Source organism: Arthrobacter sp. 179, from assembly GCF_052379645.1.
Lineage (GTDB): Bacteria > Actinomycetota > Actinomycetes > Actinomycetales > Micrococcaceae > Arthrobacter_H.
The window spans coordinates 55,962-145,790 of record NZ_JBQSYU010000007.1; the positions used below are offsets into that span (position 1 = coordinate 55,962).

The window sequence follows — 89,829 nt, forward strand, 5'->3', positions numbered from 1 at the left end:
CGGTCGTGGAGCTGGCGACTTTGTTCAGACCGCCATAGACATCCACATCGCCATCTACGAATGGGCCGGCATCGAAGTTCAAGCTACCCGCCGCCGCCCGTCATGATCACCAGTACAGAGTGCATCAAACGTCACGTCATTCTTCTCAGCGCACGAGTGATTACTGCTCCGCTTCTCGAGCCCGAGCGATGAAACCACACCTTCCACGATCAGCGGCCTACTGGTTCGAGAACGCAGCGTCGAAGGACGCCTCCGGCCGCTTCCAGAGCAGCTCGCGGATCCGCCCGACGGCTTCGGCGGCACCGTGCAGGCGGTCCATCCCCGCGTCCTCCCATTCCACCGAGATCGGGCCGTCGTAACCGATATGGGCCAGCGCGCGGAAGGCGTCCTCCCAGGGGATGTCACCGTGGCCGGTGGAGACGAAGTCCCAGCGCCTGCGGGGATCGCCCCAGGGCAGATGGGAGCCCAGGATCCCGTTGCGGCCCATCGGCGGGCGCAGGCGGGTGTCCTTGCAGTCCACGTGGTAGATCCGGTCGGCGAAGTCGCTGATGAACCCGACCGTGTCGATGCCCTGCCAGAACATGTGGCTGGGGTCCCAGTTCAGCCCGAAGGATTCGCGGTGTCCGATGGCCTCCAGGGTGCGCACGGTGGTCCAGTAGTCGTAGGCGATTTCGGAAGGGTGGACCTCCAACGCGAACTTGACCCCTTCGTCGTCGAACACGTCCATGATGGGGTTCCAACGGTCGGCGAAGTCCTGGTAGCCGGCGTCGATCACCTCGCCGGGGACGGGAGGGAACATGGCGACGTATTGCCAGATCTTCGATCCGGTGAAGCCCACGACGGTATCGGCGCCGAGTTTGCGGGCCACCCGGGCCGAGCGCTTCATATCCTCGGCGGCGCGTTGGCGCACGCCTTCGGCCTCGCCATCGCCCCAGATATAGGGGCGTAGGATCCCCTGGTGGCGGAAGTCGATCGGGTCATCGCAGACGGCCTGCCCACCCAGGTGGTTGGAGATGGCCCAGACCTTGAGACCGTGACGGTCGAGAATCTCTAGCCGCGAGGCCAGATAGGCGTCGTCCTCATCGGCACGCTGCAGATCCAGGTGATCGCCGGAGGCGGCGATCTCCAGGCCGTCGTACCCCCAGTCCGCGGCCCGTCCTGCCAGCTCCTCGAAGGGCATATCGGCCCATTGGCCGGTGAACAAGGTGACGGGTTGCTGTCTGGTGGGCTGCGGTGTCACGGTCATCGGATTCTCCTGTGGGGGCGGGGACAATGGGTCGAAAATCAGGGATCGGGGTCATTGGCTCAGCTGCACGGCACGGCACGGTGGTCGGTGGCCGCTGAGACGTCCACCCATCGGCCGGTGGCTGCGGAGGCCAGTACCGCGTCGGTGATCACGCTGGCCCGCAACCCATCGGCGAAGGTCGGCAACCCGGCAGGCGATCCGCCGGCGATGTGATCGTAGGTATCGGCGACAAAGGCCGCGAAGGCATCACGGTAGCCCATGGGATGCCCTGCGGGAACGGTGGAGATTCGCTGGGCATCGGGGACCAGTTGCGGGGCGTCGCGGGCCAAGAGGGTGGAACCGGCCCGGCCGCCGAGCCAGAGTTCGTCGGGGTGCTCCTGGTCGAAGACCACGGAGCCCCTGGTTCCTGCGATTTCGAGCATGAGGGCATTTTTCCGGCCGGCGTCGACCTGGGAGACCATGAGGCTGCCGATGGCACCGCCGGCCATCTCCACGATGCACACGGCCGAGTCCTCTGTTTCCACCACCTCTCCCCCACGGGTGGGGTGGGCGATCCCCAGCCGGGCGTTGACCCTCGCGATGCGCTCACCGGAGACGAATTCGAGCAGGTCCACCAGATGGGAGCCGATATCGCCGAAGGCCCTGGAGGGTCCCCCGGAAACGGGGTCCACCCGCCAGTTGGTTTCCTGGTCGCAGAGCATCCAATCCTGCAGGTAGTTTCCCCGCACGGTGAGCAGGCGCCCGATCCCGCCATCGGCTGCCTGGTGCCTGGCTTGCCGGGCCATGGGGTGGAAGCGGTAGACGAACGGGACCGTGGCGGTCAGACCGGTGCGGGCCGCGAGCTCGGCCAGCTCCCCGGCTTCCTCCCGGCCGGTGGCCAGCGGTTTTTCGCAGACGACGTGTTTGCCAGCGTGCAGGGCCGCACGTGCCTGGGCCGCATGCACGGCATTCGGGGAGCAGACATGGACGACGTCGACCCGGTCCAGGAGCTCCTCGATGGAGGACGATGCGTGTGGGATTCCCAGTTTGGCGGCCGCTTCCGAGGAGCGGTCGGGGTCCGAGGACATCAGGGTGACGACCTCGGCGCCGGCGGTCCGGGCGGCGCGGGCATGGGTGCTGGCCATGAAGCCGCCGCCGACGATCCCGACTTTCAGCGGTGCTGTGGATGTGTAGCTCACGGGTGTCTCCTGCGCAGATGGTCGGGTCGGGGTTACTTAACGGAGCCGGAGGACAGCCCGGCGATGAGGTGGCGCTGCACGAGCATGAAGCCGATGAGGACCGGCAGCGAGACGACCACCGAGGCGGCCATCAGCTGGTTCCAATACACATCGTTCTGGGAGGCGTAGGAGCGCAGACCGATGGCCAGGGTCCGGGTGGAGGAGTTCGTCAGCACCGAGGCGAAGAGGACCTCGCCCCAGGCGGTGATGAAGCAGTACACCGATACCGCGACGATGCCGGGCCTCGCGACCGGCAGGACCACCCGAATCAGCGCGCCAAGCCGTCCGGTTCCGTCGATCATCGCCGCCTCCTCCAGTGCCCGCGGGATGGAGGCGAAGAAGCCGGTGAGCATCCAGATGGCGAAGGGCAGCGAGAACGTCAGGTAGGTCAGGATCAGGCCCAGGTAGCTGCCCGAGAGCTGCAGCCCCACCGTCCGTTCGATCTGGGTGAAGATCAGAAACAGCGGCAGCAGGAACAGGATGCCCGGGAACATCTGGGTGGAAAGGACCACCAGGGAGAACGTGCGGGCCCCCTTGAACTCGAAACGGGAGATCGCGTAGGCGGCCATGATGGCCAGCACGACCGAGAAGAAGGTGGCGCTGACGGTGACGATGAGGCTGTTGACGAAGTAGTCGGCCAGCGGGACGGTCGTCCAGATGTCCAGGTAGGGCTGCAGGGTGATGGTGCTGGGCCACCAGGTGAAGAGCCCGCGCACATCCTCGAGCGGTTTCACGCTGGTGATCAGCACGACATACAGCGGCAGGATCACGATCGCGGAGAGTCCGAGCAGCCCAAAGGTGCGCAGGATCCGGAATCCACGGGTTTCAAGCATCGGTGCTCTTTCCCTTCGGCATGACGAGTCGGATGTAGAAGGCGGAGGCGATCAGCAGCACGATGAGCAGCAGGACGCTCATGGCCCCACCGACGCCGAAGTTCCAGTTGCTGAAGGACTGCTGGTAGATCAGCGGGGAGATCAGTGTTGCCTCCGGTGGGGAGGCCGGCCCGAAGAGGACGTAGGGGACGTTGAACTGGTTGAAGATCCACAGCGAGAGGATCAGCAGCAACACCGTGTTCGCGTGCCGGATCATCGGCAGGGTGATGTTGGTGAACTGCTTCCACAGGCTCGCCCCGTCCAGCGCTGCGGCCTCATAAACGTCGCCGGGGATGTTCTGCAGGGCCGCGAGCAGCATCAGGAACGCGAAGGGCCAGAACTGCCAGACCGTCACGATCACCATGACCCAGAAGGCGTTGGAACCCAGTAGCCAAAACGGCCGGTGGTCCAGGAGCCCCAGGTCATCGACCAGCAAACGGTTGATGACGCCGTCACGCTGGTTGAACATGAACGCCCAGGCGATGGTGCCCACATAGCTGGGCAACGCGTACGGGACCAGGAACAGGGTCCGCAGGAAGCCGCGGCCCCGAAAGCTCGAGGAGAGCAGAACCGCGGCGAACATCCCGATGCTCCAGGCCAGACCCACCACGATGATGGTGAACAGCACCGTCCGGCCGAGGGCGTCGTAGAACTGGCTGCCGATCGGACCGGCGGGGTTGAGCCCGTCGACGAAGTTCTGGAATCCGATGAACTTCGCCTGCACCCAGTTCGCGATGCTCAACTGGGTCAGCGCGATGAACGCAATCCAGACCCCAAGGGCCATGGGAATGATGTGGATCAGCAGTTCCATGATGCTCGCCGGGGCGACGAGCAGATACGGGAACAGGTCCTTTTTGCGTTTGCGGGGCGTTGCGGCCGGGGCCGGGCGCCCCGCGGTAGGGGTGCCCGGATCCGATGCGGCCCGACGGCGTTTGCCGGCTTCGAGGGTGGGGCCCATGGTCAGTCCTTTCAGCGGATTCGACGAGGGGTGGGCGGAGACGGTTACATCTGCGAATTCGCGTTGTCCAGCGCCTTCTTCACGTCCGCTTCACTGACCTTCTCGCCCTGGGCGATCTTGGCGAAGAGGTTCTTCACCGCGGTGCCGACCAGGGTCTCCATCTGGCTTTCGGAGGGGTAGAGGGGCATCGGCTGGGCATGGTTGGCCAGGATGTCCTTCTTCAGCGTGATCTCGTCTGATTGGAAGGCCTCATCGTCGTAGGCGGCGGTGACCACCGGCAGCGCGGTGTATTCCTTATTCAGGTAGATCTGCTCATCGTCGCTGGTCAGGTGCTTCACGAAATCGACGGCCGCCGCCTTGTTATCCGAGTTGTCGAAGACCGAGACGTTGATCCCGGCGACGTGGCTCTGCGTACCCTCGAGGCCGGTCGCATCGGCGGTCATCATCGGAACCGGCGCTGCCTTATAGTCCTTCATGTCCCGGGCGTTCAGGGTCTTGCCGGGGGCCTGATCGAAGAACATGGCCGACTTTCCCGCCGCGAAGTCCTCGACCATATCCGAGCCGTTCTGAGCCTCGGCCATGGACGGGTTGACCACGCCGTCGGAGCCCATCAGCTGGACCCACTGGTTCACGCCCTTGACCACTCCGTCGGCGGCGAACTGTGGCTTGCCGTCGGCGTCGTACAGGGACCCGCCGTTCTGTAGCCCGCGGATGAAGGCGGCGTGGGCGTTATTGGTGACCGAGGCTCCGGCCAGGGACACGCCCCACTGATCGGTTTTGCCGTCGTCGTTGGTGTCCTTGGTCAGCTTCTTTGCGTCGGCAACAAAATCATCCCAGGTGGCCGGCGGGCTCTCGATGCCGGCCTCCTTGAACATCTTGGTGTTGTAGTACATCGAGTAGCTCAGCCCGTAGAGCGGGACGGAGGTTGGGGCTTCCCCCTCGGCACCACCGGTGGCCCAGCTGGTTTGGACGAAGCGGTCCTGCCCGCCGATCTTCTCCAGCGGATCACCCTCCCAGGGCATGAAGGCACCGGAGGCCTGCAGGGAGACGGCCCAGGTATTGCCGATGTTCAGCACGTCGGGGCCATCACCTGAGGAGACGGCGGTGAGGATGCGGTTGTAGAGGTCGCTCCACGGGATGACCTCGAGCTCGACCTTGGTGCCGGTCTCCTCGGTGTAGCGGTCGATGGACTCCTTGAGCACCCGTTCGTCGTCGGTGACGGAGGTGCCCTGGTTGGAGGCCCAGTAGGTGATGGTTCCGCCGGCCTGGGCGTCACCGACATCATTCGAAGCCGAGTTGCCGCAGGCCGAGAGGCTTAGGACAAGGGTTCCAATGGAGAGGGCGGCTGCCCATTTCTTGGTCGTTTTCATGGTGGTTTCTCGTTTTCTTCTCATCGGGCGGAGCCCGGATGCGGTGAGGTGCAGGGCAAGCGGTGGCTAGGTGGCCTGTCGGTGGAGTGGATACGGAAGGGATGCGCCGGGAGGGCCCGGTGTATTTGATTAGACGGAGCTGCTGGCCTTGGAGCTGGCCTTCGACGGGTCCCAGTCGGCATCCAGCGGTTCGGAGACCTCGACCGTGCTGGTCACATCGACGAATTGGCCGGTGCCGGCGGCTTCGGAAATGGAGACCATGATGTCCAGGACGTGGAAGGCCAGGGCGCCGGGAACCCGTTCGGGGCGCCCTTCGCGCAGGGCCTGTGCCATTTCGGCGACGCCGGTCCCCCGGGTGAACAGCGAACCTTCGGCCTCGATGACCCGCGATTCGTCCTCACCGGTGTGGAGGGTGGTCTCGCCGTCGAACATATTGGGGTCGGGGAACACCGCGGTGCCCTCGGTGCCGGCGATCTCGACGAATCCTGCGCGTGGGAGTTTCGAGTCGAAGCTGAACACCGATTGTGCGCTCGCCCCCGATTCGAATTCGATCAATGCCGAGATATGGGTGGGGACCTCGACGGGGAATTCGGTTCCTGCCTTCGGTCCCGAGCCGATGGTGCGGGTGGGGCGGGCCTGGGAGGCGGTGGCGGCGACCCGTCGGACCGGACCGAAGACTTGGACCAGCGTGGTCAGGTAGTAGGGGCCGACGTCGAACATGGGGCCGGCGCCCTGTGCGAAGAGGAATTCGGGGCCGGGGTGCCAGGATTCGGGGCCGGGGACCTGGAAGAGCGTGAGCCCGGTCAGTGGCTGGCCGATGGACCCGGCGCGGACCTCGCGCAGTGCGGTTTGCAGGCCGGCACCGAGGAACGTGTCCGGGGCGACGGCGACGCGGACTCCTGCCTGGTGGGCGGCGTCCATGAGTTCGCGTCCTGATTCGCGGTCCAGGGCGTAGGGCTTCTCTCCCCAGACGTGCTTGCCGGCACGGACGGCTTGGAGAGCGACCTCCACGTGCACTGCCGGGACGGTCAGGTTGACCACGATCTCCACGTCGGCGTTCTCCAAGAGTGCCTGATAGGAGCCCGAGTTCGGGACGCCCCATTTGGCTGCCTGGCTGGCGGCACGTTCCTCGTCGAGGTCGGCGATGAACAGGACCTTCAGGTCGGGGAAGCGGGTCAGGTTCTCCAGATACTGGTCGCTGATGGTTCCTGCGCCGACGATGCCGACGCCCGTGGTGGTGTTCATTTGGTGCCTGCCAGGAAGTTGTAGGAATCGGTGACGGCTTGGAGGACGTCGCCGTTGAAGTCGTCGAGTTCGATCACGCGCAGTGCTTGGGGTGCGGCGGCGAGGATCTCAGCGATCGGCATGGAGCCGGCGCCGACGGCGACCTGTTCCTTGTCGTTCTTGGTCTTGGGTCCGTCCTTTACATGGAGGGCTTGGACCCGGTCGCCCAGGCGGCCCAGCAGCGCCGGGGCGCTTTCGCCGCCGACTTCTGCCCAGTAGGTGTCCACTTCCAGCACGACGGCGTCGCCCACCTCCTCGGCGAAGACCTCCAGGGCCGCAGATCCGTCAATGCGGTTCTCGAGTTCGAAGGCGTGGTTGTGGTAGCCGATGGCCAGCCCGTGCTCGGCGGCCTTCGCGGCGATGTCCTTCATGTCGCGGGCGATGCCGGCGACGGATTCGCGGCTGGTCCAGCGGGATTCGTCGATATGCGGGTCGATGATGGTGGAGACGCCCAGTTGCTTCGCTGCGGCGAAGACGGCGTCCAGGTCGGCGTCGATGAGCTTCACATGGGCGGTCGGGGCCGCGAGTCCGAGGCGGCCCATGTGTTCCGCGTATTCCGCGGCCCGCTCGACGAAGGCGTAGGGCTCGACCTGGGTGAAGCCGATGCCGGCCATCGCTTCAAGCGTTCCGGGTAGGTCCTCGGCCAAATGGCCGCGGACCGTATAGAGCTGGACGGACGGTGTCATGAAAGGACTCCTCGGTGCTGGGCGGACTATCGGTCTGCTGCCGCTGCGATCATCATCGTGACGGCAATCACATCAGCGTTGGAATGAGCGTACGAGTACTTTTGACGAACGTCAAGCAAAAGCTGTAGAGGTATACTCAGAAGACGATTCGTGGTCACGTTCTGGCACCAAGACGGGGAACGGCGAATCTGCTGGCATGATCACTGCTAAGAACCGATCACCGACGACGCACGAGAAGAGGGACCATGCCAATCGACACGGCGGAGAACGGCACGGCCGACCTGGCCAAGGCCGGCGAATTCCTGCAGTTGCTACGCGACGGACGCCCCCGGACCCGCGCCGAGTTGGCGCAGGTCACCGGCATGGCTCGATCCACCGTGGCGTCCCGCGTGGACACCCTCCTGCAGCTCGGTTACGTCGCCCCGGTCGGCGATTCCACCTCGACCGGCGGTCGCCCACCGTCGCTCTTCGCGCTCAACCCCGACGCCCGCGTCGTCATCGGCGCTGACCTGGGGGCCAGCCACGCCCGTGCCGTGCTGGCCAACCTCGCGGGGGAAGTCAAGGCCGAGTTCTGGGAGATGCTGCCGATCGCCGACGGCCCCGAGGCCGTGGTGGGCTGGCTGGCCCAGACCATCGGCCGGCTGCTCTCCGAGGCGGGATGCACGACCAACGAGCTTGCGGCCATCGGTGTCGGTCTCCCCGGCCCGGTGGAATTTCAAACAGGTCGACCGGTCAGCCCACCGATCATGCCGGGCTGGGACGGTTACGATCTGCCGGCGAGGCTGCATCAGGACTACGACGTCCCGGTGCTCGTGGATAACGACGTGAACATCATGGCCCTGGGCGAACACAAGGCGAACCTCCCCACCGACCAGGACATCCTCTTCGTCAAGGTCGCCACGGGCATCGGCGCCGGCATCATCGCCGGCGGGAACCTCGAACGTGGAGCCCAGGGAACCGCAGGGGACCTCGGACACGTGCGGGTCCCCGGCGGACCAGAGACCCTCTGCACGTGCGGGAATGTCGGGTGCCTGGAGGCCGTCGCCAGCGGTCCGGCCATCGCCCTGAAGTTGGGCCTGACCGGCGAACCGGGACAGAACATCCCCTCGCTCGTGGCCCAACAAGTGCGCGACGGGGATGCCGCCGCCATTGCCGCAGTGCGCCAGGCAGGCCGGGACCTGGGCAGTGTCCTGGCCACCTGCGTCAGCCTGCTGAACCCCTCGGTCATCGTCGTCGGCGGCTCATTGGCCCAGGTCGGCGAGCACCTCTTAGCGGGGATCCGAGAGGTGGTCTATCAGCGCTCGCTCCCCCTGGCCACCAAGCACCTGCGCATCATCGCCTCCAGCTCCGGCTCCCACGCTGGCGTCTTGGGCGCGGTGGCCTTGGCGACGGAGTTCGCGCTGTCGCCAAAGGCGATCGAGACGGCGACCATCTAACAGCCGGCCCTTACGAGCTGCCGCAGACAATGTCGTCTCGAATGCCGGGTAGATACTCCAAATACCCTCGGCTTGCGTGGACCACACCGGGTCCACGATGCTAACACTAGCTCACCGCCTGCAGCTAAGGTACGGCGGATTACACGAGTGCGAAGAAATCGTCCTTTGACGGCACCCGGGTCGCCAACCACTCCATGGTCGCGGTCGTGTCCCCCGAAAAATTTCTACACCACATCTTGACGGACTACATTTAAGATATATAGTTGATCTATGTCCGACAAATCTTCAAGAAGTAAGTCCAGTGAAACCCGGAACGGTAGATTCCGCCGGTTGGCCGCGACTCGAGGAGATCGGCTTATCCGGGAGATTTCCTTACTAGGGAACCTCTCCAACCGAAAGAACTATGAGTACACGCCAGAAGAGGTAGAAGCGCTTTTTCGTCCGATCGAGGCCGAGATACAAGAAGTGCGAGCCCTCTTCGATCCCGATTCCCCCTCCGACAGAAAGGTGTCATTCGAATGACCTCTGCGAACTTCGGTTTCTATTTCGAGGCCGCCGGCAAGACCGCTACCCAAGGTGCCATTTCTCCGGCCGCGCAGTTCTTCGAAGGCTCAAGGGCCGAAACCTCCTTAGTCCGTGAGACCGGCCAGAACTCCATCGATGCCCGTGCCGATGTCGATCCCGTGAGGATCGTCTTCGAATTGGCAGACATTCCCACCGACGACATTCCGGGAATGGATGGTCTGCGAACCCATCTCGCACAGGTGGAAGAGCAGACACGGGAGTCGCAGGGGCACGAAAACATGAAGTTGGCCCATGAAACCGCATTGCGGACGACTATTCCCGTGCTGCGCATCGGCGACTATGGCACCAAAGGCCTGAGCGGCACCGAGTCCATCGATGACCCCAAGTCCCCGCTTAGCGCCCTGACGAGAGGGGCGGGTATTTCCGCTGACGACGGATCCCGAGGCGGTTCCTTCGGCATCGGTTCGGCCGTGGGGCCCATGGCCTCGGATATGAGCACCGTTCTCTACACATCTCTTCCTTCGGACGGCAACGAGGTGATCTTCGCCGGTTACAGCTGCCTGGCATCGCACCGTGACGCCGAGGGGACCTGGCGCGTGGGTGATGGGTTCTACACAGAACAGTCCCACGACGAGGATTTCCGCTACCTGCGCAACCCCGGCCCCGTCGGGCCATTTCCACAACGAACGGACGCCGGCACCGACCTGTACATCCTCGGATACCGTAAGGCCGAAGAGGACAGCACACTCCAGCACATCAAGGTCGCCTTCATGAGGAATTTTCTCCTAGCGATCCACCGCGGCGAACTCATTGTGGAGGGCATAACCCCGTCAGGAACGTGGTGCTTGGACGCGGAAAGGCTCAAGACAGAAGTGTTAGAAGATGGGGAATCCGCGGCCTTCTTCCGTGCCATCACGGACCCCAATCCCATCGTCGGAACACACGAAAAACTCGGCCAGATGACCCTGTACGTCAATGTCGACGACTCCCTAACCACCTCGCTGCATACGATCACCGTCCGCAGGCCCCTCATGAAGATCGACACGTTCAAACACACGTCGATTCCAGTGAAGTACGCGGCGGTGCTGGAGTGTTTCGACGAGAAGGGCAACACCCTACTGCGCAAGCTCGAGCCACCCCAACACCACAAATGGGATGCCGGACGCTCCGAAGGCGGGGGGAAACTAATCAAAGACCTCAAGGCCTTCGTCCGCAACGGCCTCAAGAGCCGGGTCAAGGAGCAAATCGGCGAACAGGTCCATGTCAAAGGCCTATCCAAATACCTTCCCGATGAGCTGTTCGAAGAGAGGACTCTGACCGAAGCCGGGCCCACAGGAACCCCCGACACAGGGTCTGGAACCACCCGTGAATCCAGCACGGTCCAAGGCCGCGAAGAAGCGGAAAAGCCTGCCTCTGTCGGCGGTCGCAAGGCCGTCAGCGTCCGGGTGAAGACCTCGGCCGGCGGCGATGGCCCGTCCCCTGCTGAAAAGGGCAAGGATGCCGGCGGTGGCAAGAAGCGTGACAACAAGGGTGGGAACATCGCCGGCAATGGCAAGGAAGGTGACGGAACGGGACGGATCAGCGCCGGTAACGTCCGATTCCGAAGCTGGTCCGACGCCAGCAGCGGCGACGTCTGCCTTGCCCTGACCTCTCTAGAAGATATCTCCGGTGACGTGCAGCTTCTTGCACTCGGACCTGGCGGGAGCATCGAGGAAGACTACGAACTGCCGATCGACAAAGTCTCCATCATTACCGCAGGGGTTACCAGCCCGTTGAAACACCAAGGAAACACCTTGACCCAACTCGAGCTAAAGGCCGGGACCACATCCCAGGTCCGGCTCACACTTTCGTCCAACCACCGCTACCGTTTGGGGATCAAATGAGCAGCACCACCCGCGGGTCGTATCCGCATCCCGTCCTCGATGATTCCGACGACGTCGGTGCCGAAATCGAGGTCTTCAACGCCTCGTTCGCCCCGAGCGTCGACGACGTCGAGATCAAGTTCCAGGTACGCATGACAGAACCACGAATCCAAGCCCTCATCGATGAGGGGTCAGCCAAGTACAGCTTCCGATGGTCCTGCACCGCCACCCTTGCCAGCGAGGAGCTAGGGGCCAAGCTCAACATGCACCATACCGACAGCACCGGCTATATCGGATGGATCGACCAGCAATCCGTTAGCGGCACGGTCAGGCTCGAACTCAGGGTCGTCGCCACCAAACCCATCGAGAAGTACCGACCGGAAAACCAGCACCCAGACTACGGCGACGCGGACTTCCACCTCCTGCCCGGTGACATCCTCGCGGACGCCGGCGTCCTCGAATTCGAGGCGGAAAAGCTCTACGACCCCCTCAATCCGCCCCTCGGATCGTGCTTCGAGTTCGTTGCCGACTCCAATCTGAAGCGCGGCTTGCGGATCAGATTCGATGACGACGAGCACATCCTCGTGACCTTCCCCGTTGAAGTCCTTCAAGGGTTCGGCATGCTCCGCAACCGTCAAGACCTGCAGATCAGTCTCGTCGTCCTCCCCGCCCTCATGGAAACCATCTCCTTCATCAAAACCAATGAAACATCCGGCGACGGCGAAGACCTGACCGATAGGAAGTGGTACACCGCCATAAATCGGCTCATGGAAGGATCACGTTCCGGTGACATGAGTCCCTTTCAGATGGCGCAGGAAATCCTCGGAAACCCCTTGGACACATCTCTCACCACCACCTTCGACAATCTGGGGGACTAGACCATGGAAGACAACCGTGCCCGCTCACTCACCAAGCAGGCCGTGGTCGAGCTCAATTCCGCACTCGACGCCGCCGATACCTATGAAGGCTTCTTCGCCCACGCCGATACGATCGTGCACCGCGAGGAAAACCAGCTGGAGCTGCCCGTGGACCTGGGCGCGCCAGAGCGGCTGGACGACACGAAAGGGCCCGGACGCGACGTCGAGAACGCCCCCTTGGTGTACGAGTATCTGGGGGCCTTGGACCGCGCCAATGCCTCGGACCGACGCCTATGGACCTACCTCGCATTCACCACGTACCGCGAATACATGGAAACCCGCTGGCCACTAGCCGACGTACGCAACTGGAAAAACCGTGTCCGGACCCGCTGGCTCATGGGCAATGCCACCCGAGGTCGCCTCATCAGGCATGGCATCGCCCGCCTCTGGTGGGTGTCCTCCCTGACCTACGACCCCCAACGGAAGCATCCGCTGGCACAATCCACCGGCGACCCCTTCGCCTATACCCGCGAGGCCTTCAAGAACGAGGACCGCCTCAACGCCCTCTTCGACCGGGAAGCAGGAGCGCTACCCGACCTGGTCCGCAGCGTCCTGGAACACGCGGCAAAGGGAGGCACCAATGCAACAGACAAACACCTCCAATCAATAATGATGGAAATGACACTCGTCTATGGATACCGCGACATCTCCTACCTCGACGCAGCTGGCCTACGGTCCCTCGTGGTCGACTCCGCGCCCCTCGTGCCTGCCAAGAAATGAACATGGAAGTGGAAAGAGATGCCGTGCCGATAGGATTGACTGCCACCGAAGCGGCCCGGCGGCTTTGACTTGGTCCAAAGGCATTGCGCCAGAAGCTACGCAACAGGGTCCTGCCCGGCCGCCAGATCCACGGCGACCACTGGGTCATCTATGAATAAGATCTCGCCGCTTATGCCCGCAGGGCCGGCTATGACTACCGGAAGTCACCAACAAACTCTGGCCCGGCCTCTCCCCCGGCACCGTCCGACCTGCCGGATTCCGTCGGGGCCACAACATGGTTGTTGCGCGCAGTCTCCGGCGATCGGGCCTTTGGCAGCAATGACGGATACGACGATGAACCCGAAACCCATTACCGGTGGGACGATACCGTCCCCAACCACGGGCGCATCAACGTCGGCGATACCGTCGTGCTGTGGGATAAGAAGGCCATCATCGAGGCCTCGGTCATCGAAAGAGTCGACATCACTGAATCCTCCACGCGGGTGTATCGGTCTCTGAACTGCTGCAAGGAACGCAAGACTAAGCAACCCCGCTACCGGTGCTTCAAATGCGAAAAGGAGTTCGATGAACCAACCGTCGAGAACAAGGACGTCGTTGAATACACCGCCCGTTACGGGACCTCACGGGTGTCCTTGGATGGCCTGCTGGACGGGGCTACCCTGCGCCGCTCCTGCCTGAGTCCGAACTCCCAGCTGAGTCTGTGCCCCCTGCACTGGCCGACCTTCCAGAGCGAACTCTCACAGTCCGGCGGCCCGGAACTCTTGACCGCTCTGCAGGCGTCGACGCGGACCATCGCGGGCGGGCACCGGAGCGCGAACGTCCGGGCCCGGATCGGACAAGGCCAATTCCGCCGCGACCTGCTGACCTCGATGGGACATGTTTGCGTTTTCACCGGTCCCACCCCGGCCCAGGCTTTGGAAGCGGCCCACCTCTACAGCTTCGCGGCGGTGGGTGAACACCACGAACACTGGGGCCTGCTGATGCGCCGGGACCTGCACCGGCTTTTCGACCTCGGGCTTATCGCGGTGGACCCGGCTACCCAGGCCATCGACGTCGCCGACTCCTTGGCTTCCTACGCGCTCTATGCCGGCATAGGGCGGCCAACCCTTGCATGTGGGTTTGAAAAGTCGGCAGCTGGCGTGGCTGGACGACCACTGACGTGAACACCGCACCCCCACCGGCTGAAGCCCTCCCCGTATCGCCTCCCCCGTGCCACCGTTGGGTGTTCTAATCCGTCGGTGGCGGCTGGGAAACTATCCATGCTCGAGGACGGGAAGCCACCGGGTTTCCGCCACGGCGTGGCATCCGCGCAAAAGAACGAATATGCGACATGATGTCAGGTAGTTAACCCAGATAAGGATGTCGTGGAAACGAATACCGAACTTCTTGCCCTTGCCCGTGCCCGCTACACCCAGCGTCAGCTCTCCGCACAACTCGGCGTCAACACGCGCACGATCGCCCGCTGGGAAAGCGACCAGACCCCCATGCCGACCATGCTCGCCCCGGCCCTGCGGGAACTGCTGGGCATGAAGCCGGCCGCGGCCGACGCCGATTTCCGGTTCATCGACCTGTTCGCCGGGATCGGCGGGATCCGCAAGGGCTTTGAAACCCACGGAGGAAAATGCGTGTTCACCAGCGAATGGGACCGTTGGGCGAAGAAGACCTACCTAACGAACTACCCGGACGAAAACGACCCCGAACATGTCTTCGTCGGGGACATCCAACCCGTCCCGGCAGCCGAGGTCGCCGACCACGACGTGTTGCTGGCCGGGTTTCCTTGCCAGCCGTTCTCCATTGCCGGAGTGAGCAAGAAGAACGCTCTGGGTCGGGCCCACGGCTTCGAGGACGCCACTCAGGGCACCTTGTTCTTCGACGTGGCCCGGATCATCGATGAGAAGCGGCCCGCGGCGTTCATGTTGGAGAACGTGAAAAACCTGCGCTCCCACGATAAGGGCCGGACCTTCGCGGTCATCATGGCCACCTTGCAGGAAGAACTTGGTTACGAGGTCCATACCAAGGTCATCAATGGCATCAGTTTCACCCCGCAGAACCGTGAACGCATCATCATCGTCGGTTTCCGTGAACCCACCGACTTCACTTGGGACGATCTGGAAATACCGCCCGTGGGGCCGAAACTCGAGACCATCCTGCACCGCACCGACGGCACCGAACCGGTGCTCGAGTGGGACGGCGACCGGTTCTTCGACCTCGACAACGCCCGTGTGCAGCCCAAATACACGCTCACCGCCAACCTGTGGTCCTACCTGCAGGGATATGCGGCCAAGCACAAGGCCGCCGGCAACGGTTTTGGCTTCGGCTTGGTCCATCCCACCGGGACCTCCCGGACCCTGTCTGCCCGCTACTACAAAGACGGCTCCGAGATCCTCGTCGCCCAAGACGGCAACCGGCCCCGCCGACTCACCCCTAGGGAATGCGCGCGCCTGATGGGGCTGGATGACACCCACCGCATTCCCGTCAGCGACACCCAAGCCTATCGCCAGTTCGGTAACAGCGTCGTGGCCCCCGTTATGGCAGAAGTCGCACGTATCATGACCCCGCACGTCCAAGCCATCCTGGCCCGCCAGGACAGTCCACTGGTCGCCTGAAAACACCCGCCGCACGAACATCACACGACACAACACGGAGATCCTGGGGGATCAATGGAACTTGGATATCTTGCCGATCATTTCAAGGGCGTGGCCGCTAAGGTCCTTAGTCGCGTCGAAACCGTGGGAAACGGTTCCAACCAAAACGAGTTAGCCGGTACCAAGGCCTTTCGGGAGCTCTTCGGCGACCCTGAAGGCAGAGTCCCATTGCGGACTAGGTTCCTGTGGGCGACGGATGAGGCAGAGGAGCCCGTCGTGGAAGACGGCACCCTGACCTACTACGACGCCCGCGCAAATCAACCCAAACGCGGCTCCGAATACCGGCTCTACTACCCCGCGCATGTCGAGGCCATGAAACGGGCCCTGCCCGGGGACATCGTGTTCATAGCAAAACAGAAGGACGACACGGTCCTGCTCATTGTCGCGCCTCACGGCTCGAGCATGGCCGCGCAACTAGATTGGCTCTTCGGCACCAACGCCTTGGAACGCGAGAGCTACTCCGTACGAACCAGCCTCCAAGAGAATCAGGACGGTCTGGGGTTGCCTGCCCTGTATCTGCTGGACATGCTCGGCATCGCTGTCGAACCCACCGACCAGAACTGGCTCGAACAACTTCTCGAAAAGTTCGGGGCCACCTTTCCCTCCACCGCGGAGTTCGGGGCCTTCACCCGATCCACTCTCCCCGATGCTGACCCACGCGATGACCCTGACGCGGTACTCATGGCCTGGCTGGAACGCGAGGAACTACTCTTCCGCACCCTAGAACGCCATCTAGTCACTGATACCCTCAATGCGGTCTACACCAACGGCCAAGTTGACGTGGACAAGTTCGTCGCCGAGTCCCTACGCATCCACAACAGGCGCAAAAGCCGGGCAGGCAAGAGCCTTGAGCACCATCTCATCGCTACTTTTGAGGCTCTGGGGATGCGCCATACCTTCGACAAGGCCACCGAAAATGATGTCCGCCCCGATTTCATCTTCCCCAGCATCGAGGACTACCACGACCCTAGTATCCCGGCCGAGCAACTGACCGTCCTGGGAGCGAAGACCACCTGCAAGGACCGCTGGCGTCAGGTCCTGAGCGAAGCTGAACGCATCGAGCACAAACACCTGATCACCTTGGAAAGCCCGATCAGCTTAGGGCAAACCCGGGAGATGCAGGCACAGAAACTGCAACTTGTCGTCCCCAAGCCGCTGCAGGCACCCTACAGGGCCGAGCAACAATCTTGGCTGATGGACCTAGCCGCTTTCGCCGAACTCACCCGCGGCCGGGACCAGACCGGGCCAACCAGTAGTCTCTTCTGATCCAAGCCCTGAATCTTGCGCCGCTTATATGAGAACGGCGCCGATACGCAGGCCCGGTCGGGTCAGCAGGTAGGTTCAGTGCATGACAAAAAGAAGATCGCCCTAGAAATCGACACCGAGAGCGCCACCGCTTCCCGCTCCTTGGCACGGGCGCTCCTAGCAGTCTTCGAAGCCAGCAGGGTCAGCGCAGGGACTATCTATGTCAAGGGATTCGCCATGAATCCTTCGGATGGGTGGGGACGGGGTACCACCGGATCGAAATCAGCAACACCTAGAACTTCTCCCGGAGGAGTAGAAGCCTCACGGCGACGGACTCCTGCCCGCCACGAGTCGGAATACCCCGCTCGTCCTCGAGAGGTGTTTCAATCCGTCGCAAAAGGAAAATTGCCCACCGAGGATGACTTTCCCCGACCGCTCACGGGGCAAACACTTCGCGGGGACGATGGCAGCAACTCGCGCAATATGACTATGACTTTCCCCGGAGATACCGGACCCGCCCGGGAATCAGCAGCGTTTGCCCGCTAACGCGTACCGATTAGCTCAGGCATCGCCTGCTCCCATAAGTACGTCCACGCGCTGCTCGCGTCCGCAATGCAATCGTGTTCTCAGTGCCTAGTCGGATCAGTCCAGTTGCCGGTGCACACTTTCCACAGCGTCCAGACGACATCGACGGCGTAGACGAAGACCCAGAGCCGTAGGGCAGCCGCCAGGAGGGCGACGAGGTCGAATGGCCCGGTGACGGCATGGATCACCGCACGGAACGGGAGGATCGCTTCTTGCCCGATCCCGAGAAGCGCCTCCGGGTTCAACGAGGGCAGGAAGAGCAACCCGAGGACGACGGCGGTCCCGAAGAGGACCGTATGCCAGAGCAGGTCCACCATGAGCTGCCGTCGGCTCTTTTCCGGCTTGGCCTCCTCCGAGGCCACGCTCTCTTCGTCTTCTGCGTCCAGGCCCGCATCCGCTGCGTTGTCCGGAGTCTCGATGGGCGTTGGGACCAGCGGTGTCGGCTCGAGAGTGCGGGGCTGATCCACCGCGCCGAGCCGGCGCACTGCCGCCGGCACCAGCGCCGCCCCGGAGAGAATGACCACCGCGAAGACGAGGCAGGCCATGAGCCAGGATCCGGCGTCGTACAAGAAACCTGCGGCGAGTGAACCGACCATAGCCCCGGCCAGGGTGCTGGCTTCGTAGAGGCTCAGCCCGCGTCCGAGGTGGCGAGGCCCGACCGATTCGGCGATGACCGCCTGCTGGATGGGCATGATGGCCGCCCAGGCGGCCCCGGAGAGCACCCACAGACCAGCGATGACCAAAGGATTGGGCGCTAAGCCGAGGCCCGCGGCGAAGATCGCACTGGCCACTGAACCGAGGATCAGGATTTTCCGGCGCCCGTACATGACGACGGCACGGTGCAGAAGGGGTGGCAGGATGCTCATGGCGATTGCACCGGGCAGGAAGATCAGTGCGATTTGAAAGGGCTCCAAGTCGAAGTGACGCTGCAGCTGCAGGATCATCAGCAGGCTGATCGCGGCCTCCGCGGCCTCGACGATGACCACTGCCAGCAGCATCGGTCGCAGCTTCCGACCCACCCCACCCAGATTCAGGGAGGTCAACGCCGTTGCGGAATCGTTCTCGGTTCCTTCCTCCCCACCGCCGGCAGGTTCATCGGGCGCGGCAGGTAGGACCCGCCGCCCCGGTGAGGTGGCCAGCACCACGGCCGCTGCGAAGGAACAGAGGGCCAGTGCGAAGAACACGGAGACATAATTGGTCAGCGAGAGCAGGACGACCGCCGGAACGAACACGACCCAGCTGCCGTATTCCTCGGCCGAGAGCAGCTTGGCGAAGACTCCCGAGTCTATGTCCAACCGTTCGCCCACGATGGCCCGGATCGCCACCCACAGGAAGGCTCCTCCCACCCCGGACACGGCTGCTGCCGTCACCGCCAGCGGCAACCCGGAGGCCAGCCCGAAGAGCACGCAGCCCACACCGATGGTCGCTGCGCCTGCTGCCGCGATGCCGAGGCGTCCTCCACGGTCCACCAAGGTTCCGGCGAACGGTCGGGTGAGCAGGGAGACCAGCACGTCCACGGCGAGCAGGACACCGGTCTGGGAGGCCGAGAGTCCCAGCACGGCCCCAGCGAACAGCGGGAGGACGAAGTCGATGAACGTTCCCGTGCCGCTGGTGAGCGTGGCACTGGTGAGCACCCGGCGTTCGCGGCGCAACACCGAGGGCGCTCCCAGGCGATCCGCGCCATCGAGACGTGCCATCAATGCCCTCCCCCGGCTCCGGTACCGTGTGCACCGTCACAGGCACACTACACGGAACTAGTCATGCAGGCAGGCGATCACGAAAACGGCCTACGGTGAATACGTGACACCCGACCCGCTTGAGGCCCCAGACACCGCGACTGCCACCGGCCCTTCACTCACCGACCGCCGGGCGCGACTGGCGGTTTCGCTGCTCTTTTTGACCAACGGCGCCCTGTTCGCCAACCTGCTGCCGCGCTACCCGGCGATCAAGGACGGACTCGGGCTCTCCAACGGGGAATTCGGGGCTGCCGTCGCGGCCTTCCCGCTCGGGGCCCTCATCGCCGGTCTGGCCGCGGCCACCCTGATCCGTCGCTTCCGCTCCTCACGGGTCGCCGTCACCGGCACGATCCTCACCGGCGCCGGCATCCTGCTGGCCGGACTGGCCCCGAGCTGGGCGTTGCTTGCCGGGGCGCTGTTCATCGCCGGGGCCGCCGACGCGATCACCGATGTCGCCCAGAACTCCCACGGGCTGCGCGTCCAACGCCGTTATGGCCGCTCGATCCTGAACTCCTTCCACGCCGCCTGGAGTGTGGGCGCGGTCCTGGGCGGGCTGATGGGGGCCGCGGCCTCCGGAGCCGATATCCCACGCGGCATCCATTTGGGGCTTTCACTCATCCTCTTCAGCGCCCTCGCCCTGTATTGCCGCCGCACGCTTCTTCCCGGGCCGGAGCCGACCGAGGTGGACACCGCGGAGCAGCACGACGGCGGCATCCCCCGGGCCCGCGTCTCCCGCCTGGCCACCTACGGGATCCTCGCCGCACTGGTCCTGGTCGCCACGGGCGGCTCGGTCATCGAGGATGCCGGCAACTCCTGGGCGGCCATCTACCTGCACGATTCACTCGGCGCCGTTGCGCCGGTCACCGCGCTGGGTTTCGTGGCCCTCATCGGCTGCCAGCTGGTGGGTCGGCTCATCGGTGACCAGCTCTTCGATGCCTTCGGCCAACGACTGGTGGCCCGTGCCGGGGGCGTCATCGTCGTGGTGGGCATGGGGTTGGCGCTGGCTTTCCCGACCATCCCGGGGACCATCATCGGTTTCGGGCTTTCCGGCTTCGGCATGGCCACGCTGATCCCGGCGGCCATGCACGCCGCCGACGAGCTCCCCGGCCTGCGCCATGGCACGGGGTTGACCATCCTGGGCTGGCTGATGCGCGTGGGGTTCCTGTTCTCCCCACCGATCGTCGGGTTTGTTGCCGACCGCACCACCCTGGCCACCGGGCTGCTCATCGTGCCATTGGCCGGACTGCTGGTCATCGTCTGTGCCGGGGTCCTGCCCCGCAAGATCCGGGTCTGACCCGCGTCACCTGTTGAGGGAGTACCGTGGCCGGAACAGGACATCAGGACCGGAACGGAGGCAGGACCATGGACACCGGATTGCTCTGCACACTGCTATCGACCGCCATCCTCATCGGAACCTTCAGCGCCGTGGGCGTGATCTGGAAAAACGGCAAGAAGACCGGGCAGATCCGACACATCTTGCGGGACTAGGCGGAAGTTTCGGGCTTGCGGGTCAAAACAACAGGTTTGGGGACCCGAACTTTTGTTTTCTGGGTGCTTGATCGTAAAGTACAGATATGCACATCCCTCACTTTCCCTGGCCAAAAAACGCTAGGCGTCGCCCCGTTGCCGCTGCTGCCCTGCTGGCTGCGGCCCTGGGCCTGACGAGCTGCAGCGCAGCAGCCTCGTCCACCGGTACCGACGACGACTCCGACCTGCCCGTGGTCCTGACGACCTTCACCGTCCTGTCGGATCTGGCCACCAATGTCGCCGGAGACCACCTCCAGGTGGAGTCGATCACCAAGCCGGGTGCGGAGATCCACGGCTACGAGCCGACCCCCGGGGACATCAAGAAGGCCTCGAAGGCCGATCTGATCGTGGATAACGGGATGAACCTCGAAGCGTGGTTCGAGAAGTTCGTGGACCACCTGGACGTCCCCCACATCGTGGCCAGCGAAGGCGTGGACGTCATCGACATCAGCGAGGACGAGCAGGCCGGATTGCCCAACCCACACGCCTGGATGAGCCCGGACAACGCCAAGCTCTACGTCGACAACATGGCGAAGGCCTTCGGTGAACTCGCCCCCGAGCATGCCGAGGATTTCCTGGCCAACGCCGCGGAATACAAGAAGGAGATCCAGCAGGTCGGTGACGATCTGGAAGCCGATCTGTCCACGTTGCCGAAGAATGAACGGGCGCTGGTCACCTGCGAAGGCGCCTTCTCCTATCTGGCCCGCGACGCCGGACTGACCGAGCAGTACATCTGGGCGGTCAACGCCGAGCAGCAGGCCCGGCCCAGCCAGATCGCCGCGGCCATCGAATTCGTGAAGGACCAGCAGGTCCCCGCGGTGTTCTGCGAATCCACGGTCTCCGATGCCCCGATGCAGCAGATCGTCGAGGCCACCGACGCTGACTTCGGCGGAACCCTGTACGTCGACTCGCTCTCCACCGCCGACGGACCGGTCCCGACCTATCTGGATCTGCTGCGCCATGACTCGGAGACCATTTCCGACGCGTTGACCGGAGCCAACTCATGACCGCCGCGATCGACGTGCGCGAGGCCACCGTCCACTACGGCGATGTCCTGGCCCTGGACCACGCCAGCGTGAGCTTGCAGCCCGGCCGCATCTGCGGACTGGTCGGCATGAACGGCTCGGGCAAGTCCACGCTGTTCAAGACGATCATGGGTTCGGTGACCCCGGACCAGGGAACCGTGAAGATCAACGGCGGGGCCCCGGCCGCCGCCCGCAAGGCGGGCACCATCGGCTACGTCCCGCAGAGCGAGGAGGTCGACTGGGCCTTCCCGGTGTCCGTCCGCGATGTGGTGATGATGGGCCGCTACGCCCAGATGGGCTTCACCCGCCGGCCACGCCCGGCCGACCGAGCCGCCGTGGCGGACGCCCTGGAACGGGTGGAACTGACCGAATTCGCCGACCGGCAGATCGGCCAACTCTCCGGAGGACAGAAGAAGCGGGCCTTCGTGGCCCGAGGGATCGCCCAGGGTGCCACCATCCTGTTGTTGGACGAGCCGTTCGCCGGCGTCGATAAGCGCACGGAGGCCACCATCACGTCCCTGTTGCGCGGGCTCGCCGCCGACGGCGCCACCGTCCTGGTCTCCACCCACGACCTCCACGCCCTGCCGGCCCTGGCCGACGAGGCCGTGCTGCTGATGCGCAAGGTGTTGATGCACGCCTCCCCCGACGAAGTCCTCCAACCCGAGAACCTGGCCCGCGCCTTCGGCCTGGACGTCATGGACCGGGAGGTGCTGGCATGAACCTCATCGAGCTCTTCGCCGAACCACTCAGCTACGACTTCATGGTCCGTGCCCTGGCCACCACCATCATCGCCTCGGTCGTCTGCGCCGTGCTCTCCTGCTGGCTGGTGCTGGTGGGCTGGTCCCTGATGGGCGATGCCGTGTCCCATGCGGTGCTTCCCGGGGTCGTGCTGGCCTACGTCGTCGGGGCGCCCTTCGCTCTGGGGGCCATCGTCTTCGGGTTCCTGGCCGTCGCCCTGATCGGGGTGGTGCGTGACACCAGCCGGGTCAAGGAGGATGCCGCGATCGGGATCGTGTTCACCACGCTCTTCGCGCTGGGTCTGGCACTGATTTCCGTCACCCCCTCCCAGACCGACCTGAACCACATCATCTTCGGCAACCTGCTCGGGGTCTCCCGGGCGGAGCTGTGGCAGGTGGGCATCCTGGGGGCCATCACCCTGGCGGTCCTGCTGCTCAAGCGCCGCGATTTCACCCTCTACGCCTTCGATCCCACCCACGCCCAGGCGATCGGGCTGAACCCGCGCCTGCTCGGAGCGGGTCTGTTGGGTCTGCTCGCGTTGACCTGCGTCGTGGCGCTGCAGGCGGTCGGCGTGGTGCTGGTGGTGGCCATGCTCATCATCCCCGGGGCCACGGCCTACCTGCTCACCGACCGGTTCTCCCGGATGCTGGTGATCGCCCCGATCATCTCGGTGGTCTGCGCCGTGGCCGGGCTGTATGTGAGCTACTACCTCGACACCGCCTCGGGAGCCATGGTGGTCCTGTCCCAGGGCGCCGCCTTCACAGTGGTCTACCTGTTCGGCCCCCGCCACGGACTGCTGGGTAAGCGGTGGGCGGCGCAGCGGCGCAAGCGCCTGCTCACCACCGCAGCCTGAGGGGGAACGGCAAAAAACTGCCCGCCCGGTTGAACCGGGCGGGCAGTTTTTTGCTTCTGTTCCCTAGCGGCCGGCGACCGAGACGAAGAGGGCGTCGCTGGCCGTCTTCCCCAGGCTCAACGGCGGCTGGTCGGAGCCGTCGATCTGCACTTCGAGTGTGCCCGAATACGGTTCGCCGGCGCCCACGGTCAACCGCACACCACAGATGATGTCCCGGTCCCTGAAGTAGCCCAGCAGTTCGCTGTCGGAGTCGGAGATCCGCTCGACCACCACGACGGTTCCGGGTTCGACGCCGGTGAGCTGGACGGCGTCGGGCACCTCCACGGTGCCGTCCGCCGCGGGGATGGGATCCCCGTGCGGGTCGCGCGTGGGGTGCTCCAGGATGGTGTCGATGCGTTCGATCATGAAGTCCGAGACGGCATGCTCGAGGACTTCGGCCTCGTCGTGGACCTGTTCCCAGCCGTAGCCCAGGATGTCGACCAGGAAGGATTCGATCAGCCGGTGGCGGCGGACCATCGCCACCGCGTGGGTGCGACCGGTTTCGGTGAGTTCAACGGTGCCGTATTTGGCATGGTCCAGGTAGCCCTGCTCGGCGAGTTTGCGCACGGCATCGGAGACCGTGGAGATCCGCAAGCCGGTTTTTTCGGCGATGTCCTTGGTGGTGACCGGTTCGCTGGTCCACTCCGAGAGGCTCCAGACGGCTTTGAGATGGTTTTGGGCGCTGTCCGACAATTCAGTAACCGACATGCAGGCCAGTCTACGCAGCCCGGGCCCCACAAGCCCGTCGGAGGGTCCCGGCCCCACCGGCTAGAAGGCCAGGACCACCCGGGCCACCACATAGGCGGCGACCACGAAGACCAGCGAGGCGAAGCCTCGTTTGAGCACCCGTTCGGGCAGCGAGCGCCCGATATGCCCGGCAATATAGGACGCCACCATGGCGGTTCCGGCGAAGGCCCCGGTCAGCGCCCAGTCCAGGTCCAGGTTCCCGATATGGGAGATGAATCCGCCCAGGGAGTTGACCACCACGATGACCAGCGAGGTCCCCACCGCCGTGGTCATGGGTAGACCCAGGACCAATGCCAGGGCCGGGACGATGAGGAACCCTCCGCCGACCCCGAGCAGACCGGTCAGGAATCCGACGACGATACCGGTGGCCACCGCCTTGGGTAGGCGGCGACGCCAGATGATGGTTCCGTCGGCGGCTATGTCATGGCCGGCCCGGGAACCGACGGGCAACAGCATCCGGATGCCGGCCAGCACCATGATCGCCGCGAAGACGATCAGCAGCACCTGCTGATCCATCAGCGAGTTCACCGCGGTGCCGGCGAAGGCCGTCGCCCCGCCGGTGACCCCGATGACCAGCGCCAGCCGCCAGTCCACATCGCGTCGTATCCGGGGCAGCACCGCCATGGTCGAGGAGGCCCCCACGACCACCAGCGAGCTGGGGATGGCCGCCGAGAGTGGCATCCCCACCCCATAGACCAGTGCCGGAACCGCCAGGATGGACCCTCCCCCGCCGACGAGCCCCAGCAGCCCGCCGACGATCAGCCCGAAGACCAGTGCGGCACCGATCACCGCCGGCTACCTGGCGTACTGTTCGGCCCAGGCGGCATAGCTGCCCTCGAGCTCGACGACGTCGTACCCGGCATGACGCAGCGTGCTGGCGACCACCGAACTGCGCACCCCACTCTGGCAGTAGGTGACGATGGTTCCACTGGTGGGCAGCTTCTCCAGGTTCCACAACACCCTCCCGCCGTGGAGTTGTTCCGAGCCGGGGACGTGGCCGTCCTCGTGCTCGGATTTGGCCCGGACGTCCAGCAGCAGCGCCTTGTCGAAGTCGGCGATCTCGCCCGGCTGGACCAGTTTCGGCGTATGCCGGGGCAGGCCCTCGATGCTGGTGACGTAACCGGAGACATCGTCGATGCCCACCCGGATCAGGTGGTCCCACATCGTCCGGGCGGCCTCGGGGCCCTCGGCCAGCAGGACCAGCGGGCGGCCGTCGCGTTCGGGGTCGATGGCCCAGGCCCCGTAGGTGGCCATGGATTTGATCGCCGGAATGTTCACCGACCCGGTGACCGTGCCCCGGTGGACCTCGCTCTGGGCCCGGGTGTCCACGAAGGTCACCTCGTGGGCGTCCAGCGAGGCGGCGACCTGGTCCACGTCGAGCTCCTGAAGCGGCTTCCGTTCGCCCAGGACGGCGGGGCCGGCGAGGTTCTGGCGCTTCATGCGCCCGAAGTAGGCCGGGGCGTCGGGCTGGCCCTCGAGCAGTTCGGCGACGAAGCCTTCCTCGTCGTCGGCCTCCAGGTATTTGCCCCACCAGGCGTTGAGCCGTTCATAGCCCACGGTGCTCGAGGGCACGGCACCCAGCGCCTTGCCGCAGGCGCTGCCGGCGCCGTGGGCCGGGTGGACCTGGACATGGTCGGGCAGGGTGAGGAACTTGTCCCGCAGGCTGGCGAACATCTGCTTCGCCCCGATGAAGCGGGTATCCACGCCGCCGGCGGCCTCGTCGAGCAGGTCGGGGCGGCCCAGATCCCCGCAGAAGACGAAGTCACCGGTCAGCGCGTACCCGGGATCCTTCGAGAAGGCCCCGTCGGTGACCAGGAAGGTCAGATGTTCGGGGGTGTGCCCGGGGGTGTGGAGGGCGGTGAGGGTGATGTTGCCCAGGGTGATGGTGCCACCCTCGGTGAGCACGGTGGCCTCGAAGTCATAGAGCCAGTCGGGTCCTCCCTCGCCGGAGACATACATGGTGGCGCCGGTATCGGCCGCCAGTTCGCGGGTGCCCGAGAGGTAGTCGGCGTGCACGTGCGTTTCGGTCACGGCGGTGATCTTCAGTCCGTTCTCCGCGGCGATCCGGTGGTAGACGTCGGTATCGCGGCGGGCGTCGATGACCACTGCTTCCCCGTTGCCCTGGCAGCCGATGACGTAGCTGGCCTGTGCCAAATCGGTGTCGTAGATGCGTTCAAAGAACATGGCGTACTCCTTAGGCAGTCGCTCGTGGGTTCAGGCTCGTCCCTTGAGGATGAGATTCCAATACATGTTGGGCAGTCCGTAGCGTTTGAGGTACCACATGTCCTTGCGTTCATGGGTGGTGTCGATGAACGGGAAGCTTGGTGCCGGGCGCATGCTGTAGTCGAATTCGGCCAGCAGCATCGTGTGGCGTGAGGTGGTCAGCGGGCAGGAGGCGTACCCGCCGTAGCTGGCCGACGGCGTCGCCCCACGCATGACGGCCAACAGGTTCTCCACCACCACGGGGGCCTGTTTGCGGATGGCCGCCCCGGTCTTGGAGTTCGGGCTCGAGCCGGCATCGCCCAGGGCGAAGACCTCCGGGTACCTGGTGTGGCGCAGCGTGTTCTTGTCGATCTCCACGTAGCCGGCGGGGTTCTGGGGGTCGGCCAGGGCATTGTTCTTCAACCAGTCCGGGGCGGACTGCGGCGGGACGGCGTGGAGGAAGTCGTAGCCGAGTTCCTCGTCGGTCCCGGTGGTGTTGTTGCGCACCGAGACGGTTTTGGCCTCCGGGTCGATGGAGGTTGCTTCGCTGCTGAAGCGGACCTCGATGCCGTAGTCGGCGACGACCCGGTCGAGTTCGTCGGAGAATTCCTTGACCCCGAACATGCCCGGGGTGGGTAGGACCAGGACCATGTGGATATCGTCCAGGACCCCCTGTTCACGCCAGTAGTCGGCGGCGAGGTAGGCGATCTTCTGGGGTGCTCCGGCGCATTTGATCGGCCCGGCCGGCATGGTGAACACGGCGGTGCCCGAGCGCAGGGCGCGGATCATGGTCCAGGTCTTGGGCGCCAGCTCGAAACTGTAGTTGCTCGAGGCCGAGGGGGTCTTCAGGGCCTCGGGCAGGCCGGGCAGCTTGTCCCAGTCCAGCTGGATGCCGGGGCAGACCACCAGATAGTCATATCCGACGGTGGTCCCGGAGGCGAGGGTGACGGTCTTCGCCTCGGGGTCGACCCCCGTGGCGGCGTCCTTGATCCAGGCGACCCCCTGGGGCATGACCGAGGCCTGGGACCTCACCGATTCCTTCGCCGGGGCCCGTCCACCGCCGACCAGGGTCCAGAGCGGTTGGTAGTAGTGCTTGTCGTTCGGTTCGATGACGGCGACGTCGTCCTGGCCGGCATGGCGTAGCCGGGCGGCCACGCTCAGTCCGGCGTTGCCGCCGCCGATGATCAGGATGCGATGGTGCAGGCCCATATGAAACGTCTCCACTTCGTTCGGCGCTGCCCGCCGGAGCTGTCCATGCGGCGGGGAGGTGCCGGATCCCGGCGGGAAGCACCCTACGCCCTAATGTACGTACATTTGCCGGTTCTGGGAAGCCCCCGGATGGTGGCAGTGGTCGGCGCGCCGGGAGGCGGCGGGGTCAGCGGGCGGCGGCGGGGGCCGAGGGATAGGAGGTGGTGACGGTGAAACGGTCTCCCCGGATGAGGGTTTCGCGCCATTCCACCGCCTGCTCCCCGGCCAGACCGAGACGTTCGATGAAGAAGACGGCGGTCCCCTCGGGACAGGCCAGGCGCCGCGACTGGGCCCCGTCGGAGGCCAACGCGTGCAGGGTTTCATGTCCGGCGCTGAGGGTGATCGAGCACCTGCGGCGCAGCACCTCATAGAGGGCCGTATGTCTCAGATCGGCCTCCAGGACCGACGCGGCAAGGTCGGCGGGCAGCCAAGTGTCGTCCACGGCGATGACGTCGCGGTCCGCATAGCGGGTACGGGAGATGAAGACGAGTTCGGCATCGGCCGCCAACCCCAGATGGGCCGCCGCCGTGGCGGAGCGGCGCAGCTCGGCGACCTCGACGACGCTGCGCTGGGTCATCCCGGCGTTCTCGACGGCGGCAAAGAGGCTGTAGACGGGGCCGAACCGTTGTTCGTCCACGACGTTGACCACCGAGGATTGCCTGCCGCGTTGGGCCGAAAGCAGCCCGGCCCGACGCAGCGGGGCCAGGGCGGCCCGGATGGTGGACCGGCTGACCTCGTATTCATCGGCCAGGGCCATTTCCCCGGGGAAGCCGTCGACGAACTCCCCGCGGTCGATCCGCTCCTTGAGCCGATCCTGGACCGCTTGCCAGAGGGGGACCTTGCGCCCTGGTTGATCCCGTTGCCCGGTGGCCATCGTCTCCCCGCCTCGCTGTCTATGGTGCCGGCCGGTTGCCGGACGCCCGGACGCCGAGAACTGACGTGCCGGCTCCCGGGACCGATGCTATCGCGGGTCGGGCCCGGGCTGCCTCAGATGCGGACGTAGGCGGCCCCCTCGCCCTGCCGGCGGGCCAGCTGGGCGATGGCTGCCGGCACGTCGCGGACCCCGGGGGCCAGCTCCGAGACCTCCACCCCGGCCGAGCGCAGGGAGTTGGCACAGGCACTGATCGCCACCCGTCCCGTGCCGAGCAGCTCCGTGATCCGTGCCGAGTCCTCCGCCGGGGCGGCCAGCCGGGTCACCGACGGACCCTGGACCACGATCTCCACCTCGGTGCCGGGCAATTCGGCCAGCGCGTTGGCGGCGATCCTCAAGGCCGTGGCCAGATCGGGGAACGGCGCCTGCCCCGGTCCGGCCAGGTGCAGCACCAGGGAGTTCATGGTGCCTCCGTTCCCGCGCCGCTGGTGGCCCGTTCGCCCGACTGGCCCGAACCAGCGTCCTGCGAGCCGGCGTCGTGCTCCGCGTCCTGCCCGTTCCCCGGGTCTTCGGCCTTGAGGTGACGGCGGACCGCCAGGATCCACCAGCCCAACAGCACCAGTCCCAACAGTGCCGGCCAGGCCCAGCCCGGCAGCGCCTGGTCGACGGAGCCGGCCGCGGCGGAGACCTTGTCCATCACCGAGGCGGAGATCAGTTCATTGGAGGTGACGAGTCCGCCGGTGGCCAACATGACGACCCCGACGGCCACGGTGACCACCCCGGCGATCAACATGTTGGTGTTGAAGCGGAACCTGCCCAGATACACGGTGCGTCCGCGCAGCCAGCCGGCCTTGAACACCCCGGTCCGACGGATGATGCCGGCCACGATCAGCACGGGGATCACCATGCCCAGGGCGTATATGGCCAGCAGCAGTCCTCCCGAGAGGGCACTGCCCTGGGCCAGGACGAGGGTGAGGATCGCTCCCAGGACGGGGCCGGTACAGAATCCGGCCACCCCGGCGGCGGTCCCCAGCAATACGGCCCCACCCAGTGACGGAGTCGCTGGACCCTTGCGCCGGGCCCGGCTGGGCAGCAGCTTGCCGACATCGAATCCCCCGCCCAGGATCTGCACGACCCCCAGGGTGATGATGACCCAGGCGGCCACGACGATCAGGGCCCGGCGATCCACCGCGATGGTGCCCCCGAGCCAGCCGATGCCCAGGCCCAGCGGGACCAGGGTGGCCAGCATGCCGATCAGGAAGGCCAGCCCCAGGGCCGAGAGCCTGCGGGTGGAGGTGGCCGCATGGGCGAAGAACGCCGGAAGCAGCAGGGCGTTGCAGGGGCTGAACAGCCCCAGCACTCCCCCGACGAAGGCAAAGAGCAGTCCGGCCTCCATCTACTTCTCGTCCTTTTCAGCGGCCTTGATTTCCTTGTCGATGGCCTCGATGAAGTTCTCCGTGGGCTGGGCGCCGACGAACGGGGTCTTGTTCAGCAGGAAGGACGGGGTGCTGGTCACGCCCAGCTCCATGGCCTCGTCGATGTTCTGCTGCACCACATCCGGGGCGTGGACCCCGTTCATGTCCTCGATGAGCTGATCGCCGTCCATCCCGAGCTTCTCGGCGGTGGCCTTCAGGTTCTTGTCCTCGAAGGCGGAGGCATCGGCGATCTTGCCGTCCTTGGACATCTCCTCGTGGAATTCGAGGTAGCCGTCCTGCATGGCCGCCGCCTGGGCGGCTTCGGCGGCCTTCAGGGACGCATCGCCGAAGATGTCCAGGTCCCGCCATTCAATGCGCAGCTTTCCCTCGTCGACGTACTTGTCCATCAGGGTCGGCAGGGTGTTGGCCGTCCATTTGGCGCAGAACGGACACTGGAAGTCCGAGTAGGCCACCATGACCACCGGCGCATCCACATCCCCCACGGCGGTGGGATCCTCCGGATCCACGCGGGCCATGTCCGGGACCTCGACGTCCTCGCCCGGGGCCTGCTCCTGCTGGGGTGGTTGCTGCTGTTGCTGTTCCTGCGGTGCGGCGGCCGGGGCCGGTTCGGAGGGGCTTCCGTTGCCGAAGGGCAATTGCATGCCGATCAACAGACCGATGACGAGGGCCACGGGGATCGGAATGATCCACACCCATGGCAGTTTCCTGGCTCCGCCGTTCCGGCGGCCCGGCGTCGCCGGTTCGTCGTGCATTGGTGTTTCAGACATGGGGGTGCTGCTTTCGATCGATTAGCTACTATGTTGCATAGTATCTCTACTATCCTTGATAGTAGATAGAACGGCGACGATCAAGTTTTCCGTTGAAGATCACACACCACCCAGGAGCCAGTACCCATGTCACGCCCCGCACGACCGCGCATCGGCTTCACACGCCGCATCACGTTGGCCGCGACCGCCCTGAGGTGGTGGGGGCCCCGGCAATGGATCATCGCCGCCCTCGGCGCCCTGGGCATCGGCGTGCTGCTCGGCGTGGCCACCGTCCTGATCCCCAACGACTTCTTCAGCCGCGACATCGCCCCCACGGCATGGGACCGGCCGGTCTGGATCGCCACGTCCCTGCTCTCCGGACTGTTGGTGGGCAGCTATGTCAGTCCCCGCGGGGCCGCCCCGGCCCCGGAGGACTCCTCGGCCGACGGCGGTTCGCGTTGGGGGTTGGCCGGTGGGCTGCTGGCCTGGTTCGCCATCGGTTGCCCGGTCTGCAATAAGATCGCCCTGTTGGCCCTGGGGTATTCCGGCGCAATGGCCTACTTCGCGCCCCTGCAGCCCTGGATGGCCGCCCTGGCCCTGGTCATGACCTTCGGCGCCGTGATCTACCGGCTCTCGGGCCAGGTCGAATGCCCGGTGTCGATCCCGCGACCGGATGCCCTACAGGAGACAGCGGAAAGGACCCAGGCATGAGCACCACCACCACCGGCGAGGCCGCCGTCGAGCCCGGGGCATCGCCCCGGCAGCCCCTTCTGCCCTTCGACCCCGGAGAGGCCCCCCGGGTCGGCACCCTGGAACGCCGGGTCCTGGACGTGCTGTGGAAGACCAAGCAGACCCACACCACGCGCAGCATCCTCGAGGAACTGGCCACCGGCGAACCCCCGCATCCGGCCTACACCACGGTGGCCACGGTGTTGGGGCATCTGGTGGAGAAGCAATTGGCCACCCGGGAACTGACCGGCCAGGTCTGGTCCTACACCGCCGCGTTTAGCGGTTGTGAATTCTCCGCGGCCCATATGGTCCGGGCGCTGGGCGAAACCAACGACCGGCGCAGATGCCTGGCCAGCTTCGCCACGTCGCTGGATCCCGCCGACCGCGCCTACCTGAAATCCCTGCTGTAGCCTCTCCCCCCCGGGCCCGTCCGGCCCGGCGACTCGACCCCGCCGAACGCACCGGATACCCGGTCCCCCGCCCCGCATTGGTAAAATGGTACGGATCTTTTAACCCGTCACGGCCCGTGGCGGTCCGGAACCACCGAGGCAGGGACAGGGGGAAGACGCCATCGGCCAGCGCAACCAGCATGAGCAACCGGCCGGGACCGATGCCGCCCCGACCGCCCGGCCCGGGAGGCTCAGGGCGTTCCTGACGGGCCTGTCGGTCCCTGCCGGGGTACTCGTGCTCTGGCAGGGCATCATCCTGGTGTTCGTACTGCCGTTGGTGAAGTTCTTGTTCACCCACGCATTGGCGCTGGCCGGGACCCCGAACCTGACCGACCGGAACTTCCCGCGGATCCTGCATAGTCCCCCGTCGGTGTTGCTGTTCCTGGCCATCGGGTTCATCGCCTTGGGCGCACTGGCCCTGCAATACACCTCGGTCATCGCCCTGGTGGGCAGGATCCGCGCCGGGTCACGGCATCCGGGAACGACGGCGGGACGCCAGGCCTGGCGTGCGACCGGCAAGGCGCTGGGGCTGCAGGCCCCGCTGGTGGCCCTCTACGTCTTCCTGCTCATGCCGCTGGGCGGGTTGGCCGATCTCTCCCCGCTGACCCGCGATATCGGGGTCGCCCCGTTCGTCACGGCCGAGTACCTCAAGAAACCGTTGAGCATCAGCTTGTACCTGTCGATGATCAGCGCGCTGGTGTATCTGAACCTGCGCCTGTTGCCGACCATCCCGCTGCTGGTCACCCGCGGGCTGACCCCGTTGCGGGCCATGCTCACCAGCTGGCAGGCGACCTGGACCCCACGCCTCCGCCTCCCGGCGATCCTCGCTGCCCCGCTACTGGCCGCGGTGCTGACCTTCGATCTGCCCTCGCGCACCGTGGCCTGGGCCGCGACCCTGCCCGGGGCCGTGCTGGACACCGATTCCCATCTGGTGGCCACCCTGGGCCTGGGGGCGGCGCGGGCGGCGGACTTCGTGCTCATGGTCATCGCCACGGTGGCGCTCATCCGGGTGTTGCTCGCCTGGGTGGATCGGCGGGTTCCGGCCGGCCGGGCCTCCGCCTCGCCCGCCGGGGCGGTGGACCGCCCCGCCGCCGAAGCCAACCGGTCGCCGGGCCGTGCCGCACTCCCCCTCGGGGGACGTCGGCTGGCGCTGCGCACCACGGCGGGCGCCGCGGTGGTGGCCATCGCCATCATGGGCGCCCCCGCGGTGGCCGCCGCTCCGGCCCAGACTTCCGACCCCCTGGTCATCGCCCACCGCGGGTGGGTGTGGGGCGGGGTCGAGAACACCCTGGGCGCCTTGGAATCGGCGGCCACCCAGGACCCCGATCTGGTGGAGGTCGACGTCCAGCAGACCAAGGACGGACACTTCGTCGCCAGCCATGACACGAACCTGCTGCTCCTGACCGGCCACAACGTGGACATCTACGATCTGACCCTGGCCGAGGCCGAAGCCACCACAGTCAGTGCCCGAGGCTTCAGCGACCACATCCCCTCGATGCTGGACTACGTCCGCCGGGCCCGGCAGTTGGGGATCAAGCTCCTCATCGAGCCCAAGGTCCACGGCCATGAAACGGACGACTACCTGGACCGCTTCATCGCCGAACTCGCCTCGGTGGGACCCCTGGACGACAACATCTACCATTCCCTGGATGCCGACCTCGTGGAATCGCTCAAGGCCCGGCGCCCCGACCTGTCCGTGGGATACACCATCGCGATGACCGTCGGCGGGATCCCGGACGTGGACTGCGATTTCCTGGTCGTGGAACAGGCCTCCTATTCCAAGCAGTTCCTGGACCAGGCCCGCGCGGCGGATCTGCCCGTCTATGTGTGGACGGTCAACCGCGAGGACCGCATCCGCAAATACCTCTACGACGGCGTCGCCGGAATCGTCACCGACCACCCGCAGCGGGCCAGGACCCAACGGTCCCGGGTCCACGCGCATCCGGGCACGGCGTTCCCGCTGCGCGATGTGGTCAAGCATCTGGCCAGCGTGATGCCGACCTCGCATTAGGTACCAGGGGGAATGTCCCAGGCCCCGCAGGGGTTGGCCCGGATATGGACCTGACCACGGTTCCCCTGACCACGATGGATGAGCGCACCACGACCCTCAACGACTACGCGGGCCAGGTGGTCATGGTGGTCAACGTCGCCTCGCGCTGCGGACTATCCGGACAATACGAGCAGCTCGAGGAACTCCACCGCACCTATGCCGATCGCGGTTTCACCGTCCTGGGTTTCCCCAGCAACCAGTTCCTCCAGGAACTGCGCAGCAACGAGGCGGTGCTCCAGTACTGTTCGACGACGTACGGCATCACCTTTCCGGTCTTCGACCGCCTCCGCGTGAACGGCCGGAACGAGCACCCGCTGTATACGGAGCTGAAGAAGACGAAGGACGCCACCGGGAAGGCCGGACGCGTGCGCTGGAACTTCGAGAAGTTCCTCCTGCTACCCTCCGGACAGAGGCTGCGCTTCCGTCCCCGGACCACACCGGATGCCCCGGAAATCATCGCGGCGATCGAAGCCAACCTCCCCGACCAGCCACCGACCGATCGGACACGGAACCAGCCATGATCCTTCCCGAGCCGCTCATCCCCGTCTTCCTGAAGGCCACGAAGGCCGGAGAAGAGTTCATCTCGGAGGCCGCGGCCCACCGACGGGTCCGCGAAGGCACGCTCCGCCCGGCCCCCTACGGTCCACCGCGGGGGCTGCGGAACGACGTCGGCATCACCGTGGCGCGCACCGCGGCCGGATGGCCCGCCTACACGCTGCGGCCCCGCAATCCCGGGGCCCGGGGGCACCTCATCTACGCCCACGGCGGCGGATGGGTCAACGAGATCTCCCCCCAGCATTGGCAGCTCGCCGCGCAGATCGCCGCCGAGGCACGGACCACCGTCCATGTGCTGATCTATCCACTGGTCCCCTTCGGCACGGCCGGGAGGGTCGTCGACGGTTTCACCACCGAGGTCCTGAAGTGCCTGGAGAGCGCCGAACCCACCGTCCTGGCCGGGGACTCCGCAGGAGGCCAGATCGTCCTGTCGACCCTCCTGCACCTGCGCGACCGGCACCAGGTGACCCTGCCGCGGACGATCGCCATCGCCCCGGCGGTGGACCTGTCCATGAAGAACCCCGAGATCGCTGCCGTCCAGCCCAGTGATCCGTGGCTCGGCACCCGGGGCACCCAGGTCTTCATCGACCTGTGGCGGGACACCCTGGACGTGGATGACCCCACGGTCAGCCCGCTCAATGGTGACTTGGAGGGTCTGGGCCCCGTGACGCTCTTCTCCGGAACCCGAGACATCCTCAACCCCGACGGCCGGCTCTTTGCACAGCGCGCCGCCCGGGCCGGCGTCGACGTCGAATACGTCGAAAAGCAGGGGCAGCTCCACGTGTATCCGCTGCTGCCCACGGCGACCGGGCGTGCCGCCCGCCAGCACATCGTGGCGCGGGTCCGCGAAGCCACCGCGTAGCCGTCTTCCTCCGCCGGGCCGCCGTCAGCCGGCTCAGCTGCCGCGGACCCCGACCCTGAGGATCTGATCGTCCTCGGGACCGGGGCTGCCTCGTCCGTCAGTGTTGTTGGTCAGGATCCAGAGGTCCCCGTCCGGGGCGGTCGTCACCTGGCGCAGCCGGCCGAACTGTCCCACATAGTGTTCGGTCGAGGTTCCATCCTCAAACACCGGAACCATCCGCAGGGCGGCCCCCCGCAGATTGGCGATGAAGATCGCCCCGGCGGTGATGGTCATCCCACTGGGGCTGGCCTCGGCGGGAGGCCATTGCTGGACGGGATCGGTGAAAGCGTCCTCGTCGGCGATGCCTTCCACCGTCGGCCAGCCGTAGTTGGCCCCGGCGGTGATCACGTTGAGCTCATCCCAGGTGCTTTGCCCGAATTCGGTGGCATAGAGCGTGCCCACGGCGTCCCAGGCCAGCCCCTGCGGGTTGCGGTGCCCGAGGCTGTAGACGTAGGAGTCCTCGAAGGGGTTCGAGTCCGGGATTCCGCCGTCGGGCTCCATCCGCAGGATCTTCCCGCCCAGGCTGTCCCGGTCCTGGGCCAATGAGCGGTCGCCGGTATCCCCGGTGGTGGCGTAGAGCATCTTATCGGGGCCGAACCCCAGCCGCCCGCCATTATGGTTCGTGCCGGCGGGAATCCCGTCGAGCAGGGTTTCGACACTGCCCAGTGCCAGCGACCCCGGTTGGCCAATGAGTTCGATACGCTGGATCCGGTTGCCCTCGGCCCCGGTGGAATAGGCGTAGAGCTGTTCGGTCCCGCGCATCGCCAAGCCCAGCAGCCCGCCTTCCCCGCCATGGACCACTCCGGGGACGACGCCGATCTCCCGGGTTTCGCTGTCCTCCCCCAATTCGAGGATGCGCCCCGAGTCCCGTTCACTGATCAGGGCCGTTTTCTCGCGGAAGACCACCGACCAGGGCGCTTCCAGATCCTCGGCGACCACTTCGGGATCATCCTTCAACACGGACAGGGTCGGGGCGGCTTCTGCGGGCCGGATGGACGAACCGGCGGGGGCCGATCCCTGCCCGGGCGCCGGGGGTGCAGACTCGTCCGTGGGAGGTCCTGCGGTGCAACACGTCAGTGCCAGAGAGGCGACGAACCCGGTGACAGCGAGAAGCGAACCGCGCGGCACGTGCATGCATGGCCTCCTGGCCGGCTGGCTGTTCACCAGGCGTGGGCAGCAACCTCGCTGGCGGGAACGCCGCAACCGGCTCCGACGGCGGCCCCTTCCGCCCAGTATGGACGCTGGCCTGCCAAAGCGCACCCGTGGCACGCCCGGGCGATCCGCCGGTCCGGCCTCCACGGCCCGGGACCCACGTTGACGGGCGGGCGCCCGGCTGAAAGGGTTGGTGCTCTTCGACCACCCAACCTCCGAGGGACCCCGATAGATGAAGATCGTGATGTATCTGGCCGCAGTCGTCGGCGGCCAGGTCTTCACCACCGGTTTGCTGGCGTGGGTCCTGGCCACCTCCTCGGCGAGGTCCCCCGGGGCCGTCCTGTTGGCGGCGTTGGCGCCGACGGCCTTCGTGGGGGCCGCCTGGTGTCTGGGGACCCGCAGCGTCGACGCGCCGGTGCGGACCCCGGGCACCGCGTGGACGGCTGCCTTCGGCACGGGGTGGCAACGCAGCGGATCGGCCCTGCTGGCCATCGGCATCCTGGCCACCCTCGCCCACGCGCTGACCAATGGAAACTCCGTCTGGCCCGCGCTTGTCCTGGTGGCCAGCGGCTTCGTCTTGAGCGGCTTCGGGATCGGCACCGGGCGGTGGATCCGCGCCCGCCGCCCGGATGAGCTGATCAGTGGGCCACGCAGGATGCCCGCGGCCGAACGCCTCCAACGGCAGATGGCCTGCCTGGTCGCGATCGGCTCACAGGCCATCTTCTGGATTTCATTGCTGGCCGGGGCCCCTTCCCGTCCCACCGGCGACACCGGACAGCTGGTCTACCACCTGCTGGGCAACACCCAGCTGGCCCTCTACGCTACCGGCCTGGCCGCCATGATCTGCGGGGCCTACCTGCGGGACCAGGTCCTGCACGATGCCCGGGTCAACAGGGACCAGACGGCGCTGTTGCGTCGGATCATCCGTGGGAGGACGCCGCTGCCCCAGGACGCCGAACTCCGCCGCCAGGCGCTGCGGTTCGCGCTGTCCATGCCCTACCAGTCGTTCTTCCGGGCCATGGTCTTCCCGCTGTTGTTCCTGGCGCAGGCGCTGCAGTACTACGTGGGGGTCATCCGGGGCGAAGGATCGTTCTTCGGCCAAGTCACCTCGTTCGCTCTGGCCGTGGGCCTGGTCCTGTCCACGGCCCACTTCCTGCGGTGGGGACGGGCGGCCCGCCGCTTCGCCCGGCGACAGCCGCAGGGGCCCCCGGTCACCACCCCCGGGGGCTGACACCGCGCGGACCCCGGTCGCCACCGGCGGATTCAGCGTCCGGAGCCGGCCTCCCACAGCGGGACCGGGACCGTGCCACAGGAGCGGCCGCCGGCATCGAGCAACCGGCCCGCCCGCTTATAGTGCCGCACGGTGGCCTGCCGGGATACCACCGTGCACCCCGGGGCCCGCCGGGCCAGCTCCACCTCGAGCCCGCGGACCTCGGAGAACTCATGCACCCACAGGGTCGCCAGCAGGTTCGCGGCCCCCAGCACCTCGGCGCTGAGCCGGCAGCCGGGAAGGTTCCCCAGATAGGCCCCGATCTCCTCCACCGAGGTCGCCGGAACGCTGAGCAGCAGGGAGACCTCGCGTTGTCCTGCCTCGATCTCCAGGGCGGCGTCGCAGCGCAGGGAGAGGAACCCCGAATCGAGGATCTGGCTGATCCTGCGTTGGGCCGTCTGCGCGGATACGCCGCATTCCTGCCCCAGCCGGGCCCAGGACATCCGGCCATCGGAGGACAGCCCCCGCACCAGGCGGGTGTCCAGCGCGTCGGGGACGTGGCCGCCCCGCACCGGCCGTGCCGGGGCGCCCAGTTGGCGTACCTGGGCCGGCTCCAACGTCCCGGACCGCCATTCCGAGGCCCCGCGGTGCAGGGTGGTGGAGAACATCACGTCACGGTGGACCAGCCCGGGAAGCTCGGCGAAGGAGCGGGTCAGGGTGCGCATCAGCTCGTCGTGGGAGGAGGCATAGCAATCGACCAACAGGTCGTGGGGTCCGGAGACCAGCGAAACGGTGGCGAACGCCGGATCCAGGCAGAGCCGTTCGATCAGTTCCGCCTGTCGGGCCGGGGTCGAAGTCAGGTAGGCGAAGGCCGACCAGCCGGCCTCGAGGTACTTCGGCCCCGGGAACGGGGTCACCCAGGCGATGCCGGCCTCGCGCAGGGTCTCCCAGCGGCGGGCCAGGGTCACCGCCGAAACGTCCAGGACCGTCGCGAGCTGCTCCCAGTCGACGCGAGGGGCAATCTGCAGGGCGTGGATGATCTTGAGATCAAGTTCCGAGATCATGGACGATTCCTTCGTGAGTAATCCAAATAATGATGTTTCCACTGGATTTTCCGTGCCCTGACCGTACACCTTCAAAATAGGTGATGTACCGCACATCGGAGGTTCGGCCCCCAGGGCCCGGCCCCCGGCAGAGCCCACCCACCAAGGATTCCCCATGAGAACCACCCACGAGGCCTCCGCACCCATCGTGCGGCGGACCATCACCGGCATGATCGTGGCCATGGCGCTGATCGAGGCGCTCAGCGGCGTCACGCAGGGCTATCTGAACCCGATCCTGCCGGCCCTGGGCCCGAGACTGGACATCGACGACCCGACCATCAACGGGATCTTCCTGATCTCCAACGTCTCCTTCGCGGTGATGACCCCGATCATCTCCCGGCTCGGTGACAGCTTCGGTTATCGACTGGTGCTGCGCTGCTCCACGGTCGTCGTCGCCGCCGGGGTCCTGCTCATGGCCCTGGCCCCGACCCTGCTCACCGTGAGCATCGGCGTCGTCATGCTCACCTGCGTCGTGGGTTTCATCCCGCTGATGATGGGCATCCTGCGCGTGACCAGCTCGGCCGACACCCGGCGCGGCGTCAGCGTCATGATCGGCACCTTGATGATCATGGTCGGATTCGGCGGCCTGCTGGCCGGTCTGATCGGGGCCCACGATCCGGCCCGCGGGTTCTGGGTCGGGGTGCCGTTCGCCCTTCTGGCGCTGCTCATGACGTTCTTCCTGCCCGACGCCGGGGCCCCCACCCGGGAGCCGATCGCCCTGCTGCCGATGACCTGCTGCTCCCTGGGGCTCGTGGGCCTGGTCATCGCCCTGTCGATGGGCCCGGACTGGGGCTGGCTGTCGGCGAAGACCCTGCTCGCCGGGATCATCGGGGTGGGCCTGCTGCTGTGGTGGACCCGCATCGACGCCCGCGCCGAGAAGCAGTTCATCAACCTGCGCCTGCTGGCGGTCCCGCGCGTACGCAGCGTCTCGCTGGCCACGTTCTTCTTCGGCTTCGCCTCGGTCAGCTATTTCGGGACCAACGGGATCTTCCTGCACGCCGACGCCGAGGCCGCCGGCTACGGTTTCGGACTCGATCCGCTGGCCATCGCCCTGGTCCTCGCCCTGGCCTCGGTCCTCGCCCTCGGCGCCTCGCTGCTGACCGGCCGGGCGCTGACGGCGATCGGCGAACGCACCACCTTGATGCTGGCCGGGGCGACCCTCGCCTCGGGGTTCGTGGTCATGGCCCTGGGGCACGGCTCCTTCACCGGATACTGCGCCGGCTTCGCCTTGTTCAACATGGGCATGGGCATCTACCAATCGGCCACCCGGGCGCTCTCGGTCGAAGGGGTCCCGCTGGAGGAAACGGCCACGGCCGCCGGACTGAACGAACTGGCGCTCTCGGTGGGCATCGCCGTGGGTGCGGCGGTGGTCAAGATGCTCTCCTCCACCTTCGCCGCCGACGGCCATATCCTGATGAAGGGGATGATCGCCATCTGGATCACCCTGATCCTGGCCGCCCTCGTCGCCACCTTGTTTTCCCGCGGGTACACCCCGGTCACCGCATCCGCCCCCACCGAAGAGGTCACAGCATGAATCCGCACCAGACCCGGCACGACGCCGGTCCCGCCATCCAGGAACCGGCCTCCACGATCTCCCGGGCCTTGGACCGCGATCGTGCCACCGTGCTGGAACTGAGCCACGCCCTGCATGCCGACCCGGAGCTCGGCGGGAACGAACACCGCTCCGCGGCCCGGGTGCGTACGGTGCTGGCCGGGGCCGGCTTCGACTTCCCGGACCACCAGCCGGACTCCCCCACCGCCTTCCATGCCACCACCGGTTCCGGGGATCTGGTCGTGGCCGTCTGTATTGAATACGACGCATTGCCGGGGCTCGGCCATGCCTGCGGACACAACGTCAACGGGGCCATGGCGGTGGCCACCGCGCTGGCACTCGCCGACGTCGCCGAAGAGCTGGGCCTGACGGTCGAGGTCTTCGGTACTCCCGCGGAGGAGACCACCGGAGGCAAGGTCGATCTGATCAACGAGGGCTTCTTCTCAGGGGTCCATCTGGCCTTAATGGGCCATGCGGCCGATACGGACGGGGTCGGCTCCGCCTCGTTGGCCCTGGGCTGCTGGGACGCCTACTTCTCGGGGGTTCCGGCGCATGCGGCAATGAACCCCGCGGCAGGGGTCAACGCCCTGGACGCGGTGGTGGTGGCCCAGACGGCCATCGGACTGGCCCGTCAGCAGCTACCGGCCGGGGCGATCGTCTCGCTGGTGGTCCTCGAGGGGGGCACCGCCGTGAACATCATTCCGGCCCGGGCCCACGCCCGGGTGGAAATGCGGGCCCCGTCGGCCGAGACCCTGGTCCTCATCCAGGACAAGATCCGCACATGCCTCGAGGCAGGAGCCCTGGCCAGTGGCGCCACGCTGGAGATCGAACCGCAGGGCCACGATTTCGCCGATCTGCGCCAGAACCGTTTCCTAGCCGAGTCCTATGCCGCCGCGATGGTCGATCGGGGCCGCGAGGTGCCGCTGCTGGAGGCTCCCGCGGCGTCCACCGACATGGGCAACGTCTCGCATCTGGTCGCCTCGATCCACCCGATGGTGGGATACCCCACCGACGGCGCCACACCCCATACCGCCGAATTCGCGTCCTTCGGAACCAGCGAGGGGGCCGATCAGGCAGTGCTCGACGGCGCCTACGGTCTGGCCATGGCGGCGGTCGCCGCCGCCACGGATCCGCGCGAACGATCCCGGCTTCAGTCGGGGATCAGTCCGCGGTGACCCCTGAACCGGCTCGCGGGGCCTGGCGCAGTTCGAACCACCGGTAGGCCTCGGTCCTGGCCTCTTCGGTCAGCACCGTGTACGCGGCAGGTTCGGCGCCGGCATCGCGGGCCGTCTGCTCGAGGTAGTCGCGCAGCACCCACACATCGACGGGGTCCACCAGTTCGCGTAGCTCCAGCGCCGCGTCGAGCGCCTCGTCGCTGAATTCGAGGTCTTCGCAGACTTGCTCCCGGCTCCGACCGGACAGGGACAGGTTCTTTGCGAGCTCTTCGCTGGTGACCTGGCGTTCGGCTGGTTTCAACGTCATGGGTCGCTCCTTCAGCTGATGGGGTCCTTCCCCTGAACCCTACGCGTCCCCGTCAACCCGTGGGCCTCTTCGTCCGGACTCACGTGCGAAGTCCGTGCCTCAAGCAAGACAAAGCATGCTCGAGCGCGGACTCGTGAACTTTCACGCGCCGGATTCGGCCAGCGCTTCACGGATGATTTTAGAACGGGTCTTCCCCTCACGCTCGGCGCGTGCGTCAACGACTGAGAGCTCTTCCTCGGTCAAGCGAAGCGCGACGACCTGAGACGGCCTCGAGCCACGCCCCGGACGGCCTCGGCCTCGCTTCTTCAACGTGTCGGCGAGAGCCGCTCCGCCCCAGGGGCACCGCCACTCCCGGGCACCATGCGCCCGCCGGATTCCAGGATCCGACGGACGTCGCGGTGCCGGCCCCCCGCCCCGGCAACTTCCCCAACTCGGGCTCGGCCACCGGCGTGGGTGGTATTGATGGCTTCCAGCACGGCGGGGGCCTCAGCGGCCAAGGACTCCATGAGCCGCGAGATGGTGACTCCGAGGCAACGAGCCAGAACGCCGCCGGGTCTTGCGCGACGAATGGTTTGCGCCACGGCAGAACGCGGTGTTCACGGCTGTTGGCAGGCTGACGGTTTTCGCAGTCCCGGTCAGCAGGATGGTTCCGGCTTGGGACGAGACACCGGTCCCGTGCGAATCATCTTGAGGTCGAGGTAGCAAGGAGCAAATTTCTTCATCGTCAGGGTGCTCCTTTTCCGGCCGGAATTAAAGACGAAGTTGGGTCTTGTGTTTTTTAATGTGACTCACATAACATTCGTTGTGTAATGAAATTACAGACCTGCTAGCGGCCTTACAGAAAGGAGATCCATTATGCGTGGTGGCATCAACCCCCGTCCTACCCGCCCCTAATGACTTGCTGAAGTGCCCTGTATGCCATATCGATGGCCAGCAGGGCACTTCTCTAATCAAGAAAGTACTCGTATGAATATTGATGGCATCTATGACAGCTATGTCCGCTCTAGTGCTCGGTACTGCCGCGACCTCTTCCGCGCGGCTCAAAATTTCTTCGCAGCGAATGCTCTTGTCGAAGATGTCATCACTGGATCGGGAGTCCCTACTCCTCCTCAGGTCGACGCCATCTCTTCAACCTTCGCTAAAACCAGCACCTGTGCCATAGAAGCGGTGGCTTCAGTCCAAGAATTCGCCGCGGCGCACAACAACTATCCAGATCAGCAGCTTCTCGTGGATTCTGATACCCAGCAGTGGAGGCTCCGTCGGATAGCTGAGCTCGGGGAGCGGATCGCCAATATGACTTCTGCGCTGAGTTCTGGGGCCGATCTGCAGGAGCAGATCTGGGCTGAGCCAGAATACACTCGCCTGTTCACGGAAATGGCTGACATCGTATGTACAAGCGTGACCTGGCAGCGAAGTTTAGCCCTCGAGACACACGGGGAGTTGTGATTTGAGCATCGCCGACGAGAATCACGTCGACTCCGAGAGCCAGCCGAATCCTTTTCGACGCTTTGCTTTCCGGCAGTGGTATGCAGCTACAACACTGCTTGCTGTGAGCACTTCCACCATGGTGGCAGTAACGCTGGCACTCGTCGACGTCACGGCCAGTGTCGCCCTGGCCGGTCTGATCAGCGGCCTCATTCTTGGAATCGAACTGCTGGTAGTGCCCATAGGGGGTGGCTTGGCTGACGTGATCTCCCGTCGGACGCTGTTGCGCCGTGCGCTTTTCGCGGCACTGGCCGCGAACACCGTGCTCGTCGCCTTGCTGACCACCCTGACCCTGGCAGGGGGTGAAGGAAGAGCCTGGATTGCCTGGGCAGTGGTCGTTGCGCTCGTGGTGTCGGCGGGTGCGGCGGGAATCGCCGATCCCGCCCTCGACGCCTCGGCCCGGTCATTGATTAAACCTCCAGAGTTTCCGCGCGCAATGAGTGCCGAACAGGCACGCAGCTCCACATTGCAGATCGTCGGCAGTCCCGCTTCGGGTGGACTCTACGCCCTCATACCGTCAGCCCCGTTTATGCTTCGCGTTTTATGCGACCTGGGCTTCCTCCTGACCTTGCGACACATTCGCCAGGACCTCGGCCCCGTGACACATGAGGGACTAGGGCGTGTCTCCTTTATTGGCGAGTTTCCGACTGCGAAGCTGGACTGGTGACTATCAATCCAAGGCATCGCGTATTCACTGACGAACAATGGGAACGCATAGAGCCTCTCCTGCCTTCCAATACCGGCAAGAGAGCTCGACCCTTCGAGAACAATCGCCGGATCGTCGAAGGCATCGCCTACCGGTACCGGGCTGGCATTGCCTGGCGTGACCTCCCGCGCGAACACTTCGGCCCGTGGCAGACGGTATGGAAACGCCACCGACGCTACGCCGCCGACGGCACGTGGGACCGAGTCCTGGCCCAGATCCTGGCCGATGCAGACGCTGCTGGTGATATCGATTGGAACATCTCCGTTGATGGGACGATCAATCGTGCTCACCAGCACGCGACGAACACCCGTCGTCCTGAGCAGGACACAGGGGGCTACATCGAATTACAAGAATCTTCCCGATGATGCCTGCGAACCCGCTGGCCACGGGATCGGCCGCTCGCGTGGCGGTCTGACGACGAAGATCCACCATGCCGTCGACGGTCGAGGTCGACCATTGGCGATCGTGATCACTGGCGGCCAGCGCCACGACGGAGTCATCCTCCCTCAGGTGCTGGCTGATATCCGAGTCCCGCGCAACGGCGCTGGCCGTGCACGCACACGCCCTGACTCGGTGCTGGGCGACCGCGCCTACGGTTCCAAAGCCAACCGCGAGCACCTACGGTCTCGTGGAATCACGGCAGTGATCCCTGAGAAGAAGGACCAGATCGCGGCACGGAAGAACCGCGGCAGCAAGGGTGGACGCCCACCAGCGTTCAACGCTATTGCCTACAAGAACCGTAGCGTCGTCGAGCGGTCCTTTGCCTACGTCAAACAGTGGAGAGGACTGGCTACGCGCTATGACAAGCTCGCGATCACTTACCGTGCTGCCGTCGTTATCAGTGCGATCCTGACCTGGCTCCGTCAATAAAGGAGACATGCCCTAGATAAGGACTCAGGTGCCTCCCCTCGCGGCCGATATGCTCAAGCGCTCCTGGGGTACCGGGAGGCTTTGTCGTTTCTACGTCAACACCGTGCCTTACGGCGAGTTCTGGTCGCTGCGCCACTGGTTAATCTCATGGTTTTTTCCGGTACGTCCTGGACGGTTTTGCACCTGGCCTCAACAGGGGTGAACGCGCTAACAACGGGGATCACCGTCGCCGGGTTTGCTGTCGGTGGACTGATTGGCAGTGCCATAGCCCCGGCACTGACAGATCGATTCCCCCCTGGCCCCCTGGCGATCGTCGGGCTGTCTTGGATGACCGCCATCTTTGCCGGGCTATTTCTGTGTGACGGACGACCGTGGACACTGTTTGTCTTGGGCGTCCTCGCAATGCTTCCTTCTCCTGCGCTCAACGGGGGGCTGTTCGCACACGTGTTCGCCGAGACGTCTCCAGGCATGCAGGGACGGGTGATGGCCACCTTCAGCCTTGTCGGCGGACTCGCCACGGTGGCTGCTCCGATCGTTGCAGGAGCCGCCATTCAAGCTAGGCTTGACGCAACTTTGGGTGTCTTCACCTGCGCAATTGGCGCACTCGGAGTTCTGGTGTTGCTCACCTCTCCAGCAGTGCGGGCCATGCCCCGTCCGTGACCGGTTCTCCTCTTTGGCGTCGCGACTGATCGGACTGAGCGAAGACATGGGCCATGGGCATCGGTGGAACGTCACAACAGGAGGAGTAGCCGCCAAAAACGGTTGAGCGGCCTCATATAGATCCTCCTCAGGCCACCATTCCATGATTGGGCCGTACCGAAAATCAGCTCCGTAGGGGTATCGAATCCTGGAGTAGCGGCCTAACCTTTGGGACACTCGTTTGAGCCTGGGCCTTTCACCGGGCTCCGAATTCCAGGGACCGGCGAAAGACCGAAGCAGGGAGCTCGCGAGCATCCGCCGCGTCCAGAGTGTATCGGCTCCGGAGGCCCGCCTGTTTTGACCTCGGACTGTGATCGGTGCCATCCTACTGTTCATGAACCTGTCAGACAGCTGGACAGCAGGACAGCAACCGATCGAGCGCACGAGCGCCCCCGAAGCGGTCTTCGCCTCCCTGCGAAAGGCCATCGAAGCCGGCGACCTGCCCGTGGGCACCAAACTCAGTTCGGAGGCAGCCCTGGGCGCCCGCTTCGGCGTCAGCCGTTCGGTCGTGCGCGAGGCCCTGCGCTCCTGCGCGTCCCTGGGTCTGACCCGCACCGAGACCGGCCGCGGCACCTTCGTCATCGCCGACCACGCCACCACCGACCTGGTGCTGGGCACCTTCTCCTCCACCGACCTCCTCGAGGCCCGCCCGCATATCGAGGGCCCGGCGGCCCGACTGGCCGCCGAACGACGCACTCCCGCGGATCTTGAACGCCTGGCCTCGCTCATGGAGCAGATGCGGACCGAGGAAGACGCCGAAGCCTGGGTGGAACTAGACACCACCTTCCACCTGGCCATCGCCGCCGCCGGGGGCAATGGCGTCTTCATCAAGGTCATCGCGGACATCCGCGAGGCCATGGCCCGCCAGTCCGAGACCATCAACCTGGTCTCTGGCCGCCGCCGTGCCTCGGAAGCCGAACACCAGAAAATCGTCTCGGCGATCCGGGCCCGTGACCCCGCGGCCGCCGAAACCGCCCTGCAGGAACACCTCGGAGCCGTCCACGGCGCCGTCGACCATCTCGTGAAGAACGGATCCCAGTGAATCTTCCCTCCCACGCCCCGCTCGCCGTCCAGACCCGAGGCGATGCCGTCGAATCCGTCCACTACGGATCCCTGATCACCACCGCACCCGACGGGAGCATCTCCTCCAGCATGGGCGACAGCCAGGCGGGCTTCTACCCGCGCTCGGCCCTGAAACCACTCTTTGCCGTGGGCATGGTGCGCGCCGGCCTGGCCGTGTCCAGCGAACAACTCGCCCTGGCCGCGGCCAGCCACTCCGGTTCCGAGCGCCATCAGGACATCGCCGCCTCCACCTTGGCCGACGCAGGAATGGACGCCTCGGCCTTGGCCAACAGCACCGACCTGCCCTATGGCGCCGAAGAACGAAGCGCCTGGCTGCAGGCTGGAAACGGCCCCACCCGACTGGCCCAGAACTGCTCGGGCAAACATGCCGCGCTCGTCGCCCTCTGCGTGAAACGTGGCTGGCCCGTTCAGGGCTACCTCGACACATCCCACCCGATCAACGAACTACTGCGCAGCACCGTCGAGGACCTCACCGGCGAGAACGTCGGCACCACCAGCACCGATGGCTGCGGAACCCCCGTCTACACCCTGTCCCTGGCCGGGGTCGCCCGGGCCTTCGGCCGGTTGGCCGCGGCCGCCGAGGGCACCGCGGAACGTGCCGTGGCCGATGCCATGCGCGCCCACCCCGAGCTGGTCGCCGGCGAGGGACGTGATGTCACAGCCATCATGCGCGCCGTCCCCGGGCTGGTCGCCAAGGACGGTTTCGAGGGCATCCAGGCCATCGGCCTGCCCGACGGCACGGGACTGGCCCTGAAGATCTCCGACGGCGGGGACCGGGCGCGGATGCCCGTCGCCGCGGCGGCCCTGTCCCGGCTGAGCGGCGATCCCTCCCTGGCCGCGGCCCTGCACCCCTTCCTGGCCGTCGGCGCCCTGGGCGGCGGCGAACGCGTCGGCGAACTCACCGCCGTCCCCGCCTGATACTTCCGGGACCGGCCGACACCGCCGTCGTCCCCTCCCCCGCTTTTCCCATACCCACCCAGAGCAACACCCTTCAGGAGCATCACCCCATGTCCATCAGCACCTTGGCCGCCACCCGTCTCGAACACGATCTGATCGGTGACCGCGAAGTCCCCGCCGAAGCCTACTGGGGCGTGCACACGCTGCGCGCCTCGGAAAATTTCCATATCACCGGCCAGCAGGTGGGCTCGAACCCGCACCTGATCCGCGCCCTGGCCCTGGTCAAGCAGGCGGCGGCCCGGGCGAACCGCGAACTCGGTCTGCTGGACGCCACCCGTGCCGAAGCCATCGATGCCGCCTGCGCGGAGATCGCCGGGGGCGCCCTGCATGACCAGTTCATCGTCGACGTCCTCCAGGGTGGTGCCGGGACCAGCACGAATATGAACGCCAACGAGGTCATCGCCAACCGGGCCCTGGAGATCCTCGGCCACGCACGTGGGGACTACCAGCACCTGCACCCCAACGACCACGTGAACCTCTCCCAGTCCACCAACGACGTCTACCCCACGGCAGTGAACGTGGCGGCCTCCTTCACCGCAGCCCCGCTGCTGGCGGCCATCGAAGAACTCGAAACCGCATTCCAGGCCAAGGCCAGCCAATTCCGTACCGTGGTGAAGATGGGCCGCACCCAGCTGCAGGATGCCGTACCAATGACGCTGGGCCAGGAGTTCGGCACCTACGCAGTGACCATCCGCGAAGACCACGACCGGTTGGCCGAGTCCCTGGAGCTGGTTCATGAGATCAACCTGGGAGCCACGGCGATCGGCACCTCGCTCAACGCCCCCGACGGCTATACCGAGTCCGCCTGCCGGCACCTGGTCGAACTGACCGGTCTGCCGCTGACCACCTCCCCCGACCTGATCGAAGCCACCCAGGACGTCGGCGCCTTCGTGCACCTTTCCGGCGTGCTCAAGCGCGTGGCCGTGAAGCTCTCCAAGATCTGCAACGATCTGCGCCTGCTGTCCTCCGGCCCGCGGGTGGGTTTCAACGAGATCAATCTGCCGGCCGTTCAGGCAGGGTCCTCGATCATGCCCGGCAAGGTCAACCCGGTCATCCCCGAGGTCGTCAACCAGGTCGCCTACCAGGTGGTCGGGCACGATGTGACGATCTCGATGGCCGCCGAGTCCGGACAGCTCCAGCTCAACGCGTTCGAACCGGTGATCGTGCACTCCCTGTCGATGTCGATGCGCCACCTGGAAGCCGGCTGCCTGACCCTGGCCCGCAACTGCGTGTCGGGTATCACCGCCAACGAGGACCTGCTGCGGGCCAACGTGGAGAACTCGATCGGCCTGGTGACGGCGCTGACCCCGCAGCTGGGGTACGCCACCTCGACGGCGATCGCCATGGAGGCCCTGCATTCCGGCCGCGGGATCGCCGACCTGGTGCTGGAGCAGAACCTGCTCAGCCGCACCGAACTGGAGGAGCTGCTGCGCCCGGCACGCCTGGCCAACCTCTCCGAATAGCCCCTGTTCCCCGGGGCCACGCGCCGCCCCGGGGACCGGCAGGCCTTGACATTGGATTCCCTGGTTGAAGAATCGGAAGATGAGCACCCCCGTAACGCAGACGTTCACCGCCTTGGGCGATCCGGTGAGAGCGACGATCGTCGACCACCTCTCCGCGACGGATGCCACGGTCGGTGACCTGGCCGCCCTGTTCGAGATCTCCCAGAGATCCCTGACGCGGCATCTGGGCGTGCTGGAACGCGCCGGGCTGATCACCCGCCGTCGGGAGGGCCGGACGCGCCGCGTTCAGTTGGAAGAACAGACCCTGGATGCCGCGCACCATTGGCTCCAGGAGCGACGACGTCGGCTCGAGCACCGCCACCGACGTCTCGGCGCCGTACTGGCCCGCCTTCCGGAGCACTCCGATCCAACCGTCAGGGGAAAGATCATGAATCCGCACGACATCCACCATCCGGGACTGACCGAACACCGCCGCGTCGGCGAACAAAGCGTGGTGCACCGGCGCGAATTCTCCGCCCCGGCCGCCTTGGTCCAGCGCGCCCACACGGACGTGGAACTGTTCAGGCAATGGATGGGCCCGCGGGGGACCACAGTCCGCGTGGAACGCTTCGATGCGGTCACCGGAGGGGCGTTCCACTACATCGTCGAAGCCGAGGGTGGCGGCAGCTGGCCGTTCCACGGCTCCTATCATGTGGTCTCTCCCGGGCTGATCGTGCATACCTGGGAGTACGAGGAGGACCACGACGTCACCTTGGAGACGCTGCATTTCGTCGATCACGGCGACGGATCCAGCGCCCTGGAGGCCACCTCGACCTACCCGTCCAAACACGCCTGCGACGCCATGATCGATTCGGGCCTGGACGCCGGGATGGACGAGGACTTCGAACGTCTGGACACCGTGCTGAAAGAGGCCCTCGGCTGAGACCTTCGGCGAGCTTGCCGCCTCAGGGCCGCCGGCGCCCCGCCCACAGTCCGGTGAGCAGCGGAACGGCAGACCCGATCATCAGGACGTTGCCCAGCACCACGTCGTCGGGACGGACCAGGGATCCGGCGATGAGCACGGCACCGAAGACCAGGACCGCCACCGCCCGTTGGATGGTGCGCTGCAACCCTGCGACTTGGCGTTCCAGCCGGGGGCTGGCCACCGAGAGGGTCCCGTCTTCGATTCCGGTGATGAGGCCATCCAGGCGTTTGGGCAGCCCCACGGCGACCTTGGCGACATCGAGCCCCTCGCGGGCGACGTCCTGCACGAAATTTCCGCGCTCGTCGCGCAGCAGCTGCCCCGCATAGGGCTCCACCGAGTCCCACAAGTTGAACTGGGTATCTAGCGTGCTGCAGACGCCCGAGGTCAGGGACATCGCCCGGATGATGAGGAGGAAGTTCTCCGGCAATTGGAACGGCAACGACCTGACGACGTCCCCGAATTCAGTCGCGAATTCACGAAATTCGCGCGGGTCCACGTCCTTCAGCTCGGCGAAGCCCATCCCCCCGAAGCGGGCGAAAAGCTGCGTCATGGCCCGCTCCAGTTCGCCCGTATCGGTCGAGGGCACCAACACCCCCACGTCGCCGATCGCGGCTACGAGCCCTTTACCGTCCCGGGAGGCTGCGGCGATCAGTAGTTTCCGCAGTCCGCTTCGTGTACTGGGTGGAACGTCCCCCATCATGCCGAAGTCGATGAACGTCAGCTTCCAAGGGTGCTCCGCAGAGGAGTCGCCGGTTGGGGTGACGAAGATGTTTCCGGGGTGGGGATCGGCATGGAAGAAACCGTTCGTGAACATCTGGTCGAACATAATCGAGGCGAAAACGGGGGCCACCTGTGCCGGATCAATGCCTGCAGCACGAAGCGCCACGGCATCGGTGATCTTGATGGCGGTGACGTCCTCCAGGGTGAGGACGCGGCGGGCGCTTCGCTCCCAGACCACGGCAGGGACCGCCACCCGATCGTCCTCTGCGAAGTCCGCGGCGAAGCGCTCGGCATTGGCCGCTTCCTGCAGATAGTCGATTTCCTCGCGGCTCGTCTGGGCGAACTCTTCGACCAATGCCGGCATATCCGCGCGCTTGGAGACCAGGCGCACATGGCTGAGCCAGCCGCCGACTTTGCGCAGGGCCGCCAAGTCTATGTCGACAATGGCCTCGATGCCGGGTCGTTGAACCTTCAGCATCACCGTGTCGAAACCGGTATCGGCGGCCAGGCTGGGAACCAGCCGTGCCCGGTGCGCCTGCCCGAGAGAGGCTGCGGCAATGGGTGTCTCCTCGACGGCGGCGAAGACCTGCTCCAGCCCGGCACCCAACTCAGCCTCGGCAAGGGCCCGGATCGCGGGGAACGGAACAGGAGGAACCTCGTCCTGCAGACCTTCCAACTCGGCGGTGATCTCCGGCGGAAGGACATCGAGCCGGGAAGACATGAACTGCCCTACCTTGATCATCAAACCGCCCAGTTCCACCGCAAGCCGATGGAAACGCTGCGCAAAGCGCCGCATCCTTTCGGTCCGCCCCCGGTCCGCCATCCATCTGAGCCCGATCCGTGGAAGGAACAGTTCGAACCACCAGGTCACCACCAGGTGCCAGGCCGCGAAACGCAGGATGCGCCGATAGCGGGCACGGGTGTTGCCGGCCCCCGCCACCGGATCTGCCCGATCCCGACGAACCGACGCCACCCCCGTCAGCCCTGGGCGAGGATCGAGTAGAGCCGACGCCGGGCCTCGTCGAGCACCGTCACGGCTTCCTGCACCTGTTCCGGAGTTCCGGTGCGACCGACCTGCGACGCTGCCTGGGCGAGTTCCACACCGGCCTTGGGAAGCGCCGCGAAACCTGAGCCTGAGGCTGCCCCGCTGGTCTCCCAGGGAGCCGGCTCATCGTTGTCAGCGACGTCTTCCCGGCCCGCCTCGGTGAGCGAGTAGATCTTGCGTCCATTGGATTCCTCGGAACTGATGAAACCCTCGTCGGCGAGTAACTGCAACGTGGGGTAGACGGAGCCGGCACTGGGCTTCCAGCTACCACCGCTGCGCTCTTCGATTTCGCGGATGATCTGATATCCGTGCATCGGGCGCTCTGCGAGCAGGGCCAGAACCGCTGTGCGCACCTCGCCGCGTCCGGCACGCGTGCCCGGGCGTTTCCCGAATCGTGCTCGCAGCTCTTCCACGGCCTGCCACATACCGTCCATGTTGTTGCCGTCGAATCCACCTGACGGATATGAATTACGCATTTTGGTCTCCTTCGGGAATCGCCAACGATGTACAGCGATACTCAACGATATATCGCGATACACGCAAAACCAAGGGAATTAGCCCCCGCTATCCAGCTCCGCACAAAATGAAGGGCCCGCATCCCACGTACCCGAGGACCTTCTGGCGATCCACGCCCACGCTTGGGGCGCTGGCCTTATTGAGGGCTGGCCGACGTGCTGCCTCGTTTTTGAAGACGCGGAACGACGATACCGAAAACACAATACGCAAGAACCCAGGCGACGAGCCCGATAACCAGGAAGTACCCTCCGATGACCAGAATGTCCGTAGCTGTTTGTGCGGGGAACCAGCCACTCAAGCACAGAGCGGGAAAAACCGTCAGGGCCATCACCAAAAAGTGAATAACCGTCTGGCGCCTCAGGGTCCACGCTTCAACGTCGTAGATCACCGAAGCCGCCATGACCGAAGCAACGATGACACCGACAGTCAGCGTGCCGCGTGCGTCTGATGTCTGGTCCAACGCCGCCAATCGCGCCGCAATGCCCGACATGAGCACGAGCGGAATACCGCCCCGTAGCGCTGCTTTCCCCCAGAGCTTCATGACTCAATCGTAGCCGGAGTGGCAATCCCGGGTCGGCCGTCCATAGCTGAAGGAGCGAAGAAGTTCTGGACGAAAACCACGCGCGGATCGGCGCCCTCCCGAAAAACGTATTCGCTTCCAGCGCTCTCCGGTATCTTGTCCTCCATGGTCCTCAATGTGCATGAGCGAAAAATCGCCGCACCCCCAGCAGTGGTCGCTGAGTTGATCGATTCACTGGCCAGCTCCAATGATCGCCTCTGGCCCAGCAATGACTGGCCTGCCATGTGCCTGGACCGAGGACTCGAGGTAGGTTCCGCCGGCGGGCACGGCCCGGTCCGCTACACCATCGAGCACTACGAACCGGGCCGACGGGTGAAGTTCCGGTTCACTGGTCCGGAGGGCTTCCACGGACACCATTCCTTTGCGGCCTTCAGTAACTCAACCGACTCAACGCTGCTTCGACACGAACTGTTCTTGAGGCCGCGGGGTATCGCACTCATCACCTGGCCGTTGTTCTTCAGGCCCCTCCACAACGCCCTAGTGAAAGAAAGTCTGGATCGCGCCGAACGGGAATGCGGTGCTCCAGCCAGATCGCCCTCTCGTCGAACTTTGTGGACCAGAGTGCTTCGGGCCGCACTCTCGCAGCCACTCACACCGCACCGAAAGAACAGCTAAGGAATCCTGGGCCCCGGGGTCCGTGTTCAGCGTGACGAATCCTCCGTGGTTAGGGTTTCGATCTGCGCGCGCGGCAGGAAAGCAACATAGACACAGATCGCGGCGATAAATAGGAACACGAAGCACAGCAAGCCCCAGCCCACCGAATCGCTCGAGGCCTCGTAGGGCACAACGCCGACGATGGCCAAAATACTGGCCACCGCAAAACCAATCAAACCGAAGCCACCGGCCTCAATCCCGACGGCGATGGATTTCCCGGTTTGAAACCAATGGCTTTCCTTCAAGAAGCCCCTTGCTGTCGCACCACCAATGATGAACGCCACCGCTGCGAGGGAACAGGCCCCTACCAGCAGCAGTGAAAGAGAGCCATATTCGACGCTGTCGGTGCCGACATGGACAACGGCCCGACTCGGTAGCCATGGGCCCCAGACCAGATAGAGGAGGGGGACTAGGACGATGGAGCTTGCGGGGGGCAACGATCAACAAGGCAATTACCCTGCTTCTGCCACTAGTCCGCGAGGACTTAGGTCCGTCAGGAAGTTCAGTCATTTCCCGCTACATCCCCTCTGTAGTGGCCAAGCATCTGCAGCTTCGGCCATCGTATGGCACGGATCAGCGGCGAAAAGCCTTCCGCACCTCGCAAGCTTCTTTACGATTCGCCAACCACCGTGATGAGGTAGCTGTTGATGTCGGCGACCTTCGCTGATTTCGCCGTGCTTTTGAAACGCAGGACATGGCAGAACGCGGTTTCCGTCCCATCGGCTAGCCGCAGGACCCCATCGACCCCGGCACCACGTCCGTGCGTCAGGAACGTTCCAAATTTCAGCTCGTCAACCGGGGGAAGGGCCAACGCCAATTCCCGGGCTGCCGCGCGCCCGGTCACGGTCTGCCGCCCGACCACCGTCCAGGAAACTTCCTCGTCGAGCACTGCCTCAAGGTGTTCGACGTCGCGTTGCGCGAGGGCGACCACCAGATCCCTGAGGATTTCCTTGCGCGGGGAATTTCCGCAGTCCGGTTCTTCGTCAATGGTGACCATGCGCCGAGTGTACCCAGCATCGCCCGCCGGACCCTCGTCGTACCATCGGTCCATGGCCCTTCGAATTCGCCCTGCGACCCCGGCCGACGCGGCATCGATCGAAGCGCTAGAGAACGACGCCGACCGGCTCTTGATCGACTGGTTGTCCCCTGCTCATTGGCCCCCTGCCCCTTCCGGTGCCTCCAGACTTTCAGCGGACGGATACCTTCTGGTTGCCGAAGAGGGCAGTCCACCCGCCATTCTCGGCTTCGTTCATGTCCTGGAAGTCGAGGGGCTGGCCCATCTGGAACAACTGTCGGTGGCCCCCGCACATGGCCGGCAGGGCTATGGCCTACTCCTCCTTAATGCTGCCCTCGCTGAAGCCCGGGTACACGGATATGACCGGGTCTCCCTACGGACCTATGCCGACGTGCCCCGGAATGCACCGTTCTACTCCCGAGCCGGTTTTGTCGAGGTGCTCCCCGCGACCGACTTCCACCGTGGCTTGATCGATACCGAAGAGGATCTCGGGCTGCCTGGCTACGGCCGCAGGGTCCAGATGACGGCATCGCTGAACGACCGTACCGTGGGGCCATGACTTCACCATTGACCGGCGAACAGCTCACCGCCCTCTACGACGCTGAGAACCCGTGGTCGGTGGACGACGCGTTCTTCCTCACCGTCATCAACGAGCTCCCGAGCAGCCAGGTTCTTGATCTGGGATGCGGCACTGGACGACTCACCCGGGCCGTCGCTGCCGATGGTCATCACGTCGTCGGCATCGATCCGGATGCCGAGGCCCTTGATGCCGCACGGAGGAAACCGGACGCCGAGAACATCAGGTGGGTTCACGGAACATCAACCAGGATCCCCGACGGGGTTCTCTTCGATACCGCCATCATGACCTCCCATGTGGCCCAAGCCATTAGCGACGAGGCAGCCTGGGCCCAAACCCTTGAAGGTCTTCATTGGGCACTGGTCCCCGGCGGACGTTTGATCTTCGATTCCCGCGATCCTGCGGCCCGTGTCTGGGAGCGGTGGACTCCGGCCAACACGCGGGATACCTACACACTCCCCGATGGCACGACCGTCGAAACGTGGATTGATTGCACTGTCCCTCGCGACGGGCTGGCACTTCTGACCGAACACCGGCTCCGTCGCGGCCGTGAGGAAGAGACCGCCACGCTGATTCTCTCCTTCCGCACTGAAACACAGCTGCGCCAGGATCTCGCGGTAGCAGGGTTCACTCTCGAACAGGTGCTCAGCGGTTGGGCTGGCGAAGTCATCGGGGAAGGCCAGGGTGAACTGATCGTGATCGCCCGCAAGCGAAGCTGAACACGCGCAAGGACCGGGGCTGTGGCTGTCGCTGGGCCACGACAGATCCATTCGCCCCTCGTGCCCTTGGGGGCCTGGCTTGCGGGCACTCACAGCTCCACGGTTCAATGCCCCCATGTCAGACTGGGTCGATGATCCCCCAGCCCGACTACCTCAACTACGCAGCGAAGATGCGGCACCTCGTCCTGTCCGGCGTCGATATGGAGGTCGAGGCCCGGTTCCTCGACATGATCAGCGGTCGCGGCGCCCGGATCCTCGACGTCGGCTGTGGGATCGGCACTGCCGTTGCTGCCTTGCGCGGCAGAGGCCATGCGGCATACGGGATCGATCCCACCCCCGCAGTCCTCGACGTGGCAGTCGAGCTCTACGAGCCCTCGTGGTTTCGTCCTCTCGGCGCCGTGGAGATCGCCCCGTCACAGCTGGTTCGCCAGGGTCTCCCCGGCTCCTACGATGTCGTGCTCATGTCGGGAAACGTCCCGGCGTTCCTCTCCGAAGCAGAACTCGAGGAAGTCATCGGGCACGTGGCCGAACTGTTGGATCCCGGTGGAACGCTGGTCATCGGAACCACCAGCGCGATCCGCGGCGGGCCCGGAGACCAGGATCAGGCGGCGGCATCAGCCGGCCTGAAGCTGGTTCAGCGCTATGCCGACTGGCATCTGGGCCCGTTCGACGCCGGTTCTCCTTGGTCGGTCGCTGTTTTCTCGGCACCCGGCACGCCGGATCCGCCTCAGGGACCCGACGGGATCTTCATCCTGCGCCGATGACCGCGTCGGTTTCGAGGTTCGTGCGTCGTTGGCCCGTCCTGGTGGCGCCGATCCCTGCGGCGATGACCAAGACGATCCCGATGACCGCTGCCGGACGCGGGACCTGGTCCAGGATGGTCAGCCCGATCAGCACGGCGATCGCCGGTTCCAGACACATCAGGGTCCCGAAGGCGGCGGTGGTCAGCTTGCGTAGGGCCAGCATCTCGAGGCTGAACGGAATGACGGGCAACAGCAGGGCCAGCCCGAACCCCCAGAGCAGGATCGGCCAGTCCAGGTTTCCGAGAACGGAGGGCCCGACCGCGAGCGTGGCGACGATCCCGGCCACCGGCATCGAGATCGCCAAGGCACTGATCCCCGAAACAGCGTCACCGGCCTTCTGGGTAAACAGTACGTAGCCGGCCCAGCAGGCGGCAGCACAGAGCGCGAAGAAGATCCCCACCGGGTCCGTGGCGCCCAACCACGGTTCGGTCAGCCCCAGGACGCCGGCCCCGGCGACCAAGGCCCACCACCGGGCCGGGCCCCGGCCCTGGACGATGGCCACCGACAACGGCCCGAGGAATTCCAGGGCGCTGGCAGTACCCAACGGAATCCGTTCGATGGCGAACATGAAGAAGATCGTCACCCCTCCGGTCGCCACCCCCAGCAAGGCACTGGTCCCCAAGGCGGCCCGGCTGTACGTGACCTTCCACGGCCGTCCCACCACGACCAGGATCACCGCCGCCCAGGACAGCCGCAGCCACGCGACCCCGGCTGGACCCAACGTGTCGATGAGTCCGACGGAGACGGCCAACCCCAACTGGACGCAGACCATCGCGGCGAGCGCCATGAGCGAGCCGGTGCCTGCCGAGTTCTCCGCCAGGCGGGGTGAGGAGTTCATGGGTCCATTGGAACGGAAACACTCCGTCAACGTCCACGTGACAATCCACAACGGATCATCCAGCATTCCTGCACAATAGAAGAATGGAAACCCGGCGTCTGCAATATCTCTACGAACTCTCCCGCATGGGCTCGATGCGCGGGGTCGCCGATCTGTTGGGGACCACGACGTCCACGGTCTCCCAGCAGATCGGTTTATTGGCCCGGGAGACCGGCGCCCGGCTCCTGGAGCCCGACGGTCGCGGGGTGCGGCTGACCCCGGCGGGGCGCCGTCTGGCCGATCATGCCGAGGCCATCCTGACCGCCGTCGATTCGGCGCGCCTGGATCTGGTTCCGGGGGCGGCCCCCTCGGGGACCCTGCGAGTGGCCGGTTTCGCCACGGCGATCCGCACGACCTTGATGCCGATCATCGCCGAACTGGCCGAGCGCCATCCCGGCATGGACATCATGGTCTTCGAACACGAACCGGCGGAGGCGCTGAAACTCCTCGGCGTGGACCAGATCGATCTGGCCCTGACCTATGACTACAACTTGGCGCCCGACCAGGTCGACGCGGGGGTGGACACCTTGCCACTGTGGAGCACCCCGTGGGGCCTCGGCGTACCGACGGCCGCCGCCCACCGGTTCGGGTTCCTTCCCGCCACAGGCACCCAAGACAGGTCGGGGACCACCGCCCCGGATGCGGCCACGGTCTTCTCGGCGTTCCGCGACCACGACTGGATCGGGAATTCACGCAATATCGCCGACGAGACGGTGCTGCGCATCATCTCCTCGATGGCCGGATTCGAACCGGCGCTGCGCCACCAGTCCGACAGCCTGGACCTGGTCGAGGACCTCATCCTGGCTGGTCTCGGCGTCGGGTTGCTCCCCAGAAACCGGCTGCCCCGGAAAGGGATCACCATCCTGGAACTGCATGATCCAGAGGTCAGGCTCCGCGCCTTCGCCCGCATCCGGCGCGGTCGCAGCGCCTGGCCGGCCCTGGCACTGGTCCTGGAACGGATCAGTGCTTGACGTAGCCGCTGCGCCCCGCCACCATCCCCGCCGGGAGTTGGACGACCAGGGCCACGAGCAGGACCCAGAGCAACGTCGTCCAGCTGCCCGTGAGGTCGTGCAGCACCCCGGCCAACAGCGGTCCGCTGGCCGACATGGAGTAGCCGATGGTCTGGGACATGGCGCCCAGTTCAGCGGTTGCCGAGCCGCCGCGGGCCCTCAGCAACGGCAACGAGAAGCCGACGCCGGTCATGATCCCGAAGCCCACGCCCATCAGCAGCATCCACAGCAGGGTCGGCCCGGTGGGCGCCACCAAGACACCGATGATCCCCGCGACGGTCAACAGGGTCCCTGCCACGGCCCCGCCGATCTGCGAATGGTGGCGGGCCACGGCGATCGAGGAGATCAGGGCCGGAACGATGGCCGCCAGGTTGGCGATCGACAGGGCGTTGCCGGCTGCGGCGGCAGGCATCCCCGCATCCATGAGGATCACGGGCAACCAGGCGTTGGCCGTATAGAAGACCAGGGAGAGCACCGCGAAATACACGGTCACCGCCCAGGCCAACGGCTGGCGCCAGACGGAGACCCCGCCGTCGTGCGTTTGAAGGTGTCCGGCACCGGTGGCCGGTTGCTTGCTTCCGCGCAGGAAAGGCATCCAGACGACCAGGCCGATGATCGGCAGGACCCCCCAGAGGGCCAGCGCACCGGACCAGTCCAGGCCCAATGCGCGCTGCAGCGGCAAGGTCAGGCCGGCGGCCGCTGCCGGGCCGGTGAACAGGGCGGTGGTGTACAGCCCGGTGAGGATCCCGGTGCGTCCGGCGTAGTCGCGTTTGATCAGGGCCGGGAGCAGGACGTTGCCGAAGGTGATGCCCACGCCGACCAGCGCCATCCCGGCGAAGAGGAATCCGGTGCCCGGCAGCATCCGCAGCCCGGTGCCGGCCAGGATGATGACCAGTGCACCGGAAATCGTGCGTTCGATGCCGAAGCGGCGTCCGATCCGTGGTGCCTGGGAGGAGAGCAGGACGAAACTGAGCAACGGGGTGGAGGTCACCAGCCCGGCGATGGCCGAGGAGAAGCCCAGCGATTCCTGGATCTGCCCGATCAACGGGGCCACGGCGGTGATCGGCGGGCGGAGGTTCAGGCCCACCACGACGACGGCTACCGCGGCGAACCACAACGGCACCAGCGAACGGTGCGGGGCCGCGGAGGGCTCCTCCGGTGCCGTTCCGGCGCCGGGTTGGGCGGTCGATGGTGCAGCGGTCGATGGTGCGGCGGTCGATGGTGCGGTCTCTGCTGGGTTCATCGTCGTCCTTCGGTGGTGGGGCCCGACCAGCCTAGAAGGACCCTGCTACCCTTTCAACATGGCCAATAACGAGTTTGAGCATTACAAAGGGTGGGCGGTTGACCTCGCCGTCGACCTCGTGAACACGGCGGCGACCGATGATGACCGGCTGCGCGATTCGGCGGACGTGGCCGAACTACTGGCCAGACACCATGTGGCGGCGCGCCGCCCGGCCACCGACGACGATGCCGCCCATCTGCGGGCCGTCCGGGGGCAACTGCGCGTGGTGATGGACGCCGCCGAGATCGGCCAGGCCGCCCCGGCACTGAATTCCCTGGCCGCCGAGGGAGGGTGCACCCCACGGCTTTCCAACCATGACGGGCACGACTGGCATCTGGACCACCACATTCCGGGAGACCTGCTGTGGCGGCACGTCGCCGCCGAATGCGCTGCCGGACTCATGGACTTCATCCTGCGGCATTCCCCGCGACGGCTGCGCAGCTGCGCAGCATCCGACTGCTCCCGCTACTTCGCCGACCGCACCCGCAACGCCTCGGCACGTTTCTGCCCGCAACGCGGCTGCGCGAACAGGACCCGGGTGCGCAGGCACCGCCAGGCCAGGGAACTGTAATGCCCTAATCTTCCGCCGGGGCGTTCCCCGGTGGTGAAGAACACACCCTCAGAGGCGTTCGCGGATCAGGGCGCAGGCACTGGGGATGGGTTCGATGATCTCCACGGCACCGCCCGTGGCCAGCCGACGGGCCGCCTCACTCAACGGTCCCCCGGCGATGATGACGGCGCGGGCGCCGGCCGCCCAGGATCGAAGTGCCGCGCTCTGCAGTTCGGCGAATTGTGCCTCGGGGTCGGTGGCCAGCTGCAACGGGCCCGCGGCAGTGGTCTCGACCCCGCAGAAAAGCCCCGCCTCGGCATGCTCGTCGGCGAGCCGTTCCAAAGAGGAAACCAGACGAGGAGTGGTGGTGGCCATCCCGAACCGTCGGCCGCCCCGGGCCGCGGCCAGGATGGATGCCTGGCCGATGCCGACGACGGGGATCCCCAGTTCCCGGGCCAACCGGCCACGGCCCGGGTCCCCGAAAGCCGCCACGACGACGCCGGCCACCCGGCTGCCTTGGTCCGAGGCCAGGATCTCGTGGACGGTGCGGCAGACTTCGGTCGCTGCCTCGGCCAGGGCCCCGGAGTCCAGGATCATCCGTGGTCCGGAGCGGGCCGTGACCGCGCGCAGTTCATATCCCGAGCCGGCCAGCTCCCGCCCGGCGATGTCGGCCATCAGGGCGGTGGTGTCCTCGTTGGTGTTCGGATTGACCAGCAGCACCAGGCCGCCGGTTCCGGCCGGGGTGGTCATCACGGGTGGCGGACCCCGGACCCCTCGAGCACCGCCGCATAGCCTTCCCGGTAGCTCGGATAGGAATACGTGTAGCCGCTGGCACGGAGCAGGTCGCCCCGCAGGCGTTTTCCTGCCGGCTCCCCCGGGTTCGGTGCTTCCTGCCAGGGCATCCCCAGGCGTCCGGCGAGGAAGGAGAGCACCTGCAGCTGGCTGACCGGCTCCTCGTCGACGCCCAGATACAGCGGGCCCGGCGCATCCACGGCGGTGGCCAGATGCACGATCGCTCCTGCCGCGTCGTCGCGGTGGATGCGGTTGGTATAGAGCCCGGGGACGGACGGGTCGACCTCCCCGGTGCGTACCTGGTCGATCAGGCGCGTCCTGCCGGGCCCGTAAATACCTGACAGGCGCAGCACGGTGCCCTGGGGGGCACGGGCGGCCAGCAGCTCTTCGGTTTCACAGAGCACCGCGGCCGTGGCTGTTGGCGGATCCACGGGGCTTACCTCGTCCATCCATGCCCCGTCGACGTTGGGGTAGACCGCCGTGGAAGAGACCAGAATGATGCGTTCGGGGCGCACACCGTCACGTTCGAGTGCATTCAGGACGTTGGCCAGCCCCTCCCGGTAGACCTGCCGGTAGGCGTCCGCGTTGCGTGCCCCCGCCGCCGGCGCCACGACCACGATGCTGGTGTCAGCCGGCACGGGAGGCAATTCGCCGGTCAGGTCCGCGACCACCGGCTCGATGGCCCCGGGCAGCACCTCGGGCGAACGCCGCCAGCCGACGACGCGATGTCCGAGCGCGGCGAAGCGTAGTCCTGCTTCGGTCCCCACATCGCCACATCCGGCCATCAAAACAGTCATGTTTGGTTTTCTCCTTGAAGAAGTTTCGGGCCTTCCATCCTATGCGTGGTGACAAACTCCAGGCTTCGGTAGACCACCCGGAGGACCGTTGACGACTTCAGATGGTCACGTACTCGTGGGTAAGCAGATTTTTCCACCCGTTCTACATAGGATGCGGATCATCACGTCTTGTGTCCCGGGCCGCCGAGTACCGGGAGGTCACTCCAGGGGAAACGATGAACTTTTCACCACGCCGTCCCGTGGCACGCTGCGTCGTGGCACTGGTATCGCTGGTCCTGTTCACGGCCTGCGCCGCACCCGCACCCGGACCCCATACGCCACCCCCCGAGAGCACTACCGCCACCCCGAGTGCCGCGGCCACCGATTCGACCCGGATCCGGATGCTGGTGCGTTCCGTGGCCGATGGCTATTTCGAGTTCGAGGCGCCACCGACCTGGACCGTGGAGAAGCTGGAGGTCGATCCCCTGCTGGCCCACCGCCCCGAGGCCGGCCACCTCCGGGTCCTGAATGAAGAGGGCAAGGTCATGGCGGAGTTCGTCTCCGGCGACGCCCCGATGGCGGAGGCGGAAACCGGCGATCAGGACCGGCCCTACACCAGGTTCGATTCGGCCCCGACGTTCATCGAGGACCACGCATTCGTCTACGACGCACTGGGCAAGGACGGTTCGGACGCCTCGATGGCCCTGAGCCCGCAGGAGGAATCCGATGATGAAGTCTCCGCCCTGCCCCGCCGCTTTTCCTATGTGGGCGGCAGCGGCGTGTTCCGCCGGGAGATCGGACCGGATACCCCGCTGGCCGGGGTGTCTTCGAAGCTGAAGGGGACGAAGCGGCTGGAGGCCTACACCCGCACCCAAGAATACCTGCAGATCAAGGCGATGCTCACCTCGCTGCAGCAAGCCAAGACGACGCATGTCTCCCCGCCGTGACTTCCGGGTCCGTCACCGCATCCCGGCTGCACTACCCCGCCCTTCCAGAGTCATGAACTCATCCCCCTTGATTCTCCTCATCAGTCGCCTCCGGGCGCGCGGCCCGTGGCGGATGACCGGCCTCCCCCCCAACTGAGAGGCGTAGGCTGAAGCCGCGGTTTTCTTTCACTGTGGGGGGGCAGCGAGCATGGGCATGAATTCGAACATCGATATCGCTTCGCTGAATATTGCTGAGCTCACGAGCCTTTCGATCCTCATCGTCGTGCTCACCGTGGGCGTACTCGTTTGTTCTGCACGCATTGCGGTTCGGAACAAGTACCGCAAGCTCGACGAGAGTTCCTTCGGGCCCGGGGTTTCCACGGCTGAAGTCGAGAATCATCAGGTACCCACCCCACTGATGAACCGGGCCACTGGATCCACTGGTACCGGCAGGAGGAGTCCCTGATCGGTGCATCCAGGTGACCCATTGAACCCAGGTCGGCTCGCGGGACCTGCCCCGCGCTGTGCGTTACTCGCCCGTCATGGTGCGCCGGGCACCTCCCTGCCCTGTCGGGTGGACGTTGACGACGGCGGACTGATGATCGAGTTCCGTGCAGTTCCCATCAAGACCCCGGGCAGCCAAGGTCGCCGACCGAGCGGCCTGGCAGTAGCGTGGAGAGAACCAGCCTCCGGGCACCTCGACCAGCGGGAGTTCCACCCAATAATGAAAGTCGCAGCCTTCCTCGTCGCCACCATCGCCGGCACCCTGGCCGTCCTGTGCGCGACCTACGGTGCAGGCCAGGCGGCCCCGGGGTCGCCGGTGCCTGCGATGGTGGCCGGCCTGGGCCTGCTCGTGGTCCTCGGCTCGCTGTTCTGGTGGGGATTCCGGCGGGCCTTGTCCGTGGCCAGCATCCGACGCCGCGAGGGTTCCGCCCTGTTCTGGACCGCCGAGGCCCGGCAGCTGGTCGGCCATAAATTCGCCCTGGTCGGCGCCATCCTCGGCACGGGGCTGGCCGTCAGCGTCATCGCCTTCGCCCTGACCGGCGCCACCGATCTGTCCCCCGAAGCGTTGGGGTCCCTGTCCTTCCAACTGCAGATGGTGTTTGTGGTGGCCGGCCTCACGACCATCATCGTCACGTTCGAGTTGAACAGCGCCCTGCGCAACGCCGCCGAAGCCGCCCCCGGGGAGATGCCCCGGATCAACCAGGCGGTCCTGGGCGGCAAGGACGTCGACCTCACCGACCCTCAACGGCGTGCGGCGAACCGCATGGCGCTCGTCGTCCCGGTCGTCCTGCCGTTGCAGAAATTCGGGTTGTTCTACCTCTACGGCTATTTCGCCACCGCCTTCATCGAGACGCTCCTGACCGGTGAACGCCAGGTGATGCCCGCCGTGCTCCTGGTCTTCATGGGCGTCGTCGTACTCATCTACCTTCCCCATCTGGCCCGGCAGATCCGCCATGCCAGCCATTACGCCCGCACCAACACGCCCCAGCCCGCCCACTGAACGCCCAGACGCCCGGGGCACGAGGCCTACCCTCGGCCCCATCGCCGACCCACGGGAGAACAGTCCTCCAGATGAAACCCACCCTCTTCCAACTCCACCTCCTGCTGGCAACGCCCGTGGTCCTGCTCGGGACCCAGGTCGCCGGCCAGCTGGCCCCGGCCTCCCCGGCTCCGGCCCTGTTGTCCGGCTTGGGCCTGTTGCTGCTGTTCGCGGCGCCGCTCTGGTGGCGGCTCAGGCATGCCTTCTCGGAACCCAACCCATTGGGTGGCGGCCCTCCGGAGCAGATCTGGACCGCGGATACGGCCTCTGAGGTCTTCGCCCGTAATTTCGCCCGGACCGGAATCCTCCTCGGGGTGGCCCTGGCGATCAGCGTCATCGTCTTCGCCCTGACCGGTGCCCACGAGCCACCGGACCAGGCGTTGGAGGTGCTCTCCTACATCGTCCAGGGGCTCTTCGTGTTGACGGCCTTCACGCTCACCATCACCTCCGTGCCGTTGGATACCGCCTCCCATGACGCGGTCGGTGACTCCCGGAAGTCCATGAAGCGGATCAACCAGGTGGCCTTGGGCGGCAAGGACCTCCCCCTCACCGAGCACGATCGACTGGTGGCCCTCCGCGTGGCGATCGTGGCACCGCTCAGGCTGCGTCTACGGGGCTTCGGCATCACCTTCTTCCTCGCGTTCCTCGCCGTGGGCTTCGGCAGGAACATCGCGCTGGGCGAGGGCGACATCTTCGACTTCCTCCTCCCGGCCCTGCTTCTTCTGCTCGCCCTCATCCGGATCCCCTATGTGGCCGGGCAGTTACGTCGGGCCCGCCACTACGCCAGCGAAAACCTTCCCCGTCCTCTCGCCGAACGCTCAAGCGCCAACGTGGAGGACCGATGAAAACGTGGTTCTTCCTGACCTACACCATCAGCGGAACCGTGCTCGTCCTGTTCGCGGCCCTGGGCGCCGGCCAGTTGGCGCCCGGGTCCCCGGTTCCTGCCCTGGTGACCGGGCTGGGGCTCTTGGTGATCCTGGGGTTCCCGCTCTGGTGGCGGCTCAGGGATGCCTTCTCCACACCGGACCCGCTGCGTGGCGGACGGGCCATCGCCTCCTGGTCGGAAGCCACCCCGGTCATCTTCGCCCGCAGGTTCGCCCTGATCGGCGCCGTCCTCGGCGGTGGGCTGGCGATCAGCGTCGCCGTCTTCGCCTGGTTCGGCGCCACCGATCCACCCGCCGCGGCGTTTGAAACACTGCTCGGGTACCTCCAGGCGCTGTTTCTGGCCGCCGCCTTCACGGCCATCTTCTCCGCGACGTCCGTGGGGCAGGCACTGCTGCGTGCCGCAGGAAACAGCCAGGAGCAGTTGAAAAGGATCAACCAGGTGGTCCTGCGCGGTCGGGAGATGGACCTGGACGGACAGGAGCAGATCCACGCCGCCCGCGTCGCCTCGGTCCTGCCGGTGTCCGTCCCGTTGCAGACCTACGGTTTCGGTTACCTCTTTGCCTCGACGGGCACGATCTTCGCCCGCCAAGCCCTCGTGGGTCAGGGCGGTTTCTTCGGTATCCTCTTCCTGATCCTGCTGGTGATCTTCGTGGCGGTTCTGGTGCCCCGCACCATGCGCCAGGTGCGCAAGGCCCGCCGCTACGCCAACAAGCACGCCGGTCTGCTCGCCGAATGAAACTGCCCTACCGTTGCCCCGCCTTGGACCTCCACAGCAGATACACGAAATAGGGGGTCCCCACCAGGGCGGTCATGATGCCCGCGGGGATTTGCGCCGGGGCGATGACCGTACGCCCGATCGTATCGGCCAACACCACCATGCAGGCCCCCAGCAACGCGGCAACCGGCAGAACCCGGGCATGGCGTGATCCGACCAGGCTCCTGGCCGCATGCGGTGCAACCAGACCGACGAAGGCAATAACCCCCACCGATGACACGGCGCCGGCCGTCAGCATCACGGCCGTGGCGAGCAGGACCAACCTCGCCGGGGCCAGGCTGATGCCCAAGACCCGCGGCGAATCGTCATCTACGGCCAGCAGGTCCAGGTCACGACGCGCCCCGGCCAGCACCGGCAGCGCGAGCAGCAGCGCCACCAGGGGCGGCAGCACCGAGTCGAAGCTGCGCCCATAGGTCGAGCCGGAGAGCCAGGTCAACGCCTTGGCCTGGTTATGCGGGTCGGTGGAGACCAGGATGATGGCCACCAGGGCCGCCAGCCCGGCGGAGATCCCGACGCCGATGAGGACCAACCGGTTTTGTTGCAGCCCACCGCGGAAGGCCAACCCGAACACCAACACGGCGGTCAGGGTCGAACCCGCCAGCGCCGAGCCGGTGATCAGCCAGGCCCCGGCCAACGGCACCGTGGTGATCACCGCAATGGCCGCCAGTCCCCCACCCGCGGAGACGCCGAGCAAACCGGGTTCGGCCAAGGGATTACGTGAGATGGCCTGGATCAGGGCGCCGGCGAACGCCAGGGCGGCCCCGGCCAACAAGGCCACCACAACCCGCGGCAGCCGGGTGTTCAGGACGGCGGTGACCGTCGGGCCCGCGTTCCCCATCAGCCAGTTCGACAGATCCCCGAGCAACAGTTTTGCGTCCCCCAGCAACGCCCCGGCCCCGAGCAAGCCCACCAGCAGGACCACGAGCCCGGCCACCACCGCCAGATACCTGGCCGGAGACCTCAGCTTCGCCAGGGTATCGCCCATCATGGCCGTTCCGGCATCTCTCATCCGGTAGGCCAGCACCACCAGGAACACCGCCCCGAACACCGTGGTGACGGCTCCGGTGGGCACCTCCACCCCGGCTGCGGCCCCCAGGATCAGGCGCACCAGCACATCCGCACCGATCACCACGATGGCCCCGACCAGTCCGGAGACCGGCAGCAACGCCCGGTGTCGTATGAGTCCGTCGACCCTCGTGGCCAGCAACCTCACGATCGCCGGGGCACAGAGCCCGACGAAGCCGATGGGGCCGGCAATGGTGACCGAACAGGCGGCGAGCAGGACCGCCAGAACGACGGCGGCAATTCGTCCGGCCCGCGGGTCGGCTCCCGCCAGCCGGGAGGCATCATCGCCCAGCGAAAGCAGATCCAACCGGCGGGCCAGCAGGAGCAGACCCACCGCACCGAGCAGGATCAGCGGGGAGAATTCGCGTAGATCGGTGCTGCTGGTATGCCCGATGCTGCCACTGCCCCAGGCCAGCAGCCCGGTGGTTTCCTGGTTGAAGAGCAGCAACAGCGCCGAGGTCACCGAGGACAATCCCAGCGCGATGGCGGTTCCGGCCAGCACCAGACGCATGGGCCCGCCGCTGCCGGAACCTCCCGCCCCGGAGAGCCCCAGGACCAGCAGGGCGGCGGCCAGACCGCCGATGAAGGCCAGCCCGCCGGAGGCCAGCGAAGGCAGGGCCACCCCGAAGGCCGCGACGGCGACGATGACCAGATGGGCCCCGGCGTCGACCGCCAGGGTGTCCGGGGAGGCCAGCACGTTGCGGGTGGCCGATTGCAGCCCGGCCCCGGCGAATCCCAGCGCCACCCCGACGAGCAACCCGGCCAGCAACCGCGGAATGCGTGAGGCCTGCAGGACGGCGGTCTGCTGGTCGGTGCCTTCCCCGCTCAGGATCCGCAGCAGATCGGCCGCCCCCACGGTGGCGGTGCCCTGGCCCAGGTGGATCAGCCCCAGCAGGACCAGCAGGCCCAGCCCGCTGGCGGCGACCACGGCGATCCCCCGGCCCCGGCGTCCCGGCGTCGTCCGCCGTTCTGGGTCCTGGGGCGGGGAGGCCCGTTCGGTGTCGAGACTCATCCGGCGTTCAGGAAGCGGTGAGGGTGGAGACCAGGGACTTGACGTATTGCGTCATCGAGGAGGGGCCGCCGAACATCCAGATCCCGTCATCGAGGCGCTCCACGTTCCCGTCCTGGACGAAAGGCAGTGACGTCCACACCGCATTATCCTTCAGCGCGTCGGTGAAGTCCCCGTCGACGGGGCTGCCGATGTAGACAAAATGGTCGGTTTTTAGTTTGGTCAGCGCCTCGACGTCGGTCGTGGCGAGCCCATAGGCGGGGTCGCCCTCCAGGGTCCATGGTGCTTCCAGGCCCAGCTCGGTATTGATATCCGTCAGCAACGATCCTGCGGGATAGGGCCTCAGGGACACCTGGCCGTCGGCGACCCAACCGTCGGTGAAGGCCACGCGGGCCCCGTCCAGCCCGGCATCTGCGAGGGTGTCCCGCCCCTCGGCGACGGCCTTTTCGTAGTCGTTGATGGTCGCCGCGGCGGCTTCCTCGGTGCCGGTGGCCTGGGCGATCAGGTCCAGGTTCTCGGTGGCCTGGTCGATTTGCCGGCTGGCATCGGCCGGGGTGATCACGAAGACCGGGGCCAGGTCCTCGAGCTGGGCGATGACGTTCTCCGGCAGATCCGTGGTGGCCACGATCAGATCCGCGTCCAGCGAAGCAACGGTCTCGAAGCTGGGCTCGCCCCGGGTGCCGATGTCGGTGACCGTATCGTCCAGGGGTTCGGCTGTCACCCAGTCGGTGTAGCCCTTGACGTCGGCCACCCCGACGGGCATCACTCCCAGGGCGACCAGGTCCTCCACGACAACCCATTCGGTGCCGACGACCCGGGTGGCCGGCGCGTCGAGTTCGATCTTTTTTCCACGGGTGTCCGTCAGGGTGACCGGGCCGGCGGACTCGGCCGGGGCCTGACCGTCAGCGGTGCTCCCGGCGGGTTCTTCGGTGGTACCGCAACCGGTCAGCAGCAGGGTCGCAGTGGTCAGGATGAGCAGGGGGCGCAGGAGCTTCATGGGGCAGGGGTTCCTTCGGATCGGTGGTCGGAGGCAGGGGTGTTCCACCGCCGGGGCGGGCGGCGGGCGTGAAGCCGGCAGGTTAGACGAGCGCGCCGGCGCGTTTGCCGAGGGCGTGGGTGCGAAGCCGTCCCGTGAACGGGTCGGTATGGGTGACGACGTCGATGCCGTAGACCCTGCTCAGCAGCCCGGATTCCAGGGCTTGCTCGGCCGGGGCGTTGGCGAGGATGCGGCCTTCGGAGAGGACGGCGATGCTGTCGGCAATATCGGCGGCTTCGTCGAGGTCATGGAGGACGACGCCGATGGCCACCTGATGGTCGCGTGCCAAATCGTGGATCAGGTCGAAGATTTCGACCTTATAGCGCAGGTCCAGATGGTTGGTCGGCTCGTCGAGCAGCAGGATCGAGGTGTCCTGGGCCAGGCAGCTGGCCAGCCAGACGCGTTGGAGCTGACCTCCTGAGAGTTCATGGACACCGCGGTTCGCCAGCTCGGTGATCCCCGTCAGCTCCATGGCGTGTTCGATCGCTGCCGCCCCGTCGGGGTCGGCCGCCCGCCAGCGTCCCCGATAGGGGTGCCTGCCGAATTCCACGACGTCGCGCACACTGAGCCCGTTCGGGACCGGACGGCTTTGCGCCAGCAAGGTCACCCGTTGGGCGAACTCACTACGTTTGAGGGCCAGGGCATCGGTGCTGGCACTGGCTTCTTCCAGCTGCAGGGCCCCTGACTCGGCATCATGCAGCCGGGCCAAAGCGCGCAGGAGCGTCGATTTGCCGCTGCCGTTGGGGCCCACCAGCGCCAGGATGCGGCCGGGTTCCAGCGTGAGGAACGCATGGTGGACGACGTCGGTGCTTCCGTAGCGCAGGTTCAACCCGTCGGCCGTGAGCATGACATTAGGTTTATTGGACATCACGCAAACATATTAGCTTAGGCTCACCTTACTGACCAACCTGTGGTGTGATCCGCATCGGTGTGGGAACCCCATGCCCGGAACCGTGAGCTACTCCCCCGCCACATCGCGGCGCAGTTCGCGTTTGAGGATCTTATGGCTGGGCCCCAGCGGGAACTGGCCGACGAAGCGGATGCGCCGCGGGTATTTATGCTTGGCCAGCCGGGTCCTGCTCCAGGCGATGATGTCCTCCGCGGTGGGCTCTGCGCCGTCGTCCCCGGTATCCCTGATGACCACGGCACAGATCTCCTCGCCGCGTTCCTCGTCGGGAACCCCGATGACCGCTACCTGCTCGATGCCGGGGCAGCGGGAGAGGACCTCTTCGACCTCTCGCGGGTAGACGTTGAATCCGCCGCGGATGATGACGTCCTTGGTGCGGTCGAGCACCGTGATGAAGCCGTCGTCGTCCATGGTGCCCAGGTCCCCCGTGCGGAACCAGCCCTCGATCATCGCCGCTTCGGTGGCTTCCGCGTTGCCGAGGTAGCCGGCGAAGACGTTATGCCCGCGCACCAGGATCTCACCCAGTTCGCCATGGGGCAGTTCGGCAAGGGTCTCGGGGGTCGTGCGGTCGCTGATCATGACGTCGACACCCCAGATCGCCGGCCCCACGGTGCCCGGTTTCACACCGGCGTTAGGGGTGTTCGTGGAGACCACCGGTGAGGTTTCCGAGAGGCCGTAGCCCTCAAAGATGGTCACGTCGAAGGCGGCGTTGAACCGCTCCATCAACGTCTGCGCCATGGCAGCTCCCCCGGAGACGCAAAGCCTGAGTCTCAGTAGTTCGGATTCGCCCTCGGCGGAGGCGAGCAGCTGGTGGAACATGGTCGGCACACCATGGAAGACGTCGACCTGGTGCTCGCGGATCAACCCCAGCGCCCCGGCGCCGCTGAACCGGGGCAGCAGCACCAGGGTGGCGCCGAGCCGGAAGACTGCGTTCATGCTCGCGGTCTGCCCGAAGACGTGGAAGAGCGGCAGGCAGCCCAGCGCCACGTCGTCGTAGTGGACGTCGTTGGCGTCCACCGCCGATACGGTCGCGTTCATCACCATGTTCACCTGCGTCAGGATGGCCCCCTTGGGGGTGCCGGTGGTCCCCGAGGTGTAGAAGACGACGGCGGGGTCCTCGGCTTCACGCGCCACATAGTGGGCCAGCTTCGCCGGTTCCAGTCCAGCGTCCAGGCCCGGGTCTTCCGCGTCCTGCTGTGGCCAGGTGCTGGTCACCACCGGGATCCCCACTTCCGCGGCCGCGGGACCTCCGACCGGCAGGAAGGAGGGGTGGCAGATCAGCATCGTGGCGCCACTGTCGGCCAGCACGTGCACGACCTCCGGGACGGTGAGCAGCAGGTGGACCGGTACGACCACCCCGCCGGCGGCGAGCACGGCATAATAGGAACGTGGGAAGTCCACGACGTTGGGGCTCATGATGGCCACCGCGTCACCGGCGCGGATCCCGGCACCGGCCAACGAGGCCGCCTGTTGAAGCGCTTGGCCCCATAGCTGTGCGTAGGTGTAGGACGTTCCTTCGCTGATCACTGCCGTCTTCTGCGGATACTTGCGCGCCGACCCTTCCAGAACGGCGGCGAGGGATAATGCTGTCATGCCGGGTTTTTCTTCCTGGGATCCGATACGGATGGGGCTGCCAGCAGGGCGGCCACCGAGGTTTCCAGCACTGCTCTGGCGTCGGCAACGGAACGTTCCAGGTACTGGCGCAGCAGTTGCCAGCTGGCCCAGTCGGAGACGACGACCAGGGCCGCGACGAGTCGTTCCCGCTCCCCCGCCTCATGCCGATCAAGTTCTTCGGCGAAATGGGCTTCGATTTCTGCGCGAATTCTCTCCAGGTTCTGACGCAGATTCTGTTGCAGCACGGGTGAGAAGGGGCGTTGCACATCGGCTGCCCGCGCCAGTGGTGCCAGTTCCTCCAAGGCTGCGGCCCGGTGGCGCGCGTAGGCCTGGATGCGTGCGGGCAGGCCGGTGCCCTCGGGCGGCGGGGTGAAGGCCGAGGCCCGGTCATCGAGTTGTCGGCGGGCGGAGGCGGCCATCACCGCCTCCATATCGGTGAAGTGGCCCCAGAGCGTCCGGGGGGACACCCCCGCGCGTTCAGTCACCTGGCGGGCGGTGGGTTTGAGTTTCCCGTCGGTGATCAGCCCCAAATGGGCGTCGACGATCTGGGAGCGGGTGCGTTCGGCCCGGGCGCTGCGGCCGTCCACGTCGTTCATGCTCGACCATTTCCCGGGGCGCCCTGGCCGTCCGGGGTCGCCTCGGTCAGCCAGGGGGCCGGTTCCAGCGTCGGATCCCCGGTGGCCCGGGCGTGCTGGCGGAGCCGATCGGCGATCCGGGCGCACCCGATCTGCTGGGCGTAGAACATGGGCCCTCCCCGGTGGGCGGGCCAGTTATAGCCTTTGACCCAGATGAGGTCGATGTCCCCGGGGCGTTCGGCGATGTCCTCGGCGAGAATCCGGGCACCTTCGTTGATCATCGGGTAGAGCAGCCGTTCGAGGATCTCCGCGGAGTCGATTTCCCGGCGTTCGATCCCCTGTTCGGCGCTGGCAGCTTCGATGATGTCGGTGACTGCGGGGTCCTCCTGACGCTCACGGCCCTGGTAGGCGAAGAAACCTGCTCCGGTCTTTTGCCCGAACCTGCCGGCCTCGCAGAGCGCGTCACTGACGGCAGCTGTGGTGCCCCGGGCCTGGCGGTTGCGCCAACCGATATCCAGCCCGGCCAGATCGGCCATGGCAAACGGGCCCATGCGGAAACCGAAACCGGTCAACGCGTCATCGACCTGCCCCGGAAGCGCCCCTTCCAGCAATAAGGCCTCGGCCTGGCGGGCGCGGACTTCGAGCATCCGGTTGCCCACGAACCCATGGCAGACCCCCACCACGACGGGGCATTTGCCCAGCCGCCGGGCCAAGGAAACCGCTGTGGCGAGAACCCGGGTCTCGGTGGCCTCCCCCCGGACGACTTCCACCAGTTCCATCACATTCGCGGGGCTGAAGAAGTGCATTCCCAGCACGCGGCCGGGATGGGCCGTGGTGGCGGCGAGTGCGTCCACATCGAGGTAGGAGGTGTTCGTGGCCAGTACTGCGTCCTCGCTGGCGTGGGCATCCAGTCGGGCGAAGATCTCTTTTTTGACGTCCAGGTCCTCAAAGGCCGCTTCGATGATGAGGTCTGCCGAGGCCAGGTCGGCGTAGTCGAGGCTTCCGCTGATGCGAGCAAATTGTTCGTTGGCCCTCTGGGGGCTGCGGCTGCCGTGGGAGACCGAAACGTCCAGAGTCGCCCGGACCTGGGTCAGGCCGCGGTCCAGGGCTTCGGCAGAGGTTTCCACCACGGTGACCGGAACCCCCGCGGTGGCCAGGGCCAACGCGATGCCCCCGCCCATGGTCCCGGCACCGATGACTCCGGCACGCCGCACGTCGCGGGCGGCTGTTTCTCCCGGGGCGGTGGCGAGGGCCCGGGGCGTGCGGCTGGCCCGTTCGGCGGCGAAGAGGTGGCGACCGGCCGCCGATTCGTCGCTGGCCAGCCGCTCCAGGAACTTCTCGCGTTCGAGCTCCGCCCCGGCGTCGAATCCCTGCTCGATGCCTGCGGCGAGGGAGTCCACTGCCGCCCGGGCCGCGAAGGGGTCCTTGGCCTTGCGCAGTGCCGGGGCCGCGAGGCGTTCGATGGTTCCCGGAACGGCTGAAGCTTCGGCGATCCGCCGGTTCAGGTCACGGGTTCTGGTGGGGGGCGTCGACTCGGTTCCGGGCTCCTCGTCGAGCCGGGAAGCCGCCCAGGCGACGGCGGCACAGGAGAAATCCCCACCATCAAGAACCGCGTCGATGAGCCCGTCACCTTCGGCAGTGGCTGCACCGACGCGCGTTCCGGTCAGGATCATGGCCAGTGCCCGTTCGGGCCCGACGAGTCGCGGCAGCCGCCCGGTGCCGCCGGCCCCCGGGATGAGCCCCAAGGTGATTTCCGGCAGCCCGACCAGGGCCTCGGGGTGGGCGACCCGCCTGTGGGCGGCCATCGCCAATTCCAGCCCCCCGCCCAGGGCCACCCCGGAGATGGCTGCGGTCACCGGCAGGGCCAACGACTCGATCCGGTCCACGAGTTCGGGCAGCGAGATCCCGTCGGTGGAGCCACCGAATTCGGTGATGTCGGCGCCGGCGGAGAACGCCTTCTCCGTGCCCGTGAGCACCACGGCGCGCACACCTGACAGATCCGCCACGTCATCGAGGGCCTGGGCGATCGCCGTGCGGGCCGCCTGCCCCAGGGCGTTGACCGGCGGAGCCAACAGGGTCAGCAGGACGACGTCGTCGTGCCGGGAGAGGGCGACCCGGGGCGCGGGGCGGGAGCTGCGGTCGGTCATGGAGCCCTTCCGGTGGGGTGCAGGTACTGGCAGGCTATTGATTCGGCGGCAGGGTTATTTGAAGGCTGAGATGCCGGTGATGTCCCGGCCGACCAACAACGACTGGATCGAGTCGGTCCCTTCATAGGTGCTGACAATGTCCATATCGGTCAGATGCCGGGCGATATGGCGTTCGATGAGTACACCGTTCCCGGCGAGCATGTCCCGGGCCTCGTTGCAGATCCATTTGGCCTTCTGCGCGGTGGACATCTTGACCATGGAGGCCATCGGACCGGTGAGTCGGTCGGTCTCTGCCAGCTCGGCCATCCGGGTGCACATCAATTGCATGGCGGTGAGCTCGGAGAGCATATTGGCCAGCTTGTTCTGCACCAATTGGAAGCTGGCGATCGGTTGGCCGAATTGTTCGCGCTGACCGGCGTAGGTGGCGGCGATTTCGTAGGCGGCCATGGCGTGGCCTACCGCTTCCCAGGCGGCGCCGCCACGGGTTGCGGTGAGTACCCGGGAGACATCGCGGAAGGAGTGGCAGTTCTCCAGTTGGTTGGCCGCGGGAACGCGCAGTTCCGAGATCACGATATCGGATTGCCGGATCGCCCGTTTGCCCATTTTCCCGGTGATCACGGTGGGTTCGTATCCTGCGGGGTAGGTACCGTCGTCGTTCTTCTCCATGACGAATCCCTTGACCTGGCCGTCGGCCGCGTCACGGGCGAAGATGACGACGATATCGGCGGCATCCCCGTTGCCGATCCAGCGCTTATGCCCGTTGAGGACCCATTCTCCGCCCTCGCGGCGGGCGCTGGTTTCCAGGGCAACGGAGTCTGATCCGTGCTCTGGTTCGGTGAGCGCGAACGCCCCCGTGCGCTGAAGCGTGGCCATCTCCGGCAGCCAGCGTTGGCGTTGTTCCTCGCTGCCGAGCATGGCGATGGTCCCCATGCCCAGCGATGAGTGCACGCCGATATAGGTGTTGATGGAGCCGTCGCCGCGGGAGATTTCGCGGGCGACGATTCCTGCCGCCCGGCGGCTCAACCCCGGGCACCCGTACCCTTCGATGGTGCCGCCGATGATGCCCAGGCCCGCCAGCCCGGGGCGTAGCTGGTGCGGGAACTCGGCCCGTTCCCAGTACCCGTTGATGATGGGCAGGACATCCGTATCGACGTAGGCTCGGATCCTGTCGCGCAGGGCGATCTCCGCATCGTCGAGTTCCTCGTCGAGCAGGAAGTAGTCGCTGGTGACCGTCATACCGTTTTTCACGCTGCCATCCTGTGGTGGGGGGAACTGGCGGGTCGAGCAACCCGAACAATTTGCACACTAACTGCAAATTGTTTCTCGGGCAAGGGTTTTCGGTGGACCGGCGACCGTCTCAGCCGGCCGCCGACCGTGCTGCGGCGATGAAGGCGCGGATCAACCCGGTGTCCTTGACCCCGCGCCGGGATTCCACCCCGCTGGAGACGTCGGCGCCCGTGGCCCCCGAGCTGTTCAGCAGGGCCGCGACATTGTCCACGGTGAGCCCTCCGGCCAGCAGCCAGAATCCCTCAGGGGCCCGGCCGGCCAGCACCGAGGGGTCGAAGGTCTCACCGGCCCCGGGGTCGACGGCGTCCAGCAGGATCCGCTCGGCGGCCCACTCGGCGCGATCGGCCGAGGACAGGGCGGCATACGCCGGGGCGGAGAAGGCCCGCAGGGTGCGATAACCAGCCTCCTGGGCGGCGCGGATATCGGCCAGGGGTTCATCACCATGCAATTGGACGGTGGACACTCCTGCCGCTGCCGCGGTGGACAGGACGACATCGAGGGGCTGGTTGCGGAAAACCCCTACGGTTTCGACCGTTGCGGGGACGTCGTTGATCAGTTGGCGGACCACCCCCGGCTCCACGGTCCGCACACTGCCGGGGGCGAAGATGAATCCCAGGGCATCGGCCCCGGCCTGGACGGCGGCAGCCACGGTTTCGGGCGTGCTCAACCCGCAGATCTTCACATAGCGTTCGGTCATGTCCGGGCTCCGCTCCTCGCCTCCGCCCGGCAGCTCGCCGGGGTGCTCCCCTAGTATCCTGCACGGGGCCGTGCCTCGGCCAGCCGTCCGAGGGCAGGGCCGGCGGATCAGTCGCCGGGTCGGTCGCCGTCGGAAACCCTGGTGTGGATGCGTTCGCCGTCTCCCCCGAAAATGCTCAGCACCTCCACGGATCGGCCATCCGCCGATCCCATGGCGTGCGGGATCCGGGTATCGAATTCGGCGGCCTCCCCGGGTTCGAGCACCAGGTCCCGATCCCCCAGCAGCAGGCGCAATTTCCCGGAGAGCACATACAGCCAGTCGTATCCATCATGCACGCGGGGCTCCGGCATGACTTGGCGTCCCGGATAGGTCATCCTGAACGTCTGCGTGGGCGAGTTCGGCGGAGACAGCCTGAGGGTCTGGATGCCGTGGTGCATGCTGCGGGTGGGGCGGACGCGCGGGTCGGGCACCTCGGCGGGGATGAGCTCGTCGATGCCGATGCGCAGCGCTCGGGTCAGCGGCAACAGCAGTTCCAGGCTGGCCTGGCGCTTGCCCGATTCAAGCCGCGAGAGCGTGGACACCGATATGCCGGTCTTGGAGGCCAGATCCTCCAGCGTCCGATCCTGCTTCACCCGGGCAGCCCGGAGTCGGGGGCCGATCTGCTCGAGAACCGTATCCTTCACATCTTTCCCTTCTTGCTGTTTCTGCAAAGATATTTGCCATCATAGCAGTGGGGGTTCCACAGTAGAAGCATGAAAACCAACAGCAACTACGACGTCATCATCATCGGCGCTGGCGCCGCGGGTCTCAGTGCAGCACTGATGCTCGGCCGCTCGCTCCGCAGCACGCTCGTCCTGGACACCGGCACCCCGCGCAACCGCTTCGCCGCAGGGATCCAGGGTGTCCTGGGCCACGACGGCACCGCCCCCGAGGACTTCTTGGCCCGCGGCCGTTCCGAGGTCGCCGGCTATGGCGTCCAGTTCGGCACGGCGGCAGCCGCAACCGTCGTGGCAACCGACGCCGGTATCACCGTGACCGATACCCAGGGCCGGCACCATGCTGCCCGCCGCCTCGTGGCCGCCACCGGAATCAGCGATGAACTCCCGCCGCTGCCCGGCCTCGCCGCGGGCTGGGGAACCGATGTGCTGCACTGCCCGTATTGCCACGGCTGGGAGGTCCGCGGTCAACGCCTCGGCATCCTGGCCACCTCGCCCATGGCCCTGCACCAGGCGCAGCTGATCCGCCAGTGGAGCGACGACGTCGTCCTCTTCAGCGCCGGCGCCGGGCCCATCGACGACGCACTGGCCACCACCCTGGCCTCCCGGGACGTGGTGATCGACAACCGGCAGGTCACCGGCATCCTCAGGAACGACGCCGGGGCCCTCACCGGGGTGCGGATGGTAGACGGCGGGCAACGGAACCTCGACGCCCTTTTCACCGCCGGTGAACTCCACCCCCAGGACGCCTACCTTGACGGACTGGGTTTGACGCGGGAGCAGACACCTTTTGGCAGCTTCATCGCCGCCGATCCCACCGGCAAAACCAGTCACCCGAGGATCTGGGCTGCCGGAAACCTCGTCGCCCCGATGGCCAATGTGCCGATGAGCATGTCGGCGGGCACGATGGCTGGCAGCATGGTCAACATGGATCTGGTGACCGAGGATTTCAACCACGCAGCACAGCAGGTTCACGCGGCATGAACGAACGGAGCAGCACCGACATGGAGCACCAACACCACCACGACGAGGCGCCCATCGAGCCGCGCGCCTTCTGGGAAGCCCGGTACGGCGAGCGCGAAAGGATCTGGAGCGGGGCTGCCAACCGGGCCCTGGTGGACGTTGTTTCCCCGCTGAAACCGGGCAGCGCCCTGGATCTGGGCTGCGGGGAAGGCGGGGATTCGCTCTGGTTGGCCGAGGCCGGCTGGACGGTCACCGGGGCGGATATTTCCACCACGGCCCTCGGACGGGCCGCCCAGGAGGCCCGCTCCCGCGGCCTGGGCGCCGAAGACGTCAACTGGCTTCAGGTCGATCTGGGCGAGGACTTCCCTCCGGGGACCTACGATCTGGTCTCCGCCTGCTTCCTGGCTTCCCCGGTGGACCTGCCCCGCGGGGAGGTCCTGCGCCGGGCCGCCGAAGCCGTGGCCTCCGGCGGCACCCTGCTGATCGTCTCCCATGCCGCCATGCCACCCTGGTCCCGGCACCGGCACGATCCCGGCGAGGCCCCCACCTCCCACGGCCCCCACGACTTCCCCACCCCCGCCGAGGAACTCGAACTCCTCGGACTCGACGAGGACCGGTGGACAGTCGTCACCGCGGAGGCCAGGCCGCGGCAGGCCACCGGCCCCGAGGGCGCCGTCGTCGACCTGGAAGACACCGTCATCGTCGCCCGGCGAAACTAGCAGGACCGGGCCCAGGGCATTGCCGGCCCCCGCGGCCGGCGGCCCTGGCCGGGCGGCCGGCTCAGAGCAGGCCGAACCAGCCCTTGGCGATGGCGGCGAAGGCCCCGACGAACGCGATGATCAGGATGAATGCCCGGGCATGACGGTCATGGACGTGGCGCTGGAGTCGTTCACCGCCGAAGATCCCCACCACGATCGCCAGGACGATCAGCGCCCAGTACCACCAGGGCAGGATGAGTTGCTGCTCCGGGGCGAGGAGGACCTTCGACACCACGGAGACGGTTCCGGTGACCGCGAAGAAAGGTTGCATGGTGGCGGCGAAGGAGCGTTGATCCCAACGGGTGAGGACCGCGTATGCACTGACCGCCGGGCCACCGACCCCTGCCATGGAGCTGGTCAGCCCCGACAGCGCCCCGGCGGCGGAACGGATGCCGGGGCCTCCGACGGCGACGCTGGAGCGGGAGAGGCCCAGCGAAAGGAGCAGGGCGATCAGCACGATGATGCCCACCGACAGGGAGAGGACCGCGGACTCCAGCCGGGTGGCGATGAGCGCCCCGATGACGGAGCCGACGACGCTGAAGGCGGCCAGCCAGCGGAACGCGGACCAGTTGATGTCCTTCCAGACCCGCGGGGTGATCAGCGTGGAGGAGACGACGCCGCAGATGTTCACCAGCAGCACCCCCTCATGGGGGCCGAGCAGCAACACCAGGAACGGTGAGGCCAGCATGGCGAATCCCAGCCCGGCGACCCGTTGGGCGACGGCACCGATGAACACCAGGGAGGCCGCCACGGCCAGGAGTTGAAGATCCACCGCTACAGCCTACTGGGGGGCCCTTGAAGTTTGCGTCGGTTCCGAGGAAGCTGAAAAAATCCCCACCGGGCCACGGCAACAATCTCCAGGAGGTACCTCCCATGGCAGGAACGGTCAGCGACTTCGTGATCGAGCGCATCAGGGATTGGGGGGTCAGCCGCGTTTTCGGTTTCCCCGGGGACGGGATCGGCGCCTTCGACGGCGCCCTGGGCCAGGCGGAGCGTGAGGACGACGGGGTGGATTACATCCGTCCGACCCACGAGGAGATCTGCTCGCTCATGGCCACTGCCCACGCCAAGTTCACCGGCGAGGTGGGGGTCTGCGTGGCAACCTCCTCCCCCGGGGTGTTCCATCTGCTCAACGGGCTCTACGACGCCCAGATGGACAACCAGCCCGTCGTGGCCTTCGTGGGACAACAGGGGCTGAACGCGCTGGGCACCTTCGGCCAGCAGGTCAGCAATCTGGAACGGGCGTTGGCGGATGTTGCGGTCCACGTGCAGACGATCGTCTCCCCCGAACAGGCCCAGGCCGTCGTGGACACCGCTTTCCGCACCGCCCGCGTCCGGCTGGGCCCCGCCGTCGTCATCCTCCCGCACGATGTCCAGGACCAGAAGATGCCCGCACTGCGCCCGCAGAGCTGGGTCTCGCGCTCCAGCGCCGTCGCCCCCTCCACCGCCGTCGTCCCTGCCCACAGTGAGATCCTCAAGGCCGCCGAGATCATCAACGCCGGCTCCAAGGTGAGCTTCCTCGTCGGGCACGGCGCCAACGGGGCCACCGCCGAGGTCCTGAAGGCCGCCGAACTCCGGGGCGCCGGGATCATCACCGCGTTGCGGGCCAAACAAGTCATCCCCTCCGAGGTGCCCCACCATTCCCAACAGCTCGGACTGCTGGGATCGCGGCCCAGCGTGGAGCAGATGGCCGACTGCGACACCCTGGTGTTGCTGGGCACCAACTACCCCTATGCCCAGTTCCTGCCGGAATCAGGGCAGGCCCGGGCCGTCCAGGTCGATCTCAAACCCGAACAGATGGGGCTGCGCTACCCCACCGAGCTGAACCTCTGGGGGGACGTGAAGGAGACCCTCACCGCCCTGATCCCCCATCTGCAGGCCACCACGGACTTCTCCTGGCAGGAGCGTGTCGCGGCGGGCATGAAGGAATGGGAAGCGGAGATGGAGGCCGAAGCCATGGTCTCCTACGACGACGGGGTGAACCCGCGCCGGGTCTACCACGAGCTCAACCAGCGTCTTCCCCCGCGCGCCATCGTCACCGCCGATGCGGGCTCGACCGCCGACTGGTACGGCCACCACATCCGGCTGCGCGAAGGGATGATGGGGGACCTCTCCGGACGGCTGGCCACCATGGTGGCGGCGATGCCCTATGCCACGGCCGCGAAATTCGCCCACCCCGAGCGCAGCGTCATCTGCACGATCGGCGATGGCGCCTTCCAGATGCTGGGCATGAACGAGCTCATCACGATCAAGAAGTACCTCTCGCGGTGGCAGAACCCGCAGCTGATCATCCTGGTCCTGCATAACGACGACCTCAACCAGGTCTCCTGGGAGATGCGCACCGAGGACGGCAACCCGCTGTGGCCGGCTTCCCAGGACGTGGAGACCATGGACTATGCCGGCTACGCCGAACTCCTGGGCTTCCAGGGGATCCAAGTCAGGAGCGATGACGAGGTCGCCGCCGCCTGGGATGTCGCCTTCGCCCACCGGGGGGTGACCCTCATCGATGCCTACACCAGCAAGAGCGTCCCACCGCTGCCTCCGAAGGTCGCCTTCGAGTTCGCGAAGAACACCGGGATGGCCCTGCTCAAGGGCGACCCCGAGGGCCTCGATGTCATGGCCGATACGGCCAAGGCGGTGTTCACCGAAGGGGTGGAGCGGGTCAAGGACACCCTGCATCTGGGGCACGAGCAGAAGCCGGAATCCGGGAACGGGCGGTAACGCGCAACCGGGGACGAATAAGCCTTGCTGGGGGCAGGGCACCGGCCTACATTGGAAGGAACGTCAGCTCCGTTCCCAGGGGAGGAATCATGCGCGTCGTTCTGATCATCATTCGGCTGCTCTTGCTGGTGACGGCGGTCGTGGCCATCGTGGGTGCTTTCACGGTCGTGGGCAGCGAAGCAGGTCGTGAGTTCTTCCACAGCAACCAAAACATGTGGTCGGGCCTGCTGGGTCTGTTCGTGGCCTTCTCGGCCGGGATTTCCGTCGCCGGCGCCGTGAGCCCACGCTGGATCCTCGCCCACCCCGGCGGCGCCCTCTTCGCCCTGGTGCCCCTAGTGGTCCTCCTGCTCATCAGGTTCTATTCGGCGTTCGATCACCCCGTCACCCTGAACGTGGCCCTGCTGGGTGCCTTATTCGCGCTGCTCGCACTGCTTCTGCAGCCGGCCGCAGCGCTGGCCCTGCGCAAGGAAAACGCCCGACGCCCCCGCTCGGTGGACCGCGAACGGGCCTTCTAACTGAGTCCGGCTTCATCCATCGAGACGATGACCCGGCCCTCGCTCGTTCCGGCCAGCAGCGATTCGAAGGCCCGCGGCAGACTCTCAATCCCGGTGAATCCGGTGTGGATCCCGCGGACCGTGCCCTCGCGCACCCATTGGCCGACCTCGGCCTCGAACTGGGGGCGCAGGTCCTCGTGTTCGGTGACGGTGAAGCCGCGCATGGTCAGTTCCCCGTAGATCAGCCGGGTGTAGTTCCGGGGTGCCCCCGACCCGGTGCCCTTCGCCACCGCCCCGCAGATCACCACGCGGCCGCCGTGGCGGAGCATCTCCAGGGCGGCTTCGAGTTGGTCGCCGCCGACATTGTCATAGTAGAGGTCGATCCCCTCGGGCGCGGCCTGCCGCAGCAGGTCCAGGGCTTCGCCATCATGCCGGTTCACGGCGGCGTCGGCCCCCAGCGTGCCGGTGATCAGTTCGACCTTCTCCGCCGAGCCGGCGCAGCCGATCACCCGGGCCCCGCGGGCCTTGGCGAACTGTACGGCGCAGCTTCCCACCCCGCCGCCGGCGCCCGTGACATAGACGTCCTCCCCCGGCTGGACCCGGGCGACATGGATCATCCCGGTATAGGCGGTGAAGCCCACATGCCCCAGGATCGTGAGGTGGTCCTCCAAGGCCAGGTCCTCGGCTTCGGCGCCGATCCGGCGCAGTTCCCCGGCCTCGCAGACCTCGATGCTGCGCCAGTGGACCTTTCCCACGGCCAGATCCCCGACGGCGAACGCCTCGCTGGCCGATTCGATGACCTCGACGACTGCGTCGCTGGCGGGGGTGTCCCCCACCCCGATGCCCGGGCCGTAGGCCGTGCCTTCGCTGCCGATCCGTGAGGCCAGCCCGGCATTCAGGCCCAGGCGGCGGATGGCCACAAGGACCTGCCCCGGTCCGGGGTCGGGCGTCTCGGCGTCGAAGACCCCGAAGTCCGCTGCGGTGACGGTGGAGTCGGGCAGGGCCGTGAGCTGGATTTCCTGACTTTTCATGCCCCCACCGTAGACCCGCCCCGTGCCACCCCCCAAGGTTTGGCACGGGACGGGAGTCATGCGGTCTTCCACCTCCGCCGGGGCGGATTCCCGGCTCTAGACCGGATGCGTGGAGACGAGTTTGGCGTGGACGACGATGTTGTCCTCATGCCGCAGGGTGGCCTTGTCGAACGGTCCCCCGCAGGTGATCACCCGCAGCTCGGCATCGTCGGTATTGGCGTAGGTCCCCGCGCTGGAGAAGGCGTCCTTCTTGGTCTGGATGATCTGGGTGACCTTGAAGACGGCGACCTTGCCGTCGGCGCGGGTCACCGAGATCTCGTCCTTCTTGCGCAGGTCCCCGAGCTTGAAGAACACCGCCGGGCCTTCGTCCTTGGTGGCAGTGACATGCCCCAGCAGCACGGCGGGGCCTTGTTCACCCGGTGAGGGGCCGCGCTTATACCAACCGGCCGGTGCGTCCGGGTCCAACGGGGGGACCCCGATGGTTCCATCGGCCTTGAGGCCGACGTTGAGCAGATCGGTATCGACGTCGATGGCCGGGATCTGCAGGCGGACCGGCTGCGAACGCTTCAGCGGCTTCGGAGCCGGAGCCTGGGTCTGCTTGGGCTTGGGTTTCGGTTTCGGGGCCTTCGACGATGACTCGGTGGTGGTCTTGGTCGGGGTGGCCGACGGCATGGCCGTCGGCGGTGGCGAGGTGGTGGGGGGCGCGCTGGGCGTGTCCGCGATGGCCTCGGAGGCCGGCGGCGAGGGCGGTGGTGCTTCCCCCCGCGCGCCGACTCCGATCAGGACTGCTCAGACGAGGCCGACCGTTGCGGTCACCGCTATCGCGGTGATGCGACGACCGCGGCCGTTGCGTGGGTTTTTCCGTGCGTGCTTCATCGGTTCCAGTCCTTTTCTTCTCCGGGGGTGCCTTTCCTAGTTCTGGTCTGCCTGACGACGGCGGACCATGAAGACACCGGCGCCGGCAGCTGCCAGAACCAGGCCGCCACCCAGGGCCATCGTGGAGGCGTCCATGCCGGCGGTGCTGCCACCACCGGTTTCAGGGTTGCCCTGAGGCATGTCCATCTGCCCGGCCGTCAACGTCCCGCACAGTGCGGGCGCGGTGGCTGCCAACGGCAGTTCGGGAACCAGTGGTGACTTGGCCTCCTGGGCGTCTGCGCCCAGGGTGGCCGGGTCGAGTCCGTGCACGACGACGGAGGCCTGGCCGTTCTTGATCCCGTCGATCGTCTTCTGGTTCATTTCGAAGGTGCGCTCATAGGTGAAGCTGTCACCCATGCCGGCGACTTCCAGGTCGGTGGCCGCCTTGGCACTGGTGTCTCCCTTGGTGGACAACGTGGTGGCCACCTCGCCGTAGGCGGAGCCGCCCTCGGGGGTGCTGACCACGCCGTCGCCGTTCTTGTCGTTGGCGATGGTCGGGCACTTGCCCGTGTCGTTCACGGTCACGTGGACGTGCTGGACGTGCGGGTACGGGTCGCCGTCGAAGGACTTGGCCAGGCCACTGACCTTCTCCGAGACCGTGGCCATGTTCCCGTCCAGGGTGATCGAAGCGGATCCGGAGGCCCCGCTGCCGTTTTGTTCGGTCAGCTGGGCCGAGTAGGAATCCGCTGCCTGGGCCCCTGCCGCGGAGAACGCGACCATACCCAGCGCCATTGCCGGCACGGCCAGTAGTTGGAGGTTCTTCTTCATGATCTTTTCCTTCCATCGGTGGCCCCCGTCTGAAGCGGCGGAAACCGGTGTTCGTGATGCGTTCATGATTCACAACACCTTCTGGTGGTGTCGCACAACACATTCGGAACCCTGCGCGTGTCCGGATTGGAAAGATCTTGAATTATTTTTTTGCCGCGCCTGAACCACCTTCGGTCAACCGCCGTTTCGTCTTGGCGGTGGCCGTGGAAGACCACGGGTCCTCGGGCCACGGATGCTTGGGGTACTTCCCGCGCATCTCCGCCCTGACCTGCGCGTAGGGGCCCGACCAGAACGAGGCCAGGTCGTCGGTCACCGCCAGGGCGCTGCCGCGCGGGGACAATAGATGGAACAACACCGGCACCCGCTCGTCGACCAGCCGGGGGGTGGCGGCCCACCCGAAGCATTCCTGCAATTTCACCGCGACGACGGGGCGGGCCTGCTCGTCACCGATCGCCGGGTAGTCGATCCGCACCTTGGATCCACTGGGAACCAGCAACCGTTCCGGAGCCAGGTCGGCGAAGCGCGAGGCCTGCGGCCAGGGCAGGAGCCGGCGCAACGGTTCGGCCAGATCGACCGACTTCACGCCGGCCCCGGCGGCCAACGCCTGGAGTTCGGGGCCCAACCAGTCATCCAACCGGCCCAGCAGGGCGCTCTCGCTGACATCGGGCCACGGGGCGCCGAGTTCTCGGTGCAGCAAGGCCATCCGGCGGCGCAGCCCATCGGCTCGGGCGGAGAAACCGATGATGTCCAGCCCACCGGTTTCCAGGGCGGTGGCGACGGCCGCGGCCGCCTCTTCCACGGAGGCGCGGACCGGCGTCGTGCCCAGGACGATGGACCCCAGCCGGCGTTCCCTCCGGGCCAGGACCCGACCCGATTCGAACCGGGCGTGGACCCGGTCGGTCAGCAGATGTCCGGCGGCGGCTTCGGCCGTCTCGGCATCCAACGGTGCCGCGGAGCGGATGACGGCCCCGGTTCCGGCGGCGGCCCGACCCGCCCCGCGGGAGACCTCGGCGACGGCCAACCACGGCTGCCCTGCCAGCGAGGACCCGGCAGGCAGTCCGGCGCGGGTGCCCGAGGCCAACAGGTAGCTCTGGCCCGCCCCTGATTCGACCCTGCGGGCGATCCGGTCGGGGTAGGCCAGGGCGACGATGAGTCCTGCCTCCGCGGGGGCACCGGGCCGCGAGGCCTCGGCGGTGGCAGCGGCGGGGGCCGCGGGCGCCCAGGTGCGGGCCAGGATGGCCTCCAGCCGGGTGGTCTCGCGTTTCCAACTCCGGCTCGCGGGGTCGGACCCGGAGCGCAGGGCCGCCAGCAGCCGGGTCAGATCGGCTCCCGGGGCGCGGGCCTCACCGGCGACCATGGCCACGATCTCGGCGACGGAACGGGCCGCTGCCTTGCGGTTCGTCCCGGCTTGGTGACCGGGAGCTGCCGCCTGCTGCCAGGCGGTCCCGTCGATCAGCGCCCGGGCGAGGCGCGGTTCGGCGGGGATGCCCGAGAGGGTCCGGCCCAGCCCGGTGGCCAGCCCGTTCACGTCGATGGCCCCGAGTTCGGTCAGCACGGCCAGCGCGTCGGCCAGGGTGGTCCGTGGCGGTTCCTGCGGCAGTTTCAGTCCCCTGCCACCGGGGGCGCCCCAGCAGGCCAGGGTCAGGGCCGCGCCGGTCAGTTCGGCGACGGCGATTTCCGGGGTCGGATGCCCCGGGGCGGCGCCGAAGGTCTTCTGGTCGTAACAGCGCACCACGGTTCCCGGTCCCTGCCGTGCGGCGCGACCGGCTCGCTGATCGGCCGAGGCCCGGGAGGCCGAGACCGTGACCAGGCCGGTCATGCCGCGGGTGGCATCGCGGCGGGGTTCACGGGCGAGCCCGGAGTCGATCACCAGCCTCACGCCGGGGACGGTCAGCGAGGATTCGGCCAGCGACGTGGAGACGACCACGCGTGGCGGGTCCCCCGCGTCCCGGCCCTTCACGGCCCGGTCCTGGCTGGCACTGTCGATCTGCCCGTGCAGTTCCAGCACTTCGACGCCCGCGCCGACCCGGCGGCGTAGTGCCCCGGCCACCTGGGCGACTTCCCAGGCCCCGGGGACGAAGACCAGCGCGTCGACGGCGGGGTCGGCGACCAGCGCGCTGTGGTGGGCGGTCGCGGCGGTGGTGGCCACATGATCCAGGAAGGCCCGCGTGACCCCGCGGTCATCCAGCCGGGCCACCGCGGCCGGTTCCCAGCGGGTCTCCAACCGGTGCAGTGCCGAGGGGCAGTCGATCACCGGGGCCGGGCCTTCGCCGTCGGCCGTGGACAACAGGGCGGCAAAACGGGGGGCGTCCAGGGTCGCCGACATGGCCAGGAAGGTCAGATCGCCGCGCAGTTCGTGGACCTCGGCGAGCAGGCCCAGCAGCAGATCGGTGTCCAGGGCCCGCTCGTGGACCTCGTCGATGATGACGGCGCCGATACCCTCCAGCCCGGGATCGGCCAGGAGCCGACGCAACAGGATCCCCGGGGTCACGAATTCGACCCGGGTGGCGGGCCCGGCGTGGTGTTCGCCGCGGACCGTGTATCCGACCCGGTCCCCGACCCGGCTGCCGTCGAGCTGGGCCAGGCGTCGTGCCGCGGCGCGGGCGGCGACCCGGCGGGGCTGGGTGACGATCACCCGGCCGGCCAGATTCGCCACCAGGGGTGGCACCAGGGTGGTCTTGCCGGTCCCCGGCGGCGCCTGGACGACGGCGGTGCCGGCCGGGGCGTTTGCGGCCAGGGCGTCCTCGAGGGCGGGCAGCGAGGCGGCGAAGACCAGCCCTGCTCCGAGGGTTTCCAGGTCGAAGGGCCGGTCGGCGCCGGGGGGCGGGGAAGTCACCCACCCATTGTGCCCGGTGGTGCCGCGGGCCCGGGACCGAACGGGCCGGGCCGTGCCGGACACCGATCAGTCGAAGACCAGCACCAGCCGTCCACGGACCCCGCCGGCTTCGAGCCGGCGGTGCGCTTCGGCGGCACGGTCGGCCGGCAGGACGTCGGCGACCCGCAGGCTCAGCTGGCCGGCGTCGACGAGCCGGCGTAGCTCGTCGAGCTTCCCGTCCGAGTGGTAGTCGGCGGGGACGAAGACCTGGTGGATGGTGATGCCACGTTCGGTGGGACCGTTGAAGCCGCGCACGGTGGCGAAACCGCCCCCGTCCTTGACGGCCGGCAGCGCCACCTCGTGCTGGACCGCGGCGTCGAGCAGACCGTCGACTCCCTCGGGGTGGAGTCCGCGGATCTGCTGGGCGACGTCCGCACCGCGCGGGACCAGCTGATCGGCTCCGAGGTCCTCGACCAGTTCCCGGTCTTGGGGCGCGAAATCGGCCACCACCGTCAACCCGGCCTGTGTGGCCAACTGGATCGTGTAGCCGCCCAAGGTTCCTGCGGCCCCGGTGACCGCCAGGACCTGCCCGGGCTGCAGGTCCAGCCGCCGCAGTGCCTGCATCGCCGTCAACCCGTTCATCGGCAACGTGGAGGCTGCCTCGAGGGTGGTTCCGGCGGGGATCCCGGCCACCGAATCGGCGTCGGCCACCAGGTAGGAGACGTAGGCGCCTCCGTGTTCGCCATCGGGGACGGCCATGGCCATGACCTCGTCGCCGAGGGCGAAGCCTGCCCCGTCCCCGACCTCGTCGATGACGCCCGCGGCATCCATGCCCGGCACGTACGGGGGCTCCTTCGCCTCGGTGACCGCCGCGTTGGCGCCGGTGCGGATCGAGGTGTCCGTGGGGCTGACGGCGGTGGCACGGACCTTGATTCGTACCTGGCCCGGGCCGGCATGGGGCTCGGGGACCTCGTGGATGGCGAGGGCTTCCGGCCCTCCGAATTCTGTGACTCCAATGACCTTCATAGGGGCGACAACGGCCCCGAAGGGCCGACTATTCCGAGGCGCGCGGTGACCTGGGGCCCGGATATTCAACGACCCGCCCCAAAGAATGACATGATCGGACGTGACCACGCCCCCTGACATGTAGGGTCCTGATGTACCTTCCCGCGAGCTTGCCCAGCCCCGATCCCGCCCTGTCCCAGCTGAACCTGGGGCCGTTGACGATCCACACCTATGCCCTGTGCATCCTGGCCGGCATCGCCGCCGCCATCGTGATCACCCAGCGCCGCCTGAAACGACGGGGAGGCAATCCCGAGGTCGTCCTCGACGTCGTGCTGTGGTGTGTGCCGCTGGGGCTGGTCGGCGCCCGTTTCTACCATGTGTTCACGCATATCAGCGACTACTTCTACCCCGGTGCCGACCCCTGGGACATCATCAAGATCTGGGACGGCGGCAACGCTCTCTACGGTTCGCTGCTCGGTGGTGCGCTCGGCGTGTTCATCGGCTGCCGGCGGGCCGGGGTCCGTTTCCTGTCCTTCGCCGACGCGGTGGCCCCGGCCATGCTCGTGGCCCAGGCGATCGGCCGGTTGGGCAACTGGTTCAACCACGAACTCTTCGGCCTGCCGACCACACTGCCCTGGGGTCTGGAGATCGAGTCCTCGAACCCGAACTTCCCCGCCGACGCAGCCATCGGCACCCTGTTCCACCCATTGTTCCTGTACGAGATCATCTGGAACCTCATCGGCGTCGCCGTGATCCTGTGGCTCGAGCGGCGGATGCGTGCCCGCTGGGGCCGCGCACTGGGCCTCTACCTCATCTGGTACGGCCTGGGCCGCAGCTGGCTCGAGGCCATCCGGATCGACCCGACCTCGGACGTGTTCCTGGGCATCCCGGCCAATATCTGGGCCTCCTTCGCCGCCATCGCGGTGGGCCTGGCGATCGTCATCGTCCAGGGGGTCCGCCATCCGGAGGCGGAGACCTCGGTCTACCGCGAGGGCTTCGAGCCGGTGGCCGAAGACACCACGGACGAGAGCACGACGGCGGAGGCAGCCCCCGAGGATTCCTCCGCGGATCCTGCCGAGCCGGCTCCGACATCAGCTCCGGAGTCGGCTCCAGAG

87 protein-coding genes (1 of these 87 cut by a window edge) are annotated in these 89,829 nt (G+C 66.5%); 43 read left to right on the forward strand and 44 right to left on the reverse strand.

Translation table 11 applies throughout. The features are described 5' to 3' along the window. Positions 1-106, forward strand: partial view of a hypothetical protein gene (locus tag ACT3UE_RS06385; RefSeq protein WP_096224281.1) — the end only. 662 nt of this gene lie to the left of the window's left edge; 106 of the gene's 768 nt are visible here — the last part of the coding sequence; its start codon lies beyond the left edge, outside the window; its stop codon occupies positions 104-106. Between the two features lie 111 nt (positions 107-217). Here the strand turns inward: ACT3UE_RS06385 and ACT3UE_RS06390 are convergent, their stop codons facing one another. The 7 genes from ACT3UE_RS06390 to ACT3UE_RS06420 form a co-directional block, all read right to left on the reverse strand. After that, entirely contained in the window at positions 218-1,246 is a 1,029-nt protein-coding gene (locus ACT3UE_RS06390; protein WP_443413364.1) for a sugar phosphate isomerase/epimerase family protein, read from the reverse strand. 59 nt (positions 1,247-1,305) lie between these two features. Beyond that, entirely contained in the window at positions 1,306-2,424 is a 1,119-nt protein-coding gene (locus ACT3UE_RS06395) for a Gfo/Idh/MocA family protein (RefSeq protein ID WP_444566433.1), read from the reverse strand. Between the two features lie 32 nt (positions 2,425-2,456). Beyond that, positions 2,457-3,296, reverse strand: coding sequence for a carbohydrate ABC transporter permease (locus ACT3UE_RS06400; RefSeq protein ID WP_096224278.1), 840 nt, complete (start codon positions 3,294-3,296; stop codon positions 2,457-2,459). Next, positions 3,289-4,293 (reverse strand): carbohydrate ABC transporter permease, encoded by a 1,005-nt coding sequence (locus ACT3UE_RS06405; RefSeq protein WP_441392431.1) that lies wholly within the window; start codon positions 4,291-4,293, stop codon positions 3,289-3,291. The genes ACT3UE_RS06400 and ACT3UE_RS06405 overlap by 8 nt, the downstream gene beginning before the upstream one ends. Before the next feature lie 44 nt (positions 4,294-4,337). Continuing rightward, complete coding sequence (locus ACT3UE_RS06410; protein WP_444566434.1) at positions 4,338-5,663, reverse strand: ABC transporter substrate-binding protein; 1,326 nt, start codon at positions 5,661-5,663, stop codon at positions 4,338-4,340. A gap of 129 nt (positions 5,664-5,792) precedes the next feature. Next, a complete protein-coding gene (locus ACT3UE_RS06415) occupies positions 5,793-6,908 on the reverse strand; it encodes a Gfo/Idh/MocA family protein (protein WP_444566435.1) in 1,116 nt (371 codons plus the stop codon). Continuing rightward, on the reverse strand, positions 6,905-7,633 hold the full coding sequence (locus ACT3UE_RS06420; RefSeq protein ID WP_444566436.1) for a sugar phosphate isomerase/epimerase family protein: 729 nt from the start codon (positions 7,631-7,633) through the stop codon (positions 6,905-6,907). Before ACT3UE_RS06420 ends, ACT3UE_RS06415 begins: the two co-directional genes overlap by 4 nt. Before the next feature lie 245 nt (positions 7,634-7,878). Here ACT3UE_RS06420 and ACT3UE_RS06425 point away from each other — a divergent pair, with 245 nt between their 5' ends. The 7 genes from ACT3UE_RS06425 to ACT3UE_RS06455 all read left to right on the forward strand — a co-directional run bounded on the left by ACT3UE_RS06425 (position 7,879) and on the right by ACT3UE_RS06455 (position 17,004). Continuing rightward, the gene (locus tag ACT3UE_RS06425; RefSeq protein ID WP_444566437.1) at positions 7,879-9,069 is read left to right on the forward strand and encodes an ROK family protein; all 1,191 of its coding nucleotides are present in this window, start codon (positions 7,879-7,881) and stop codon (positions 9,067-9,069) included. Between the two features lie 518 nt (positions 9,070-9,587). After that, on the forward strand, positions 9,588-11,477 hold the full coding sequence (locus ACT3UE_RS06430) for a hypothetical protein (RefSeq protein ID WP_444566438.1): 1,890 nt from the start codon (positions 9,588-9,590) through the stop codon (positions 11,475-11,477). Then, a complete protein-coding gene (locus tag ACT3UE_RS06435) occupies positions 11,474-12,334 on the forward strand; it encodes a hypothetical protein (RefSeq protein WP_444566439.1) in 861 nt (286 codons plus the stop codon). The genes ACT3UE_RS06430 and ACT3UE_RS06435 overlap by 4 nt, the downstream gene beginning before the upstream one ends. 3 nt (positions 12,335-12,337) lie before the next feature. Continuing rightward, complete coding sequence (locus ACT3UE_RS06440; protein WP_444566440.1) at positions 12,338-13,093, forward strand: DUF6339 family protein; 756 nt, start codon at positions 12,338-12,340, stop codon at positions 13,091-13,093. 281 nt (positions 13,094-13,374) lie between these two features. Further along, on the forward strand, positions 13,375-14,256 hold the full coding sequence (locus ACT3UE_RS06445) for an HNH endonuclease (RefSeq protein WP_444566441.1): 882 nt from the start codon (positions 13,375-13,377) through the stop codon (positions 14,254-14,256). Positions 14,257-14,457: 201 nt separating this feature from the next. Further along, positions 14,458-15,699 (forward strand): DNA (cytosine-5-)-methyltransferase, encoded by a 1,242-nt coding sequence (gene dcm / locus ACT3UE_RS06450; protein ID WP_444566442.1) that lies wholly within the window; start codon positions 14,458-14,460, stop codon positions 15,697-15,699. A gap of 255 nt (positions 15,700-15,954) precedes the next feature. After that, positions 15,955-17,004, forward strand: a complete 1,050-nt coding sequence (locus ACT3UE_RS06455) for a type II restriction endonuclease (protein WP_444566443.1) — start codon at positions 15,955-15,957, stop codon at positions 17,002-17,004. Between the two features lie 605 nt (positions 17,005-17,609). Here the strand turns inward: ACT3UE_RS06455 and ACT3UE_RS06460 are convergent. Continuing rightward, positions 17,610-19,265, reverse strand: coding sequence for an MFS transporter (locus tag ACT3UE_RS06460; protein ID WP_444566444.1), 1,656 nt, complete (start codon positions 19,263-19,265; stop codon positions 17,610-17,612). Positions 19,266-19,368: 103 nt separating this feature from the next. On the opposite strand from ACT3UE_RS06460, the gene ACT3UE_RS06465 reads away from it, so the two are divergent. The 5 genes from ACT3UE_RS06465 (at position 19,369) to ACT3UE_RS06485 (ending at position 23,447) form a co-directional block, all read left to right on the forward strand. Beyond that, positions 19,369-20,598 carry an MFS transporter gene (locus ACT3UE_RS06465; protein ID WP_444566445.1) on the forward strand — a complete coding sequence of 410 codons (1,230 nt, stop codon included), beginning with the start codon at positions 19,369-19,371 and terminating at the stop codon, positions 20,596-20,598. Between the two features lie 68 nt (positions 20,599-20,666). Beyond that, positions 20,667-20,792, forward strand: coding sequence for a hypothetical protein (locus ACT3UE_RS06470; protein WP_444555012.1), 126 nt, complete (start codon positions 20,667-20,669; stop codon positions 20,790-20,792). Positions 20,793-20,878: 86 nt separating this feature from the next. Beyond that, entirely contained in the window at positions 20,879-21,838 is a 960-nt protein-coding gene (locus ACT3UE_RS06475) for a metal ABC transporter substrate-binding protein (protein ID WP_444566446.1), read from the forward strand. Beyond that, a complete protein-coding gene (locus ACT3UE_RS06480; protein ID WP_444566447.1) occupies positions 21,835-22,575 on the forward strand; it encodes a metal ABC transporter ATP-binding protein in 741 nt (246 codons plus the stop codon). Before ACT3UE_RS06475 ends, ACT3UE_RS06480 begins: the two co-directional genes overlap by 4 nt. Then, complete coding sequence (locus ACT3UE_RS06485) at positions 22,572-23,447, forward strand: metal ABC transporter permease (RefSeq protein WP_444555009.1); 876 nt, start codon at positions 22,572-22,574, stop codon at positions 23,445-23,447. Before ACT3UE_RS06480 ends, ACT3UE_RS06485 begins: the two co-directional genes overlap by 4 nt. A 63-nt stretch (positions 23,448-23,510) precedes the next feature. Here ACT3UE_RS06485 and ACT3UE_RS06490 read toward each other — a convergent pair whose 3' ends face one another. The 8 genes from ACT3UE_RS06490 to ACT3UE_RS06525 form a co-directional block, all read right to left on the reverse strand. After that, positions 23,511-24,194 carry a metal-dependent transcriptional regulator gene (locus tag ACT3UE_RS06490; RefSeq protein ID WP_444555008.1) on the reverse strand — a complete coding sequence of 228 codons (684 nt, stop codon included), beginning with the start codon at positions 24,192-24,194 and terminating at the stop codon, positions 23,511-23,513. Positions 24,195-24,254: 60 nt separating this feature from the next. Continuing rightward, positions 24,255-25,022, reverse strand: coding sequence for a sulfite exporter TauE/SafE family protein (locus ACT3UE_RS06495; protein WP_444566448.1), 768 nt, complete (start codon positions 25,020-25,022; stop codon positions 24,255-24,257). 6 nt (positions 25,023-25,028) lie between these two features. Continuing rightward, complete coding sequence (locus ACT3UE_RS06500) at positions 25,029-26,417, reverse strand: MBL fold metallo-hydrolase (RefSeq protein WP_444566449.1); 1,389 nt, start codon at positions 26,415-26,417, stop codon at positions 25,029-25,031. A 30-nt stretch (positions 26,418-26,447) separates the two neighbouring features. Then, positions 26,448-27,644 (reverse strand): FAD-dependent oxidoreductase, encoded by a 1,197-nt coding sequence (locus tag ACT3UE_RS06505; RefSeq protein ID WP_444566450.1) that lies wholly within the window; start codon positions 27,642-27,644, stop codon positions 26,448-26,450. A gap of 166 nt (positions 27,645-27,810) precedes the next feature. Next, positions 27,811-28,557 carry a GntR family transcriptional regulator gene (locus ACT3UE_RS06510; RefSeq protein ID WP_444566451.1) on the reverse strand — a complete coding sequence of 249 codons (747 nt, stop codon included), beginning with the start codon at positions 28,555-28,557 and terminating at the stop codon, positions 27,811-27,813. A gap of 113 nt (positions 28,558-28,670) precedes the next feature. Further along, positions 28,671-29,018 carry a DsrE family protein gene (locus tag ACT3UE_RS06515; RefSeq protein ID WP_444555003.1) on the reverse strand — a complete coding sequence of 116 codons (348 nt, stop codon included), beginning with the start codon at positions 29,016-29,018 and terminating at the stop codon, positions 28,671-28,673. After that, positions 29,015-29,950 carry a cytochrome c biogenesis CcdA family protein gene (locus tag ACT3UE_RS06520; RefSeq protein WP_444566452.1) on the reverse strand — a complete coding sequence of 312 codons (936 nt, stop codon included), beginning with the start codon at positions 29,948-29,950 and terminating at the stop codon, positions 29,015-29,017. The genes ACT3UE_RS06515 and ACT3UE_RS06520 overlap by 4 nt, the downstream gene beginning before the upstream one ends. After that, a complete protein-coding gene (locus tag ACT3UE_RS06525; RefSeq protein WP_444555001.1) occupies positions 29,951-30,757 on the reverse strand; it encodes a thioredoxin domain-containing protein in 807 nt (268 codons plus the stop codon). Positions 30,758-30,883: 126 nt separating this feature from the next. On the opposite strand from ACT3UE_RS06525, the gene ACT3UE_RS06530 reads away from it, so the two are divergent. From ACT3UE_RS06530 to ACT3UE_RS06550, 5 genes are all read left to right on the forward strand, one after another. Continuing rightward, a complete protein-coding gene (locus ACT3UE_RS06530) occupies positions 30,884-31,447 on the forward strand; it encodes a hypothetical protein (protein ID WP_444566453.1) in 564 nt (187 codons plus the stop codon). Continuing rightward, the gene (locus ACT3UE_RS06535; protein WP_444566454.1) at positions 31,444-31,875 is read left to right on the forward strand and encodes a BlaI/MecI/CopY family transcriptional regulator; all 432 of its coding nucleotides are present in this window, start codon (positions 31,444-31,446) and stop codon (positions 31,873-31,875) included. The genes ACT3UE_RS06530 and ACT3UE_RS06535 overlap by 4 nt, the downstream gene beginning before the upstream one ends. A gap of 274 nt (positions 31,876-32,149) precedes the next feature. Next, complete coding sequence (locus tag ACT3UE_RS06540) at positions 32,150-33,925, forward strand: glycerophosphoryl diester phosphodiesterase membrane domain-containing protein (protein ID WP_444566455.1); 1,776 nt, start codon at positions 32,150-32,152, stop codon at positions 33,923-33,925. A gap of 44 nt (positions 33,926-33,969) precedes the next feature. Then, positions 33,970-34,485, forward strand: a complete 516-nt coding sequence (locus ACT3UE_RS06545; protein WP_444554997.1) for a glutathione peroxidase — start codon at positions 33,970-33,972, stop codon at positions 34,483-34,485. Then, positions 34,482-35,381 (forward strand): alpha/beta hydrolase fold domain-containing protein, encoded by a 900-nt coding sequence (locus tag ACT3UE_RS06550; RefSeq protein WP_444554996.1) that lies wholly within the window; start codon positions 34,482-34,484, stop codon positions 35,379-35,381. Before ACT3UE_RS06545 ends, ACT3UE_RS06550 begins: the two co-directional genes overlap by 4 nt. A 33-nt stretch (positions 35,382-35,414) precedes the next feature. Here the strand turns inward: ACT3UE_RS06550 and ACT3UE_RS06555 are convergent, their stop codons facing one another. Then, positions 35,415-36,554 (reverse strand): PQQ-dependent sugar dehydrogenase, encoded by a 1,140-nt coding sequence (locus tag ACT3UE_RS06555; RefSeq protein ID WP_444554995.1) that lies wholly within the window; start codon positions 36,552-36,554, stop codon positions 35,415-35,417. Positions 36,555-36,804: 250 nt separating this feature from the next. Between ACT3UE_RS06555 and ACT3UE_RS06560 the strand changes: the two genes are divergently transcribed. Beyond that, complete coding sequence (locus ACT3UE_RS06560) at positions 36,805-37,803, forward strand: hypothetical protein (protein WP_444554994.1); 999 nt, start codon at positions 36,805-36,807, stop codon at positions 37,801-37,803. A gap of 32 nt (positions 37,804-37,835) precedes the next feature. Here the strand turns inward: ACT3UE_RS06560 and ACT3UE_RS06565 are convergent, their stop codons facing one another. After that, positions 37,836-38,846: an Lrp/AsnC family transcriptional regulator gene (locus tag ACT3UE_RS06565; RefSeq protein WP_444554993.1), complete on the reverse strand. Its 1,011-nt coding sequence runs from the start codon at positions 38,844-38,846 to the stop codon at positions 37,836-37,838. Positions 38,847-39,000: 154 nt separating this feature from the next. On the opposite strand from ACT3UE_RS06565, the gene ACT3UE_RS06570 reads away from it, so the two are divergent. Both ACT3UE_RS06570 and ACT3UE_RS06575 read left to right on the forward strand, forming a co-directional pair. Continuing rightward, on the forward strand, positions 39,001-40,419 hold the full coding sequence (locus ACT3UE_RS06570) for an MFS transporter (protein ID WP_444554992.1): 1,419 nt from the start codon (positions 39,001-39,003) through the stop codon (positions 40,417-40,419). Continuing rightward, the gene (locus tag ACT3UE_RS06575; protein ID WP_444554991.1) at positions 40,416-41,612 is read left to right on the forward strand and encodes a M20 family metallopeptidase; all 1,197 of its coding nucleotides are present in this window, start codon (positions 40,416-40,418) and stop codon (positions 41,610-41,612) included. The genes ACT3UE_RS06570 and ACT3UE_RS06575 overlap by 4 nt, the downstream gene beginning before the upstream one ends. Here the strand turns inward: ACT3UE_RS06575 and ACT3UE_RS06580 are convergent. Beyond that, positions 41,599-41,919: a DUF2316 family protein gene (locus tag ACT3UE_RS06580; protein ID WP_444554990.1), complete on the reverse strand. Its 321-nt coding sequence runs from the start codon at positions 41,917-41,919 to the stop codon at positions 41,599-41,601. The two genes, ACT3UE_RS06575 and ACT3UE_RS06580, sit on opposite strands and share 14 nt — an antisense overlap. A 141-nt stretch (positions 41,920-42,060) precedes the next feature. Next, positions 42,061-42,228 (reverse strand): ribbon-helix-helix protein, CopG family, encoded by a 168-nt coding sequence (locus tag ACT3UE_RS06585; RefSeq protein WP_444566456.1) that lies wholly within the window; start codon positions 42,226-42,228, stop codon positions 42,061-42,063. A 657-nt stretch (positions 42,229-42,885) separates the two neighbouring features. Between ACT3UE_RS06585 and ACT3UE_RS06590 the strand changes: the two genes are divergently transcribed. From ACT3UE_RS06590 to ACT3UE_RS06620, 7 genes are all read left to right on the forward strand, one after another. Beyond that, positions 42,886-43,365: a hypothetical protein gene (locus tag ACT3UE_RS06590; RefSeq protein WP_444554988.1), complete on the forward strand. Its 480-nt coding sequence runs from the start codon at positions 42,886-42,888 to the stop codon at positions 43,363-43,365. A gap of 1 nt (position 43,366) precedes the next feature. Continuing rightward, positions 43,367-44,071 (forward strand): hypothetical protein, encoded by a 705-nt coding sequence (locus ACT3UE_RS06595; RefSeq protein WP_444566457.1) that lies wholly within the window; start codon positions 43,367-43,369, stop codon positions 44,069-44,071. A 2-nt stretch (positions 44,072-44,073) separates the two neighbouring features. Beyond that, positions 44,074-44,980 (forward strand): IS5 family transposase gene (locus ACT3UE_RS06600; RefSeq protein WP_444566472.1). Its coding sequence is split into 2 segments (ribosomal slippage): positions 44,074-44,439 and positions 44,441-44,980, totalling 906 coding nucleotides; the frame shifts between segments, so codons are not numbered across the junction. Between the two features lie 1,033 nt (positions 44,981-46,013). Continuing rightward, positions 46,014-46,721: a FadR/GntR family transcriptional regulator gene (locus ACT3UE_RS06605; RefSeq protein ID WP_444554986.1), complete on the forward strand. Its 708-nt coding sequence runs from the start codon at positions 46,014-46,016 to the stop codon at positions 46,719-46,721. Continuing rightward, positions 46,718-47,680: an asparaginase gene (locus tag ACT3UE_RS06610; RefSeq protein ID WP_444566458.1), complete on the forward strand. Its 963-nt coding sequence runs from the start codon at positions 46,718-46,720 to the stop codon at positions 47,678-47,680. The genes ACT3UE_RS06605 and ACT3UE_RS06610 overlap by 4 nt, the downstream gene beginning before the upstream one ends. An 89-nt stretch (positions 47,681-47,769) precedes the next feature. Then, on the forward strand, positions 47,770-49,182 hold the full coding sequence (locus tag ACT3UE_RS06615; protein WP_444554984.1) for an aspartate ammonia-lyase: 1,413 nt from the start codon (positions 47,770-47,772) through the stop codon (positions 49,180-49,182). Positions 49,183-49,261: 79 nt separating this feature from the next. Beyond that, positions 49,262-50,104, forward strand: a complete 843-nt coding sequence (locus tag ACT3UE_RS06620) for an ArsR/SmtB family transcription factor (RefSeq protein ID WP_444566459.1) — start codon at positions 49,262-49,264, stop codon at positions 50,102-50,104. A 22-nt stretch (positions 50,105-50,126) separates the two neighbouring features. Here ACT3UE_RS06620 and ACT3UE_RS06625 read toward each other — a convergent pair whose 3' ends face one another. From ACT3UE_RS06625 to ACT3UE_RS06645, 5 genes are all read right to left on the reverse strand, one after another. Further along, on the reverse strand, positions 50,127-51,839 hold the full coding sequence (locus tag ACT3UE_RS06625; RefSeq protein WP_444554982.1) for an ABC1 kinase family protein: 1,713 nt from the start codon (positions 51,837-51,839) through the stop codon (positions 50,127-50,129). A gap of 5 nt (positions 51,840-51,844) precedes the next feature. Beyond that, entirely contained in the window at positions 51,845-52,387 is a 543-nt protein-coding gene (locus ACT3UE_RS06630; RefSeq protein WP_444554981.1) for a PadR family transcriptional regulator, read from the reverse strand. Between the two features lie 176 nt (positions 52,388-52,563). Next, complete coding sequence (locus ACT3UE_RS06635) at positions 52,564-52,968, reverse strand: DUF3021 domain-containing protein (RefSeq protein WP_444554980.1); 405 nt, start codon at positions 52,966-52,968, stop codon at positions 52,564-52,566. Between the two features lie 680 nt (positions 52,969-53,648). After that, entirely contained in the window at positions 53,649-53,945 is a 297-nt protein-coding gene (locus ACT3UE_RS06640) for a hypothetical protein (RefSeq protein WP_444554979.1), read from the reverse strand. 326 nt (positions 53,946-54,271) lie between these two features. After that, positions 54,272-54,658: a hypothetical protein gene (locus ACT3UE_RS06645; RefSeq protein WP_444554978.1), complete on the reverse strand. Its 387-nt coding sequence runs from the start codon at positions 54,656-54,658 to the stop codon at positions 54,272-54,274. 52 nt (positions 54,659-54,710) lie between these two features. Between ACT3UE_RS06645 and ACT3UE_RS06650 the strand changes: the two genes are divergently transcribed. The 3 genes from ACT3UE_RS06650 (at position 54,711) to ACT3UE_RS06660 (ending at position 56,736) form a co-directional block, all read left to right on the forward strand. Next, positions 54,711-55,235 (forward strand): GNAT family N-acetyltransferase, encoded by a 525-nt coding sequence (locus tag ACT3UE_RS06650; RefSeq protein WP_444554977.1) that lies wholly within the window; start codon positions 54,711-54,713, stop codon positions 55,233-55,235. Further along, positions 55,232-55,972: a class I SAM-dependent methyltransferase gene (locus tag ACT3UE_RS06655; protein WP_444554976.1), complete on the forward strand. Its 741-nt coding sequence runs from the start codon at positions 55,232-55,234 to the stop codon at positions 55,970-55,972. Before ACT3UE_RS06650 ends, ACT3UE_RS06655 begins: the two co-directional genes overlap by 4 nt. A gap of 131 nt (positions 55,973-56,103) precedes the next feature. Further along, on the forward strand, positions 56,104-56,736 hold the full coding sequence (locus ACT3UE_RS06660) for a class I SAM-dependent methyltransferase (RefSeq protein ID WP_444554975.1): 633 nt from the start codon (positions 56,104-56,106) through the stop codon (positions 56,734-56,736). Here the strand turns inward: ACT3UE_RS06660 and ACT3UE_RS06665 are convergent. After that, the gene (locus ACT3UE_RS06665) at positions 56,720-57,613 is read right to left on the reverse strand and encodes an EamA family transporter (RefSeq protein ID WP_444554974.1); all 894 of its coding nucleotides are present in this window, start codon (positions 57,611-57,613) and stop codon (positions 56,720-56,722) included. The two genes, ACT3UE_RS06660 and ACT3UE_RS06665, sit on opposite strands and share 17 nt — an antisense overlap. 83 nt (positions 57,614-57,696) lie before the next feature. Here ACT3UE_RS06665 and ACT3UE_RS06670 point away from each other — a divergent pair, with 83 nt between their 5' ends. Continuing rightward, the gene (locus ACT3UE_RS06670; RefSeq protein ID WP_444554973.1) at positions 57,697-58,623 is read left to right on the forward strand and encodes a LysR family transcriptional regulator; all 927 of its coding nucleotides are present in this window, start codon (positions 57,697-57,699) and stop codon (positions 58,621-58,623) included. On the opposite strand, the gene ACT3UE_RS06675 is transcribed toward ACT3UE_RS06670, so the two are convergent. Next, complete coding sequence (locus ACT3UE_RS06675) at positions 58,613-59,905, reverse strand: CynX/NimT family MFS transporter (RefSeq protein ID WP_444554972.1); 1,293 nt, start codon at positions 59,903-59,905, stop codon at positions 58,613-58,615. The genes ACT3UE_RS06670 and ACT3UE_RS06675 overlap by 11 nt on opposite strands. Before the next feature lie 58 nt (positions 59,906-59,963). Here ACT3UE_RS06675 and ACT3UE_RS06680 point away from each other — a divergent pair, with 58 nt between their 5' ends. Further along, positions 59,964-60,515 carry a CGNR zinc finger domain-containing protein gene (locus tag ACT3UE_RS06680; RefSeq protein WP_444554971.1) on the forward strand — a complete coding sequence of 184 codons (552 nt, stop codon included), beginning with the start codon at positions 59,964-59,966 and terminating at the stop codon, positions 60,513-60,515. Positions 60,516-60,563: 48 nt separating this feature from the next. Here ACT3UE_RS06680 and ACT3UE_RS06685 read toward each other — a convergent pair whose 3' ends face one another. After that, entirely contained in the window at positions 60,564-61,244 is a 681-nt protein-coding gene (locus ACT3UE_RS06685) for an aspartate/glutamate racemase family protein (protein ID WP_444554970.1), read from the reverse strand. Beyond that, entirely contained in the window at positions 61,244-62,083 is an 840-nt protein-coding gene (locus tag ACT3UE_RS06690) for an NAD-dependent epimerase/dehydratase family protein (RefSeq protein WP_444554969.1), read from the reverse strand. Before ACT3UE_RS06690 ends, ACT3UE_RS06685 begins: the two co-directional genes overlap by 1 nt. A 215-nt stretch (positions 62,084-62,298) precedes the next feature. On the opposite strand from ACT3UE_RS06690, the gene ACT3UE_RS06695 reads away from it, so the two are divergent. The 5 genes from ACT3UE_RS06695 (at position 62,299) to ACT3UE_RS06715 (ending at position 66,152) form a co-directional block, all read left to right on the forward strand. After that, positions 62,299-63,009, forward strand: a complete 711-nt coding sequence (locus ACT3UE_RS06695) for a hypothetical protein (RefSeq protein ID WP_444554968.1) — start codon at positions 62,299-62,301, stop codon at positions 63,007-63,009. Between the two features lie 193 nt (positions 63,010-63,202). Beyond that, positions 63,203-63,454, forward strand: coding sequence for a hypothetical protein (locus ACT3UE_RS06700; protein WP_444554967.1), 252 nt, complete (start codon positions 63,203-63,205; stop codon positions 63,452-63,454). A 258-nt stretch (positions 63,455-63,712) separates the two neighbouring features. Beyond that, positions 63,713-64,492 (forward strand): hypothetical protein, encoded by a 780-nt coding sequence (locus ACT3UE_RS06705; protein ID WP_444554966.1) that lies wholly within the window; start codon positions 63,713-63,715, stop codon positions 64,490-64,492. A gap of 71 nt (positions 64,493-64,563) precedes the next feature. Continuing rightward, positions 64,564-65,376 (forward strand): hypothetical protein, encoded by an 813-nt coding sequence (locus ACT3UE_RS06710; protein ID WP_444554965.1) that lies wholly within the window; start codon positions 64,564-64,566, stop codon positions 65,374-65,376. Beyond that, positions 65,373-66,152 carry a hypothetical protein gene (locus tag ACT3UE_RS06715; protein WP_444554964.1) on the forward strand — a complete coding sequence of 260 codons (780 nt, stop codon included), beginning with the start codon at positions 65,373-65,375 and terminating at the stop codon, positions 66,150-66,152. Before ACT3UE_RS06710 ends, ACT3UE_RS06715 begins: the two co-directional genes overlap by 4 nt. A gap of 7 nt (positions 66,153-66,159) precedes the next feature. Here the strand turns inward: ACT3UE_RS06715 and ACT3UE_RS06720 are convergent, their stop codons facing one another. From ACT3UE_RS06720 to ACT3UE_RS06760, 9 genes are all read right to left on the reverse strand, one after another. Next, positions 66,160-68,268 (reverse strand): iron ABC transporter permease, encoded by a 2,109-nt coding sequence (locus ACT3UE_RS06720; RefSeq protein ID WP_444554963.1) that lies wholly within the window; start codon positions 68,266-68,268, stop codon positions 66,160-66,162. 7 nt (positions 68,269-68,275) lie between these two features. Beyond that, positions 68,276-69,262 (reverse strand): ABC transporter substrate-binding protein, encoded by a 987-nt coding sequence (locus ACT3UE_RS06725; protein ID WP_444554962.1) that lies wholly within the window; start codon positions 69,260-69,262, stop codon positions 68,276-68,278. Between the two features lie 82 nt (positions 69,263-69,344). Beyond that, entirely contained in the window at positions 69,345-70,169 is an 825-nt protein-coding gene (locus ACT3UE_RS06730; RefSeq protein ID WP_444554961.1) for an ABC transporter ATP-binding protein, read from the reverse strand. Between the two features lie 90 nt (positions 70,170-70,259). After that, positions 70,260-71,801 (reverse strand): long-chain-fatty-acid--CoA ligase, encoded by a 1,542-nt coding sequence (locus ACT3UE_RS06735; protein ID WP_444566460.1) that lies wholly within the window; start codon positions 71,799-71,801, stop codon positions 70,260-70,262. Beyond that, on the reverse strand, positions 71,798-72,418 hold the full coding sequence (locus ACT3UE_RS06740) for a TetR/AcrR family transcriptional regulator (protein WP_444554959.1): 621 nt from the start codon (positions 72,416-72,418) through the stop codon (positions 71,798-71,800). Before ACT3UE_RS06740 ends, ACT3UE_RS06735 begins: the two co-directional genes overlap by 4 nt. Then, entirely contained in the window at positions 72,415-74,544 is a 2,130-nt protein-coding gene (locus ACT3UE_RS06745) for a 3-hydroxyacyl-CoA dehydrogenase NAD-binding domain-containing protein (protein ID WP_444566461.1), read from the reverse strand. Before ACT3UE_RS06745 ends, ACT3UE_RS06740 begins: the two co-directional genes overlap by 4 nt. A gap of 54 nt (positions 74,545-74,598) precedes the next feature. Continuing rightward, a complete protein-coding gene (locus ACT3UE_RS06750) occupies positions 74,599-75,792 on the reverse strand; it encodes an acyl-CoA dehydrogenase family protein (RefSeq protein ID WP_444566462.1) in 1,194 nt (397 codons plus the stop codon). Between the two features lie 109 nt (positions 75,793-75,901). Next, positions 75,902-76,528, reverse strand: coding sequence for a phosphoribosylanthranilate isomerase (locus tag ACT3UE_RS06755; RefSeq protein WP_444566463.1), 627 nt, complete (start codon positions 76,526-76,528; stop codon positions 75,902-75,904). Positions 76,529-76,635: 107 nt separating this feature from the next. Continuing rightward, the gene (locus tag ACT3UE_RS06760) at positions 76,636-77,211 is read right to left on the reverse strand and encodes a helix-turn-helix domain-containing protein (protein WP_444554955.1); all 576 of its coding nucleotides are present in this window, start codon (positions 77,209-77,211) and stop codon (positions 76,636-76,638) included. Positions 77,212-77,280: 69 nt separating this feature from the next. On the opposite strand from ACT3UE_RS06760, the gene ACT3UE_RS06765 reads away from it, so the two are divergent. Further along, complete coding sequence (locus ACT3UE_RS06765) at positions 77,281-78,228, forward strand: NAD(P)/FAD-dependent oxidoreductase (protein ID WP_444561257.1); 948 nt, start codon at positions 77,281-77,283, stop codon at positions 78,226-78,228. Continuing rightward, entirely contained in the window at positions 78,225-78,926 is a 702-nt protein-coding gene (locus ACT3UE_RS06770) for a methyltransferase (protein WP_444554953.1), read from the forward strand. The genes ACT3UE_RS06765 and ACT3UE_RS06770 overlap by 4 nt, the downstream gene beginning before the upstream one ends. A gap of 61 nt (positions 78,927-78,987) precedes the next feature. On the opposite strand, the gene ACT3UE_RS06775 is transcribed toward ACT3UE_RS06770, so the two are convergent. Next, on the reverse strand, positions 78,988-79,737 hold the full coding sequence (locus ACT3UE_RS06775; RefSeq protein WP_444554952.1) for a sulfite exporter TauE/SafE family protein: 750 nt from the start codon (positions 79,735-79,737) through the stop codon (positions 78,988-78,990). A 101-nt stretch (positions 79,738-79,838) separates the two neighbouring features. Between ACT3UE_RS06775 and ACT3UE_RS06780 the strand changes: the two genes are divergently transcribed. Both ACT3UE_RS06780 and ACT3UE_RS06785 read left to right on the forward strand, forming a co-directional pair. Next, entirely contained in the window at positions 79,839-81,686 is a 1,848-nt protein-coding gene (locus ACT3UE_RS06780) for a thiamine pyrophosphate-requiring protein (protein WP_444566464.1), read from the forward strand. Between the two features lie 89 nt (positions 81,687-81,775). After that, complete coding sequence (locus tag ACT3UE_RS06785) at positions 81,776-82,201, forward strand: hypothetical protein (protein ID WP_444554950.1); 426 nt, start codon at positions 81,776-81,778, stop codon at positions 82,199-82,201. On the opposite strand, the gene ACT3UE_RS06790 is transcribed toward ACT3UE_RS06785, so the two are convergent. The 5 genes from ACT3UE_RS06790 to ACT3UE_RS06810 form a co-directional block, all read right to left on the reverse strand. Further along, positions 82,198-83,211: a zinc-binding dehydrogenase gene (locus ACT3UE_RS06790; protein WP_444554949.1), complete on the reverse strand. Its 1,014-nt coding sequence runs from the start codon at positions 83,209-83,211 to the stop codon at positions 82,198-82,200. The two genes, ACT3UE_RS06785 and ACT3UE_RS06790, sit on opposite strands and share 4 nt — an antisense overlap. Before the next feature lie 96 nt (positions 83,212-83,307). Next, positions 83,308-83,883 carry a class F sortase gene (locus ACT3UE_RS06795; RefSeq protein WP_444566465.1) on the reverse strand — a complete coding sequence of 192 codons (576 nt, stop codon included), beginning with the start codon at positions 83,881-83,883 and terminating at the stop codon, positions 83,308-83,310. Positions 83,884-84,123: 240 nt separating this feature from the next. Beyond that, positions 84,124-84,894, reverse strand: a complete 771-nt coding sequence (locus ACT3UE_RS06800) for a hypothetical protein (RefSeq protein ID WP_444554947.1) — start codon at positions 84,892-84,894, stop codon at positions 84,124-84,126. 142 nt (positions 84,895-85,036) lie between these two features. Further along, a complete protein-coding gene (gene hrpB / locus ACT3UE_RS06805) occupies positions 85,037-87,730 on the reverse strand; it encodes an ATP-dependent helicase HrpB (RefSeq protein ID WP_444566466.1) in 2,694 nt (897 codons plus the stop codon). 66 nt (positions 87,731-87,796) lie between these two features. Continuing rightward, a complete protein-coding gene (locus ACT3UE_RS06810; protein WP_444566467.1) occupies positions 87,797-88,735 on the reverse strand; it encodes an NADP-dependent oxidoreductase in 939 nt (312 codons plus the stop codon). A gap of 131 nt (positions 88,736-88,866) precedes the next feature. Here ACT3UE_RS06810 and lgt point away from each other — a divergent pair. Next, positions 88,867-89,829: prolipoprotein diacylglyceryl transferase (lgt, locus tag ACT3UE_RS06815; protein ID WP_444566468.1), on the forward strand; the 963-nt coding region annotated here is incomplete at its 3' end.

Excerpts from the sequence above, each read along its gene's own strand:
- ACT3UE_RS06425 (WP_444566437.1), top strand. The coding sequence starts at position 7,879 with ATGCCAATCGACACGGCGGAGAACGGCACGGCCGACCTGGCCAAGGCC.
- ACT3UE_RS06505 (WP_444566450.1), bottom strand. The coding sequence starts at position 27,644 with ATGGGCCTGCACCATCGCATCCTGATCATCGGCGGCGGCAACGCCGGA.
- ACT3UE_RS06755 (WP_444566463.1), bottom strand. The coding sequence starts at position 76,528 with ATGACCGAACGCTATGTGAAGATCTGCGGGTTGAGCACGCCCGAAACC.
- ACT3UE_RS06440 (WP_444566440.1), top strand. The coding sequence starts at position 12,338 with ATGGAAGACAACCGTGCCCGCTCACTCACCAAGCAGGCCGTGGTCGAG.
- ACT3UE_RS06710 (WP_444554965.1), top strand. The coding sequence starts at position 64,564 with ATGAAACCCACCCTCTTCCAACTCCACCTCCTGCTGGCAACGCCCGTG.
- ACT3UE_RS06560 (WP_444554994.1), top strand. The coding sequence starts at position 36,805 with ATGAAGATCGTGATGTATCTGGCCGCAGTCGTCGGCGGCCAGGTCTTC.
- ACT3UE_RS06485 (WP_444555009.1), top strand. The coding sequence starts at position 22,572 with ATGAACCTCATCGAGCTCTTCGCCGAACCACTCAGCTACGACTTCATG.
- ACT3UE_RS06680 (WP_444554971.1), top strand. The coding sequence starts at position 59,964 with ATGGCCAATAACGAGTTTGAGCATTACAAAGGGTGGGCGGTTGACCTC.
- ACT3UE_RS06735 (WP_444566460.1), bottom strand. The coding sequence starts at position 71,801 with ATGACAGCATTATCCCTCGCCGCCGTTCTGGAAGGGTCGGCGCGCAAG.
- ACT3UE_RS06565 (WP_444554993.1), bottom strand. The coding sequence starts at position 38,846 with ATGATCTCGGAACTTGATCTCAAGATCATCCACGCCCTGCAGATTGCC.
- ACT3UE_RS06475 (WP_444566446.1), top strand. The coding sequence starts at position 20,879 with ATGCACATCCCTCACTTTCCCTGGCCAAAAAACGCTAGGCGTCGCCCC.
- ACT3UE_RS06745 (WP_444566461.1), bottom strand. The coding sequence starts at position 74,544 with ATGACCGACCGCAGCTCCCGCCCCGCGCCCCGGGTCGCCCTCTCCCGG.
- ACT3UE_RS06615 (WP_444554984.1), top strand. The coding sequence starts at position 47,770 with ATGTCCATCAGCACCTTGGCCGCCACCCGTCTCGAACACGATCTGATC.
- ACT3UE_RS06635 (WP_444554980.1), bottom strand. The coding sequence starts at position 52,968 with ATGAAGCTCTGGGGGAAAGCAGCGCTACGGGGCGGTATTCCGCTCGTG.
- ACT3UE_RS06515 (WP_444555003.1), bottom strand. The coding sequence starts at position 29,018 with ATGAACTCCCTGGTGCTGCACCTGGCCGGACCGGGGCAGGCGCCGTTC.
- ACT3UE_RS06645 (WP_444554978.1), bottom strand. The coding sequence starts at position 54,658 with ATGGTCACCATTGACGAAGAACCGGACTGCGGAAATTCCCCGCGCAAG.
- ACT3UE_RS06705 (WP_444554966.1), top strand. The coding sequence starts at position 63,713 with ATGAAAGTCGCAGCCTTCCTCGTCGCCACCATCGCCGGCACCCTGGCC.
- ACT3UE_RS06415 (WP_444566435.1), bottom strand. The coding sequence starts at position 6,908 with ATGAACACCACCACGGGCGTCGGCATCGTCGGCGCAGGAACCATCAGC.
- ACT3UE_RS06435 (WP_444566439.1), top strand. The coding sequence starts at position 11,474 with ATGAGCAGCACCACCCGCGGGTCGTATCCGCATCCCGTCCTCGATGAT.
- ACT3UE_RS06720 (WP_444554963.1), bottom strand. The coding sequence starts at position 68,268 with ATGAGTCTCGACACCGAACGGGCCTCCCCGCCCCAGGACCCAGAACGG.
- ACT3UE_RS06550 (WP_444554996.1), top strand. The coding sequence starts at position 34,482 with ATGATCCTTCCCGAGCCGCTCATCCCCGTCTTCCTGAAGGCCACGAAG.
- ACT3UE_RS06490 (WP_444555008.1), bottom strand. The coding sequence starts at position 24,194 with ATGTCGGTTACTGAATTGTCGGACAGCGCCCAAAACCATCTCAAAGCC.
- ACT3UE_RS06785 (WP_444554950.1), top strand. The coding sequence starts at position 81,776 with ATGCGCGTCGTTCTGATCATCATTCGGCTGCTCTTGCTGGTGACGGCG.
- ACT3UE_RS06580 (WP_444554990.1), bottom strand. The coding sequence starts at position 41,919 with ATGACGTTGAAACCAGCCGAACGCCAGGTCACCAGCGAAGAGCTCGCA.
- ACT3UE_RS06790 (WP_444554949.1), bottom strand. The coding sequence starts at position 83,211 with ATGAAAAGTCAGGAAATCCAGCTCACGGCCCTGCCCGACTCCACCGTC.
- ACT3UE_RS06795 (WP_444566465.1), bottom strand. The coding sequence starts at position 83,883 with ATGCCGTCGGCCACCCCGACCAAGACCACCACCGAGTCATCGTCGAAG.
- ACT3UE_RS06770 (WP_444554953.1), top strand. The coding sequence starts at position 78,225 with ATGAACGAACGGAGCAGCACCGACATGGAGCACCAACACCACCACGAC.
- ACT3UE_RS06740 (WP_444554959.1), bottom strand. The coding sequence starts at position 72,418 with ATGAACGACGTGGACGGCCGCAGCGCCCGGGCCGAACGCACCCGCTCC.
- ACT3UE_RS06605 (WP_444554986.1), top strand. The coding sequence starts at position 46,014 with ATGAACCTGTCAGACAGCTGGACAGCAGGACAGCAACCGATCGAGCGC.
- ACT3UE_RS06470 (WP_444555012.1), top strand. The coding sequence starts at position 20,667 with ATGGACACCGGATTGCTCTGCACACTGCTATCGACCGCCATCCTCATC.
- ACT3UE_RS06520 (WP_444566452.1), bottom strand. The coding sequence starts at position 29,950 with ATGGAGGCCGGACTGCTCTTTGCCTTCGTCGGGGGAGTGCTGGGGCTG.
- ACT3UE_RS06390 (WP_443413364.1), bottom strand. The coding sequence starts at position 1,246 with ATGACCGTGACACCGCAGCCCACCAGACAGCAACCCGTCACCTTGTTC.
- ACT3UE_RS06405 (WP_441392431.1), bottom strand. The coding sequence starts at position 4,293 with ATGGGCCCCACCCTCGAAGCCGGCAAACGCCGTCGGGCCGCATCGGAT.
- ACT3UE_RS06525 (WP_444555001.1), bottom strand. The coding sequence starts at position 30,757 with ATGTCTGAAACACCAATGCACGACGAACCGGCGACGCCGGGCCGCCGG.
- ACT3UE_RS06575 (WP_444554991.1), top strand. The coding sequence starts at position 40,416 with ATGAATCCGCACCAGACCCGGCACGACGCCGGTCCCGCCATCCAGGAA.
- ACT3UE_RS06765 (WP_444561257.1), top strand. The coding sequence starts at position 77,281 with ATGAAAACCAACAGCAACTACGACGTCATCATCATCGGCGCTGGCGCC.
- ACT3UE_RS06700 (WP_444554967.1), top strand. The coding sequence starts at position 63,203 with ATGAATTCGAACATCGATATCGCTTCGCTGAATATTGCTGAGCTCACG.
- ACT3UE_RS06800 (WP_444554947.1), bottom strand. The coding sequence starts at position 84,894 with ATGAAGAAGAACCTCCAACTACTGGCCGTGCCGGCAATGGCGCTGGGT.
- ACT3UE_RS06400 (WP_096224278.1), bottom strand. The coding sequence starts at position 3,296 with ATGCTTGAAACCCGTGGATTCCGGATCCTGCGCACCTTTGGGCTGCTC.
- ACT3UE_RS06695 (WP_444554968.1), top strand. The coding sequence starts at position 62,299 with ATGAACTTTTCACCACGCCGTCCCGTGGCACGCTGCGTCGTGGCACTG.
- ACT3UE_RS06725 (WP_444554962.1), bottom strand. The coding sequence starts at position 69,262 with ATGAAGCTCCTGCGCCCCCTGCTCATCCTGACCACTGCGACCCTGCTG.
- ACT3UE_RS06545 (WP_444554997.1), top strand. The coding sequence starts at position 33,970 with ATGGACCTGACCACGGTTCCCCTGACCACGATGGATGAGCGCACCACG.
- ACT3UE_RS06530 (WP_444566453.1), top strand. The coding sequence starts at position 30,884 with ATGTCACGCCCCGCACGACCGCGCATCGGCTTCACACGCCGCATCACG.
- ACT3UE_RS06420 (WP_444566436.1), bottom strand. The coding sequence starts at position 7,633 with ATGACACCGTCCGTCCAGCTCTATACGGTCCGCGGCCATTTGGCCGAG.
- ACT3UE_RS06480 (WP_444566447.1), top strand. The coding sequence starts at position 21,835 with ATGACCGCCGCGATCGACGTGCGCGAGGCCACCGTCCACTACGGCGAT.
- ACT3UE_RS06780 (WP_444566464.1), top strand. The coding sequence starts at position 79,839 with ATGGCAGGAACGGTCAGCGACTTCGTGATCGAGCGCATCAGGGATTGG.
- ACT3UE_RS06715 (WP_444554964.1), top strand. The coding sequence starts at position 65,373 with ATGAAAACGTGGTTCTTCCTGACCTACACCATCAGCGGAACCGTGCTC.
- ACT3UE_RS06430 (WP_444566438.1), top strand. The coding sequence starts at position 9,588 with ATGACCTCTGCGAACTTCGGTTTCTATTTCGAGGCCGCCGGCAAGACC.
- ACT3UE_RS06665 (WP_444554974.1), bottom strand. The coding sequence starts at position 57,613 with ATGAACTCCTCACCCCGCCTGGCGGAGAACTCGGCAGGCACCGGCTCG.
- ACT3UE_RS06590 (WP_444554988.1), top strand. The coding sequence starts at position 42,886 with ATGAATATTGATGGCATCTATGACAGCTATGTCCGCTCTAGTGCTCGG.
- ACT3UE_RS06535 (WP_444566454.1), top strand. The coding sequence starts at position 31,444 with ATGAGCACCACCACCACCGGCGAGGCCGCCGTCGAGCCCGGGGCATCG.
- ACT3UE_RS06630 (WP_444554981.1), bottom strand. The coding sequence starts at position 52,387 with ATGCGTAATTCATATCCGTCAGGTGGATTCGACGGCAACAACATGGAC.
- ACT3UE_RS06670 (WP_444554973.1), top strand. The coding sequence starts at position 57,697 with ATGGAAACCCGGCGTCTGCAATATCTCTACGAACTCTCCCGCATGGGC.
- ACT3UE_RS06555 (WP_444554995.1), bottom strand. The coding sequence starts at position 36,554 with ATGCACGTGCCGCGCGGTTCGCTTCTCGCTGTCACCGGGTTCGTCGCC.
- ACT3UE_RS06660 (WP_444554975.1), top strand. The coding sequence starts at position 56,104 with ATGATCCCCCAGCCCGACTACCTCAACTACGCAGCGAAGATGCGGCAC.
- ACT3UE_RS06410 (WP_444566434.1), bottom strand. The coding sequence starts at position 5,663 with ATGAAAACGACCAAGAAATGGGCAGCCGCCCTCTCCATTGGAACCCTT.
- ACT3UE_RS06460 (WP_444566444.1), bottom strand. The coding sequence starts at position 19,265 with ATGGCACGTCTCGATGGCGCGGATCGCCTGGGAGCGCCCTCGGTGTTG.
- ACT3UE_RS06650 (WP_444554977.1), top strand. The coding sequence starts at position 54,711 with ATGGCCCTTCGAATTCGCCCTGCGACCCCGGCCGACGCGGCATCGATC.
- ACT3UE_RS06810 (WP_444566467.1), bottom strand. The coding sequence starts at position 88,735 with ATGAAGGTCATTGGAGTCACAGAATTCGGAGGGCCGGAAGCCCTCGCC.
- ACT3UE_RS06730 (WP_444554961.1), bottom strand. The coding sequence starts at position 70,169 with ATGTCCAATAAACCTAATGTCATGCTCACGGCCGACGGGTTGAACCTG.
- ACT3UE_RS06675 (WP_444554972.1), bottom strand. The coding sequence starts at position 59,905 with ATGAACCCAGCAGAGACCGCACCATCGACCGCCGCACCATCGACCGCT.
- ACT3UE_RS06690 (WP_444554969.1), bottom strand. The coding sequence starts at position 62,083 with ATGACTGTTTTGATGGCCGGATGTGGCGATGTGGGGACCGAAGCAGGA.
- ACT3UE_RS06685 (WP_444554970.1), bottom strand. The coding sequence starts at position 61,244 with ATGACCACCCCGGCCGGAACCGGCGGCCTGGTGCTGCTGGTCAATCCG.
- ACT3UE_RS06570 (WP_444554992.1), top strand. The coding sequence starts at position 39,001 with ATGAGAACCACCCACGAGGCCTCCGCACCCATCGTGCGGCGGACCATC.
- ACT3UE_RS06620 (WP_444566459.1), top strand. The coding sequence starts at position 49,262 with ATGAGCACCCCCGTAACGCAGACGTTCACCGCCTTGGGCGATCCGGTG.
- ACT3UE_RS06510 (WP_444566451.1), bottom strand. The coding sequence starts at position 28,557 with ATGGCCACCGGGCAACGGGATCAACCAGGGCGCAAGGTCCCCCTCTGG.
- ACT3UE_RS06500 (WP_444566449.1), bottom strand. The coding sequence starts at position 26,417 with ATGTTCTTTGAACGCATCTACGACACCGATTTGGCACAGGCCAGCTAC.
- ACT3UE_RS06655 (WP_444554976.1), top strand. The coding sequence starts at position 55,232 with ATGACTTCACCATTGACCGGCGAACAGCTCACCGCCCTCTACGACGCT.